70 protein-coding genes and 2 pseudogenes (1 of these 72 running past the window's edge) are annotated in these 84,891 nt (G+C 71.8%); 38 read left to right on the top strand and 34 right to left on the bottom strand.

Annotated elements, in window-relative coordinates; all coding sequences use genetic code 11:
- The 4 genes in view from IEJ02_RS08745 to IEJ02_RS08760 are tightly spaced (at most 53 nt apart) and all read right to left on the bottom strand, a layout consistent with a single transcriptional unit that may run on beyond the window.
- On the bottom strand, positions 1–520 hold the 5' portion of the coding sequence (locus IEJ02_RS08745; RefSeq protein ID WP_191064220.1) for an aliphatic sulfonate ABC transporter substrate-binding protein. It extends 461 nt beyond the left edge of the window; the window shows 520 of its 981 coding nt (coding positions 1–520); it begins with the start codon at positions 518–520; the stop codon falls past the left edge of the window.
- Between the two features lie 45 nt (positions 521–565).
- A complete protein-coding gene (locus tag IEJ02_RS08750; RefSeq protein ID WP_137976451.1) occupies positions 566–1,345 on the bottom strand; it encodes an ABC transporter ATP-binding protein in 780 nt (259 codons plus the stop codon).
- Positions 1,342–2,151 carry an ABC transporter permease gene (locus IEJ02_RS08755; RefSeq protein ID WP_137976450.1) on the bottom strand — a complete coding sequence of 270 codons (810 nt, stop codon included), beginning with the start codon at positions 2,149–2,151 and terminating at the stop codon, positions 1,342–1,344. Before IEJ02_RS08755 ends, IEJ02_RS08750 begins: the two co-directional genes overlap by 4 nt.
- A 53-nt stretch (positions 2,152–2,204) precedes the next feature.
- Complete coding sequence (locus IEJ02_RS08760; RefSeq protein WP_191064288.1) at positions 2,205–3,395, bottom strand: ROK family transcriptional regulator; 1,191 nt, start codon at positions 3,393–3,395, stop codon at positions 2,205–2,207.
- Between the two features lie 333 nt (positions 3,396–3,728).
- Between IEJ02_RS08760 and IEJ02_RS08765 the strand changes: the two genes are divergently transcribed.
- Positions 3,729–4,496: an NPP1 family protein gene (locus IEJ02_RS08765; protein WP_191064221.1), complete on the top strand. Its 768-nt coding sequence runs from the start codon at positions 3,729–3,731 to the stop codon at positions 4,494–4,496.
- Between the two features lie 28 nt (positions 4,497–4,524).
- Here the strand turns inward: IEJ02_RS08765 and IEJ02_RS08770 are convergent, their stop codons facing one another.
- From IEJ02_RS08770 to IEJ02_RS08780, 4 genes and pseudogenes are all read right to left on the bottom strand, one after another.
- A complete protein-coding gene (locus IEJ02_RS08770) occupies positions 4,525–4,989 on the bottom strand; it encodes a hypothetical protein (protein WP_137976448.1) in 465 nt (154 codons plus the stop codon).
- A 31-nt stretch (positions 4,990–5,020) separates the two neighbouring features.
- Positions 5,021–5,218: pseudogene (locus IEJ02_RS48385) on the bottom strand (alpha/beta hydrolase); the annotation flags it as partial.
- Positions 5,219–5,318: 100 nt separating this feature from the next.
- Positions 5,319–5,852 (bottom strand): DoxX family protein, encoded by a 534-nt coding sequence (locus tag IEJ02_RS08775; protein ID WP_191064222.1) that lies wholly within the window; start codon positions 5,850–5,852, stop codon positions 5,319–5,321.
- Positions 5,853–5,927: 75 nt separating this feature from the next.
- Positions 5,928–6,791 carry a polysaccharide deacetylase family protein gene (locus IEJ02_RS08780; RefSeq protein ID WP_191064223.1) on the bottom strand — a complete coding sequence of 288 codons (864 nt, stop codon included), beginning with the start codon at positions 6,789–6,791 and terminating at the stop codon, positions 5,928–5,930.
- A 173-nt stretch (positions 6,792–6,964) separates the two neighbouring features.
- Here IEJ02_RS08780 and IEJ02_RS08785 point away from each other — a divergent pair, with 173 nt between their 5' ends.
- Positions 6,965–8,575: an APC family permease gene (locus IEJ02_RS08785; protein WP_317985759.1), complete on the top strand. Its 1,611-nt coding sequence runs from the start codon at positions 6,965–6,967 to the stop codon at positions 8,573–8,575.
- On the opposite strand, the gene IEJ02_RS08790 is transcribed toward IEJ02_RS08785, so the two are convergent.
- Positions 8,556–11,114: a polysaccharide lyase family 8 super-sandwich domain-containing protein gene (locus IEJ02_RS08790; protein ID WP_191064290.1), complete on the bottom strand. Its 2,559-nt coding sequence runs from the start codon at positions 11,112–11,114 to the stop codon at positions 8,556–8,558. The genes IEJ02_RS08785 and IEJ02_RS08790 overlap by 20 nt on opposite strands.
- 503 nt (positions 11,115–11,617) lie before the next feature.
- On the opposite strand from IEJ02_RS08790, the gene IEJ02_RS08795 reads away from it, so the two are divergent.
- Entirely contained in the window at positions 11,618–12,520 is a 903-nt protein-coding gene (locus IEJ02_RS08795) for a triphosphoribosyl-dephospho-CoA synthase (protein WP_191064291.1), read from the top strand.
- 22 nt (positions 12,521–12,542) lie between these two features.
- Here the strand turns inward: IEJ02_RS08795 and IEJ02_RS08800 are convergent, their stop codons facing one another.
- A complete protein-coding gene (locus IEJ02_RS08800) occupies positions 12,543–13,193 on the bottom strand; it encodes a TetR/AcrR family transcriptional regulator (protein WP_191064224.1) in 651 nt (216 codons plus the stop codon).
- Between the two features lie 168 nt (positions 13,194–13,361).
- Entirely contained in the window at positions 13,362–13,532 is a 171-nt protein-coding gene (locus IEJ02_RS08805; protein WP_165556195.1) for a hypothetical protein, read from the bottom strand.
- Positions 13,533–13,830: 298 nt separating this feature from the next.
- Here IEJ02_RS08805 and IEJ02_RS08810 point away from each other — a divergent pair, with 298 nt between their 5' ends.
- Positions 13,831–15,039: a glycoside hydrolase family 64 protein gene (locus IEJ02_RS08810; RefSeq protein WP_191064225.1), complete on the top strand. Its 1,209-nt coding sequence runs from the start codon at positions 13,831–13,833 to the stop codon at positions 15,037–15,039.
- An 18-nt stretch (positions 15,040–15,057) separates the two neighbouring features.
- Entirely contained in the window at positions 15,058–16,524 is a 1,467-nt protein-coding gene (locus tag IEJ02_RS08815; RefSeq protein WP_191064226.1) for a glycoside hydrolase family 76 protein, read from the top strand.
- A 40-nt stretch (positions 16,525–16,564) separates the two neighbouring features.
- Here IEJ02_RS08815 and IEJ02_RS08820 read toward each other — a convergent pair whose 3' ends face one another.
- Positions 16,565–17,473, bottom strand: a complete 909-nt coding sequence (locus tag IEJ02_RS08820; protein WP_191064227.1) for an NADP-dependent oxidoreductase — start codon at positions 17,471–17,473, stop codon at positions 16,565–16,567.
- 151 nt (positions 17,474–17,624) lie between these two features.
- Here IEJ02_RS08820 and IEJ02_RS50350 point away from each other — a divergent pair, with 151 nt between their 5' ends.
- The 3 genes from IEJ02_RS50350 (at position 17,625) to IEJ02_RS08835 (ending at position 21,372) form a co-directional block, all read left to right on the top strand.
- A complete protein-coding gene (locus IEJ02_RS50350; RefSeq protein ID WP_191064228.1) occupies positions 17,625–18,917 on the top strand; it encodes a helix-turn-helix transcriptional regulator in 1,293 nt (430 codons plus the stop codon).
- 95 nt (positions 18,918–19,012) lie between these two features.
- On the top strand, positions 19,013–19,618 hold the full coding sequence (locus tag IEJ02_RS08830; RefSeq protein ID WP_191064229.1) for a GOLPH3/VPS74 family protein: 606 nt from the start codon (positions 19,013–19,015) through the stop codon (positions 19,616–19,618).
- Positions 19,619–19,794: 176 nt separating this feature from the next.
- Entirely contained in the window at positions 19,795–21,372 is a 1,578-nt protein-coding gene (locus IEJ02_RS08835; RefSeq protein WP_223863583.1) for a class I adenylate-forming enzyme family protein, read from the top strand.
- A 79-nt stretch (positions 21,373–21,451) separates the two neighbouring features.
- Here the strand turns inward: IEJ02_RS08835 and IEJ02_RS08840 are convergent, their stop codons facing one another.
- From IEJ02_RS08840 to IEJ02_RS08885, 10 genes are all read right to left on the bottom strand, one after another.
- Positions 21,452–22,729 (bottom strand): cation:proton antiporter, encoded by a 1,278-nt coding sequence (locus IEJ02_RS08840; RefSeq protein ID WP_191064230.1) that lies wholly within the window; start codon positions 22,727–22,729, stop codon positions 21,452–21,454.
- Positions 22,730–22,742: 13 nt separating this feature from the next.
- Positions 22,743–24,176: a cytochrome P450 gene (locus IEJ02_RS08845; RefSeq protein ID WP_191064231.1), complete on the bottom strand. Its 1,434-nt coding sequence runs from the start codon at positions 24,174–24,176 to the stop codon at positions 22,743–22,745.
- The gene (locus IEJ02_RS08850) at positions 24,173–25,291 is read right to left on the bottom strand and encodes an alpha-hydroxy acid oxidase (RefSeq protein ID WP_191064232.1); all 1,119 of its coding nucleotides are present in this window, start codon (positions 25,289–25,291) and stop codon (positions 24,173–24,175) included. The genes IEJ02_RS08845 and IEJ02_RS08850 overlap by 4 nt, the downstream gene beginning before the upstream one ends.
- Before the next feature lie 9 nt (positions 25,292–25,300).
- Positions 25,301–26,905, bottom strand: a complete 1,605-nt coding sequence (locus IEJ02_RS08855) for an NAD(P)-binding domain-containing protein (protein WP_317985760.1) — start codon at positions 26,903–26,905, stop codon at positions 25,301–25,303.
- A gap of 136 nt (positions 26,906–27,041) precedes the next feature.
- Positions 27,042–27,806, bottom strand: coding sequence for an SDR family NAD(P)-dependent oxidoreductase (locus IEJ02_RS08860; protein ID WP_191064234.1), 765 nt, complete (start codon positions 27,804–27,806; stop codon positions 27,042–27,044).
- 117 nt (positions 27,807–27,923) lie between these two features.
- Entirely contained in the window at positions 27,924–28,118 is a 195-nt protein-coding gene (locus IEJ02_RS08865; protein ID WP_191064235.1) for a ferredoxin, read from the bottom strand.
- 14 nt (positions 28,119–28,132) lie between these two features.
- On the bottom strand, positions 28,133–29,362 hold the full coding sequence (locus tag IEJ02_RS08870) for a cytochrome P450 (protein ID WP_191064236.1): 1,230 nt from the start codon (positions 29,360–29,362) through the stop codon (positions 28,133–28,135).
- An 89-nt stretch (positions 29,363–29,451) separates the two neighbouring features.
- On the bottom strand, positions 29,452–30,096 hold the full coding sequence (locus IEJ02_RS08875; protein WP_191064237.1) for a TetR/AcrR family transcriptional regulator: 645 nt from the start codon (positions 30,094–30,096) through the stop codon (positions 29,452–29,454).
- A 419-nt stretch (positions 30,097–30,515) separates the two neighbouring features.
- Positions 30,516–33,095 carry an alpha-L-arabinofuranosidase family protein gene (locus IEJ02_RS08880; RefSeq protein WP_191064238.1) on the bottom strand — a complete coding sequence of 860 codons (2,580 nt, stop codon included), beginning with the start codon at positions 33,093–33,095 and terminating at the stop codon, positions 30,516–30,518.
- A gap of 106 nt (positions 33,096–33,201) precedes the next feature.
- Entirely contained in the window at positions 33,202–34,209 is a 1,008-nt protein-coding gene (locus IEJ02_RS08885) for a LacI family DNA-binding transcriptional regulator (RefSeq protein WP_191064239.1), read from the bottom strand.
- Positions 34,210–34,320: 111 nt separating this feature from the next.
- Between IEJ02_RS08885 and IEJ02_RS08890 the strand changes: the two genes are divergently transcribed.
- The 4 genes from IEJ02_RS08890 (at position 34,321) to IEJ02_RS08905 (ending at position 38,557) form a co-directional block, all read left to right on the top strand.
- Positions 34,321–35,475, top strand: a complete 1,155-nt coding sequence (locus IEJ02_RS08890) for a Gfo/Idh/MocA family protein (RefSeq protein ID WP_191064240.1) — start codon at positions 34,321–34,323, stop codon at positions 35,473–35,475.
- Between the two features lie 128 nt (positions 35,476–35,603).
- Entirely contained in the window at positions 35,604–36,620 is a 1,017-nt protein-coding gene (locus IEJ02_RS08895; protein ID WP_191064241.1) for a permease, read from the top strand.
- Positions 36,617–37,411, top strand: coding sequence for a TIGR03943 family putative permease subunit (locus IEJ02_RS08900; RefSeq protein ID WP_191064242.1), 795 nt, complete (start codon positions 36,617–36,619; stop codon positions 37,409–37,411). The genes IEJ02_RS08895 and IEJ02_RS08900 overlap by 4 nt, the downstream gene beginning before the upstream one ends.
- Positions 37,412–37,546: 135 nt before the next feature.
- A complete protein-coding gene (locus IEJ02_RS08905) occupies positions 37,547–38,557 on the top strand; it encodes an alpha/beta hydrolase fold domain-containing protein (protein WP_191064243.1) in 1,011 nt (336 codons plus the stop codon).
- 49 nt (positions 38,558–38,606) lie between these two features.
- Here the strand turns inward: IEJ02_RS08905 and IEJ02_RS08910 are convergent, their stop codons facing one another.
- The 3 genes from IEJ02_RS08910 to IEJ02_RS49805 form a co-directional block, all read right to left on the bottom strand.
- A complete protein-coding gene (locus IEJ02_RS08910; RefSeq protein ID WP_370467010.1) occupies positions 38,607–40,271 on the bottom strand; it encodes an IlvD/Edd family dehydratase in 1,665 nt (554 codons plus the stop codon).
- Positions 40,272–40,366: 95 nt separating this feature from the next.
- The gene (locus tag IEJ02_RS08915) at positions 40,367–41,149 is read right to left on the bottom strand and encodes an SDR family oxidoreductase (protein ID WP_317985761.1); all 783 of its coding nucleotides are present in this window, start codon (positions 41,147–41,149) and stop codon (positions 40,367–40,369) included.
- Positions 41,146–41,271 (bottom strand): hypothetical protein, encoded by a 126-nt coding sequence (locus IEJ02_RS49805; RefSeq protein WP_263407926.1) that lies wholly within the window; start codon positions 41,269–41,271, stop codon positions 41,146–41,148. The genes IEJ02_RS08915 and IEJ02_RS49805 overlap by 4 nt, the downstream gene beginning before the upstream one ends.
- A 159-nt stretch (positions 41,272–41,430) precedes the next feature.
- Between IEJ02_RS49805 and IEJ02_RS08920 the strand changes: the two genes are divergently transcribed.
- Positions 41,431–42,171, top strand: coding sequence for an SDR family NAD(P)-dependent oxidoreductase (locus IEJ02_RS08920; protein ID WP_191064246.1), 741 nt, complete (start codon positions 41,431–41,433; stop codon positions 42,169–42,171).
- A 259-nt stretch (positions 42,172–42,430) separates the two neighbouring features.
- Positions 42,431–43,195 carry a transposase family protein gene (locus tag IEJ02_RS08925; protein ID WP_191064247.1) on the top strand — a complete coding sequence of 255 codons (765 nt, stop codon included), beginning with the start codon at positions 42,431–42,433 and terminating at the stop codon, positions 43,193–43,195.
- A gap of 42 nt (positions 43,196–43,237) precedes the next feature.
- Here the strand turns inward: IEJ02_RS08925 and IEJ02_RS08930 are convergent, their stop codons facing one another.
- Both IEJ02_RS08930 and IEJ02_RS08935 read right to left on the bottom strand, forming a co-directional pair.
- Positions 43,238–44,140: an aldo/keto reductase gene (locus tag IEJ02_RS08930; protein ID WP_191064248.1), complete on the bottom strand. Its 903-nt coding sequence runs from the start codon at positions 44,138–44,140 to the stop codon at positions 43,238–43,240.
- A gap of 207 nt (positions 44,141–44,347) precedes the next feature.
- Positions 44,348–45,187 (bottom strand): MBL fold metallo-hydrolase, encoded by an 840-nt coding sequence (locus tag IEJ02_RS08935; RefSeq protein ID WP_191064249.1) that lies wholly within the window; start codon positions 45,185–45,187, stop codon positions 44,348–44,350.
- Positions 45,188–45,445: 258 nt separating this feature from the next.
- On the opposite strand from IEJ02_RS08935, the gene IEJ02_RS08940 reads away from it, so the two are divergent.
- The 3 genes from IEJ02_RS08940 to IEJ02_RS08950 all read left to right on the top strand — a co-directional run bounded on the left by IEJ02_RS08940 (position 45,446) and on the right by IEJ02_RS08950 (position 48,421).
- A complete protein-coding gene (locus tag IEJ02_RS08940; protein WP_223863584.1) occupies positions 45,446–46,033 on the top strand; it encodes a TetR/AcrR family transcriptional regulator in 588 nt (195 codons plus the stop codon).
- Between the two features lie 335 nt (positions 46,034–46,368).
- Positions 46,369–46,821: a PaaI family thioesterase gene (locus IEJ02_RS08945; protein WP_317985762.1), complete on the top strand. Its 453-nt coding sequence runs from the start codon at positions 46,369–46,371 to the stop codon at positions 46,819–46,821.
- 208 nt (positions 46,822–47,029) lie between these two features.
- Positions 47,030–48,421, top strand: a complete 1,392-nt coding sequence (locus tag IEJ02_RS08950; RefSeq protein ID WP_191064250.1) for an MFS transporter — start codon at positions 47,030–47,032, stop codon at positions 48,419–48,421.
- A 377-nt stretch (positions 48,422–48,798) separates the two neighbouring features.
- On the opposite strand, the gene IEJ02_RS08955 is transcribed toward IEJ02_RS08950, so the two are convergent.
- Positions 48,799–51,867 carry an ATP-binding SpoIIE family protein phosphatase gene (locus tag IEJ02_RS08955; protein ID WP_223863585.1) on the bottom strand — a complete coding sequence of 1,023 codons (3,069 nt, stop codon included), beginning with the start codon at positions 51,865–51,867 and terminating at the stop codon, positions 48,799–48,801.
- 140 nt (positions 51,868–52,007) lie between these two features.
- On the opposite strand from IEJ02_RS08955, the gene IEJ02_RS08960 reads away from it, so the two are divergent.
- Complete coding sequence (locus IEJ02_RS08960; RefSeq protein WP_191064251.1) at positions 52,008–53,219, top strand: acyl-CoA dehydrogenase family protein; 1,212 nt, start codon at positions 52,008–52,010, stop codon at positions 53,217–53,219.
- A 33-nt stretch (positions 53,220–53,252) separates the two neighbouring features.
- Complete coding sequence (locus IEJ02_RS08965; RefSeq protein WP_191064252.1) at positions 53,253–53,711, top strand: RrF2 family transcriptional regulator; 459 nt, start codon at positions 53,253–53,255, stop codon at positions 53,709–53,711.
- A gap of 30 nt (positions 53,712–53,741) precedes the next feature.
- On the opposite strand, the gene IEJ02_RS08970 is transcribed toward IEJ02_RS08965, so the two are convergent.
- On the bottom strand, positions 53,742–54,464 hold the full coding sequence (locus IEJ02_RS08970) for a TetR/AcrR family transcriptional regulator C-terminal domain-containing protein (RefSeq protein ID WP_191064253.1): 723 nt from the start codon (positions 54,462–54,464) through the stop codon (positions 53,742–53,744).
- Between the two features lie 251 nt (positions 54,465–54,715).
- On the opposite strand from IEJ02_RS08970, the gene IEJ02_RS08975 reads away from it, so the two are divergent.
- Positions 54,716–56,377 carry a CocE/NonD family hydrolase gene (locus IEJ02_RS08975; RefSeq protein ID WP_223863624.1) on the top strand — a complete coding sequence of 554 codons (1,662 nt, stop codon included), beginning with the start codon at positions 54,716–54,718 and terminating at the stop codon, positions 56,375–56,377.
- Between the two features lie 46 nt (positions 56,378–56,423).
- On the opposite strand, the gene IEJ02_RS08980 is transcribed toward IEJ02_RS08975, so the two are convergent.
- Positions 56,424–57,395, bottom strand: a complete 972-nt coding sequence (locus IEJ02_RS08980; protein WP_275558688.1) for a D-2-hydroxyacid dehydrogenase — start codon at positions 57,393–57,395, stop codon at positions 56,424–56,426.
- Positions 57,396–57,678: 283 nt separating this feature from the next.
- Between IEJ02_RS08980 and IEJ02_RS08985 the strand changes: the two genes are divergently transcribed.
- The 5 genes from IEJ02_RS08985 (at position 57,679) to IEJ02_RS09005 (ending at position 63,750) form a co-directional block, all read left to right on the top strand.
- Positions 57,679–59,058 carry an MFS transporter gene (locus IEJ02_RS08985; protein ID WP_191064256.1) on the top strand — a complete coding sequence of 460 codons (1,380 nt, stop codon included), beginning with the start codon at positions 57,679–57,681 and terminating at the stop codon, positions 59,056–59,058.
- Positions 59,059–59,113: 55 nt separating this feature from the next.
- A complete protein-coding gene (locus tag IEJ02_RS08990; RefSeq protein WP_137976426.1) occupies positions 59,114–59,779 on the top strand; it encodes an HAD-IA family hydrolase in 666 nt (221 codons plus the stop codon).
- Positions 59,780–59,851: 72 nt separating this feature from the next.
- Positions 59,852–61,246, top strand: coding sequence for an NAD(P)/FAD-dependent oxidoreductase (locus IEJ02_RS08995; protein ID WP_191064257.1), 1,395 nt, complete (start codon positions 59,852–59,854; stop codon positions 61,244–61,246).
- A 96-nt stretch (positions 61,247–61,342) separates the two neighbouring features.
- Entirely contained in the window at positions 61,343–62,947 is a 1,605-nt protein-coding gene (locus tag IEJ02_RS09000; protein WP_191064258.1) for a PucR family transcriptional regulator, read from the top strand.
- Positions 62,944–63,750 (top strand): class I SAM-dependent methyltransferase, encoded by an 807-nt coding sequence (locus tag IEJ02_RS09005; protein WP_370467006.1) that lies wholly within the window; start codon positions 62,944–62,946, stop codon positions 63,748–63,750. Before IEJ02_RS09000 ends, IEJ02_RS09005 begins: the two co-directional genes overlap by 4 nt.
- Positions 63,751–63,774: 24 nt before the next feature.
- Here the strand turns inward: IEJ02_RS09005 and IEJ02_RS09010 are convergent, their stop codons facing one another.
- A complete protein-coding gene (locus tag IEJ02_RS09010; RefSeq protein WP_317985763.1) occupies positions 63,775–65,235 on the bottom strand; it encodes a PucR family transcriptional regulator in 1,461 nt (486 codons plus the stop codon).
- A 110-nt stretch (positions 65,236–65,345) separates the two neighbouring features.
- On the opposite strand from IEJ02_RS09010, the gene speB reads away from it, so the two are divergent.
- From speB to IEJ02_RS09055, 9 genes and pseudogenes are all read left to right on the top strand, one after another.
- Positions 65,346–66,308 (top strand): agmatinase, encoded by a 963-nt coding sequence (gene speB / locus IEJ02_RS09015; RefSeq protein ID WP_191064260.1) that lies wholly within the window; start codon positions 65,346–65,348, stop codon positions 66,306–66,308.
- Positions 66,301–67,842 carry a purine-cytosine permease family protein gene (locus IEJ02_RS09020; protein ID WP_191064261.1) on the top strand — a complete coding sequence of 514 codons (1,542 nt, stop codon included), beginning with the start codon at positions 66,301–66,303 and terminating at the stop codon, positions 67,840–67,842. Before speB ends, IEJ02_RS09020 begins: the two co-directional genes overlap by 8 nt.
- Before the next feature lie 7 nt (positions 67,843–67,849).
- On the top strand, positions 67,850–68,494 hold the full coding sequence (locus IEJ02_RS09025; protein ID WP_191064262.1) for a cyclase family protein: 645 nt from the start codon (positions 67,850–67,852) through the stop codon (positions 68,492–68,494).
- 35 nt (positions 68,495–68,529) lie between these two features.
- Positions 68,530–68,991 (top strand): YybH family protein, encoded by a 462-nt coding sequence (locus tag IEJ02_RS09030; protein ID WP_223863586.1) that lies wholly within the window; start codon positions 68,530–68,532, stop codon positions 68,989–68,991.
- On the top strand, positions 68,988–70,436 hold the full coding sequence (locus tag IEJ02_RS09035) for a gamma-aminobutyraldehyde dehydrogenase (RefSeq protein ID WP_191064263.1): 1,449 nt from the start codon (positions 68,988–68,990) through the stop codon (positions 70,434–70,436). Before IEJ02_RS09030 ends, IEJ02_RS09035 begins: the two co-directional genes overlap by 4 nt.
- Before the next feature lie 104 nt (positions 70,437–70,540).
- Positions 70,541–71,464, top strand: a complete 924-nt coding sequence (locus IEJ02_RS09040) for a polysaccharide pyruvyl transferase family protein (RefSeq protein ID WP_191064264.1) — start codon at positions 70,541–70,543, stop codon at positions 71,462–71,464.
- Positions 71,465–71,523: 59 nt separating this feature from the next.
- The gene (locus tag IEJ02_RS09045; RefSeq protein WP_191064265.1) at positions 71,524–72,060 is read left to right on the top strand and encodes a GNAT family N-acetyltransferase; all 537 of its coding nucleotides are present in this window, start codon (positions 71,524–71,526) and stop codon (positions 72,058–72,060) included.
- Positions 72,061–72,218: 158 nt separating this feature from the next.
- The gene (locus tag IEJ02_RS09050; RefSeq protein WP_191064266.1) at positions 72,219–72,983 is read left to right on the top strand and encodes an SGNH/GDSL hydrolase family protein; all 765 of its coding nucleotides are present in this window, start codon (positions 72,219–72,221) and stop codon (positions 72,981–72,983) included.
- 108 nt (positions 72,984–73,091) lie between these two features.
- Positions 73,092–74,003: pseudogene (locus tag IEJ02_RS09055) on the top strand (extracellular catalytic domain type 1 short-chain-length polyhydroxyalkanoate depolymerase); the annotation flags it as partial.
- Between the two features lie 14 nt (positions 74,004–74,017).
- Here IEJ02_RS09055 and IEJ02_RS50355 read toward each other — a convergent pair.
- The 3 genes from IEJ02_RS50355 to IEJ02_RS09070 form a co-directional block, all read right to left on the bottom strand.
- The gene (locus IEJ02_RS50355; RefSeq protein ID WP_191064268.1) at positions 74,018–75,790 is read right to left on the bottom strand and encodes a ricin-type beta-trefoil lectin domain protein; all 1,773 of its coding nucleotides are present in this window, start codon (positions 75,788–75,790) and stop codon (positions 74,018–74,020) included.
- A 344-nt stretch (positions 75,791–76,134) separates the two neighbouring features.
- A complete protein-coding gene (locus tag IEJ02_RS09065; RefSeq protein WP_191064269.1) occupies positions 76,135–77,676 on the bottom strand; it encodes a long-chain-fatty-acid--CoA ligase in 1,542 nt (513 codons plus the stop codon).
- Positions 77,673–79,214 (bottom strand): class I adenylate-forming enzyme family protein, encoded by a 1,542-nt coding sequence (locus IEJ02_RS09070; RefSeq protein WP_191064270.1) that lies wholly within the window; start codon positions 79,212–79,214, stop codon positions 77,673–77,675. Before IEJ02_RS09070 ends, IEJ02_RS09065 begins: the two co-directional genes overlap by 4 nt.
- 259 nt (positions 79,215–79,473) lie before the next feature.
- Here IEJ02_RS09070 and hemA point away from each other — a divergent pair, with 259 nt between their 5' ends.
- From hemA to IEJ02_RS09090, 4 genes are all read left to right on the top strand, one after another.
- The gene (hemA, locus tag IEJ02_RS09075) at positions 79,474–80,721 is read left to right on the top strand and encodes a 5-aminolevulinate synthase (protein WP_191064271.1); all 1,248 of its coding nucleotides are present in this window, start codon (positions 79,474–79,476) and stop codon (positions 80,719–80,721) included.
- A 538-nt stretch (positions 80,722–81,259) separates the two neighbouring features.
- On the top strand, positions 81,260–81,889 hold the full coding sequence (locus IEJ02_RS09080) for a hypothetical protein (protein ID WP_191064272.1): 630 nt from the start codon (positions 81,260–81,262) through the stop codon (positions 81,887–81,889).
- The gene (locus IEJ02_RS09085) at positions 81,886–82,953 is read left to right on the top strand and encodes a phenylacetate--CoA ligase family protein (RefSeq protein ID WP_191064273.1); all 1,068 of its coding nucleotides are present in this window, start codon (positions 81,886–81,888) and stop codon (positions 82,951–82,953) included. Before IEJ02_RS09080 ends, IEJ02_RS09085 begins: the two co-directional genes overlap by 4 nt.
- A 268-nt stretch (positions 82,954–83,221) precedes the next feature.
- The coding region (locus tag IEJ02_RS09090; protein WP_223863587.1) for a type I polyketide synthase at positions 83,222–84,891 on the top strand (1,670 nt) is incomplete at its 3' end.

The following is an 84,891-nucleotide window of genomic DNA, read 5'->3' on the forward strand; positions in this document are numbered from 1 at the left end:
ACGCGGAGACCACGGTGGGCGCGTCCATCACCACCTTCGAGATGTCCTTCATCGTCATCCCGGCCTTCTGGAGCGCCAGATTGAGCGCCATCTCACCGGAGGTGCCCTCGGGGACGCCGACCTTCTTCCCCCTCAGACCCTGGATCGAGGTGATACCGGGCCTGGCGATGACCCGGTCGGCGTAGGTGAGGGTGTTGACGGCCACGATGGTGGCCTTGCCGGAGGCGGGCAGCCACAGGGCGCCAGGGCCGATGTAGCCGTAGTCCAGATTGCCCGTGCGCAGGGCCTGGATCTGGACCGGGCCGTTGACGAACACCTTGGGCTCGGCGGTCAGGCCGTGTTTCTTCCACAGGCCCCGCTCCTCGGCGATGGCCAGCAGGCTCGCGCCGTTGTAGTCGGCGATATAGCCGAACCTGACCGCGGAGCCGCCGCCGCTGCCGGAGGACGAACACGCCGCCACCGACAGTGCCGCCCCGGTCGCGGAAAGTGAGATCATGAAGTCGCGTCGGCTCATCCTCATCTCGGGTGAGTCCCTTCGAAGAATCAGTGCGGTTGGGGAGTGCGGTCAGGCGGCGGAGCCGGCCGGAGACTGGTGGTAGACGTGGGTCCAGACGTCGTTGCGAATGCGCGCGAACTCCGCGGAGAGCCGGATCTCCTCGGTCCGCGGATAGGGGAGGTCCACGTCGATGACCCGGTGGATCCGGCCGGGCCTGGCGGCCATCACGACCACCCGCCCGGCCAGGTACACCGCCTCGTCGACGTCATGGGTGATGAACAGGACGGTGCGCCGCTCCTGAGTCCAGGTGTCCAGCAGCTGGTCCTGCAACTGCACCCGGGTCAGTGCGTCCAGCGCCCCGAACGGCTCGTCCATCAGCAGGACTTCGGGGTCCACGGCGTAGGCCCGGGCGATGGCGCAGCGCTGTTTCATCCCCCCGGAGAGGGTCTTGGGCAGGGCGTCGGCGAAGTCGGCGAGCCCGACCAGCTCGATGGCGTGATCGGCGCGCCGACGTCGCTCCGCGGCGGGGACGTGTGCCAGCTTCAGCCCGAACTCGACGTTGCCGCGCACCGTCAGCCACGGGAACAGCGCGTACTGCTGGAAGATCACCCCACGGTCCGGCCCCGGCCCGGTGACGGGCGCGCCGTCCACCGTGACCGTGCCCGAGGTGGGCTCCACCAGTCCGGCCACCATGGACAGCAAGGTGGACTTGCCGCAGCCGGACGGGCCGACGACCGCGACGAACTCCCGGTCCCCGATGTCCAGGGAGACCTGGCCGAGGGCGGTGAAGGTGGTGTTCTTCATCGGGTACGTCTTGACCACGTCCCGGAAAGAGATCTTGGGGCTCATCGACGCTCCTGCCACGCGGTGAGACGGCGTTCGGCCAGCAGCAACAGCCGGTCCATGACCAGGCCGATGACACCGATGCTGATCAGACCCACGAAGATCGTGGGAACGTCGTAGTAGGTCTGGGCGTGGACCATCTCGAAGCCGAGACCCTTCTGGGCGCCGATCATCTCGGCCGCCACCACGGTCGCCCAGGCCGCGCCGAGCCCGATGCGCATGCCCACCAGGATGAACGGCGTGGACGCCGGGATGACCACCTTGAGGAAGACGGTCCGGTCCGAGGCGCCGAGCACCCGCGCCGCGTCGATCAGCGTTCGGTCCACTCCGGTCACCCCCTGGAAGGCGGCCACCACACAGGACATGAACGCCGCCAGGAAGATGACGAAGATCTTCGGTGTCTCGCCGATGCCCATCAACACGATCACCAGCGGGATCAGCGCGAGGGGCGGGATGGTGCGGAAGAACTGGACGTACGGCTCCAGCAGGCCCCGGGCCACCGGATACCAGCCCATCAGAAAGCCCACCGGCACGGCGACCAGGGTGCCGAGCGCGAAGCCCAGGAGCACCCGCTGGAGGCTGGCCAGCGCGTCCTCGGTGAGGGTTCCGTCGGAGAGCAGTTCACGTGCCCGGGAGCTCACGGAGAGCGGTCCGGGGATGTCCGCGAGCCCCGCCGCGGCGGTCAGCGCCCAGACGGCGATGGCCAGGACGAGGGCGATCAGATTGAACACGAGGGGGTGGACGGTGCGTCGTGCGCCGCGTGGCGCTTGTGGTGTCGTGGGGGTCTTCTCGGGTGCGGTGACCACCGTCATGGACGCCTCGCGGGGTACATGGGTCCTCCTCTTCGGCCCGGGACCGGACCGGATCAGCCCGGACGGGCCGGGTAATGGCTGAGCAGGGGGGATTCACGCAGGACAAGGGCGATACCGCCCAGGGCGCCACCGGCTTCGCCGAGCGCCGCCGGCCTCAGGTCCACACGGTCCCGTGAGATCGGCATGATGTGTGCGCGCAGCGCCCGTTCGACCGGCTCGAAGAGCGGTGGACCGGCCGCGGCGAGCTCGCCACCGAGCACGATCACCCCGGGGCCGACCGCGTTGCACACCGCCGCCAGCACGGTGCCGATGTGGGTGCCGGCCGCCTCCAGCGTGCGCAGCGCCACCGGATCGCCGGCCTCCAGCGCCCCGAGGAGCGCGGCCAGGCCGTCCGCGTGGCCGCCCGCGCGGCGGTAGGCGGCGAGCACGGCGCCCACCGAGGCCACCGTTTCCAGGCAGCCGATGGCGCCGCACGAACATCGTCCGTCGCCCGACTCGACCGCGATATGCCCGAACTCGCCGGACAGGCCGTACGCCCCGCGGTGCAGCGAGCCGGCCACCACCAGACCACCGCCCACACCGTGCGACAGCCGCAGATACAGCACGTCCTGACCGCCCGCCGCGGCGCCCCAGGTGGCCTCGGCGAGCGCGGCGAGCCGGGTGTTGTTGTCCACCAGCACCGGGGCCTCGAAACGCTTGCGCAGCAGGGCGGGCAGATCGGTGGAGGGGCAGGGTTGCGCGGGGCCCGAGTCGGGGTCCTGTACCGGGCCGACCACGCCCACCCCGATGGCGTTCAGCGCGCCCAGCCGCAGGGCGCCGTCGGCGAGCGTGCCGACCAGCCGCTCGGCCAGGGCGATCCGCTCCTCCCAGGGCAGCCCCGGGTCGTGCGGCTCACTGGCCGAACCGATCACCTCGTGGGCCACGTTGACCGCGGAGACATGCACCGCCCGGCGGGCGAAGTCGATGCCGATGGCCTGGCCCGCGCTGGGGTTGAGCGTCAGCGCCTCCACCGGCCGCCCCCGCCTGCGCGGGGCCGCTCCGGGCGCCGTGGCGACCACGGCGCCGCTCTCGATCAGCTCGGCGACGATATCGCTGAGGGTGGTCCGGGAGAGCCCGCTGTGCTGCCCCAGTTCGGCCCGGCTGAGCGGGCCGTGTTTGCGCAACAGATCCAGTACCAAGTCTTCGTGTCCCCGCCGCAGCCGGGCCAGCGGGCCGTCCTGATGGGGGTGCATGCCGACCAGCATGCGCACGCCCATCTATTTCGTCAACACCCCGGAATAAAAGAGGGCTCAGGTGTCGCGGACGCGGCGGAAGCCGAGGTTGCCGGTGGAGCTGTCGGGGGTGATCGGAGGTGCGGGCGGCCACGCGGCAGCGGTTGCGGTACGACCGACTTCCCCCGCCCGGTGACCGCACCCTCCTTCATCCCGCCCCACCACCCCTGCTATAGCTGTTGGCTGACTCTTCATCACGGCGACATCTCCCGCCGCCGCTCAAGGAATGCGATCATGCTGACCTGAGCATGCCAACCCCCCACCTTCCCGGCGTGCGGTCACGCCGCGGTCGTTCAGGAGGACGCAGTGAAGAAGAGTTCGCGGATCGGCAGAGTGTCCGCCGTCCTCGGCAGCGCCATCGCGCTGGTCGTGGCCTTCCCGGGCAGTGCGCTCGCGGACCCGCCCAAGGCCCTGCCCGCCAACGCGGACGGCACGGAGCAGACGTTCCAGCCGGCGTTCGACTACGACACCGACGGCTGCTACCCCACGCCCGCCATCGGCCCCGACGGGACGATCGCGGGCGGGCTCAACCCGAGCGGCGCCCTCAACGGCCAGTGCCGCGACTCCTGGGACCTGGACAACACCAACGGATACTCCCGCTCCAAGTGCAACAACGGCTGGTGCGCGATCATCTACGGCCTGTACTTCGAGAAGGACCAGGCCGTGGCCGGGAGCGGTCTCGGCGGCCACCGCCACGACTGGGAACACGTCGTGGTGTGGGTGCAGAACAACGAGGCCAAGTACGTCGCCACCTCGGCCCACGGCAACTTCGACATCTACAGCCGGGACCAGATCCGCTGGGACGGCACCCACCCCAAGGTCGTGTACCACAAGGACGGCCTGAGCACCCACTGCTTCCGCCCGGCGAACTCCAACGACGAGCCGCCGGAGAACCACTACCACACCTGGCAGTACCCCGCGCTGGTCGGCTGGAACGGCTACCCCGCCGGGCTGCGCGACAAGCTGAGCCAGGCCGACTTCGGCAGCGCCACCTTCGGTCTCAAGGACAGCGCGCTCAACTCCCACCTCGCGAAGGCCAAGCCGTCCGAGATCCCCTTCGACCCCAACGCGTGAGCGACCCGCCCCGGGAGGCGACGTGGCGTCAGCCGCCGCCTCCCGGGGGCGGCTCGACCTCGAGGTAACGGTGGCGGCGCGGCCCCCGGTACTCCAGCGCGTCCCAGCCCAGCCGCCGCAGTACGTCCGCGCAGTTGCGCAGCGCGTCCTCCGCCGCGTACCCGGCGCCACTTCCCGGCGGCCCCAGCCACTCGACCCGCACCACCCCGGCCCGCTCCGCCGCGCCGAGGCAGTATCCGGTCGCCGTACGGCGGCCCTCCGCGTCGACGGCCGACGGCGGAACGCCGGCCGCCTCCAGCGCCAGGGCCACGGCCCGCACCGGTTGACGCCGCTCCCACTCGGCGGGCACCCCTTCGGGATCGGTGGCGCCGGCGTTCATCAGCCTGCGGATCTGCAGCAGCCCCTCGAACGCGGTCCGCACCGCGGCCTCGCGGCGCCGCTCGTCGCCGCCGGGGAGCTCCGCGGCGCCCGTGGCCACCTCGAACTCCGCCATCCCCTGCCCCCCTTCGGACCTGGCCTTCCGCGGCCTCCTGGGGCACATTGTGGCCGATGCCCTTCAGGGTCCGGTGGGCGTACGGGCCCGAGAACGTGTCCCGGTACGCGGCGCCGCCCCCGGCCGGGGTGAACGGATCGCGCCCGCCGTCCAGCGTGACCGTGGGGACGCCGATGACGGGACCCTTGGCCAGGCGCCGCTCCAGACCGTCCCACGCACGCCGTGCGTCACCTGTCGGAGAGGTGATACGAGGCGGGGTGAACGCATCTCTCCCCGGGCGGATGGGTCTGTATCCGGGTGCGTGGGTCTCCACTCAGGCGGAGGGGCCCCTACTCCAGCTCCTCCTCCTCGGCGAGCTCACGCTCCGCCGTCACCGCCATCCTGCGCTTGATCACCGCGGCCGCCGCCAGCGCGCTCGTGGTGAACGCCGTCGGGATCAGCCACGGCCGGTCCAGCACATGGCAGGTGAGGTGGTCGAGGGAGTAGCGGCCTGGCCCCGAGATCCCGAGCGCCGCCGCCGAACAGCCCAGCAGGGCCGCGAACTCATAGCCCCCGGACTGGGCGAAGAACCCAGCCGGCGCGTTCACCGACACCGCCCCCGCCATCGTCCCCGCGGCCGCCGCCCCGGCCGCGGGAGTGGCGAAGCCGAGCGCGAGCAGCAGCCCGCCGCCCGCCTCGCCCAGCCCGGCCGCCACGGCGCTGGCCCGCCCCGGGCGGAAGCCCATCGCCTCCATGGCCTCGGCGGTACGGTCCAGGCCATCGCCCCCGCACCAGCCGAAGAGCTTCTGCGCGCCGTGCGCGACCAGCACCCCGCCCACGCCGAGGCGCAGGGCGAGCAGTCCGAGGTCCTTGCGGTGGTGCATGGGGTCTCCTCCGCTCCGGGGCATGGTGTCTCCTCCGGTCCCGTACGGGCACACCGCGGGCGGCCGCCCGGCGTCTCACCCAGTCTCGGTACGCCTCCCGGGCCCCGCCGTCGCTGCTACGCCATCGGAGTGCATCAGCTGCGTCGTGGTGACCGCGCGCAGACCGCGCCGGCGCAGACCGTCGAGGACCGCGGGCAGCGCGGTCAGGGTCCCGGGGTGGCCGAAGTGCAGGCTGACCACGGAACCGGCGCGGACCTGGCCGAGGACCGCCTCCCGCACCGCGTCCGGCCCCGGGTCCTGGAAGTCGAGCGAGTCCACGTCGTAGGAGAGGACATGTGGGTATCCGGCGCGGGCCGCGAGGCGGGTCACGAGGTCCGTGGCGGTCCGGGCCCGCGACGGCCGGAACCAGCTGCCGATGGCCCCGGTGAGGCGGCGCAGCCGGTCGGCGCACTCGGCGATCTCCGCGTACGCCTCGGCGGCGGGCAGGGCGCACACGGCGCGGTGCCGCATGGTGTGGTTGCCCAGCTCATGGCCGCCGTCCAGGACCCGCCGGGCCATCTCCGGATGTTCGTCGAGCCAGGTGCCGACGGCGAGGACGGTGACACGTGCCCCCGCCCGTTCGGCCGCGGACAGCAGCGTGCGGGCGAGCTCCGCGTCGCCCTGGCCGTGGAAGGTGAGGGCCACCGCGTCTCCGCCGCGCGGCCCGTGGGCGATGTGCGGTGGCAGCCCGGGGAAGCGCACCGGCCCGCGCGGCGCGTGTCCGGCGGGTGTGGCCCGGTCCGAGGCCGCGTCGGAGGAGGGCGCCTCGGTGGGACCGGCCGGCCGGGACGACGAGGAGTCGGCGTGACGGCCACAGCCGGCGCCGCACGTCGTGGCCGCCACGGCACCGCTCGCGGACCGCAGGACATCACGGCGGGAGGGAGAGGACACCTGAAGCATGAGACCACGCCCCCGCCCGATATGCGCCGATTCCTCTCCGGCGGGGTGTGTTTTTCCGTCGATCGCCCCGCACGGGCCCGCACCGAGGCCCGGGGCGCGTCGACGGAGCCCGTCGGCGCCCATGGCACGCTGGGCCTTTGCATGTTCGTGCACCACCGAGGAGACGAGCCACCGTGTCGCAGAACCACCCACCGGAGTCCATCGCCGCACCGGCGGTGCTCGCCGAGGAGCGACGACTCCACAAGGACCTCGGATTCTGGGCCCTGACCGCGATCGGGTTCTCCAACATCCTGGGGTCCGGGTGGCTGTTCGCGGCCCTGTACGCCGCCCAGACCGCCGGCCCCGCCGCCCTGTTGTCCTGGATGGGGGCGGGTGTGCTGTGCGCCCTGATCGCGCTGGTCATGGTGGAGCTCGGCGCCACCCGCCCGGAGGGCGGCGGCACCGTCCGCTGGCCGCTGTACGCCAGCGGACGGCTGGTCGGCACGATGATCGGCTGGTCGGTGCTGCTCTCGGTGGGCGGCACGGCGGCCGAGATCAGCGCGATCATGCAGTACGCCGCCCACTATCTGCCGGGGCTCTACAACGGTGGCACCCTGAGCGCATCGGGGCTCGCGGTGGCCGTCGCGCTGAGTGTCGTGCTGACGGCCTTCAACTGGTTCGCCGTGCGGATATTCGCCCGGCTGAACAACCTGATCTCGGTGTTCAAGGTCGTCGTCCCCATCCTCACCATCGCCGCGCTGTTCCTGTCCGGCACCCACTCCGGGCGCCTCACCGATCACGGCGGTTTCGCCCCGTACGGCTACGCGGCCTGCCTGACCGCGCTCGCCGGCGGCGGCATCGTGTACTCCGTCAACGGCTTCCAGGCCCCGCTCGACTTCTCCGGGGAGGCCCGCAATCCGCGCCGTACCGTACCCGCCGCGGTGCTCACCGGGATCGGCCTGGCCGTGCTGGTCTACCTCGGGCTCCAGCTGGCGTTCCTGTACACGGTGCCCGAGTCGCTGCTGGGCCACGGCTGGAAGGGAGTCGACTTCGAGTCGCCCTTCGGGCAGCTCGCCCTGGTGCTCAACCTCCACTGGCTGGCCACGCTGCTCTACGCCGACGCGGTGATCTCACCGGGCGGATCGGCCTATGTGGGCGTGGCCATCGACGCTCGCCATACGTACGCCCTGGCCAAGAACGGTCTGCTGCCCCGCTTCTTCATGCGCATCCACCCCTGGTCCGGGGTGGCGCGCCGGGCGCTGCTGCTCAACCTCGCGGTCATCGTCGTCTTCATGCTGCCGTTCGGCGGCTGGCAGGACATCGTGAGCGTGATGGGGGACATGTATCTGCTGATCTACGCGGCCTCGGCGGTGGCCGTCGCGGCGTTCCGGGCACACGACCGCGAGCGGGGAGTGGCGCGGACCGAGGGCCAGGTGCCGGGGGTGCGCTGGATCGCCCCGGTGAGCTTCGTGGTGGCCAGCGAGTTCGTCTACTGGTCCGGCTGGCACGATCTGCGGCTCGCACTGCCCTTCGTCCTGGTCGGCGCCGTGTTGTTCCTGCTGCAGCGCCGCGAGGACGGAGGCGCGCCGCTGGGGGAGGAGCTGCGGCGCGGCGCCTGGCTGGTCTTCCACCTCGCCGCGCTGACCGTACTGTCGGGAATCGGCACCTTCGGTGGTTCCGGCCGCCTCCCGGCGCCGTACGACACGGTGACGGTGGCCGTCCTCGCGCTCGCCGTGTTCCTGTGGGCGGTCCGCTCCGGCGCTCAGCACCTGCGCACCTCGCGGCTCAGCGCAGCGTCGCCGTGAGGCTCCGGCCGTAGGCGTGGCGGGTGGTGACGACGATCCGGGTGCCGCCGGGGACCCGGCCCACCCGGACACCGTCGTCCACTGCCACGGCCCTCATCCTCCCGCCCTGGATGACGACCGAGACCGTGTCGCGCTCGGTGGTCGGATCGGACACCGCGACCGCCACGCCGCCGTCGCGCGTCTCCCGCAGGATCACCGAGCCGGGCCCGCGCACCGACAGCCGCCCGGCGTGGTGGCTGCCGGGGGAGAAGGCGTTGAGCGCGGTGATCCGCAGACCCCGGTGGGCCACGGCCTGGAGCCGGGTGGTGTTGGCCAGGACGGTCAGCGGGCGACGGGCGTAGCCGCCCAGTTGGCGCTCGGTGGCATTCGGGACGAGGGCGTACGCCATCGAGGTGTGCGGCGCGCCCGCCGCCCGCTCCACGGTGACGGCGAAGAGCTGTTTGGTCACCGGGGTGTCGGGGTTGGCCAGGCGGACCGCGCGGCGGCTGCGGGTGACGGTGTCCAGCGTGACGGTGGGCGGTGGCCCGTCGAGGAAGACATACCCGACCGAGGCGGCCAGGGTGGCATTGGCGTAGCGCAGCCAGGCGAGTGGGGCCGTGCCGGTGCCGGACCAGGGCGCCCCGCCGCGGAGCCGCCCGGTGAGGGTGAGGGTGTCCGAGGGCGCGGCGATCCGGGTGTCGAGAGTCGTGGCCACCGCGCGACCGGCGGCGTCGCCGACCCCCGCGGCCAGCACCACGATCTCGTCGTCGAACAGGAACCACGACTTGGTGGCGTCGGCGGCGCGGTACACCACGAAGTCCTCGGGGAGGTCGCCCGCCTGCTTCGCGGCATACGCCACGTCGTCGGACTGGACCAGCCCCGCCACCCCGTACGGGCCCAGGGCGGCGCCACCGGAGAACGGATGGGTGGAGCGGGGGAAGTAGACATAGGTGTTCTGCGCCTCCGAGGAGGAGGTGAAGCCACGCTCGGGGTTGTCGTACCAGAGCGTGCCGTACAGCTCGGGGATCGTGCGGCGGGTCTCCACGGGGGCGGTGACACCGGCCAGGCGGTACGGCGGGACGGTGGTGAGGTAGTCGATGCCGAACGCCTGGGTCTGGTCCTGGCCGGACAGATACAGATGGTGGGCGCCGTCCCCCTGGAACCAGGGCATCAGGTTCTCCCCGCTCATGTACTCGTACCGGCTGATCCTGGACGAGCTCCGGGCCAGGGCGAAGGCGTAGCCGGGGCGCCGGTGGACGGTTCTGTCCATCGCGTTGAACGCCACATGGCGCTCGGCGGGCCCGAGGTCGCTCGCCTGGACCGAGGAGTCGGCGAGGATGTCGGCGTAGGCCGCGATGCTCACCGGGGACACGAATACCGAGGGGTCGAGCGTGGCCTTCGAGGTCTGCCGCAGATACGCCACATAGCCCTTGAGCGCCGTGGCGTCGGCGCCGGTGGCATGGGCGGAGAGGCCCACCACGGCCTCCACCACCTCGGCCGCGTCGGCGTACCCCGTGGCCGGCCGGGACACCCCGCGCCCCTTGACGATCTCCATCAGCCAGCCCTCGAAGATCAGCGGGGCGAAGCCGTTCACCACCCACCCCTGGACGACGCGGACCAGCCGGTCGCCGGTCGTGTAGCCGGTGCCGTCGAGCATCTTGACGGTCTGCACGACGCGGGTGAGCAGGCCCTTGCCGTAGGAGCCCGTGTAGGCCACGGACGCGTGCTGGATGAAGGAGCCATCGGCGTAGAAGCCGTCGGTGACCCCGTGCCGGAGCTCGTACGGGTCGATGGTCGCCAGGATGGTCAGCTGGTCGGCGAGGGCCTTGGCGATCCGGGCGTCGTCGCCGAGGACGGCGCCCTGGAGGACGCGGTTGGTGGTGATGTCGGCGAGGTTGGCGCCGGTGTGGAAGCGTGAGTCGAGGTCGACGTCGCCGTCCTTGCCGTTGCGCAGATACGCGTCCATCGAGGCGACGTAGGTGGCGGTCAGATCGGGCCGGTAGGCGGCGAGTTCGTCCACGAGCAGCGCCAGGATCTTGCTGACGTGGGTGGAGATGCTGATCTCCCAGGAGAACCAGTTGCCGTAGTAGCCCTTGGACTGGTCGCCGTAATAGCGCTCGTGGAGCCATATCAGGCCGTCGATGACGCGCCGCTGGACACCGGTGTCGCCGTGGAGTCCGGACGGTGTGCCGCCGTCCGGTGTGCGGGTGGCGAGGGCGATCTCGTAGAGGTACTGGAACGAGGTGACCAGGTTGGGGTCGCTGGTGCCCAGGGCGAGGCCCTGGAAGAGCTCGCCCTGACCGGCGCGGTCCATCGCGGTGAGCCGGGAGCGGGCGGTCGCGGCGATGGAGGCGAGTTTGGCGCGCACCTCGGGGCGGGCGTTGGTCTCCCGCGTCCCGGCGAAGACGGCCACGGTGTTGTCGATCAGCCGGGTGTGAGCGGCCCCGGCCGTCGCATCACCGGCCGCGGGGCCCGCGGCCCGTGCGCGCAGTGGCAGGGCCATGGCCGCCAGCGCGGCCGCCGGGAGCGTGGAGACGAGAGCACGACGCGAGAGGGGCACGGGCACGCTCCAACGGTCGACGGGGTCCGATGGGGGAACCGCCGGACCATTGAAGCAATCCCGACTTCCCCTGTCACGGTATTTCGCGCGGGGAGATGGCACCGGCCCAGCGGCTGGTGGAGAACGAACTCGCCGAGCGTGTGGTCGGCCGCCGTGTGCGCGCAGGGCACCGTCGAGGCCACGGCCGGATCCGTCAATGTGCCCGGCCGCTGACCACCTGGACCCAGGCGGAGCGCGCCAAGGGCCAGGCGTGGGGTCTGCAGACCATCGAGTCCTTCCACACCCACGGCACCCCCGCCGGTCGACTGACCGGTCGCGGCAGAGCCGCCCCCAAGGACGGGCGCCGCGCTGCCCGCATGCTCGTTCGTCCCCGACCCCGGCCCCGTCCCCGTCCCCGACCCCGACCCCGACCCCCGGGCTGAGCCCCGGCCACGCCGCACAGCGGGGTCACAGGAACGCCTCATGTCCGTCAAAGGTGCGCCGTCTAGCCTCCGGGCATGCCGATGACGCGCTCCACGGATGAGGCACTGGCACGGGCCGCCGTGCTCGCCCTGATCGCCCAGGCGGAGCTGACGCCCAAACCGGGCCTCGCCGACACCCGGGATCTCCAGGCCCGCGCCACCGGCGCGGACCTGCTCGCGCTGCGCTGGTCGGCCAAGGCGCTGACGCCCGGGTTCGCGGCCATGGCCGCCGCCGCCCGCCGGCCCGGGGTGCCGACCCGGGCGCTGCGCGAGGAGCTGGGGGCCATCGGCCGCTGCGCCGAGTGGACGATGGCACGGGCCGGTGGCGGCGCGGCCACCGGCCCCCTCCACCACGGCGCGCTGTGGGTGATGGGCCTGCTGGTGGCGGCCGCCGCGCTGCGACCCGGTGCCGGGCCCGAGGAGGTGACCGCCACCGCCAAACGGATCGCGGACCACCCCGACCGTGGCGCACCGCGCCGCCCCTCGCCGGGCTCGCACGTCTCCGCCACCTATGGGGCGCCGGGCGCGCGTGGCGAGGCACGGGCCGCGTTCCCCCATGTGCGGCGCGCCCTGGACGCCCTGTCCCGGGCGCGTACGGCGGGGGCCACCGAGACCCAGGCGCGGCTGGACGCGCTGCTCACCGTGATGAGCACCCTCCAGGACACCGGCCCGCTGTACCGGGCGGGCCCGCCCGGCCTCCGACGGGTCAAGGAGGGGGCGTACGCCGTGCTCGAGGCGGGCGGCACCGCCACGGCCGAGGGCGCCGCCGCCCTGGCCGCGCTGGACGCGGAGCTGCGGGAGCGGGGCATCGCGCCGCGCGGAAGCGCCGCGCTGCTCGCGGGCGCCCTGTTCCTGGACGGCCTCCCGGCACCGGCCGTCATGGCACCGGCGGTCACGGCATCGGCGGTCACGGCACCCGCGTTCACGGCACCGTCCGGGCGGTGACTCCGCTCGGACGTCCGGGTGGTCAGTCCTTCGCCGGTGCCGTCACCCCGTGGCGGTGGAGGAAGGCGTCGACGAGCCGGTCGGTGAACTCCTGGCCGACGGGCTCGCCGGTCACCAGCACCCGGTAGTAGACCGGGCCCATGAGCTGGTCGGTCTCGGCCGCCAGATCCAGACCGGGCGGCAACTCCCCGCGCTCCAGGGCCCGTTCCAGCGGAAGGCGGTCGCGGCCGCGCTGGTCGTCGAGGTACCGGGACCGGAAGTCCTCGGCGAACGCCGGATCGTGCTGCGCCTGGGCGATCAGGGCCCTGAAGACGGCACCGGAGTCGGACGCGCTGAGGAACCAGGCCAGCTCGCGCAGATAGGTGCGCAGGTCCCGGGCGAGGTCACCGCAGTCGCGCACGGTCAGGTCCTCGGCCACGTCCTGGAGGAAGGCGTCCATGAGGACGTCGGTCTTGGTGCTCCACCAGCGGTAGATGGTCTGCTTGGCGACACCGGCCCGGGTGGCGATGCCCTCCATGGTGACGCCCGCGAAGCCCTTCTCGACCAGCAGGTCGTCGGCCGCGTTCAGCACCGCCAGCCGGGCCTGCTCGCTGCGTCCGTGCCGGTTGCCGTGGTGGCGTGCCCCCGTTCGGCCGGTGCCGGGCGTCCCCGTGGTCTGTGTCGCGCGTGCCATCTCGCCTCCCCGGTCAGGATAGCGACCCGCCGGGGCCGCTCCGCCCGGGCGACCCTTCCCGCCATGGAGGGCGGCAGGAGGACCGGCCGCCGCGTCCGAGCCACATGGCTGGGCCCGCCCGCCGGTGCGAGATCACCGGCCCGCGGGCCCGGGCGCCGAGAGGGGTGGCTAGTCCCGTTCCCCCTCGGCCTGTGAGGGAGTCGTCCTCTGTACGTCGGGGTGGCCGGTGTCCATCTCGTCGTCGCGCTCGCCCTCGGCCTGCGAGGGGGTCGTCCACGGCACGTCGGGGTGGTCGGTTTCCCGTTCGCGTTCGGTGCGGGAGGGGGCTGCCTCGGTCATGTGATGCCTCCGCTCCTCGTGCCCTCCTGGTGCGGACGCTGCCGATTTTACGCCCGAATGTCCATCTCGGCGTGGTGCGGCCGGGTCGGGGAGCCCCCTCACCACCGTGTGCCACCACCTCTCACGGGCTGTTCCCGCCCGCCCGTGCGCTGATGTCGGCGCGTGAGTATGTCTAGTCCAATGACATGTTCACTGCAATGATTGGCTGTGCACTTACGGCACCCCCGCACCCCCCGCTTCATGTGCACTCCTCATTTCCCCCACTGACGCGGCCGTGCGGCCGCGCGAGAGGTGGCGTATGTCCAGACGTGTCTCCACCCGATTCCGGACCCTGCCCTGCTGGGCGTCGGCCCTGCTCCTGGCCCTGGGCATGACCGCACTGGCCCCCGAGGCGTCCGCCCGGCCGGCCGTGCCGAACACGATCCCGCTGAAGATCACCAACAACTCCGGGCGCGGCGACCAGATCTACGTCTATACGCTCGGCACCCTGCTCTCGACCGGGCAGCAGGGCTGGGCCGACGCCTCCGGGACCTTCCACCCCTGGCCCGCCGGTGGCAACCCGCCCACCCCCGCTCCCGACGCGTCGATCGCCGGACCGGCGGGCGGCCAGTCCCTGACGATCCGCATCCCCAAGCTCTCCGGCCGGGTCTACTTCTCCTACGGCCAGAAGATCGACTTCAGGCTCACCACCGGTGGTCTGGTGCAGCCCGCCGTGCAGAACCCCTCGGACCCCAACCGGAACATCCTGTTCAACTGGAGCGAGTTCACCCTCGACGACTCCGGGCTGTACATCAACAGCACCCAGGTCGACATGTTCTCCGCGCCGTACGCGGTGGGCGTGCAGGGCGCCGACGGCAGTACGAAGACCACCGGCCACCTCAAGCCCGGCGGCTACAACGGCGTCCTCAACGCACTGCGGGCACAGTCGGGCGGCTGGAGCAAACTCATCCAGACCCGCCCGGACGGCACCGTCGTGCGGGCCCTGTCACCCGGGCACGGCATCGAGGCGGGCGCCCTGCCCGCGAACGCGATGGACGACTACATCAACCGGGTGTGGCAGAAGTACACCGGCACCACCCTCACCGTCACGCCCTTCGCCGACCGGCCGAACACCAAGTACTTCGGGCGGGTCTCCGGCGACGTCATGAACTTCACCAATGGTTCGGGAGCCGTGGTCACCAGCTTCCAGAAGCCGGACTCCGACTCCGTCTTCGGCTGCTACAAGCGCCTCGACGCACCCAACGACCAGGTGCGCGGCCCCATTTCGCGGACCCTGTGCGCGGGCTACAACCGCTCGACCCTGCTGACCAACCCCAACCAGCCGGACACCAGCGACGCCGGGTTCTACAAGGACGGCGTGACCAACCACTACGCCCGCGTCATCCACGGCCAGATGGCCGACGGCAAGGCGTACGCCTTCGCCTTCGACGACGTCGGCCAGCACGAGTCGCTCGTCCACGACGGCAATCCGCAGCAGGCGTCCATCACCCTGGACCCCTTCAACTAGGCCGGGAGGAGGCACGGCATGAGACGCAAGAGACCGCTGGGCACCCGCCTGGCCGCGCTCGCCACCGGAGCGCTCGCCCTGCTGGCTCCCCAGCTCCTCCCGGCCACGGCCGAAGCGGCGCCGTCCGCCACCGTGTGCAACACGTACTGCGACGCCCGCGACCCGGCGCTCGCCCCGCAGAGCCGCACCCCCGTCACGGCCACCGTCTTCTCCCGCTCCATCGCCCTGCACTTCGACGACACCGACGCGATGGGCTGGGCCTCCATCGACAACGGCAGCCCCGGTGACGAGGTGTGGCTGGACCGCTCGTTCGACGGCGGCCGGACCTGGTCCTCGGGCAGCCGCCTCGGCAACACCGCCATCCCCGCCGGGCAGCGCGGCTGGCGCACCCTGATGTACAACGTGGACGACTGGGGCGCCCATGGCATCGGTGCGCTGCGGGCCTGCGGCAAGGCCGGTGACCGCGCCGACATCGCGTGTACGCCCTGGGCCCGTACGACCTGGAACGCATGGGACCGCCGTACGGCCGCCGCCACCGCCCAGATGGCGTTCTACTCCTACAACACCGGGCTGTTCTCCACCACCGGCTGGTGGAACTCGGCCAACGCCCTCACGGCCGTCATCGACAACATCCGCGTCACGGGCATGCGGAGCTACGAGTACGCGATCGCCCGCACCTACGACCTCAACCTCGGTGCGCAGGGCGGGCAGTTCCGCAACGACTACATCGACGACACCGGCTGGTGGGGTCTGGCCTGGGTGGCCGCCTACGACCTCACCGGGGACTCCCGCTATCTCGCCACCGCCCGCGCCGACGCGGACTACATGGCCTCCTACTGGGACTCCACCTGTGGCGGCGGGGTGTGGTGGAGCACGGCGAAGACGTACAAGAACGCCATCGCCAACTCCCTCTACCTCCAGCTCAACGCCGCCCTGCACAACCGGATCCCCGGCGACACCGCCTATCTCCAGCGGGCGAGGGCGGAGTGGACCTGGTTCCAGGGCACCGGCATGGTGAACTCCTCGAACCTGGTCAACGACGGCATCGACCTGGGCACCTGCAAGAACAACGGCAGCGCGGTCTGGTCCTACAACCAGGGTGTGCTGCTCGGCGGCCTCACCGAGCTGCACAAGGCGACCGGTGAACGTTCGGTGCTCGACACGGCCCGTCGCATCGGCACGGCCGCCACCACGTCGTCCCAGCTCAACACGGCCGACGGCATCCTCAGGGACCCCTGCGAGACCGGCGACTGCGGTGGCGACGGCCCGTCGTTCAAGGGTGCCCATGTGCGGGGGCTGGCCAAGCTGAACGCGGCCTTGCCCGACCACCCCTACACGGCCTACCTCAAACGGCAGGCGGACCGCGCCCACGCCTCCGACCGCAACGCCCTGGACCAGTACGGACTGCGCTGGTCAGGACCGCTGGACAAGACCGACGGGGCACGACAGCACAGCGCGTTGGACCTGATGAACGCGGCCTCCTAGGCCACGGCAGCGGCCACGGCAGCGGCCGCGGCAGTGCTCATCAGGGCCGCAGGATGAGCTTGCCGCGGCTGTGACCGGTCTCGCTCTCCTCATGGGCCGCGGCGGCGTCGGCGAGCGGGAAGCTCCGCACCACGGGCACCCGCAGCCGGCCCTCCGCGGCGAGCCGGGCGTAGTCGGCGATGGCCTCGATGGGGCGGCCGCCGCCACCCGCGGAGAAGGTGACACCGAGATCGGCGGCCGCGGGGTCGGCGATGGTGACGATGCGGTCGGTCGTGCCGCCCCGCAGCTCGATGGAGACGGGCAGGGCGCCCTGGCCGGCCGCGTCGTAGACGGCGTCGACGCCCTTCGGCGCCACGGCGCGTACCCGGTCGGCCAGGCCCTCGCCATAGGCCACCGGGATCGCGCCGAGCGAGCGCAGATAGTCGTGGTTGGCGGGCGAGGCGGTGCCGATGACGGTGGCGCCCCGGGCCACCGCGAGCTGGACGCCGACTCCGCCGACCGCACCGGCGGCCCCGTGCAGCAGCAGCGTCTCGCCCTCCTTCAGCCCCAGCAGGTCCAGGACCCGTGCCGAGGTCTCGGTGGCCACGGGCAGCGCCGCGGCCGTCTCCCAGTCGAGTCCGGCCGGCTTGGGGGCGACATCCGTGGCCAGCGCGTACGGGGCGTAGGCCCCGGTGTCCGTCCAGCCCAGCACCTCATCGCCCACCGACACACCGGTGACCCCGTCACCGACCTCGTCGACGACCCCGGCCGCCTCCACACCCGGGATCGCGGGGAACGCGGCGGGGCCCATCTGCGGCATCCAGCCACGGCGGATCTTGTAGTCGAGGGGGTTCACGGCGGCGGCCATGACCTTCAGCCGCACCTGCCCGGGACCCGCGTGGGGCTCCTCCGTCTCCTTCAGCCGCAGCACCTCGGGGCCGCCGTACTCCTCGTAGACGATCGCCTTCATCCCACTCACTCCCGTCAGCCCTGTCGAAACGTTTGTAGCGACAACGCCATCCTCGGCCGGGACATGCCCCGGCCCGGCCGTTCCTTCGGCCAGTTCCACCTGGCCGGAGGAACAGCCGGGGCCGCGGGACGGGCCCATTACGCTGACGGACATGGACCTCACGGCCGCAGTCGATGTGATCCGGGCGCCCCTGGGCGAGATCCTGCCGCGCCTGTCCGCCGCGCTCTCCGAGACGATTGCGCACCGGGCGGTGGCCGAGCTCTCGGGCAACTGCCCGCACTCACCGTTCAAGACTCACGGCGACCCGCCCGGCGACCCCGGAACCGCCATCACCACCGCCGAGATGGCCGCCATCGCCCCGGTGGCGCGCGCCGAGGGAACCTGGCAGGGCCGGGCGTGGATGGCCGGGGCCGAGGTGCCCGTGCTGGCCGTGCACAGCGACGCCACCGCGCGGGGCGCGCTGCTCGTCCTCGTGACGACCGAGGAGACCCCCGTCCCGGCCGGGGCCCTGACGGCCGCCCGCACCCTGTGGGACCTGGTGACCGCGCACCGCGACCGGATGGCGGCCGAGGCGGTGCCCGGGACGCTGGCCCAGTCGCGGGCCGCGGCCGCGGCGCGGGCCACGGCCATCGCCGAACTCGTCGACGCCCACGGCGCCGCCCTGTCCGCCCTGCTCGGCGTGTTGCGCGGCCGCGATCTGGACGACCGGACCGCCCGGGCCCGCGCGGTGGACCTCGCCGTCAGCGCCCTGGCCGAACTGCGCGCCCGGACCGACCGCGATCAGGCGCTGGTGGAGGAACCGGCCGGGGCCGCCTTCGCCCGGCTCGCCGCATCGCTCCGCCCGGAGCTGCGCGGCCTGTCCGTACGGCTGGACCTCGGCCCGCCCGGCACCGAGGAGGGCGCGGACCGGCTGCTCGCCGCCGACGTGGCCAATACGGCCCGCGCGGTGGTGCGGGCCGTGGTGCACGCCATGCTGGACGAGCAGGGGCCGGGCCGGGACGGCGCGCCGCTCCCGGTGCGCCGCGTGCACATCGGCTGGAAGGTCGGCGAGGGCGAGCTGCGCGCCACCGTACGGGACGACGGCCCCGGCGTCCTGAGGCGGACCGCCCTGGACGCCCGCCGGGTCGGGGAGCGGGTGGCCGCGCTGGGCGGACGGCTGGACGTGGACGCGGTCCCGGAGTGGGGCACCACGGTGACGGCCACCGTGCCGCTCGGCCCGCCGCAGCCGGCCCGCGAGGATCCGCTGGACGTCCTGGGGGCCCGCGAGCTGGAGGTTCTGGAACAACTGGCCCGCGGACGGCGCAACCGGCAGATCGCCCAGGAGCTCCACATCAGCGAGTCGACGGTGAAGTTCCACGTGGCGAACATCCTGGAGAAGCTGGGCGTCACCTCGCGTGGCGAGGCGGCCGCGCTGGCCCACACCTGGGGAGCTGGCGGCTCCTGAGCGGCCGCTGACATGGCGTACCCGGCAGCCACGTCGGCGCACAGCCTGACGCTTCGGAACGTATCGTTGGCGGGGAACGGCGAGCGGAGCGTTTGATGACCACACCGCGGGACCTGCTGATCGTCACCCTGGACGTGGCGCCCATCCGACCCCTGGAGCGGGGCGACCTGTCGCTCGCGCTCGCGGGAGCCGAGCTGATCGACCTCCTCGGCGCCGAGGCGCTCACGATCGAGGACGAGCGGATCGTGCCGGGACTCTGCCCACCGACCGGGGATCGCCTGCTGGACGAGGCCGCGGCGTCGCTCGTTCGCCGGCCGCCCCACGAGCCGGTCGGCGAGTGGCTGTGGCGCAGGGGCCGCGGTCTGTCCTCCGCCTATCTGGACGCCCTGGAGGAGGCGGGACAGATCACCCGGCGGCGCCACGGCTGGCTGCCGCTCCGCGCCGGTCAGGCGGTGCCGGTCGACTCGCCCGCCCGCCGCCACGCGACCGACCGCTGGGCCTCCGACGAGCCCGTCCTCGCGACCCTCGCGGCGGCCATCGGCATCCGTGAGGAGCCCGCGGAAGACGCCGCGGGCACGGCCGGCGACGCGACCGTGACCGTGCTCGCCGCCGTCAACGACGCCGTGATGGAGCTGGAGGCGGAGCGGCAGCGGCGGGCCATCGAGGAAGCGGCCTTCGACAACGTCTGGCGTGGTGAATGACCGCGTGACGGTCAGTGGGGGGAGTGGCGGACGCCGCCGGGGGTGGCGCGGTGCCGTCGTGGACAGCGCGGCCCCGCCGATGATCCCGAACCGTGGCCGCGGACGGGCCGTGCCGCCGTATCGTGTCGGGTGATCCACCACGTCCCATTGGGCACCACCCCCGAACGGAGACGCACATGGACACGTCAGCCGGAGCGTCCGGTCACAGATCCCCCCACCACGACGCCGAGCCCATCACGGCACCCTTCCCCCAGGCCCTCCTTGACGCCTTCCGCGCGCGGCCGGAGCTGCCCGCCTTCGAACACCGCTCGCGCGTCCTCTCGCGCGGCGAGGTGCTGGAGCTGATCGGCCGGTGCGCCGACGGGCTGCGGGCGGCCGGACTCGGCCCGGGCCGTTCGGTGGCGGTGGCCACCGATGTGACGCCCGAGGGTTTCGCGCTGCTGGCGGCGGCCTACGCGCTGGGCTGCCGGGTGACGGGGCTGCGGCCCGGCATGACCCCGGCCCATCTGGGATACGTCCTCTCCGACGGAATCGACGTCCTGGTGACCGACGAGACCGGTGCCACCCCCGAACTGCTCGACGCGGCGGGCGGGGTGACCGTGTCGCGGCTGGGCCCGGACCTCCTGGACGCCCACCCGAAGGCCACGGGGGAGCTGACCGCCCAGGGCCGCCCCGACGACATCGCCCTGGTGACGCTGACCAGTGGCAGCACCGGACGCCCCAAGGGCTGTGCGCACAGCTACCGTTCGCTCGCCCTCAACTGGGCCTGGCAGCCCGCGCGTTGGACCGAGCGGACCACACGACTCGCGGCGGGCTACGAGCGGTATCTGCTCTTCGGCACCCTGAGCAGCGCGGTGATCTTCGAGCATCTCGGGGTCTGCCTGATGGGCGGCGGCACCGCCGTCATCCCCGAACCGCCGTTCGCCTTCCCCCAGGTCTTCGAGCGCCACCGGATCACCGCGTGTCTGATGACCGTGCCCCGGCTGCACCAGGTGCTGGACGTCCTGCGCACCGACCGTGTGGACACCTCCAGTCTCCGGGTGCTGCTGGTGGCCGGGTCCCCGCTCGCCCCGCACCGGCTCGCGGAGGCGGCCCGGCTGCTCGGCCCGGCGGTCCACCAGGGGTACGGGCAGACCGAGACCGGCATGCTCACCCTGCTCACCCCGGACGAGATGGCCGAGTTCCCGGACCAGCTGTACGACTCGGTGGGCCGGGCGTGGTCCGGGGTGGAGATGGACGTCCGCGACCCGGAGGGACGGCCGGTGCCCGCCGGGACCACCGGCGAGATATGGGTGCGCACCGACTCGGCGATGGCGGGCTACTGGGGGGACGAGGAGCGGACCCGGGAGGTCCTGCGGGCGGGGTGGGTGCGCACCCGCGATGTCGGCCACCTGGACGAGCGGGGCTTTCTGCGGCTCACCGGGCGCGCCCGGGACGTGGTCATCATCAACGCGATCGTGCACTACGCCGGGGCGATCGAACGCGCGCTGGCGGCCCACCCCGATGTCGACCAGGCGTATGTGGTGGGCGCGCCCGACGAGCGCACCGGCGAGGCCGCGCACGCCTTCGTCGTCCCGGCCGAGGGCCGTGAACCGGACCTGGACGCCGTGCGCGCGCTCGTCGCCGCGGAGTTGGGGGAGGCGAGTGTCCCCGCCACCGTCACCGTCGTGACCGAGGTGCCGGTGGCGCCGAGTGGTAAGCCGGACAAGCGGGCGCTGCTGTCGCGGGTCACCGGGCCGCTGGAGACGGCGTGACGGTGTGAGGCCGCCGGGGCCGAGAGGTCCCGGTGTGCCCGCGGGCACACCGGGACCTCTCCGGTGCGGAGGGCGGCGCTCAGCTCCCGGCCGGCACCGCGGCCGCGGTGCCGGCCGGCTCCCCGGCCGCCCCGGACCCGGCGTCGCGGCGGTCCAGCCAGTTGAGCACCGGAACCGTCATCACCGTGGTCACCAGGGCCACCAGGACCAGCGCCGCGAACAGCTCATCACCGACGATCCCGGCCGACAGCCCGATGTTGAGCGCGATGAGCTGCATCAGCCCGCGCGCGTTCATCAGGGCGCCGATCCGGACCGCCACCGCACTCGGCTCCCCGCACAGCTTGGCGGCCGCCCAGCAGCCGCCGAACTTGCCCACCGACGCGACCACGACACAGCCCGCGCCGAACGCCATCACGGCCGGGTTCGTGAACACGTCGAAGCGCGTGTTGAGACCGGAGTAGGTGAAGAACATCGGCACGAAGACCACCTGGGTCACCCCCTGGATGGTCGTCACCACCCGCTCGGACGCCTCGTGACGGGGCATCGCCAGCCCGGTGCAGAACGCCCCGAAGACCGCGTACAGCTGGATGGTGTCGGTGAACCAGGCGCCGCAGAACAGCACCGCCACCGTGAGCAGCAGCCGGGACTCGTCGCTCAGCCCCGGCCTGGTCACGATCCAGTCCAGCAGCCGCCGCCCCACCAGGAACAGGACGGCCACGAAGACCAGCGAACCGCCCAGAGCCTTGACGATCGGTCCCGTCTTCTCCGAGGCCACGCTCAGCACCCCGGCGAGCATGAGCCAGGCGGCCGCGTCATCGGTGGCCCCCGAGGCGAGGGACAGTGAGCCGTGCCGGGTGCCGGACAGCCCCTGCTCGGTGATGATGCGCGCCAGCATCGGGAAGGCGGTGATGGCGAGCGCGACCCCGACGAACGCCGCGGTCACCCAGACCGACACCCCGTCGACGAAGATGGGGACGTGGCCATGGGACGCGAAGGTCAGCCCCACGCCCAGCAGCAGCGGGACCAGCACCCCGGCCGAGGAGATCGCCACCGCGGGCCCGGCCAGCCCGCGCCCGGCGTGGGCCCGGAATGCGTACCCCGCGTGGAACATCAGGGCCACCAGGCCGATCTGCCCGGCCACGTACAGCACCGGTTTGAGCTCCGGCGGGAAGACCGCGTCCGACGCGTCCGGCGCCACGAGGCCGAAGAGCGACGGGCCGAGCACCACACCGGCGATCATCTCCCCGACCACCGGCGGCTGGCCGAACCGGCCGGTCAACCAGACCACCAGACGGCAGGTCAGCAGGATCACCACGGCGGCGATGAAGAAGGCGGGGGCGAGCTCTGTGGGAGTCATCGTCTCACCCTCCTCATCGACTGCCGGCGACGGCGGGTCTGGCGGTGTCCTCGGACACCGTGGCGAAGTAGTTCCGGCACAGCCCCTGGCGCCGGGCGTCCCACACCATGTAGCCGCCGAGCACCAGCTGGGTGAGGCTGCGCGGGATCGCCCCCCACCGGTCGCCCAGCCGCATCCCCGCGAGCCTCGCCGCCCGCACGGCCGGTCGCCAGGCCACCGGGGTCCGCCGGGGGGTGTGCGGGATCAGCAGACAGGGGCCGCGGCTGGGCAGCGACCGGGTGTGCTCGGCCGTGGACGCCAGCCGGAAGCGCCGCAGGACCTCCTCGGCCGCCACCCGCATGGTCAGCACGGCGAAACCACGGGCCGGGCAGGGCCGGTTGGCGGTCACGCCGAACGGGATGAAGGTGGAGGGCCGGGTGTCCGCGGACAGCCAGCGGCCGGGGTCGAACCGCTCGGGCCCGGTGGCTCCCGACCGCTGATACTCGGGGTAGTTGAACAGCAGGACCGAGCCCGCAGGTATCGGAGGTCTTCCGGCCCGGGGGATCTCGTCCGTGGTGATGCGGTGGGCCACGCCGAACAGCGGGAAGTGCTGGAGCGTCTCGTTGATGACATGGTCCAGGTAGTCGTCCTCCTCCTCGCCGGAGAGCAGACGCTCCTGGACGCCCTGGTGTGTGGCGAGGGCCAGCAGCAGATGGGCCATCGCCTCCGACGTCTGCACCACGGCGGTGTTGAAGAACGTGCCCTGGAGGTAGTACGCCCGCTCCCGCTCGGTGAGCTGCGACGGCAGCGGAACCGGCGGGGGAGCGCTGGCCAGCCGTTCGCGCAGATACGAGGTGAGCCGGTGCCGCCGGTCCATATGGCGCAGGCTGGTGCACTTCAGGGCGCTGACCACGTCGTCGGCGTTGCCGACGATGAGGTCCCGGACGTGGCGCGGGCACGGTTCGCGGAAGACCACCTCGTAGTAGACCTCGGCCCACACCGGCATCATCAGATCGCGCAGGCGCACCCGGTGCTCCCGGGCGCCGTATCCACCGGTCCGCGTCTCGAGTTCATCGAGCACCCGCCGGGTGCAGCGGCCGACCAGTTCCCTCCACCGCTCCCGGGAGAGCCCGGCGAGGATCTGCCGGGTGGTCCTGGCCACGTCGTCGTACCGGGGCCCGGGTTCCAGATGCTCCTGGTGGACCTCGGGGCCGGGGGAGAGCCAGTACCAGAAGAGGTCGGACAGGGCGGCGCCGCGGCTGCGGCCGTTCGCGGCGGGATGCCCGTAGACCCGCTTGAACTCCTCGACCGGCACCTCACGGCCGGGCGCCGGGATGCCCTCCTCGCCGTTGACCCGGGCGAAGAGGCGCACCCGCAGGGCGATCACCAGCCGGGGCAGCCAGTACGGCAGGCCGGCCGTCAGCGCCACGGCCGCCGCACCGGCGGCCGGGCGTGCGACGCGGCTCATGAGACCGCTCCACCGGGCCGGGTGGCATACGCGGCGGTGTCCGGCCAGGCCGGGGCGCGCACCAGATCCGGGGTGAGGTCCCGGACACCGGAGGCGCCGCACAGCGCCAGCGCGTGGTCGACCTCCTCGCGCAGCAGCTCCAGCAGCCGCCGCACGCCCTTCTCCCCGCCCTCGGCCAGGGCCCACATCACCGGGCGGCCGATGCCCACGGCGGACGCGCCGAGCGCCAGCGCCTTGACCACATCGGTGCCCCGCCGCACACCGCCGTCCAGCACGATCGGGATCCGGCCGGCGACCGCCGCGTGGATCTCGGGCAGCAGCTCGATCGTGGCGGGCACGGTGTCCAGCTGACGGCCCCCGTGGTTGGACAGCAGCAGCCCGTCCACACCGTGGCGCACCGCCAGCCGGGCGTCCTCCGGGTGCAGGGCGCCCTTGAGTAGAATGGGCAGCGAGGTGGTTCCGCGCAGCCAGTCGATGTGCTGCCAGGAGATCTCCGGCGACATGGCGATCGGCCGCACCCGGCCGCCCTCCCCGGGCTCGGCCATGTGCTCGCAGCGCAGTCCGTCCGGCAGATCCAGGAAGCCGTTGCGCAGGTCCCGCTCGTGCGCGCCGCGCACCGGGGAGTCCACGGTGACCACGAGCGCTGCGCACCCGGCGTCGGTGGCCCGCCGCACCAGAGTCCGGGTGAAGTCCAGGTCGGGCTGGAGGTAGAGCTGGAACCACAGGGGCGCCGGGTCGCGGTTCTCACCGGCGCCCCGGGTGGCCTCCGCGATGTCCTCCACCGCCACCGTGGACGCCATGCTCACGATCATGATCGCGCCGACGGCCGCGGCGGCGCGTGCGGTGGCCAACTCGCCCTCCTCGTCGAGGAGTTTGTGGAAGGCGGTCGGCGAGAGCAGGATCGGTGTCCGCGCCCGGCTGCCGAGCACGGTGATGTCCAGCGACCGCTCGGCGCTGCCGCGCAGCACCCTGGGCAGCAGCCGCAGCCGCCGGAACGCCTCTTCATTGGCCCGTACGGTGATCTCGTCCCCCGCCCCGCCGGCGATGAAGTCGGCGTGGACGGGATCGAGTCTGGTCCGGGCGGCGGTTTCGAAGTCCTGGACGGTCAGCAGCATGGGGCGGTGTCACCGCCCCGCGCCGGTGGGCCGTGCGTCCAGCTCACCCGCGAAGAACTCGACCAGTGGGGCGTGGTGGACCTTCGGGTGGTTCCACTCGTTCTCCAGGTTCTCGGCCATGTGGTGGGTGCCGAGGAGCTCACCGCCCCGGAAGTGGCGGATCACCGGATGCAGATAGGAGGCGTCGAAGGCTTCCCCGACCGAGTTCTGCGCCGCGCGGCGCACCGTGATGTCGAAGGGGTCGACCTTGTCGTGGTCGGGGCCGTACTCCAGCGTGACGAGGAAGTAGTCGGCGCCCGCCGTCAGGGGGGATTCATGGGCGTAGGCGACCGGCACCTCCTCGTGATAGCGGCTCTGACCGCCGTCCACCGCGACCAGCAGGTCGCCGATCACACCGAACTGCTGCCACAGCGCGGAACTGCGGTTGACCCGCGCCACCACGGCGTCCGCCAGCGCGGACGGCTCGGTGGCCAGCGGCTGGTGCGGCCAGGGCCGGTCGTGGTGGCGTTCGTCGAGGATGCGGCTCAACGCCCGTACGCCGTAGCGGAATCCATGGATGAAGCCATTGGTGGAGTGCTTGAAGTCGCGCTGCTGGGTGAGGGTGCCGGCGAAGTACAGCCCGGGCACGTTGACCGATTCGTAGGCCGCGGTGAGGGCGGCGAAGCGGTCGTTGATGACGAGGTCGGGGCGGCACTCGGGGTCGAACGGCGAGGCGTCGAAGCGGAAGCCGGTGCACACGATGATCCGGTCGTAGAGCAGTTCCTTCACGACCTCGTCCGCCCGGGAGAAGCTGAACCGCACCCGGTACCGGCCGCCGTCGCCCGGCTCCTTCTCGATCGAGAGCACATGGCCGTCGAGCACGGCGTTCTGCGACTTGAGCTGGTAGGTGTCGAGGAAGTTGTTGTTGACGGCGCGCAGATGGCCCACATAGTGGGTCTTCCACGCCAGCCGCAGGGTGTGCGGTCCGGCCACATGGATGACGGCGGCCGTCTCGATGAGGTTGTCGGCCGTCTCCAGCGCGGAGTTGCCCTTGCCGAGGATCAGCACGCGCTGGTCGGTGAAGTCGTCGGGGTCCACCGAGACGACGGTGTAGTTCTCGGCGGTCTCGATGCCCGGCACATCGGGGACATAGGGGCGGCTCACTCCGGTGGCCATCACCAGCCGGTGGGCTCGGTGGTCGGTGCCGTGCTGATCGGTGACGATGAAGCCGTCGTCGTCACGGCGGATCCGTACCGCCCGGGTGTCATAGGCGATGTCGAGGTCGAACGCCTCGGCGAAGTCGGCCAGATAGCGCACGAAGTCGTCGGCGGCCGGGAAATAGCGCTTGCTGTAACGGGTGAAGAGCAGCTCGGGATCCGGGGACAGCAGGGAGTTCCAGTCCATCCGGAGGTTGAACTCGGGGTCGTCGACGCCGGTGTGCACCTTGTTGCTGGAGATCAGCTGGCGGTGGCGGGGGAACGTGCGGAAGAAGGTGCCCGGTCTGTTTCCGGCTTCCAGAATGCGGTAGTGGTGCCCCGCCGTCGCCAACTGGTAGCCGAGCTGGAGGCCGGCGGGGCCGGCGCCGATCACGAGGTAGTCGAGGGACTCGGAAGAGTGGAGAGGTTCGTTGTGCACAGTGCCTTCCTTCCAGGAGCGCGATGCCATGGGAAAGCGGTGCAAATATCCTTTAAATCTCAACAACCACTCTATTGAGCCCCGCTCAACTTCTGCAACATCGAAAACAGGCCAGTGTGATCGATTCGCCACCGCGTCAGACGGCGGACCAGCCGTTGTCGACGGGCAGGATGACGCCGTTGACGTTGCTGGCGGCGTCGGAGGCGAGGAAGACGATGGCGGCGGCCTGCTCCTCGGCCGTGGCGATCCTGCCCATGCTCGCGACATGGGCTCCTATGACGGCCGGGCCGTGGGTCCCGGGCCGGGCGTCGACCCGGATGCCGGTCGCGGTGCCGCCAGGGGCGATGGCGTTGGCACGGATTCCCTGGTCCCGGTACATCACGGCGAGGGACTTCACCAGGCCCACGACACCGTGTTTGGAGGCGGTGTAGGCGGTACCGGCCGCACTGCCGCGCAGCGCGGCCTCGGACGCGGTGAACACGATCGCACCGCGGCCCGCGGCCAGCATGTGCGGCAGCGCGGCCCTCGTGAGCATGAAGGGAGCCGTCAGATTGACCCGCAGGACCCGGTCCCATTCGGCGTCGTCGGTGTCCGCGGCCGCCGAGAAGCGGTCCATGACGCCGGCGTTGTTGACCAGGACGTCCAGGCCGCCGAACTCCTCCATGGCCGTGGCCACGACCTGGTCCACCACCCGCTGGTCGCCGAGGTCGCCGACGACGGCCCGGGCCGTGCCGCCTTGTGCCCCTATGGCCGCGACGACCTGCTCGGCGCCGTCCCGGTTGAGATCCGCGACCAGTACCCGCGCCCCCTCCCGGGCGAGCGCCAGGGCGGTGGCCCGGCCGATTCCCGATCCCGCTCCGGTGACGATGACGCCACGACCCTCGAGTCCGGTGCTGCTCACGTGTTCCTTTCCTCGCGGCGATCCGTGCCGCGCTCACCGTAGGTTTCTTCCCGATGGGTCGGCGGAGGCGGACGAGGCCGCCTCCGCCGACCCGTGCGTTGCCCGCGTGCCGGGTCGTCAGTCCTGGATCTCGATGGCCAGGGCCGGACAGACGGCCGCCGCGTGCCGGACGTCCTCGGCCTGCTCGGCCGGGGGCTCGGGGTTGAGCAGCACCACGATGCCGTCCTCGTCGCGCTGGTCGAACACCTCCATCGCGGCCACCACACACTGGCCGGAGGCCACGCACCTGTCCTGGTCGACGGTCACCTTCATCAGCTTCTCCTTCGTCACCACGTCACGGGCAGTTCGTAGACGCCGTAGACCGATCCGTCGTGTTTGAACGGGATCCGCTCCAGCTCGGCGGCCGGCCGCAGGGTGGGGATGCGGCGGTAGAGGGTGCCGTAGACGACCTGGAGCTCCATCCGGGCCAGTGGCTGGCCCAGGCACTGGTGCACCCCGAAGCCGAAGGCCACATGGCGGCGGGCGTCACGCCGGAGGTCCAGCCGGTCGGGCTCGGGGAACATCCCGGGGTCCCGGTTGGCGATGTCATTGGCCAGGATCAGCCCCTCGCCCGCGCGGATGACCTCCCCGCCGATCTCGATGTCCTCCACCGCCACCCGCCGCCGCCCGCTGTGGGTGATGTGCAGATAGCGCAGCAGCTCCTCCACCGCCGAGGCGATCAGCCGGCGATCGTCGGTGTCGCGCAGCAGGGCGAGCTGCTCGGGGTGCTCGAACAGGGCGAGGGTGCCGAGCGCGATCATGTTCGCGGTGGTCTCGTGGCCCGCGATCAGCAGCAGCACACCCATCTGCGCCGCCTCGTTGCGGGACAGCTCGCCCGCCGTGACCCGCTCGGCGAGACCGGACAGCAGATCGTCCGCGGGATGGGCGATCTTCTCGCCCATCAGGCCGTCCAGATACTCGATCAGGTTGCCATGGGCCGTCGAGCGCTGCTCGGGGGTGACGTTCCGGTTGATGATGACCTTGCTGTTGTCCTGGAAGAAGTCGTGGTCGGCGTAGGGCACTCCGAGCAGCTGACAGATGACCAGCGAGGGCACCGGCAGGGCGAACGCCTCCACCAGGTCCACCGGGTTCGGACCGGCCAGCATCTCGTCGATCAGATCGTCCACGATCTTCTGCACACCGGGCCGCATGGCCTCCACCCGCTTGATGGCGAACGGCGCCGTCACCATCCGCCGCAGCCGGGCGTGCTCGGGGTCGTCCTTGAGGATGAAGCTGACCCCCGAGCCTCCGGGCGGCATCGGGGCCTGGCGGGGGTAGCCGGGCCGGTAGATGTCGGCGCTGACCCTCGGGTCGCCCAGCAACGCCCGCTGATCGGCGTACCGGGTCACCAGCCACGGTGTGCTGCCGTCCCACAGGCGGACCCTCGCCAGCGGGCCCTCTTGCTGAAGGTCCCGCAGCTCCGGGGGCGGGTCGAACGGGCAGCCCGCCGCCCTGGCCATCGGAAACTCCGGGGCCCGCGCGGCGCGCTCGTCCACCGGGTTCACTGTGCTGGTCATCGCTCCCTCAATTCGTTTGAGGCGTGTGGTGGAACCCCCGTTGTTCCCCCGACGGCCCTCGACGGGCCGCTGGTGTGCGAAGGCCGCGGTCAGCGGGTGACGGGCGCCAGCCACAGCCCGACGATCCCGTCGATCAGGCCGGTGGCGGCGTCGTGCCAGCTGGACCGGGGCGTGGCGGTGTTCTCGGCGAGCGCGCGCTCCCGCTCGGCACACATGTGCAGGATCAGATGGCGCGCCATCGCCCCGCGCTCGATGTGCACCTCGATCGGCAGCTCGGGGAGGCACCGGTTGAACCCTTCGACGGTCCGCCGCAGCGCCGGAGAGGCCAGGGACTCATCGGTCATGATCTCGTGGAGCGCCGGATCGGTCATCACCTGGGCGCAGAACCGCGCGTACCAGGTGGGGCTGGGCAGCTCCGCCAGGTGCTCGAGGACCGGGCGCACCAGGGCGGCCACCCAGTCCCGTACGTCGGTGGAGTCGCCGATCTCGCCCAGCATCCGCAGGCGCAACCGCTCGACCTGTTCGGCGTGTTGCCGGGCGATCGCCCGCACCAGGTCGGCCTTGGTGCCGAAGTGATAGCCGACCGCCGCGTTGTTGCCCTGCCCCGCGGCCTCGCTGACCTGGCGGTTGGAGACCGCGTACACCCCGCGCTCGGCGAACAGCCGCTCCGCGGCGGCGAGGATCGCCCCCCGCGTGGCATCGGCGCGCTCCTGCCGTACGGCCCTGCCCGCCATGGTCACCACCGCACCGGGAGGTCGCGCAGCCCACCCACGGCCAGGCCCCGCCGCCGCGGCCGGGCCCACTCGGCGGGTGGTCCCAGCGTCGTATCGCTGGGGATCGGATAGCTGAGTAACGGCTCGCCGTCTCCTGAAGTCACCACTGGAGTCACGACGCTCTCCCTCGGTCCGGGGCGGGGCGGTCATCGACAAGATCAGGCAACCCCATGAGCCATACTTAAGTCAAGCGACTGATTTAAATTGTCCCGCATCGTTCGCCCCAGGGGTGCGAGGAGTGGCGTTCAGCCGTCGTCCAACGCTCCGGGAGGTCTACAGCTATGTGGTGATGGTCGTCCTCGGACTGGCGGTGCGTTCAGCGATCGAAGCGGAGGAGACCGCGGCCGGTGACCGTTCGGGTCACCGGCCGCGAGCCCGACTCACTTCCGCGTGGCGATCCGCATGAAGGTGATGGAGTTGGCCGGGAAGGTGTAGCTGAACGTGGTGTCCACACCGTCGAACGTGGAGCTGCTCGGCTTGATGGGCTGGTCGGTGGCGGTGTTCACCGCGTCCGGGTCGCCCTGGAGCGTGGTCAGCCGTGCGGTCCGCCGGACCTTGACCCCCTGGCCGAGGTCGACCCGGGTACGGGCGGCGGCGTCCTGGGCGTTGACCACCTTGACGATGAGCTCACCGGTGGCCTTGTCGCGGGTCACCACCTGGCGGAACGGCTCGGCCACCTTGTCATCGGTGAACGAACCCCACTTCTTCCCGTCCAGGTACAGCGTCACCTGCCGGCCGCGGACCTCGATCCGCACGTCGTACGCCCGGCCCGTCTCGATCTTCGTGCCGTCCTCGGCCATCGTCTGCTTGGCGCCGTCCGTGGCCTTCTCCACGGCGGAGCGGGTGTTGCCCCAGCCACCGAGGTTCCACCAGTAGTAGTTGCCGGTGTCCTTGACCCCGAAGGCGACGAGGAAGCCCTCGCTGCCCGCGCGCTTGGTGGCCTTCAGCTTCAGGTCGTAGTTCTGCCAGCCGCTGTCGCCCGCGGTGACCATGGTGTTCTCGGCGGCGGTGTCGGACTGGACGTACGCGCCGTCCCGCACCTGCCAGGAGCCGGTCCCGGTGGCCTTGGTCCACTTGCCGTCGCCGCCGGAGAAGTCGTCGCTGAGCAGGGTGGACCCGTCCGCCGAGGTGACCTGGACATCGTCGTACGCGGCGCTGGTGTCCCAGGTGGACAGGCCGACGGCGCCGGTGATCGGGCCTGAGGGGAAGGACGGGGTGGCGGACGCCCGGCTCGGCACCACCTGGTCCCCGACGTTGTTCATGAACAGTTTCTGGGTCTCATAGCTGGTCGAGCCCCAGGCGGCGGCGTTGTCGAACCAGATCAGATCCGGCCGCCACTGGACGTAGTCCTCGTTGGCCAGCAGCGGGGCGTAGGAGGCCATCTTCACCACATCGGCGTTGCGCTCCAGGCCGGTCATGTACGCGGCCTCGGCCAGGGAGTTGGAGAAGCGGTTGTCCTGCGAGGCGTATTCGCCGAGGAACACCTTCGGGCCCTGGCGGTCGTAGGAGTCGTAGCGGTTGTTGTTCTCCAGGAACCACCGCGGGCTGTTGTAGTAGTGCTCGTCGACCATCTTCACCTTGGCCGCGCGGTTCAGCTCCCACGCGCGGTCGAAGGTGACACCGCTGTCGTCGGGCCCGGAGTTGCTGATCACCGTGATCTCCGGGTGCCTGGCCTCGATGGCCTCGCGGAACTCGGTGAACCGCTCGAAGAAGGCGTCGGGGAGGTTCTCCTCGTTGCCCACCTCCAGACGGTTCAGGCCGAAGGGCTCCGGATGCCCCATCCGCGCGCGCTTCTTGCCCCAGGTGGAGGTCACCGGCCCGTTGGCGAACTCGATCAGGTCGAGGGTGTCCTGGATGTGGCGCTTGAGCAGCTCGGGGTCGTCGGTGGCCTTGTTCTGGCCGCAGCCGGTGACGAGGGCGGGCACCACGGGCAGCGGTGTGGCGCCGATGTCCTCGGCGAACTGGAAGTACTCGTAGTAGCCGAGGCCGTAGGACTGGTTGTAGCCCCAGAAGTTGGCGTTGGTGGGCCGCTCCTCGACCGGGCCGACGGTGTCCTTCCACTGGTAGGACCGCTTGCGCTCCCAGCCCGGAGCCTCGTACGCCTGGTGGCTTCCGGTGTTCACCAGACAGCCGCCCGGGAAGCGCAGGAAGCCCGGCTTCAGCGCGGCGATCTTCTCCGCGAGGTCCTTGCGCAGCCCGTTCGGGCGGCCCTTGTAGGTGTCCCGGGGGAAGAGGGAGACCATGTCGAGCCGGAGGGTGCCGCCACCGCCCGCGGTCACCGCGAGCCGTCCGGTGGTGTCCGTGGCGCGCGCGGTGAGCGTCCCGGTGTACTTCGTCCAGTGGTCCCCGCGCACGGTGGCGCGCAGCGGCGTGGCGAGCGCGGCGGAGCCCGAGGCGTTGCGCAGACCGATCGTCAGCGGGGTGCCCGAGGGGTTGTCGGTGCGGGCCCACACCGAGAAGTCATAGCGCTTACCGGCCTGGACGGCGATGCCGGTGTTGTAGCCGGAGTTGGTGACGCCGTACCCCGCCCCGGCGCCGCCGCCGTCGCCGTGGAGGTCCAGCCGCAGATAGGCGCGGTTGTTCTCGTTGAGCCGCGCCGCGTCGTTCACCACGCGCGCCGTGCCGGTGGCGCCGCCGGTCGCGGTCTCGGTCCACGAGGTGAGCGGGGTGTACGAGGCGTTGTCGGCGGGGTCGTACTCGAAGGAGCGGTTCTGGACGAGCTCGGCGTACAGCCCGCCGTCCGCCGCGCGGTTGATGTCCTCGTAGAAGACGCCGTACATCGCGTCGTCGATCTGCGGGCCCGCGCGGTTCGGATCGACGGTGATGGAGTAGTCGGTCACGGCCGCGGAGGAGGCCCCGGCGGCCGTGGGGTCGGTGAGCAACGCGGCGGCGAGCGAGGTGGTGAGCAGGGCGCTCACGGTGAGGCCGAGGCCCCGTCTGGTACGTCCCGTTGATCGCATGGCGACTCCTGTACCGCAGAATGTTCGAAATATCGGACACCGCTCAGTACTTCGAACGGACGATAGGCAGGGGACCGACGGGGCGTCAATGGCCGGTGTGCGACGGTCAGTCCGCCGGGCGCGGCGGCGCCGTCGTCCCGCGGACCTCGAGGGCCGGTGCGGTGAGGGCCACCTCGCCGGGGCGTGCGGGGTCGGCGATCCGGTCGAGCAGCCGGCGCGCGGCGCGGCGGCCCATGTCATGACCGGCGTTGTCCACGGTGGTGAGCCACAGATGGCGCAGCCGCGCGAGATAGGTGTTGTCGTAGCCGACGAGGGAGAGGTCGCCCGGCACCCGCAGGCCCAGCTCCCCGGCGGCCGACAGGGCGCCGACCCCGGCCATGTCGTTGAACGCGAAGACCGCGGTGGGCCGGTGCGGCGCGCCCAGCAGCCGGACCGTGGCCCGGTAGCCGCCCTCCTCGGTCAGATCGCCCTGCTCCACGGTCGCCGACCCGGACAGGCCGTGCTCGCGCATGACCGCCTCGAAGCCGCGGCGGCGCAGTTCGCCCACCACGCCCCGCCCCGCGATATGCGCGATGTGCCGGTGGCCCAGGCCGATGAGGTGCTCGGTGGCCAGGCGGGCGCCCAGCTCGTCGTCGCCCGCGACGATGTCCACGTCGGGCAGCACGGGTTCGCGGGTGCCCGCGACCACCGTGGGCACCCGCGCGGCCGCCGTGCGCACCGCCGCCGGGTCCGGGAGCGTGCCCACGGCGATCAGGCCGTCCACCCGCAGCTCGGTGAAGGTGTGGGTGAGGTCCTCGCCGAGCCGCCGGTTGAGCCGGCCGTCGGCCAGCAGGGTGCGCAGACCGCTCGCGTACAGCTCGGAGTTGAGGCCGTCGAGCAGCTCCACGAACCAGGGGTTGCGCAGGTCGTTGAGGAGCACCCCGACGGTCCGGGTGCGCCGCTCGCTGAGGCTGCGCGCGGCGGCGTTGGGCCGGTAGCCGAGCTCCTCGACGGCGGCCAGGACGGCCCGCCGCTTCTCGGGGCGCACCTGCTGGGAGCCGCGCAGCACCAGGGAGACCAGCGACTTCGATACTCCGGCCCGTTCGGCGACATCGCGGATCGTCGGTGGTCTCATGGCCTGGACCGTTCCACAGTGCGGACGCGGTTGTCAAAGGGGTTGACACCTGGAGAGAGGGCTTTCAGTGTGGGCCGAGAGAGATCTGGAACGGTCCAAAGAAGGGCAGTCATGGTGAGTACGCTCGGGGTCGCCGTCGTGGGATTCGGCTGGATGGGACGGGTGCACACCCAGGCGTACGTCCGGCTGCCGCACCACTTCCCGCAGCTGGCCGTACGGCCCGAACTGGTCGCCGTCGCCGACGAGGTGCCCGGCCGGGCCGAGGAGGCCGCCGGGCGGTACGGCTTCGCCACCGCAGCCCGGGACTGGCAGGAGGTCGCCGCCGACCCCCGCGTCCAGGCGGTGAGCATCGCGGCGCCGAACTTCCTGCACCGCGAGATCGGCGTCGCCATGGCCCGGGCGGGCAAGCACATCTGGATCGAGAAGCCGGTGGGGCTCACCGCCGACGACGCCCGCGCGGTCGCCGGGGCCGTGGCCGAGGCCGGGGTCCAGGGCGCGGTCGGCTTCAACTACCGCAACGCACCCGCCGTCCAGACCGCCCGCGCCATGATCGCCGCCGGGGAGATCGGCGCCGTCACCCATGCCCGCGTCCGCCTCTTCAGCGACTACGCGGCCCATCCCGAATCCGCCCTGACCTGGCGGTACGAACGTGCGCGCGGTGGCAGCGGAGTGCTCGGCGACCTCGCCTCCCATGGAGTGGACCTGGCCCGTTTCCTGCTCGGTGAGATCGACGCGCTCACCGCCGACACCGCCGTGTTCGTGCCCGAGCGGGCCCGCCCCACCGGCGCCACCGCCGGTCACACCCGGGCGACCGGCGGCGAGCTGGGGCCGGTGGAGAACGAGGACTACGTCTCCTGTCTGCTGCGCTTCGCCTCCGGCGCCCGCGGGGTGCTGGAGGCGTGCCGGGTCTCGGTCGGCGAGCAGAACACCTACGGCTTCGAGATCCACGGCACCAAGGGCGCGGTGTTCTGGGACTTCCGGCGGATGGGCGAACTCGGCGTCAGCCGCGGCACCGCGTACCAGGACCAGCCCGTCTCCACCGTGTACGTCGGCCCCGGGCACGGCGAGTACGCCGCCTTCCAGCCCGGCTCGGCCAACGGCATGGGCTATGACGACCTGAAGGTGATCGAGGCGTACCACTTCCTGCGGTCCATCGCCGAGGGCACCGCTCACGGCGCCACCCTGGACGACGCCGTGTACAGCGCCACCGTGCTGGACGCCATGACCCGCTCCGCCGACCTGGGCACGTGGGTGAGCCCCGGCTGAGCGAAGCGGCGGACCCCAGGGGGACTTCCGGCTCATGGTGGCCGCGGTGAGCACACGGGGCCGAACCGGCGTACTGGAGGGGGCGGGGAACCGCACCCCGCACCCTCGACGCCGGAGGTACCTCACCCGTGACCACCACGACCGAACCGGCCCCGACCGGGGCCGGCCGCCGCCGCGACGCGGGCGCTCCGCGAGGCGGGCGGTTCGATTCCTCCCTCGGCCTCATCATGCTGCTGCTCCTGGTGGTGGTCGCGCAGGGGCCGGTCCGCCGGGCGCTGTCGGCTCCGGTGGCGCAGAGCTGGATGACCGTGTTCACCGCGGTGGTCCTCCAGGCCCTGCCCTTCCTCGTGCTCGGGGTGCTGCTGTCGGCGCTCATCGCGGTGTTCGTCCCGCCGTCGTTCTTCGCCCGCGCGCTGCCGCGGCGGCCCGCCGTCGCGGTGCCGGTGGCGGGCGTGGCCGGGGCGGTGCTGCCCGGCTGTGAGTGCGCCTCCGTGCCGGTGGCCGGGGCGCTGGTGCGTAGGGGCGTCACCCCAGCGGCGGCGCTCGCGTTCCTGCTGTCCGCCCCGGCGATCAACCCGATCGTGCTGACCGCCACCGCCGTCGCGTTCCCCCGCCAGCCGCAGATGGTGCTCGCCCGGTTCGTGGCGAGTCTGCTCGTGGCGTGTGCGATGGGCTGGCTGTGGCAGCGGCTGGGGCGGGCCGACTGGCTGCGCCCACCGGCCCGCCCCGCCTTCCACGGCCACGGAAAGGGCGCCGCGTTCTGGGCCTCCGTACGCCACGACGTGATGCACGCCGGTGGCTTCCTCGTCGTCGGCGCGATGGCCGCGGCCACCCTCAAGGCCGTGGTGCCGGAGAGCTGGCTGCGCGGCGCCGCCGATGACCCGGTCGTGTCGATCCTGGCCCTGGCGGTCCTCGCGGTGCTGCTGTCGATCTGCTCCGAGGCGGACGCCTTCGTGGCCGCGTCCCTGTCGCAGTTCTCGCTCACCGCCCGGCTGGCGTTCCTCGTCGTCGGGCCGATGATCGACCTGAAGTTGTTCGCCATGCAGACCGGCACATTCGGCCGCGGCTTCGCGCTGCGCTTCGCGCCCGCCACCTTCGTCCTCGCCGTTCTGGTGTCGACCCTGGTCGGGGCGGTGCTGCTGTGAACCGGAAGGCTCAGGCGATCGTGTTGTTCCTGGTCGGCGGGGCGGTGCTGCGAGCCGGATCCACCGACCTCTATCTGCGCTATGTGAAGGCGGGGCTGCGCCCGTTGCTCCTCGCGGCCGGTGTCGTCCTGATGGCGGCCGCCGTCGCCACCGTCTGGTACGAGTGGCGGACGCGCCCGGCCGGTGCGGACGCGGGGGAGGGCGGAGGCGGCCACGGCGAGGGCGGAGGCGGTCAGGGTGAGGGCGAAGGCGGCCACGGCGAGGGCGAAGGCCACCATGCCCACCGGGAACCACGTGTCTCCTGGCTCCTCGTGCTCCCGCTGTTCGCCCTCATCCTGGTGGCGCCGCCCGCACTCGGCTCGTACACCGCCATGCACACCGGCACGGCGCTGCAACGCCCGTGGGGCTTCCCCGCCCTCCCCGCCGGGGACCCGCTGCCGCTCAACGTGGCCGACTACGCCGGGCGCGCGGTGTACGACCACGGGCGCTCCCTGGAACACCGGAGGGTCAGGATCACCGGCTTCGTCGCCCTCGACGGCCACGGCGCCCCCTACCTCGTCCGCATGGCGCTCAACTGCTGCGCCGCCGACGCCCAGCCCGTCAAGATCGGCCTGACCGGACGGGTCCCCCCGGTGCTGGAACCCGACACCTGGCTCCAGGTCATCGGCACCTACACCCGCAAGCGGACCACGGACCCGGTGGGCGGTGGCGCCATCCCGTACCTCGAGGTCAGCCGGTCCAGGCCGGTCCCGGCCCCGCGTGATCCGTACGACGAGAGCTGGAACGGCTGATGGCTGACCATTCGTCAGGCCGCCCTCCCGCCTCGCCACCCGGTCGGTTTAGAATCCGCCGAGCGGCTGCTGATCTTGGGGTAGCGGGCGGCCGACCATAGGAGTACCTCCTGCCACGCCCCCTGGGAGTCGACCATGGAGCACACCTCGCCCGACCGGACGGCCACGGCACCGCTCGGTCCACCGCCGCCGTTCGACCCGGAACTCGCCACGGCGCTCACGGCCATCTACGAGCTCCTGCCGCCCGGCGGCTCCGGGGCCGATCCGGGTGCGACTCCCCCTCAGGACGTGCCCGGGATGGAGCCGGTGACGAACGAGGCCCTGGAGCGCGACGGGCGCTTCCGGGTCGAGGAGCGGTCCGTCCCCGGCCCGGCGGGCGCACCGGACGTCTCCCTGCTGATCTGCCGCTTGGCGGACGCGGCCACTGCGGTGCCGGTGCTCTACCACATCCACGGCGGTGGCATGACGGTCGGGGACAACCGCACGGGCGTGCCGGAGATGCTCGACCTCGCCCAGGAACTGGGGCTCTCCGTGGTCTCCGTCGAGTACCGCCTGGCGCCGGGGACCCAGCACCCCGGGCCGGTCGAGGACTGCTACGCCGGTCTGGCCTGGACGGCCGAACACGCCGCCGAGCTGGGCATCGACCCCGGGCGCGTCATCGTCGTCGGGGGCAGCGCGGGCGGCGGCCTCGCTGCCGCGGTCGCCCTGATGGCCCGGGACCGCGGCGGCCCCGCCTTGTTCGGACAGCTGCTGATGTGCCCGATGCTGGACGACCGCAACGACACGCCCTCCGCCCTGCAGATGGCGGGAGTCGGGGTCTGGGACAGGGCCGCCAACGAGGCCGGGTGGACGGCGCTGCTCGGCGCCGCGCGCGGGGCCGACGACGTCTCGCCGTACGCCGCGCCGGCCCGGGCGACGGATCTGTCCGGTCTGCCTCCCGCGTTCATCGACGTAGGGGCCGCGGAAACCTTCCGCGACGAGGATGTCGACTACGCCGGCCGTATCTGGCGGGCCGGGGGACAGGCCGAACTGCACGTCTGGCCGGGTGCCTTCCACGGATTCTCGGGCATGGCACCGCGGGCGGCCGTCTCGGGGGACGCGCGGGAGGCGCGGCTGCGGTGGCTGCGCAGGCTCCTGGCCCACTGATGGCCGCCGCGCGCCGGCCGTACGTACCACCGCGCGGTGACCGTCAGGGTCAGTGGGACTCGCGGGGCACCGGATGTCCGCTGCCGCCGACCAGGAAGTCCAGGTCGAGGCCCTGGTCCGCCTGGAGCACATGTTCGGTGTAGAGCCTGCTCCAGCCCCGGTCGGCGACCGGCGGCGGGGGCTCCCAGGCGGCCCGCCGGCGCTCCAGCTCCTCCTCGCCCACCTCCAGGGTCAGCGTGCGCGCCGGGACGTCCAGGGTGATCCAGTCGCCGTCGCGCACCAGCGCCAGCGGGCCGCCGACGGCGGACTCGGGGGACACATGGAGCACCACGGTGCCGAAGCCGGTGCCGGACATCCGGCCGTCACAGATGCGCACCATGTCCTCGACGCCCTTGCGCAGCAACTTGGGTGGCAGCACCACATTGGACACCTCGGGCATGCCCGGGTAGCCGCGCGGGCCGCTGCCCCGGATCACCAGCACGGTGTTCTCGTCCACCGGAAGGTCCTCGTCGGCGTGCACGGCGAGGTAGTCCTCCGGGGTGTCGAACACCAGGGCCCGGCCGCGGTGGGTGAGCAGATGGCGCGATGCCGCGGACTGTTTGATCACCGCGCCGTTCGGCGCGAGGTTGCCGCGCAACACGGCGGTGCCGGTGCCCGCCTCCTGGAACGGGTCGTCCAGTGTCCGGATCACCTCACGGTTCCAGCACTCGGCGTCGGCGACGTTCTCCGCCACCGTACGGCCGGTCACCGTGGTCGCCTCCGGGTGCAGCAGCGCGCCCAGCTCGCGCATCACCACCGGCAGCCCACCGGCGTAGCAGAAGTCCTCCATCAGGAACCGTCCGGAGGGCTGGAGATCGACCAGCGTGGGCACCTCCCGGGCCAGCGCGTCGAAGTCGTCGAGAGCCAGCGGCACGCCCAGCCGGCCCGCGATGGCCAGCAGATGGATCACCGCGTTGGTGGAGCCGCCGATGGCCGCGTTGACCCGGATCGCGTTCTCGAACGCCTCCCGGGTCATGATCTGCGACGGCCGCAGATCCTCCTCCACCATGGCCACGATCCGCTGCCCGGCGCGCTGCGCCGTCTCGTACCGCCGCGAGTCCACCGCCGGCCAACTCGCCGAATAGGGCAGCTGCATACCGAGCGCCTCGGCCATCGACGCCATGGTGGACGCGGTGCCCATGGTCATGCAGTGCCCGCCTGACCGGGCCATACAGCCCTCGGCGAAGTGGCACTCCTCCTGGGTCATCCGCCCGGCCGCCAGCTCGGCCTCGAACCGCCACACCTGGGTGCCCGAGCCCACATCCCCGCCCCGGTACTTGCCGTTGAGCATCGGGCCGCCGGTGACCATGATGGCGGGCAGATCGACGCTTGAGGCGGCCATCAGCAGACCCGGGGTGGTCTTGTCACAGCCGGACAGCAGCACCACACCGTCCAGCGGATTGGCCCGCATCAGCTCCTCGGCCTCCATGGCCAGCAGATTGCGGTACAGCATCGCGGTGGGCCGCATCAGCGTCTCGCCCAGCGCCATCGCGGGGAACTCCAGCGGAAAGCCACCGGCCTGCCACACCCCGCGCTTCACCGACTCCGCCACCCGCTGCAGATGGCTGTTGCAGGGCGCCAGCTCCGACCACGTCGTGGCGATGCCGATCACCGGACGGCCGTCGAACACCTCGCTGGTGTAGCCCTGGTTGCGCATCCAGGACCGGTAGATCATCCCGGACCGGCCCTCCGCGCCGAACCAGGCCGCACTGCGCCGACGGCCGTGTGTTCCCGTGTCAGTCACTTCTGCACTCCCTCTGGCGATCGCTGTCAGCGAAGGGTGATGACGTTTCCGGTGATGAGCGCGGCCTCGTCCGAGGCGAGGAAGACGATGGTCTTCGCGACCTCGGCCGGATCGGCGACATGGAAGTGGGTGGCGCTCGCGGCGACGAACCGCCGGACCTCGTCCGTGACCCACCCGGTGTCGGTCACGGGCGGCTGCACCACGTTGGCCGTGATGCCGAGGTCGGCCAGCTCCGCGGCCGCCGACAGGGTGTAGTCGGTCTGCGCGGCCTTCGCCGCGCCGTAGGACACCTCTCCCGGGAAACCGAGCTCCCCTCCCGACGTCAGGCCCACGATCCGCCCCCAGTCGGCACCGCGTGCCCGGTGGCGCCGGGCCAGTTCGCCGATCAGCAGCGCGGGCGCCATCGCGTCCACCGAGAACTGCCGGGACCAGGTCTCCGCGGTGACGGGGCGAAGCGGCCGGTCGAACCGGTCGGCCGGATCGGGGGTGAAGGTGTCCTGGATCCACCCCGAGGCGTTGTTGACCAGGATGTCGACCGGGCCCAGGCGGTCCTCGGCGAGGTCGAAGAGCCGTTCCGGAACCGCCGGGTCACCGAGGTCCGCTTCGAAAGCCTCGGCCCGCCCTCCGGCCCGGCGGATCTCCGCCGCGATCTGTTCACCGTCGGTGGATCGCGCGGCGTGGTACGGATCCTGGGCGTCCCCCTCGCCGGTGCCGGGTGGCGGTCGCAGATAGGTGCACAGCACCGCGACACCGCGGGCCGCCAGCGCGCGTGCCGTCGCGGCGCCGATCCCCTGGTTCGCCCCCGTCACCAGGGCGACATGACTGGTTGTCGATGTTTCCCGCACCCCCGCAGTACAGCAAAGACGAGCGCCACGCGGAAGATCGTGTCATCGGCGTCCTCGACGACCTCGGCGTCCTCGAACGGCGTCATCGGCGGAGCCGAGGTCGGCCCGGCGCCATCCGGCGGCTCCGCGCGGACGTCCGTTCAGCTCCTGGGCGGCGAGCCGTGCGGCCCGGTGGGGGTGGGTGCGGTAAGCATCCGGTGCGTGGGGTGTGGATCGGCGTCCGGCCTACGGTGAGGAGTGTCCGCATGAGTGGTGAGCTGTCCGGTGCCACGGCCCTGGTCACGGGTGCCACGGCGGGGATCGGCCGGGCCGTGGCCCTGCGGCTGGGGGTGCTGGGGGCCGAGGTCGTCGTCCACGGCCGGGACGCGCGTCGGGGTGCGGACGTGGTCCGGGAGGTGTCAGCGGCGGGGGCCACCGCCAGGTTCGTGGCGGCGGATCTGGCCGAGGCCGACGATGTGCGGCGGCTGGCCGCCGAGGCGGGGGACGTGGACATCCTGGTCAACAACGCGGGCGTCTACCGGTTCGCGGACACCGCCGGGACCTCGTCCGAGATGTTCGACGTCCACATGGCCATCAACGCCCGTGCGCCGCTTCTGCTGGTGGGGCGGCTCGCACCGGGCATGGCCGCCCGGGGCCACGGCGCCATCGTCAACCTCAGCACCATCGCCGCCGGTGCCCCCGCCCGCAACGCCGGGGCGTACGGCGCCTCGAAGGCCGCGCTGGAGCTGCTGACCCGGGTGTGGGCCGATGAGTTCGGCGGCCGGGGAGTCCGGGTCAACGCCGTCCGCTCGGGCCCGGTCCGCACACCGGGCACCTCGGAGATGGGCGAGGAGGCCCTGCGGACCGTGGCGCGGGCCACGGTCCTGGACCGGCCCGCGGTGCCCGAGGAGATCGCCGAAGCCGTGCTCTTCCTCGTCTCCTCCCGGGCGAGCTACATCACCGGCGCCATCCTGGAGGCCCGGGGCGGTGCGCTCGCCCTGGGCTGACGTGCGCCGGAGCTTGGCGATATACGGCTCCGCCGCGTGGGGGGCTCCGCCCCAGACCCCGAATGAGGGTTCGCCCCCAACGGGTTAGGAGATAAGAGCATTACTGTAAAAGTGTTCCGGTCCAAAAGCATGATCCTCCGGCACTGAGCCTTTTCCAAGCTGGCGGTGCTGACCGTGTGCTGGGCACGCATGCGCGACGACGAAGCTCCTGGTAGACGGGTTCTCGACCAAGATCACCCGTGTCTGCCAGGGGCTTCGCGTGCTTGTCCACCCATCCTCGGTCGATCTGTCCAATCGCACCTTGCGGTTCCTGACCGGGCGGCTGAAGGCCAGGCGGCAGGAGATCGTGACGCGTTGGCGGCGTCTTCCCGCCTCGGGACAGGCCCTGCTCGCCCTGGCGCACCCGCGGTGCGGTGACACCTACGCCCAGTTGGCCGCCGGGTTCGGCATCGGGGTCGCGACTGTCCACCGCTACATACGTGAGGCCGTCGAGGCCCTGGCCGCCCTCGCCCCGTCCCTGGCCGAGGCGATGCGGACGATCCGGACGATCCAGACGAAGGCGTTGGTCATCCTTGACGGCACCCTGCCGCCGATCGACCGCATCGCCGCCGACACCCCCTATTACTCCGGGAAGCACCAGCGCCACGGCATGAACGTGCAGGTCCTCGCCGATCCGCTCGGGCGGCTGCTCCGGGCCTCGCCGGCTCTGCTCGGGTCGGCTCACGACCTGACCGCCGCGCGACAGCACGGGATCAGCGAAGCCCTCACCGAAACGGGGCTCAGATGTTGGGCGGACAAGGCGTATCAGGGCGCTGGCGGCTCCGTCCGCGTACCGTTTCGGGGCCGGCGCCTCAAGCGGTGGAAGCGCCGCCACAACACCACCCCCGCCAAGATCCGCTGTCTCGGCGAGCAGGCCATGGCCACCCTCAAGGGGTGGCGCCTCCTGCGGAAGCTCCGCTGCAACACCAACCGAATCACCGACGTCGTGAAGGCCGTCCTCGTCCTTCATCTCGCATCAACGTGAGGTTGGAAAAGGCTCAGTGGGAGCCGTCGAGTCGACTCGTCGTCATCCGGCCGCGGCGGTGAGCTCGTCGATCTCCTCGACGGTCAGGCGCAGGGTTGCCGCCGCGACGTTGTGCTCCAGGTGGGCGACCTTGGAGGTGCCGGGGATGGGCAGCAGGACCTCGGAGCGGGCCAGCAGCCAGGCGAGGGCGACCTGGGAAGGGGCCGCCCCGTGGACGGTGGCGATCCGGTCGACCAGGCCGCCGGGAGCGGCGAGCTGGCCGGCGGCGACGGGGGCCCAGGGGATGAAGCCGATGCCCTCGCGCTCGCAGTACTCCAGCACGTCGACCGAGGAGTGGTCGGTCAGGTTGTAGCGGTTCTGGACGGTGGCGATGTCGGCGATCTGGCGCGCCTGCTCGATCTGGTCGACGGTCACCTGGGACAGGCCGATCGCGGCGATCTTTCCTTCGTCCTGGAGATTCTTCAGTTCGCCGACCTGGTCGGCCAGCCGGACCTTGGGGTCGATGCGGTGGAGCTGGAACAGGTCGATGCGGTCCAGGCCCAGGCGGCGCAGGCTCATCTCCGCCTGCTGGCGCAGGTACTCCGGGCGGCCCAGGGGCTGCCACGCCTGGTAGCCCAGCTGCTTCACGCCGTCGTCGGTGCGGATCGCGTCGGGTCCGCTGCGGGCCAGGCCGGCCTTGGTGGCGATGAGCACGTCGTCCGGGTAGGGGTGGATCGCCTCCCGGATGATCTCCTCGCTGACGTGGGGGCCGTAGGAGTCGGCGGTGTCGATGAGCTGGACGCCCAGCTCGACGGCGCGGCGCACCACGCGGATGCACTCTTCGCGGTCGTCGGGTTGGCCCCAGACGCCGAATCCGGTCAGTCGCATGGCGCCGAAGCCCAGACGGGCGACCTTCTTCCCGGCGATGTCAAAGCTTCCGGCGGCATGGGCGGTGGTGTCGGTCATGGTGCGGGTCCTTCCTGGTGGTTGGTGTCTTGAGCATGGCTGCGGGACCGGGGGCTCGTGGATGCAGGTGAGTGCCGCCCCAGGGAACCGTTCGTGACGGGGGCCGGGCGGGCCCCACCGGGGGTGTGGCCCCGGCGGGGATGCGCCCTCCGCCCTCCGCGGTTCGGCGATGTCGGCGGAATGCCGGTCAGCAGTTGGAAGGTGCTGTCACTCCGCGGGCATGGGGAAACCGAACATCAGCCACGCCTGGTGGCAGGCCCAGGTGGGGTAGAGCTCGGTCATGGCGTCGAACAGCTCCTGGTCACTGGAGGTCTCCGCCTGGAGCCGGCCGAAGTCGACGAGGTACTGCTTGGTCCACTCGATGGACTCCGGCACGTCCGGGACGCCCGTCTTCTTGTGACCGGCGACGGCGTACTTCGGGTTCAGGGCCGCGAGACGGTCCAGCGCGGCGATCCAGTTGGCGCGGCTTTCGGGGGTGCTCTCGCCGACGTACTGGTGGCACTGGTTGTACAGGACGTCTCCGCCGACCACGAGGTCGAGCGAGGGCACGTACAGGGACGTGCTGTCGACGCCGTCCGTGTGGCCCTGTTCGATGATGCGCAATTCGTGGCCCTCCAGAGTGAAGGTCTCCTCCTTGTAGACCTCGGGCAGCGGGGTGTCGGTCGGGAACTGACCCGGCAGGAACTTGCTGAACCACGACAGGATGCTGAGGCTCTCCTGCGCCATCTTCACCGTGCTCGGGGAGCCGATGGCCTGGGCCTGGGGGAAGTGCTTCAGCAGGACACCGAGACCGGAGAAGTGGTCGATGTGGCCGTGGGTGATGTAGATCGTCGTGAGGTTGCGGTTGTGCAGCTTGACCCAGGCGGCCAGCGCCTCGGCCTCGGCAACGGTGGTGAGCGGATCGACCAGAACGGCGTCGTTCTCGCCGTAGATCAGGGTCGAGGTCATCGGGTCCCAGGCCATCGCCGGGCCGAGCGGACGGGGCCGCTCGCCCACCATCGGCTTCTCCGGGGCGGTGAAGACGTTGAAGTTCAGCGTGGAGGTCATGTTTCGCTCTTCCTTCCTTGAAGAGGGCGCCCGAAGCTCTCCGCGTTGTTCGTCCGGGAGATGTGAGCCCGTCAAGGGCGGAGGGGAGGCGGCGATCACGCCGGCTTCCTCAGGGCATCAGGCGCCTGGCTGGCAGGGCTTCCGCGGTGTGCGGGGCCCGCCTTGTATGTTCTATGCCATAGACCATAGAATAGATTCAGGCAGTCTGCAAAGAGTGGGCGGCACCACATCTCCACTGCGAGGAAGGGCGGCGGTCTCATGAGTCCCCGAAAGAGCGACAGCCGCGAACGGATGGTCCGCAGTACGGCGGACCTCCTGCGCGAGTACGGCGCGAGCGCGACCACCGTCGACCGGGTGCTCGCCCACAGCGGCGCACCGCGCGGCTCGGTCTACCACCACTTCCCCGGCGGACGGACGCAGCTGATCGAAGAGGCAGTGGAGCTGGCCGGGAACCTCATGGCCGGTGTCATCGACGCCGCCATGCAGGCCGACGACCCACTGGAGGGCATCGACGCGTTCTTCACGGTGTGGCGCGACCAGCTCGTGAACAGCCACTTCCGGGCCGGCTGCCCGATCGTGGCGGTAGCCGTGGAGACCAACGACGAGGCCCCGCATCTAACCCACTCAGCGGGCGCGGTCTTCGCCGGCTGGCAGGAGGCTTTCACCGCCCTGTTCCGGCGGCACGGCCTGCCCGAGGACCGCAGCCGCCGACTCGCCGCCCTCGTCGTCTCCGCAGAAGAGGGCGCGGTGGTCCTGTGCCGGGCGCAGCAGAGCGTCGAGCCGATGGAGGCGGTCGCCGCGGAGATCCACGACCTGCTGGTCCTCACCCTGAGCAACCGACCGTAACCCCCGTATGTGCTGCCCGCCGCAGCTTCAAGGAGTCGCCGTGCCCGCTCTCTGGTCCAGGCCCGGCTGACGCTGCTGCGGTCACAAGGCCATGGTCACCGGCCGCCGCAGCCGCCGGTATCGCCGACCGTTCGGCTCCTGAGGAAGTCCTCGCAGCCGCCTGTCGAGAAAGCACAGGCGCGGGTAAACAAGGCCGGCGACACCCGCGGCACCGTCAAGGCTCCCAGGTACACCCCTGTCCTCGCCACCCAGCTCCACACCATGGCGCGGCACCGCTCGGCTTGCCCCCGCAGCGGCCCGCGAGGGCAAGCCCCCGACACTCCAGGAGATTTTGCGTGACCACCACCGACCTTGCTGCCATGACCGGGCTGGAACTGCTGCGCTGGGAGGCGGAGCGTCCTGCGGACACCCCCAACATCCGCCGCCTGCTGGGCATGCGCTTCGACGAAGTCGACCACGGCCGCATCGTCATGTCCCTGAACACCTGCCCCGACTTCACCAACCCCCTCGGCACGGTCCATGGCGGCGTCGCCGCAACCCTGCTCGACTCGGTGATGGGCTGCGCCGTCCACTCAACCCTGCCCGCCGGTGTGGGTTACACGACCCTCGAACTCAAGGTCAACTACATCCGCGCCGCCCGTACCGACGGCCAGACCCTCACCGCCACCGGCACCGTCATCCACGCCGGCCGCCGCACCGCGACAGCCGAGGGCAAGGTCGTGGACCAGCACGGCAAGCTCATCGCCCACGCCACAACCACCTGCATGATCTTCCAGGCCGGAGCCTGAGACAGGCATGCCGCGCGCTCCCTACCAGGCAGACCGACCGAACGACGGCCCGGGACCGCAGAGGCCACCCGTTCCCCCGAGACGTTGCGGCCATGGACAAGCTGACACACAACGTCGTGCTCGTCGGCGTGCGTCCACCGTGGCCGGGCCCCTGTGCCTGTCCGGGTTCAGCCTCGTAAGCCAGAGCCAAACGCACCAAGGAGCCACCATGACAACCGTCCGGCCCACGGCTGTTGAACGCGCGCACGCGCAGCACTCTCCACACCGGCCGCAGGCCGTTCTCACCGTCACCGCCATCGTCACCGCGATCGCGCTCATGGACTACACCGCCCCGGCGCTCACCCTGCACGGCATGACCGCGGACTTCCACACCCCCGCTTCCGAGCAGGCCTGGCTACTCAACGGCACATCTCTCGGCCTGGCGGCTCTGCTGCTGGTGGCAGGCAGCCTCGCCGACGACTACGGCCGCCGACGCGCGTTCCTCACCGGCACCATCGCGATGAGTGTGGCCACCGGGCTCGGCACGCTCGCCTCCTCCACCTTGACCTTCACCCTGGCCCGTGTCGCCTTGGGCGCGGCCTGCGCGCTGATCATCTCCAGCAGCCTGGGCCTGATCGCACATGCCTACCCGGCCGGCCACGGACGCGTGCGCGCCATGGGGGTCTGGGGCGCTGCGGTCAGCGGAGGCACCGCCATCGGCCCGCTCGTCGCTGGCGGACTCGCCGAGGTCAACTGGCGGCTAGGCTACGCGGCCTTCGCAGTCGCCGCCCTACTCGCGGCCGCCGTAGCCACCCGCGTTCTGGGCGAGTCCAAGAGTTCACGCGGCGGCCGCCCCGACCTGCCCGGCGCCGCAGCGCTGGGCGCAGCGATGAGCACGTTGCTCACCGCGCTGACGCTGGGCCGCGACGGCTGGCTGCGCCTGCCCGTGGCCTTGCTGCTCGTGGCGACGGTGCTGCTGGCGACGGTGTTCGTCGCCATCGAGCGGCACAGCGCGGCTCCGATGATCGACCTTTCGTTGCTACGCCGGCCGCCCTTCCTCGCCTCCATGACTGGTGCGCTGTTCACCGGCCTGAGCGTGATCGCCCTGTTCAGCTACCTCCCCGCACTGCTCCAGCAGACCATCGGCATCTCGGCGATCGGCGCCGCCTGGCTGGTCTGCCTGTGGTCAGGGGTCGCCTTCCTAGTGGCCCTCCAGGCTCGGCGGCTGACGAACCACTTCTCCGCCCGCCACCAACTCGCCCTCGGATTCCTCCTTACCGCAGTCGGCGCGCTCACCATGCTCGGCGCCGTACCAGCGGGCTCCTGGCCGCGTCTCCTGCCCGGCGTCGTGGTGTCCGGCCTCGGCACCGGATTGCTCAACGCCGCGCTGCCACGCCTCGCCGTGGACAGCGTTCCGCCGGAACGCGCCTCGATGGGCTCCGGCGCCAACAACACCGCCCGATACATCGGCTCCGCGGCCGGGGTCGCACTGACCATCGCCGTCGCCACCTCCTCGCCTGGACATCAAGTCCAAGGCGCAGACAAGGTTCTCGCCGTAACCGCTGTCCTCGCCCTGCTCGGCGCCGTGACCACGCTCGCACTACGTGAACGCTCCCTCTGAGAGCCGGCAGTGGCGCCAAGGATCGCTGCTCAGCCAGACCCAGCTCGGGAGGCGGTTGGGAGAGGGGGAGCGGTCAAAGGGCAGTGGGAGTGGGGCCCTTCCGGGACCGGGAACGGAGGTGAGGAGGCCCGAGCACTGCGCAGCAGCGGCCCGGTGTGTGGTCGTCACAGGTCCTCCTGGTCAGGCTGCTTCGGTGAGGCCGGCAGCGGTCAGGTCCTGCTCGGAACACACCCAGCAACAACCACCCTGGACGCAGACACGATGCAACCCGCGTCCAGGGCGTTCGTTGACCACTGAGGCCATGATGAACGGCGATCATGCTTATGGGCTGGAGTACTGTTAGCAATCTTATCTCCTAGAGGGCGCGGCGCCGGGCCTTACGGCGGTGTGCCGGTCCACCCGATGGGCTGCTCCGTCCAGATGCACTTGCCCTCGGCGGTGTAGCGGGTCCCCCAGCGCTGCGAGAGCGCGGAGACCAACTGCAGCCCCCGGCCTCCCTCGTCCGTCTCGGCGGCCCGGCGGATCCGGGGAGTGGTGGCGCTGGCGTCCGAGACCTCGCAGATCAGCGAATTGCCGCGGATCAGCCGGAGCCGGGTGGGTCCCCTGGCGTGCCGGACGACATTGGCGACGAGCTCGCTGGCCAGCAGTTCGGTGGTCACGACCAGCTCCTCCAGGCCCCATGCCTCGAGCTGTTCGCGCACATGGGTACGGGCCAGACCGGCGGCCACCGGGTCCTCCGGCAGCGGCCACCCGGCGGTGTTCCCGGACGCCAGCCCATGGAGCCGGGCGATCAGCAGGGCGGTGTCGTCGGCGGTGAGCCGCTTCGCGGGCAGCATGGCCCCGACCAGGAGGTCACAGAGCCGGTCCAGCCGGTCGTGGTCCGTCCCGTGCCGGCCGCCCGCCCCGCGGCCGCTGGTACGCGGACGGGGCGGAGGACATGTGAGGAGCCGGCCGTACTCGCTGGTCAGCACCTGGGTGCACTCGGCGATACCGGTGTCGATGTCGCGCGCCGCGGACTCCACCAGGCCGTCGGTGTACATCACCAGCAGACTGCCGTCGGGCAACCGCAGATCCACGGTGGAGAACGGGGGCTCCCCGGCGCCCAGCGGCGGATCGGGCGTCGGCTCCAGGCACTCCACGCTGCCGTCGGGGCGCACGATCAGGGGCGGGGGGTGGCCGGCGCGGGCGAGGGAGCAGTGCCCCGTGATGGGGTCGTACACCGCGTACAGACAGGTGGCGAAGGAGTCGTCGCCCAGATCGCTGACGACCTCGTTCAGATGGGCCAGGACCTCCTCGGGCGGCAGCTCGAGGTTGGCGAGCGTGTGTACGGCGGTGCGCAGCCGCCCCATGGTGGCGGCCTCGGCCAGACCGTGGCCCATCACATCGCCGATGACGAGGGCCACCCGCTCCGCGGACAGCGGGATCACGTCGTACCAGTCGCCGCCGATGTCCGTACCGCTGCTGGCGGGCAGATAGCGAACGGCGGGGGTGAGGGCGGCCGGGGAGGGCAGGGCCCGGGGCAGCAGACCGCGCTGGAGCGCCTGGGCGCGGGCGTGCTCGGTGTCGTAGAGCCGGGCCCGGGCCAGCGCCTGGGCGACCATTCCGCTCAGGGCGGTGAGCAGGGTGCGCTCATCGGCGGAGAGGCGGCGGGGCTCGTCGAAGGAGACGGTGCAGGTGCCGATGGCGTTCCCCGAGGCGATCAGGGGGAGCACGGCCCAGGCGTTCTTCCGGGCGATGGCGGGGTTGCCGGTCAGATCGGGGAACAGCTGCTCGTACTCCTCGGTCGAGGAGATGAAGCGCGGCAGGCGCGAGCCGAGCACCTCGTTGAGCAGGCGGTAGCCCGCGAAGGCGGGGACCCCGTCGATCCTGCTGAGGAAGGTCCGGGGATAGCCCACGGAGCCCACCACGTTCAGCCGGCCGCCCTCCAGACACAGCATCAGCAGACCCGAGGCGCCGAACGGTGGCAGCACATGGGCGGCCACGACCTGGACGACGTCCTGGGTGGTCACCGCGTCGGCGAGCGCGTTGCCCAACTCGCTGATCCTGGCTGCCTGTTCGGCGCCGACGCGCTCGGCCTCCGCGCGCCGCGCGGCCTGGGTGCGCCGTTCGGTGACATCGGTGAGATAGGCCGTCAGCCCATCGGGCACCGAGACCAGCCGTATGTGGTACCAGCGGTCGTCGGTGGGCCACTGGATGTCGAACCCGGTCGGCCTGCCGTCGGCGGCGGCGCGCCGACACCGGTCCTCCAGCTCGGGGACCGTGCCCGCGGGGCCCTCCCAGAGCGGCCGGCCGAGCACCTCTCCGGCCGGCCCGACCAGGCGCTCGGCCTCGACGTTGAGGAAGGTGATCCGCCAGTCCCGGTTCACCGCGAAGAACGCGTCGCTCATGTACCGCAGCGCCTGTCCGACCGACTCCCGGGCCATTCGGCTCTCGGTGGTGTCCCAGACCTTCCCGAGCATGCGGACCGGCTCGCCGTTCGCGTCGAGCTCGAGATGGGCGCGGCTCTGCACCCAGCCGGTGGTGCCGTCGGGGCGGCGGACCCGGTACTCGGCCTCGTAGCCGCTCCGCTCGCGCAGCGACTTCTCGGTGGCGGCCATCACCCGCGGCATGTCCTCGGGGTGGATCAGATTGAGCCAGCTCTCGATCCGCCGCTCGTAGCCGCCGGGGAGGCCGAGAAGCGTCAGTCCCGCCCGGTCCCAGCGCATCTCACCGGTGTGGATGCCCCATTCCCAGGAGCCGGCCTTGACCGCGTCCACGGACTGCTGGACCACCGAGCCGCCCGGCCGCTGCTGCCACCAGGGGTACTCGTCGCAGTCGCCGACCCCGGCTCCCGAGCGCGAGAGGCGGCGCTCCGCCCAGCGTCCCACCGCCTCGAGGAAGGCGACCTGCTCCGGCGTCGGCTCCCGCGGGCCGATGAGGATGGACAGCGCGCCCACCGGCCCGTCCGGCCCGGTCAGCGGGACGGACGCCACTGTGGTCGCCGCCGGGAGGCTCCCGAAGGCGGTGCGTGCGGTCTCCCCGGGCCCGGCGGTCTCGCCGGGCTCGACGGCCTCCCCGACCCCGGGGGCTTCCTCCCCGACCCCGGGGGTCTCCCCGGGCCCGGCGGTCTCGCCGGAGGCCGCCGGCAGCCATACGAAGCGGCCGTCCCGCACGGCTCGGGCGGGGGCGAGCGGGGCCTCGTCCTGGCGGATCTCCTCCCAGCCGCCGAGGGCGGGCAGCGGCAGCCCGCTGGCGAGCACCAGGCGCAGCGTCCGGCTCCCGGCCGGGCCGCAGGACCAGTGCACCAGACCCGCGAGTCCGCCCAGCTCGGAGACCGCCTGGTCCAGGGCGTGCCGCATCACCTCACGGTCGGTGAGCTCGGTGCCGACCGCGGAAAGGAGGGACAGCCGTTCATCGCCCCATGAGTGGGAGCGCCCGACCGCGTAGGTTCCGCGCCGCTCCGCCATCCCAGAGCCTCACTTCGTGGAATAGGGCGTTCTCGGACAAACGTAGCACTGGCATATGCCGGACAGCACTCACTGGACGGCCGTGGCCGAGTTCCCTATTTTCCCTACTGGAAAAATAGGGAAAGATGGAGTCCGGCCGGATGAGGGGAGCGGGCGTGACGGTGGTGGATGCGGCGGCCGAAGCACCCGACCGCGCCTGGTGGCTGCAGATCGCCGGCGAGGCGGCGGACGACCTCGCCACGGACGCGGTCGTCCGCGACCAGGCCGGCAAGACGCCGTACGACGAGATCGCGCGGCTCCGCGAGGCGGGGCTGCTGGCGCTGCTGATCCCCGTCGAGCACGGCGGCGGGGGAGCGGGCTGGTCCACGGCCTGCGCCGTCGTGCGGAAGATCGCCGCGGCCGACGGCGCGATCGGCCAGGTGCTCGGCTGTCACTACCTGCTGTCCTTCAGCGCCCGCTTCTTCGGCGGGGCCGATCTCGCCGCCCGGGTGGAGCGCGAGTCGGCGGCCGGGCAGTGGTGCTGGGGCGGCGGGCTGTCCCCCCGCGAGCCACGGCTGACGCTCACCGCCGGGAGGGGCGGCCGGCTGGTGAACGGACGCCAGGGGTACGCCACCGGCGTGCTGGTGGCCGACCGGCTGGCCGTCCGCGCCACCCACGCCGACACCGGTGAACCGCTGGCCGTGCTCGTCGACACCGCCCACCCCGGTGTGGTGTGCGGCGGCGACGACGGGGACACCTTCGGGCAGCGGCTGGCGGCCGGCGGAAGCGTGGAGTTCGACGCGGTGCCGGTCGAGGACGACGCGGTGCTCGGCCCGCTCTCCTGGGACGAGGACACCCTCTCGCCGTTCAGCGGCCTGGCCGCGCCGACCGGCCGACTGGTCTCGGCGCAGATATGTCTCGGGATCGCGCAGGGGGTGCTCGCCGAGGCCCGCGAGTACACCAGGGCGGTGCACGCGCCCTGGCCGCACACCTCCCCGCGCGATCCGTACGCGCTGACCACCTACGGGGAGCTGACCGTCGCCACCTTCTCCGCCGCCGCCCTCGCCGATCAGGCGCTGGAGGCCCTGGACGGCGGGCTGGCGCGCGGCGAGGACCTGACCGACGACGAATGCGCCGAGATCACCGTGCTCGCCGCCGCGGCCGAGGCCGCCGCTTCCCGGGCCGCCCACGACGCCACCGCCCGCGCCCTGGACGTGGTCGGCGCCCGCTCCGCCTCCTCCGCCTACGGATTCGACCGCTTCTGGCGCAACGCGCGCACCCACACCCTCTACGACCCCGTCGCCCACCGGCTCCACGAGGTCGGGGACTACTTCCTCAATGGCGAGCACCCCCCGTTCACCCTGCCCTTCTGACGGCGCGGCGGGTCAGGGGCGGATAATCAGCGCATGCGGATCTCGGCGAAGGCGGACTATGCGGTGCGGGCGGCATTGGAACTGGCCGCGGCGGGGGAGGACATCTCCGTCAAGGCCGAGGCGATCGCCGGTGCGCAGGGCATCCCGCACAAGTTCCTCGAGGGGATCCTGGGCGATCTGCGCCGGGGCGGCCTGGTGGCCAGCCAGCGCGGTGGCAAGGGCGGCTACCGGCTGGCCCGCCCGGCGGACACCATCAGCATCGCCGAGGTGATCCGGGTGGTCGACGGCCCCCTGGTGTCGGTGCGCGGAGTGCGCCCGCCCGAGCTGTCGTACTGCGGACCCGCGGAGTCGCTGCTGCCGCTGTGGATCGCGGTACGGGCCAACGTGCGCAAGATCCTCGGCGAGGTGACCCTCGCGGAGGTGGCCGCGGCCAAGCTGCCCGGCGACGTCCTGGGCCTCGCCGAGGACCCGGAGGCGTGGACCAATCCCTAGGGCAAGACGCCTCTGGGCCCCCGGGTCGCCTTACGAGCCGGCGTCCAGGCCGTCGACTATGCGGTCGAGCAGCCGGGCGAACGTGGCGTCGGGGGTGAGCGGGCGTGGCGGGGCGGAGAGGGCCTCGGCGAGCTCCGGATGGTGTCCGTCGGCGGCCACCGCGGCGAGGTAGCGGGCTTCGGCGGCGGCCCGCTCGGGTGAGGCGGACAGCGCGGCCTGGGCGATCTCATCGGCGACGAGCCTGGCGGTGAAAGCCGTGATCAGGCTGAACACCTCCAGCTTCGCGCCGCCGTCCAGCGCGGTGGGCCGCAGGGCGGCGAGCGCGTGTTCCAGGAAGGCCAGGGTGTTGGGCCCGAGGGACCAGCGGCGGTTGAACAGCGCGGTGGGCAGCCAGGGGTGGCGGAGCATCAGCGCCCGCTGGGCATGGGCGATGGCCTTCAGATCAGCACGCCAGTCGCCGGTCAGCGGGTCCGGCGGTGACAGCTCGCCGCTCACGTGGTCGACCATCAGCTGGAGCAGCGTCTCCTTGTCGGGGGCGTAGCTGTACAGCGACATGACCCCGGCGCCGACCTGCGAGGCCACCCGCCGCATGGTGACCGCGTCGATGCCCTCCGCGTCCGCGAGGGCGACCGCCGCGGCGGTGATCGCCGCCCTGCTGAAGGCGGGTTTGCGCCCCTTGCGGGGACGGTCGGAGTTCAGCCACAGCTGCTGGGGGTCGACGCCTCCGGCGCCGGACCCGTCACCGCGCACCACGACCTGATCGCTCCTTCCCCGCCATGGCGACTTGCTCCGCCATGGCGACTGCCCCCCATGGCGACTCGCCCCGCCATGGCGACTTGCGGAATCCATCCAAGCATCTACTATTCTCGTACGTGGTACGGGATTACGGAGGGGAACGCCGAATGACGTCACACACGCGCGACGGAGTGTCCGGGGCCACGGACGGCGGGCCCGGAACCACCTGGGTCGCGCCCTCGGGCAAGCCGCGGCTGTCCGCACGGATGATGAGGGCGACCTGGCGCGGTCTTCCGGCCAAGCGGTACGAGGCGGGATGGGAGCCGGACCTCGAGGTGCCGGCCGCCGACGGCAGCCTCCTGATCACGGACCACTACTTCCCCCGCGCGGTCGGCGACTTCCCCACCCTGCTGGTGCGCTCGCCCTACGGCCGGGGAGTGCCCTGGTCACCCATGTACGGTGTGCTCTTCGCCGAGCAGGGCTTCCACGTCGTCCTCCAGAGCTGCCGCGGCACCGGTGGCTCGGGCGGCGAGTTCCACCTGTGGCGCAACGAGGTGGCCGACGGCCGCGCCACCGTGGACTGGCTGCGCGACCAGCCCTGGTTCAACGGCGCGCTGGGCACTCTCGGGCCGAGCTATCTCGGCTATGTGCAGTGGGCGCTCGCCCTGGACCCGCCGCCGGAGCTGCGGGCAATGGTGGTGCAGGTCGGCCTGCACGACCCACATGCCCTGTTCCACCGCAACGGCGCCCTGCAACTGGAGAACGCGCTGCTCGTCGGCTCCGGTATGGCCTCCCAGCACCGGGGGTTCGGCCCCTTCCTCCGGGCCACGCTGCGCCTCCGGCGGCATCTCGCGGAGATGACCCGGGCGCTGCCGCTGCGCGGGTCGTACGTCCGCGGACTCGGGGGAGAAGTGCCCTGGCTGGACGAGGTGATGTCACACCCGGACGCCGACGACCCGTTCTGGGAGGGCGCGTCCACGGGCGCCGCCGCGGCCACCTCGCGCGTCCCCACCTGCCTGATCAGCGGGTGGCACGACGCGCTGGTGGACCAGACCTTCGAGCAGTACGGCCGGCTGCGCCGGGCGGGCTGCGACACCTCCCTCCTCGTCGGCCCCTGGACCCACACCTCCGCGCTCCAGGCGGGCTGGCCGGAGGTCTTCGCCGAAAGTCTCGCCTGGCTGCGCGCGCATCTGTGCGACGACCCCTCGGGGCTGCGCCCGGCCCGGGTGCGGGTGCACATCGGCGGTCCGGTGCACACCGGCGGCCGGGTGCCCACCGGCGGCCAGGGGCAGATCGGCGGCCGGGGGCACTGGCGGGACCTCGCCGACTGGCCGCCGTCCCCGGCCGTCGGCCAGTGGTTCCCCGCGGGGGACGGGCGGCTCATCCGGCAGCGGCCCGAGGCGTCATCCGTTCCGCTCGCCGCCTTCCGCTACGACCCGGCCGACCCCACCCCGTCCATCGGCGGGCCACTGCTCTCGCGTACCGCCGGGAGCCGTGACAACGCCGACCTCGAGGGGCGCCCCGATGTGCTGACGTTCACCAGCGAGCCGATGAGCGAGCCGATGGACGTCCTCGGACCGGTGGCCGCACGGCTGCGGATCTCCACGGACACCGGGTACGCCGATGTCTTCGCCCGGCTCTGCGACGTCGACGAAAAGGGCCGCTCGGTCAATGTGTGCGACGGGCTGGTGCGGCTGCCCACCACACCGGAACACCCTCTGGAGGTCACCGTGCCGATGAGCTCCACCGCCCACCGCTTCGCCCCCGGCCACCGGGTCCGTCTGCAGATCAGCGGCGGCGCCCACCCCCGCTTCGCCCGTAACACCGGAAGCGGCGAGCCGACGCTCGACGCGACCACCCTCACGCCCGTGCGCGTCACCGTGCACGGGGGCTCGGCGCTGGAACTGCCTCAGGTCCGCGCCGAACGGTGAGAACGGTGAAACGGTCGCTGGCGCGCGGGGGGCGTCAGCGGCCGTCTCATCCGTCCACCACATAGCCGAGGGCCTTGTCGACCACATTGCGCAGGGGACGGCCCTCGCGCCGCCGGAGCAGATTGTCGAGGAAGAGTTCGCCCAGGTCGGCGCGCCAGTCCGTGACCTCGCCCGCGGTGTGCGGGGAGACGATGACACCCGGCATCTCCCACAGGGGCGATTCCACCGGCAGCGGCTCGTGGGTGAAGACATCCAGCGCCGCCCCGGCCAGCCTGCCCTGGGCCAGGGCGTCCACGAGGGCCCGCTCCTCGACCAGCGGGCCACGCCCGACGTTGACTAGCCGCGCGCCCCGCTTCATCGCCGCGAGCACGGGTGCGTCGACCATGCCACGGGTGGCGGGGGTGAGCGGGGCGGCCAGAACCACATAGTCCGCCGCGCCCAGCGCCTCGCGCAGGCCCGCCGGGCCGTGCACCACGCCGAAGTCCGGGTCGGCGGCCCGCGGTGTGCGGCCGGCGCCGCTGACCCGCATGCCGACCGCGCGCAGCAGCCGGGCGACGGCCCGCCCGATGGAGCCGGTGCCCCAGACCAGGACCGTGCGGTCGCCGATGCGCTCGCTGTCCTTGGGGCGCCACTCCCGGCGGCGCTGATGCTCCCAGGTGCCGGGGAAGTCCTTGGCGAGGGAGAGGATCAGCCCCAGGACGTACTCGGCGATGGGCCGGTCGTAGACGCCCCGCGCGTTGGTGAGCACCACCTCGGGGTTGCCGGTCAGCGCGGGGAAGAGGAACGGCTCCACCCCCGCCGCGGCCACATGCACCCAGCGCGGGGCCTTCGCCGGATCGTCGGGCCAGGCGCCGGCCACCGCGGAGGTCAGCGGCCACCACGCGAGCAGGGCGTCCGCGCCGGGGAGGAACAGCGGCAGCTCCTCCTCGGTGGCGTACACCGTCTCGGCGAGGGACTCGATCCGTGCCCGGTTGGGCGGCAGATGGTCCCGGTACAGGACGACCAGCCGGTCAGCCACGTCCGGCTCCCACGGCGGCGGCATCGGTCATGACGGGGCTCCCACGGGCGTGACGGGTACGGGCGGACGCCTCAAGCGTGGCCGGGACCACGCCGGTGGACAACGGACAGAGTGTCCACCCGATGACGAGGGACGGAACACGGTGGACGTTGACGGTGGCCGACGGCTGAACCAGGGTGATGGCCAGCCGGAACGCCAACGAATGCTTGATCCACGATGCCCGCCGCCGCCCCGGCATCGGCCCGCGCCGCAGCGCCCCTCCTCGTCCCCAGGAGATGCAAGCATGTCCCTTCCCAGAACCTCCCGCGATCCCTCCCGAGAGCCCCTCCAGGGCTCCGTGGCCACCCTGGACAACGCCCCCGTCACCGCCTTCCACCGCAAGATGGTCGCCGTCGCCATGGGCGGCCCGTTCTGCGACGGCTATCTGCTCGGCATCATGGGGGTGGCGCTCAGCCTGATCACTCCGGCCCTGGACCTGGACACGATGTGGACCGGGCTCGTCGCGGCGTCCGTCCTCGTCGGAGTCTTCCTCGGCGGTGTGGTGTTCGGCCCGATTACCGACCGGGTGGGCCGCCATCTGATGTATGTGCTCAACCTGGTCGCGTTCGTGATCGGCTCCGCGCTGCAGTTCTTCGTCACCGAGGCGTGGCAACTGGCGGTGCTGCGGCTGTTCATCGGCATCGCGATCGGCGCCGACTACCCGATCGCCTCGGCCCTCACCACCGAGCTGGTGCCCCGCCGGATGCGTGGCCCCGCCCTGTCCGGGCTGGTCCTGGCCTGGTGGGTGGGGTACGGGGTCAGCTTCTGGGCCGGCTGGCTGCTGCTGGGCACCGGCGACGACGCCTGGCGGTGGATGCTCGCCTCCGGCGCGGTCCCCGCCGCGCTCTTCCTCCTCCTGCGGGCGGGCGTGCCCGAGTCGCCGCGCTGGCTGGCGTCGCGGGGACGGGTGGAGGAGGCCAGGGAGGTCGTACGCCGCCACCTCGGCCAGGAGGTCAGCGCCGAGGAACTGCTGGCCGAGGTCCGCCAGGACCGGCGTGGCGGCTCCGGCCTCGGCAACCTCGCCGAGATGTTCCGGCGTGGCTACGGGATCCCCGCGCTGTTCTGCTCGCTGTTCTGGATCTGTCAGGTGGCGCCGGCCTTCGCGGTGCGGTCCTTCCAGCCGCAGATGCTGGAGTCCTTCGGGGTGACCGGCACCTTCGGCGCCAGTGCGCTGATCACCACCATCGCGGTCGCCGGAACGGGCCTGGGGCTGGTCGTGGTCAACCGCGTCGGCAGGCGTCCGCTGCTCATCGGCAGCTTCCTGTGCGTCAACGTCTCCCTGATCGCGCTCACCGTGCTGCCACTGCACTACGCGGCCCTGGTGGTGGCCCTCTTCGCCGCCTTCCAGTTCTTCGAGGCCGCGGGCAGCGGACTGCAGTTCGTCTATCCCAGCGAGCTGTTCCCCACCGATCTGCGGGCCACCGGCGTCGGCGTCGCCACCGCCATGAGCCGGGTGGGCTCCGCCTCCAGCACCTTCCTGCTCCCGATGGCCACCGCCGACCTCGGGGTCCGCGGCACCCTCGCCATCGGGGTGGCCATCACCCTCATCGGCCTGGTGGTGTCCGTCGTCCTCGCCCCCGAGACCAAGAACCTCGGCCTGGCCGAAGCCAGCAGCCGGGCCTGACGTCCCCGCCACCTGTCAGACCGCCCAATACCCTTCAGCGGAGAGGAATTCGCCCATGCGCAAGCTGGTCTCCTTCGACTGCTACCGCACGCTCATCAACTTCGACACCCGCACCGCCACCCACGAGATCGTCAAGGACCGGCTCGCCGAGATCGGAGTCGACCCCGATCGGTTCCACCACGACGCGTATGTGATGCGCTTCCAGGGCGTCCTGGACGAGTACCTGCCCTACCGGGAAGTCGTCCGCCGCACCCTGCGCAATGTCATGACGCTGCACGGCCTGGAGTACCGGGACGAGGACGGCGAGGCGCTGATCGAGGCCATCAAGAAGTTCACCCCCTTCCGCGAGGTCCCCGACGCGCTGCGCCGCCTCAAGGGCGAGTACGACATCGCGATCCTCTCCAACAGCGAGGACGACCTGATCACCTACGCCGTCGAGGCGCTCGGCGTGGACTTCGACCATGTGCTCACCGCCGAGCAGGCCGGTGCCTACAAGCCGCTGCCGCAGGCGTTCGAGTACCTCATGACGGCCACCGGCCGTGGCCCCGAGGACATCATCCACGCCGCCCAGGGCTGGGAGTACGACATCATGCCGACCAAGCGGTACCCGGGCATGCGGCGGATCTGGGTGAACCGCTACGGCTTCCCCGGCTCGGACGCCTTCCAGCCGTACGAGGAGATCAAGGACCTGTCCGAGCTGCCGCCACTGCTCGGCGTCTGACCCTCGCCCCGGCCACTTCCGCCGCCACCGCCCCCACCGCCACCCCACCGCTCTTCGCCGCGAAGGGAATCCATGACCGCCACCACGGCCGGCCGTCCGGCACCGGTCAACGGCCGCGTCGCCCACTGGTTCGCCGAACTCCCCACCCCCCGCCCGGCGTTGCCCGGCGACCGTGACGCGGATGTGTGCGTCGTCGGCGCCGGACTGACCGGGCTGTGGACCGCGTACTACCTCAAACACGCCGACCCCGGTCTCCGGATCACCGTCCTGGAGGCCGAGTTCGCCGGATTCGGCGCCTCGGGCCGTAACGGCGGCTGGGCCTCCGGGCTGATCCCCGGTGCCCGCGACCGGATGGCCAGGGCCTACGGCAAACCCGCGGTCCTGGACTGGCAGCGGGCCATGAACGAGGCGGTGGACGAGGTGATCGGCGTGGCCGCCCGCGAGGGCATCGACGCCGGCATCGTCAAGGGCGGCACCCTGCGCGTCGCCCGCACCCCCGCCCAGGCCACCCGGCTGCGCCACAAGGTCGAACAGGACCATGAGTGGGGAGTGGCCGACTCGGTGCTGCTCACCCCCGCAGAATCCGCGGCGCGCATCCGCATCGACGGGGTCACCGCCGCCGCCTTCACTCCGCACTGCGCCCGGTTGCAGCCGGCCGCCCTGGTCCGCGGCCTCGCCGACACCGTCGAGCGGCTCGGTGTCACCGTCCATGAGAAGTCCCCGGTCACCGCGATCGAACCGGGCCGCGCGAGCACCGCGCACGGCACCGTACGGGCCCCCGTCGTCCTCCGTGCCACCGAGGGGTTCACCGCGTCCCTCAAGGGGCTGCGGCGCACCTGGCTGCCCATGAACAGCTCCATGATCGTCACCGAGCCGCTGCCCGCCCGGATCTGGCGGGAGATCGGCTGGGAGGGCCGGGAGACCCTCGGGGACACCGCCCACGGCCATATGTACGCCCAGCGCACCGCGGACGACCGGATCGCGATCGGCGGGCGCGGGGTGCCCTACCGCTTCGGCTCGCGCACCGACCATGAGGGGCGGGTCGGCGAACGGACGATCGGCCAGCTCACCCGGACCCTGGAGCGGATGCTGCCGCAGACGGCCGGGGCCCGGGTGGACCACGCCTGGTGCGGGGTGCTGGCCGTGCCCCGCGACTGGTCCGCCACGGTCGGCCTGGACCGGGCCACCGGGCTCGGCTGGGCCGGTGGGTACGTCGGCCACGGAGTCACCTCCACCAATCTGGCCGCCCGTACCCTCACCGATCTGGTCCTGGCCCGCGACACCCGGCTCACCCGGCTGCCGTGGACCGGCCACGCCCCGGGCACCTGGGAGCCCGAGCCGTTCCGCTGGCTGGGGGTGCGCGGCCTGTACGCCGCCTATCGCCTCGCCGACCGCCACGAGGCGGGCGGACGTGTCCGTACCTCACCCATCGCCACCATCGCCGACCTCATCGCACGCCGCCCGTGAGGCCGGGTGCCGCCGCGTCCGGGCCCGGTTCGACGGCCCTGGGCGCGGCGGCCCGGCTCTGCGATGATGAGCGGTATCCGGAGGGAGTCCGTCCAGATGCCGTTGCTCACGGTCGCCGACGTCCTGCGTCTTCCCGTCATCGTCGCGGGACTTCCCCGTGTGATGGCCGGTGAGGAGCAGCTGGGCCGTGCGGTCCGCTGGGTGCACGTCACCGAGCTGCTCGACCCCGCCTCGTTCCTCGAAGGCGGTGAGCTCGTGCTGACCACGGGAATGCCCCAGCCCAACGACCCCAGCCGGTTGCGCGGCTATGTGGACCAGCTGGCCGACATCGGCGCCGCGGGGCTCGTGGTGGAGCTCGGCCGCCGCTACCAGCAGGTGCCACCGGACCTGGTGGCCGCCTGCCGCGCCCGGGACCTCCCCCTGATCGTCCTGTCCCGGGGCATCCGCTTCATCGAGGTGACCCAGACCGTCCACGCGCTGATCCTCGACGCACAGGGCGAACTGCTGCGCCGCTCCCAGCAGGTGCATGAGATCTTCACCGGGCTGACGCTGCGCAACGCCGAGCCGCAGGAGCTGGTGCGCGCCGCCGCCGATCTGATGGGCCGCCCGGTGGTCCTGGAGAACCTGCTGCACCACGCGGTGTTCTCCGGTACGGCGGGCGGCACGGCCGGCCAGGTCCTGGAGGCGTGGCAGCGCCGCTCCCGCGCCACGCCGACCCCCGACACCGCGCAGGCCAGCGGACCGGAGGGCTGGCTGGTGGCCCCCGTCGAGCACAACGGCCGGCGCTGGGGGCGGCTGGTGGCGGTGCCGAACGCGGCCGCCCCCGCGGCCGACCCGGAACACACCATGATCCTGAAACGTGCCGCCACCGCCCTCACCCTCGCCCGGCTGACCGGCCACACCCGGTGGGACCGCCAGGCCCACACCTGCGCCCTGCTGGAGCTGCTGCGCTGGAGCTACCGCGGCCGCACCGAGGCACGCATCCGCATCGAGGCCCTCGGCATACCGGTCGTCGGCCACCGCCTCATCGCTCTCGCCATCGGCCACCACGGCGCCACCGCCGACGAGACGGGCCTGGACGACCGGCTCGCCGACGCCCTGCGGGACTCCGGCACCCGGGCCCTGGTCGGGCGGCTCTCCCCGGACCGGACCGGGGTGCTGCTCGCCCTGGCCCGGGCCAGCGCCTGGCAGCCGGTGGTGGAGCGGGTCAGCCGGCTCACCGAGGAGACCCTGGGCGCGCCGGCGGTGGTGGCGGTCGGGCCGGGAGTGACCGAGATCGACCAGGTGGCACGGGCGTTCCGGGAGGCCGAGGAGGTCGTGGACGCCATCGGCCCCATCACCCCGCACCGGCCGTTCCACGTGCCCTCCGACGTCGGACTGCCCGAGCTGTTGTACGCGCTGCGCGACGACATCCGTGTGCAAAGGTACGTCGAGCACCAGCTGGGCAGGCTGATCGAGTACGACGAGCGGCACGGGGGCGATCTGCTGACCACGCTGCGCCACTACCTCGCCGCGGGCAACAAGTCCATCGCCGCCAAACAGATCGGCCTGTCCCGCCAGGCGTTCTACCAGCGGCTGCACACCATCGAACGGCTCCTCGGCCGCGATCTGGAGTCCGGTGTGCAGCGCACCCAGCTCCATGTCGCCGTCACCGCCCTGGACACGCTGACGGCGTCCGGCGCGGGAGGATGGGGCGCATGACATCCGAGAGCGGCTATCTGCTGGACAACCGGCAGCGCGAGGCCGGCCGGCGCTTCGACGCGCTGGCCGAGCTCTTCGACCCCTGGACCCTGGACCACCTCGACCAGCTCGGCCTGGCCACCGGGTGGCGCTGCTGGGAGGTGGGAGCGGGCGGGCCCTCGGTGCCCACCGCCCTCGCCGAGCGGGTCGGGCCCGGCGGGCAGGTGCTGGTGACCGACATCGACACCTCCTGGCTCACCGGGCTGTCCGGCCCGGCCGCCGGACCGATCGAGGTACGGCGCCATGACGTGGCGAGCGACGAGCCGCCGGGCGGTGGCTTCGACCTCGTCCACGCCCGGCTGGTGCTGGTGCACCTGCCCGACCGGGCCGAGGCGCTGCGGCGGATGGCCGGGGCGGTGCGGCCGGGCGGATGGCTGGTGGTGGAGGACGCCGACCCGGCGCTCCAGCCGCTGGCCTGCCCCGATGAGCGCGGCCCGGCCGAGGAACTGGCCAACCGGATCCGCCGCGGATTCCGCGCACTGCTCGCCGAGCGCGGTGTGGACCTCGCCTTCGGCCGCACCCTGCCCGCCCTGCTGCGCGGCGCCGGGCTGCACGACGTACGCGCCGAGGGCTGCTTCCCGCTGACCTCCCCGGCCTGCCGGGAGCTCGAGGCGGCCACCGTGCGTCAGCTGCGCGGGCGACTGGTGGCGGGGGGCCTGGCCACCGAGGAGGAGATCGAGCGCCACCTGGACCAGCTGCGCGGCGAGGGCATGGACGTCACCACGGCCCCGCTCATCACCTGCTGGGGCCGGCGCCCGCACTGAGCGCCGAACCCCCAGGAGCCACACTCAGTCGAGCAGACCGAGCCGGCTCGCCGCCCGGATCGCCAGCCAGACCTCGGCGAACGCGCCGGTGGTGGACAGATCGCGGCCGGTCAGCTCATGGAAGCGGCGCAGCCGGTAGGCGAGCGTATTGGGGTGCACATGGAGCGCCGCGGCCGCCTCGTCCGTGCGGCGGTCGCGCTCCATCCAGGTGCGCACCGACGTCAGCAGCCGTGAGCCGTGGCCGCTGTCGTAGCGCAGCGCCTCGCCCAGCACATGCTCGACCAGATCGGTGAGCGCGGCCGGGTCGTCGGGCAGCCAGCGGCCGGTGACATCGTCGCCGTACCGCACGAGGGCGCGGCCGGACGCGACGGCGTGGGAGGCCGCCCACAGCGCCTCGCGCTGGGCGATCCGCAGCGGGGAGCCGGGGCTGAACGGGCGGCTCATCCCGGCCGCCACACCCGGCAGGGACTCGACCGCCTCAGCCAGGCCGGGCGCACCGAGCAGATAGCGGTCCTCGCCGCGCTTGAGCAGCAGACACGGCTGGTCCTCCAGCGCCCGCAGCACGGCGTCCTCGGTGACGCCCCTCACCACCGCCAGCACGGTCTCGCCCTCGATGGAGTGGCGCAGCAGATGGCGGCGCGCCACCGCGGGTTCGAGGGCGCCCTGGAGCAGTTCGGCGAGGATCTCCGCGCCCTCGCGGCGCAGCGTCTCCCGCTCGGTGCGGACCATGGCGAGCTGGAGGGCGGCCACCGTGGCGATGTGCTGCACCACGGCGAGTCCCGCCGGGCGGGCGCCCTCGCGTTCGAAGGCGATGAGGAAGCCCGCCGGGCCACCGGGGGAGGGGACCGGGAGGGCGAAGCCACCGGGGATGGTCGGCGGGGCGTCCGCCGAGCCGGGGATCACCGACGCGTCGGGCGCGGGCACACCCGGCAGCAGCGGCCGCCCCTGCGGGGTGCACAGATAGATGTCGTAGCCGGACAGCTTCTCCAGCCGGCCGAACAGCGTCGCGGTGTCCAGGTTCTCCGAGGTCAGCCAGCGCAGCGCGCCGAACACCTGCAGCTGGGCGCCCAGCCGGTGGCGGGCGTCCTCCTGGACGGCGGCGGCCACCTCCTGCGCCACCGCCATGAACGGCACCGCCAGCGGGATCTCCAGGACCGGCATCCCCCGCTCCTCGGCGGCGGCGAAGAACGCGCGGCGCAGCGGGGGCATCCGCAGCTGCGCGGAGACGGCCAGGGCGGCCACCCCGGCGTCGTCCAGCCGCTCCAGATAGGCGCGCTGCCCGGCCGCCGAGCGGGGCATCGCTATCCCCGTCGTCATGATCATCTCGGAGCCGAGCAGCCAGGGCGTGGGGTCGTCCAGCTCGCTCACATGCGCCCAGGACACCGAGCGGTGCAGCCCGGCGCCACCCGCGATCAACCGCAGCTGCAGGGCCGGATACGACAGCAGATCGTCGACCGTCACGCCCTGCTCTTTGTTGTTCACCACAAATTGAGCCTAACTCTTTGTCTCAGCAACGATTGTCGCGCGGTTCCCCCGCTGGGCACACTCGCTCGACCGGACCCCACCGGCGCACGTCACGAAGGGACTGCAACACCATGACCGAACCCCGAGGACCCGTCGACTCCTCCCGGGTCCCGCGCTTCGCCGGCCCGGCCACCTTCGCCAGGCTGCCCCGCCTCGACGAGGTCGCGGGAGCCGACGTGGCGGTGGTGGGCGTCCCGTTCGACGGCGGTGTCTCCTACCGCCCCGGCGCCCGCTTCGGGCCCGCCGCGGTCCGCGAGGCCAGCCGGCTGCTGCGCCCCTACCACCCCGGCCTGGACGTGTCCCCGTTCGCCACCCAGCAGGTGGCGGACGCCGGTGACATCGCCGTCAACCCCTTCGACATCGGCGAGGCCATCGAGACCATCCAGGACGCCGCGGGCAGCCTCCAGGCCGAAGGAACCCGCCTGGTCACCATCGGCGGCGACCACACCATCGCGCTTCCGCTGCTGCGCGCCGCCGCGCGGCGCCACGGCCCGGTCGCGGTGCTCCACTTCGACGCCCACCTCGACACCTGGGACACCTACTTCGGCGCCGAGCACACCCACGGCACCCCGTTCCGCCGGGCCGTGGAGGAGGGCATCGTCGACACCTCCGCCCTCTCGCACGTCGGCACCCGCGGCCCGCTGTACGGCAAGCAGGACCTCACCGAGGACGAGAAGCTGGGCTTCGGCATCGTCACCTCGGCCGATGTCTACCGGCGCGGCGCCGACGAGGTGGCCGACCAGCTGCGCCAGCGCATCGGCGACCGGCCGCTGTACATCTCCATCGACATCGACTGCCTCGACCCGGCCCACGCCCCCGGCACCGGCACCCCCGAGGCGGGCGGCCTGACCTCGCGCGAGCTCCTGGAGATCCTGCGCGGCCTGGCCGGATGCCGTCTGATCGGCGCCGATGTGGTGGAGGTGGCGCCCGCCTACGACCACGCCGAGATCACCTCGGTCGCCGCCTCCCACGTCGCCTACGACCTGATCAGCCTGCTCGCACTCCAAGGCAAGCGGGAGCAGACGGATGAGTGATTCCCCGGCACTGACCGAGGTCGAGGCCTACGGGGTCGAGCGCATCCCCGACGCGGACCGCACCGCGACCCCCTTCGACCTGTTCCGCGTCGCGTTCGGCGGCGCCAACACCTTCGCCACCTGTGTGCTCGGCGCCTTTCCGATCCTCTTCGGGCTCTCCTTCTGGCAGGGCCTGGCGGCCACCGTGCTCGGCGTGGTGGGCGGCTCCCTGATCCTCGCCCCGCTCGCGGTGTTCGGCCCGTGCAACGGCACCAACAACGCGGTCTCGTCCTCGGCACACCTGGGGGTGCACGGGCGGATCGTCGGCTCGTTCCTGTCGCTGCTCACCGCCATCGCGTTCTTCTCCATCTCGGTGTGGTCCTCCGGCGACGCGCTGGTCGGCGGCGCCCACCGGCTGATGGGCGTGCCCCAGAACGACGCGGTGTTCGCCCTCGCCTACGGCGTCTTCGCGCTGCTGGTGCTGACGGTGTGCGTGTACGGCTTCCGGTTCATGCTCTTCGTCAACAAGATCGCCGTGGTGGCGGCCTCCACGCTGTTCGTCCTCGGTTTCTTCGCCTTCGCGGGGGACTTCGACCCCGGCTACCAGGGGGCGTTCCCCTCGGCGTCCACGGCCGGGTTCTGGCCCGCGTTCATCGGCTCGGCGCTGATCGTGCTGTCCAACCCGGTGTCCTTCGGCGCCTTCCTCGGCGACTGGGCCCGCTACATCCCCGCCGACACCTCGCGCCGCAAGGTCGTCACGGCGGCGTTCGCCTCGCAGATCGCCACCGTCCTGCCGTTCTTCTTCGGCCTGGCCACCGCCTCGATCATCGCCGAGAAGGCCGCGCCGTACATGGACGCGGGCGCGCCGAACTACGTCGGCGGACTGCTGGCCATCTCGCCCGGCTGGTACTTCCTGCCGGTGTGCCTGCTCGCCCTCATCGGCGGCATGTCCACCGGCACCACCTCGCTCTACGGCACCGGTCTTGACTTCTCCAGCGTGTTCACCCGGTTCAGCCGGGTGCAGGCCACGCTGTTCGTCGGGGTGCTCTCGATCGGGTTCATCTTCCTCGGCCGGTTCGCCGCCAATCTGTCCCAGTCCATCTCCACCTTCGCCACGCTGATCATCACCTGTACCGCCCCCTGGATGGTCATCATGGTGCTCGGCTATGTGACCCGGCGCGGCTGGTACGACCCCGATTCGCTCCAGGTGTTCAACCGGCGCCAGCGCGGCGGCCGCTACTGGTTCCACCACGGCTGGAACTGGCGTGGCATGGGCGCCTGGCTGACCGCGGCGGTGCTCGCCCTGCTCTTCGTCAACGTCCCCGGCCAGTTCGTCGGGGTGTGCGGCGACCTGGCCGACGGCGCGGACATCTCGCTGCCGGTGGGCCTCGCCACCGCCTCGCTCCTCTATCTGGCGCTGCTGTGGCTCTTCCCCGAGCCGCGCGAGGTGTACGGGCCCGAGGGGCCGCGGCTGGTCCGCGCCTCGGACGCGTCCGTACCGCCGATCACCACGGAGACCGGCGCGCCCGTGCCCGCGGTGGCGGAAGGGGCGTGAGGCCACCGTGCGCCTCATCGACCTCTCCGTCCCCGTAACCACGGGCATGCCGGTCTACCCCGGCGATCCGCAAGTGGCCATCGCCCCGGCGCTGAGCGTCGCCGCCGACGGGGTGAACGTGCTGCACCTGGACATGGGGTCGCAGTCCGGCACCCATGTCGACGCCCCGTTCCACATCGACGACGCGCTGCCCACCCTGGACCGGCTGCCCCTGGAGCGCTTCTGGGGCCGGGCGGTGGTGGTGGACGCCCGTGGCGCGGAGCCCCGGACACCGCTCGGACCGTCCCTCTTCGAGGACCGACCGCGGGCCGGGGACATCGTGCTCGTGGCCACCGGCTGGTCGCGGCACTGGGGCCACGACGACTACCTCGCCCATCCGTATCTGACCCCGGAGGCCGCCGAACTCCTGGTGGACGCCGGGATCCGCACCGTCGGCATCGACGCGCTGAGCGTCGATGCCACCCCCGCCGACGACCTCCCCGCCCACCGGATCCTGTGCGGCGCCCACGCCGTCATCGCCGAGAACCTCACCGGTCTCGACCCCCTGCTCGACGCGCAGACGGCGGGAGAGCCCATCGAGGTCTCCCTGCTGCCGCTGCGGCTCCCCGCCGCCGACGGCGCCCCGGTACGTGCCGTGGCCCGCGTCGGCTGAACCACCCACGCAAGGCACGCAAGGAGCACCACCCCATGAACGACGAGGTTCTGCGGGCCGCCGACGCCCTGGTGGCGGCGTTCGGCGAAGGCCGCCTCGACGACTACTTCGCGGCGTTCGCGCCCGACGCCACTTTCGTCTTCCACACCACCCCCGAACGCCTCACCTCCACCGCGGACTACCGGGCCCTGTGGGACCGCTGGGTCGCGGAGGACGACTTCCGCGTCCTGTCCTGCGCCTCCACCGACCGGCTGGTCCAACTCCTCGGCGACACCGCGGTGTTCACCCACCGGGTGGAGACCACGGTGAGCACCACGGCCGGTGCGGAGACCACCCACGAGCGCGAGACCATCGTCTTCCGCCGTCAGCCCCACGGCCACTGGCTGGCCGTGCACGAACACCTTTCGGCAGCGCCCGGCACGACGACGGCCACGGCCACGGCCACTCCCACGACGACGGCCACGGCCACTCCCACGATCACGGAAACGGAACGATGAGCGAGCTTCTCGTACTGCGCAACCACATCGACGGCGAGTACACCGACGCGGCCGACGGCCGCCGCCTGGAGGTCACCGACCCCGTCACCGGCGAGGTGTACGCCACCTCGCCCCGGTCCGGCGCCGCCGATGTCGACGCCGCGATGGCCGCCGCCGCGTCGGCCTTCCCCACCTGGCGCGACGCCACCCCGTCCACCCGGCAGAGGCTGCTGTTGAAGATCGCGGACGCGGTCGAGGCGCGGGCGGAGGAGATCGCGGACGCCGAGTGCCGCAACACCGGAAAGCCGCGCGCCCTCACTCTCACCGAGGAGATCGCCCCGATCGTCGACCAGATCCGGTTCTTCGCCGGAGCCGCGCGTCTGCTGGAGGGCCGGTCGGCGGGCGAGTACATGGAGGGTCTGACCTCGATCGTCCGGCGCGAGCCGATCGGGGTGTGCGCGCAGGTCGCACCGTGGAACTACCCGCTGATGATGGGCGTCTGGAAGTTCGCCCCGGCCCTCGCCGCGGGCAACACCGTCGTCCTCAAGCCCTCGGACACCACCCCCGCCTCCACCGTGCTGCTCGCGGGCATCATCGGCGACATCCTCAAGGAGATGGACCTTCCGGCCGGCATCTTCAACGTGGTGTGCGGCGACCGCGAGACCGGCCGGCTGATGGTCGAGCACCCCACCCCGGCGATGGCGGCCATCACCGGCTCGGTGCGCGCGGGCATGCAGGTCGCCGCCTCGGCGGCGAAGGACATCAAGCGGGTCCATCTGGAACTGGGCGGCAAGGCCCCGGCGGTGGTCTTCGAGGACGCCGATGTCGCGGCGGCCGTGGAGGGCATCTCCCTCGCCGGATACTTCAACGCCGGCCAGGACTGCACCGCGGCCACGCGCGTCCTCGTCCACGAGTCGATCCACGACGCGTTCGTGGGCGCGCTCGCCAAGGCCGCCGCCGCGATCAGGACCGGCGGTGGCATCGACGACGCGGACGTGCTCTACGGGCCGTTGAACAACGCCAACCAGCTGGCCCAGGTCACCGGCTTCATCGACCGGCTGCCCGCCCACGCCACCGTTGAGACGGGCGGCCACCGGGTCGGCGACAAGGGCTTCTTCTACGCGCCCACCGTGGTCTCCGGGCTCAGGCAGGACGACGAGATCATCCAGAACGAGGTCTTCGGCCCGGTCATCACCGTGCAGTCCTTCCGCGACGAGGCCGAGGCCGTGGCGTACGCCAACGGCGTGGAGTACGCGCTGGCCTCCTCGGTGTGGACGAAGGACCACGCCCGGGCGATGCGGATGTCCAAGGCCCTGGACTTCGGCTGCGTCTGGATCAACACCCATATGATCCTCGCCGCCGAGATGCCGCACGGCGGTTACAAGAAGTCCGGCTACGGCAAGGACCTCTCCGCGTACGGCTTCGAGGACTACACCCGCGTCAAGCACGTCATGACCGCCCTCTGAGATCCGCCGCCCCTCCGGCCTGTCATCACCGCGCCGCCGACCCGGCGCGGTGATGATGGAAGGCGACCGTTCGCACTCGGATCACGGAGGAGAGAAGGGCGGGCATGACGAGGAGCGCACGGAAGGTCCTGCTCACCGGCTGGTTCAGCTTCCTCCACGGCGAGGCCACCGCGGGCGATGTGCTGGCCCTGCACCGGGTGCGCGCCGTGCTGGACCACGCCGGTATCCCGTACGACGTGGCCTGGAGCCCGGGCTACCGGGCCGACGCGCCGCATCTGCCCGAAGCGGCCGAGAACTCCTACTCCCATCTGGTGTTCCTGTGCGGACCGCTGCACGGCCCCCAGATCGAGGAGTTGCACACCCGGTTCCGGTCGTGCGTCCGCATCGCCGTCGGCACCTCCGTGATCGACGCCACCTCCCCGGCGGTCCGCGGTTTCCACCACGTCTTCCCGCGCGACGCTCCCGGTGATGCGCCGCCGGTGCGCGACCTCGCTGCGGGTGCCCCCGCCGTCACCGCCACACCGGTCGTGGGTGTGATCCTCACCCATGGGCAGGGCGAGTACGGGCAGGCCCGCCGCCATGACGAGGTGGCGGCGGAGCTGACCCGCTGGCTCGCCTCCAAGGACTGTGCGCGGCTGGAGCTGACCACCCGTCTGGACAGCCACGACTGGCGCCTGTGCGCCACCCCGGAGCAGTTCGAGTCCGTGGTACGGCGGCTCGACGTCGTGGTCACCGACCGGCTGCACGGCCTGGTCGTGGCACTGCGGGCAGGTGTTCCGGCGCTGGCGGTGGACCCCGTCGAAGGCGGGGCGAAGCTGAGCGCCCAGGCACGGGCCGTCGACTGGCCCGCCACGCTCGGCGTCGGACAGCTCCACCCCGACGAACTCGAACGGTGGTGGCGATGGTGTCTGACCTCGGGACGCGCCCTGGCCGAGCAACGGCGGCGCGAATTCCTGGGCACGCCCGCGCACGGCGCCGCCGCGGACGCCACGGACGCGTTGCTCAAGGCGCTGTCGGCGGGAGACTGAAGAGGTCACGGACGCCTCGTCCAACCGGCGCGGGGCCGGCCGCACTAGCCTGGTGCGCCATGAGCGAGATGACACTGCGCAGGGCCCATGTCTCCGACCACGGGACGATCGTCGAGTGCGTACGGAGCTGGTGGGGCGACTCACGCACCCCCGACCAGGCCCGTGAGCTGTCCCTGCTGTTGCCCAGGCTGTTTCTGCAGTTCTTCTCCGGCACCAGCCTGGTGCTGGAGGACGGCGACGGGATCAAGGCGTTCCTCGTGGGCTTCCACTCCGCGGACAACGACCACGGGGCGTACATCCACTTCGTCGGGGTGGCCCCCGAACTGCGCGGACAGGGCGTGGGCCGCAGGCTCTACACGGCGTTCTTCGAGCGCGCCGCCGAGGCGGGCCGCCGTGAGGTGCAGGCCATCACCTCTCCGCTGAACACCGGGTCCGTGGCCTTCCACCGGGCGATGGGGTTCACGCTCGAGGAGGGCGACCGCGAGGTCAACGGCCTTCCCGTGCACGGCGATTACGACGGCCCCGGACAGCACCGGGTGTGCTTCCGCCGGCAGATCGCCGTTTCTCGGACCGCCGTTTCCCCGCAGGCGGAGTGAGGAGAAGGGCGAGAGGGCTTGACGGTGGTGGAGCGGTGCCCTACACCAATATGGGAGCGCTCCCATGACTGTTGTTGATGCGCCCCACGGCCCCGGGGTGCCCGTACCCCGCCCCTGGCCGCCCACGGATCGTACCTGGACCGCCGAAAGGAAAGCGCATGGCACGCACCAGACATCCGCTCGCCGCCCTGATCTCCTTACTCGCGTTCCTCGCCGTTCTCGTCCCGCTCGGCGTCGGCACGGCCCGCGCCGAGTCCAACGGCGGGGTGAAGGTCATGCCGCTGGGCGACTCGATCACCGACGGGTTCAACGTCCCCGGCGGCTACCGTGTCGGCCTGTGGCAGAAGCTCACGGCGGGCCGTTACAAGGTCGACTTCGTCGGCTCGCTCTTCAACGGCCCGTCGGGCCTGGGTGATCACGACCATGAGGGCCACTCCGGCTGGACGATCCAGCAGATCGACGACAACGTCGTGAACTGGCTGCGCACCCAGAACCCGCACTCGATCCTGCTGCATATCGGGACCAATGACATCTATGGCAGCAACCCCGCCGGGGCGCCGGCCAGGCTCTCCACCCTGATCGACCACATCACCGCCCAGGCGCCGAACGCGGAGCTCTTCGTCGCCACCATCACCCCGCTGGGCTTCAGTGACTCGGTCGTGCGGGCGTACAACGCGGCGATCCCCGGCATCGTGCAGAGCAAGGTCAACGCGGGCAAGCGCGTCCATCTGGTTGACATGTACAGCGCATTGACGCCCGCGGACCTGGCCGACGGAGTGCACCCCAACGCCGGTGGCTACAACAAGATGGCCGACGTCTGGTGGCGGGCGCTGCAGTCGGTGCCGGGCAGCATCGGCAACCCCTCGCTCGCCACCACCGGGTCCGGGGCGCATGGCGGCGGGTCGGCAGCACGGGTGGCATGAGCAGCCCCTTCACCGTCACAGCCCAGGAAGGACCGTCACATGAACCCCACCTGCGCCCGCGCGGAAACCCCGCGCACGCCCGGACGCCGCCGAAGGACACCGAGGTCGATGGCCGCGGCGTTACTCGGCGGCGTACTTCCGCTGCTCGCCTCACTGTTCCTGCTGGCACCGCCACCGGCGGCGGCCGCCTCGCTCACCGAGGTCACGGGCTTCGGCAACAACCCGAGCAACCTCCGCATGTACGAGTACGTGCCGAACAACGTCGCGGCACGCCCCGCCGTCCTCGTGGCGGTGCACTACTGCACGGGCTCGGGGCCCGCGTTCTACTCCGGTACCGAGTTCGCCTCCCTGGCCGACCGGTACGGCTTCATCGTCATCTACCCCTCCGCCACCAGAAGCGGCGCCTGCTTCGACGTCTCCTCCCCGCAGGCGCTGCGGCACGACGGTGGCAGCGACCCGGTGGGCATCGTCTCGATGGTCCGCTACGCCCAGCAGCGTCACAACGCCGACCCCAACCGGGTGTACGTCACCGGCGCCTCGTCGGGCGCCATGATGACCAACGTCCTGCTGGGCGACTACCCGGATGTGTTCAAGGCGGGCGCGGCGTTCGCGGGCGTACCCTTCGGCTGTTTCGCCACCACCGACGGATCCGGCTGGAACACCGCCTGCGCGAACGGCACCATCACCAGGACACCGCAGGCGTGGGGCGATCTGGTACGCGGGGCCTACCCCGGATACCAGGGCGCCCGGCCCAGGATGCAGCTGTGGCACGGCACCGAGGACGGCACCCTGCGCTATCCGAACTTCGGCGAGGAGATCAAGCAGTGGACCAATGTGCTCGGGGTGAGCCAGACCCCGGCCTTCACGGACCATCCGCAGTCCTCCTGGACCCGCACCCGCTACGGCGCCACGGGCAACCAGGCCCCCGTTGAGGCGATCAGCGTTCAGGGCACCGGACACTCCCTCCCGGCCGCCGGGATGGCCGCACGGGCCATCACCTTCTTCGGCCTGGACGCCGGATGACCCGCTGACGGTCACCGTGCCGGGGTGGCGTCCGACACCGACACATCGGCCGAGGCATCCCCGAGGCCGGCGTTCCACCGCTGGTCGTCGCGGTCCTCGGCCGAGCGCAGCTCGACCTCGCTGTCGGGGTCGTCGCCGTCCGGGGTGACCGCGAAGTCGGGTGCGATATGAGGGCGGATCACTCCGTGGCGGTCGACCGCGAACCGCAGGTTCTCGCCGTTGTCGCCGTCGGCGGACGAGCACGGCCAGATGCCGACACCCCGGTCGGTGTCCCCGCGCGAGTCCAGGCAGAAGTCGGGATCGGCCTCGGTGTGCAGCAGCCCCTCCGAGTCCAGCCGCCACCGCTGGGTGTCGGTCCCGCTGCACTGGGCCAGGATGGCGTCCGTACGCTTCTCCAGCTGCTGGTCGCGGATGTCCAGACAGAGCCCGGAGGCGGCGTTGATCACCGCCGTGTAGCTGTCGTCCGGAATCGGGGCGGCGGGTGCCGGTGCGGTGCTCGGTAGAGGGGGGACGGGGGCCGTTGTCGGCGGTTCGGTCATGCCACCGGGGTTCGGCGGGCGCTGTGGCCTCTTCGTCGGAGCCGGCGAATCCGTCGTCGGGTCCGACGAAGGAGTCGCCGGGGTGGCCGTGGGGGCAGGGGTGTTCGCGCGGCCGGCCGTGGCCATGTCGTCCCCGTCGGACACCAGGAGGGCGACGGTGAGGGCCACCGCCGCCACGGCCGCCACCGCGACCAGCGCTGCCGTCGCGTGCGGCCGGGAGCCGATCCTGGTCCGCGGGCGCCGTCCCGTGGAGCCACCGTCCATCGGCACATGCGCCGCGACTCCGGCGACACCCGTGGGGCCTACCGGCGGATTCGGCGGCGGGGGAGCGGGGGCCAGGGGAGGCTCCGGCCGCGGCGGCTCCGCGGGCGACGGCGCCGCCGATCCCACCGACGGCACACCGCCGACCGGTTCCGCCGTGACGTAGGCCGTTCCGCCCCACCCCAGGAGGCCATCGGCGATCACGGGACCGGGATCCTCGTCCATTCGGATCAGGTCGCCGTACACCCCGGCACACGAAAGGCAGCCGGACAGATGGCGGTCCAGGTCGTCGCAGCGCCGGGGGTTCTCCGGGCGTACGGCCGCCTCGATGAGTGCCCGGAACCCCTGGCACGTCTGCTCGCCGCCACGCTCCAGATGAGTCCGCAGCCACGCCTCGCGCAGCGCGCTCCGAGCCGTTTCCCGGAGCGTGGGGACGGTGTGCGGCGCCACTCCCGCGAAGGTGGCCACCACCGTGTCGGGCTCCTCCTCCACCACGCTGTACCACAGGACGTCGCGGGTGCGCGCCGAGAGGGTGAGGAAGCCGCCGAGCATGGCCGAACGCTCCCTCGGCCTCGGGAGTCCGGCCTCACCGCCCGCGGCGATGCCACAGTGGCCGAGCCACTCGGCGAACGCGGGATCCAGCCGCTCCCCCCGGCCGCCCTCCGCCCAGGTGGCGGCCACCCGCTGGACGAGCAGCAGCAGATGGTGGCGCCACGGCCCCCAGGGGTCGATACCGCGACAGGTCTCCTGCGCGGCGAGGCCGAAGGACAGGTCGGCGAGCTGGTCGGCGTCGGCCCGGGTCCTGCCGCAGAGCCGGGCGTAGGACAGCACCGCCGAATGGTGGCGCTCCCTCAGCTCCTGGGTGGCGGGGAGGGCGGTGGGCGCCCCGGAGCGGATCCGCTCGGTGAGCTCCGTGTCGGACAGTTGGGGGTACGGCCGCTGCCCGGTGGTGGCATCGGGTTCGGTTCCGTGCGGGTCGGTCACCCTCACCACTCCTCGTGTCACCGACAGTGAGACGAGTGCCCATAGTGGTGGAGGGCGCGGGTGCGGGTAAAGGTATCCGCCAGGAACTCCCCTGAGGCGACAATTCTTTACCGCCCGGTTGGCTACCAGCCGGTTGGCTCAGCAGGTCGGAGGAAGTCCGCTACGGTTCGGGCAGCGCCCCGAAGGGGCGCGGGGCCGTGTCGATGTGCGGCTCCGCCGCGCGGCTGTGTCGATATGCGGCTCCGCCGCGTGGGACCAGCCACGACCGCGCCGCAGTCGGCCAACGACGCATGGCGCCACTTCCCGCGGAGCGCTCAGCGGTCGCTCGGCTGGCGGTCGCTTGGCTACCGGCCGGTGGTGAAGCGGCCGACGAGTTCGCGTTTGAGCACCTTGCCGCTGGGGCCCAGGGGGAAGGCGTCGATGAACTCCACCCGGCGGGGGTACTTGTGCCCGGCGAGCCGCTCCCTGGCCCACGCCACGATCGCGGAGCCGAGTGCCGCGTCCGGAACCTCCCCGGGGCGTGGCCGCACCACGGCGCACACCTCCTCGCCGTACACCTCGTCGGGCAGTCCGACGACGGCCACCTGGGCGATGGCCGGGTGGCGCATCAGCACGTCCTCCACCTCGCGCGGGTAGACGTTGTAGCCGCCGCGCACCACCAGGTCCTTCTTGCGGTCCACGAGGGTGAGATAGCCCTCCGCGTCCTTGGTGCCGAGGTCGCCCGAGCGGAACCACCCGTCGACCAGCACCTCGGCGGTGGCCTCCGGGCGGTTGAGGTAACCGGCCATCACATTGTGGCCGCGGATGACGATCTCACCGACCGCGCCCGTCGGCAGCAGCTCGACGCGGTCCTCCACATCGGCCGCGGCGATCTCCGCCTCGACGCCCCAGATCGGGCGCCCCACCGTCCCCGGTCTGCACGGCCACGCCTTCTGGTTGTAGGCGACCACCGGTGATGCCTCGGTCAGCCCGTACCCCTCGTAGATCGGGCAGCCGAAGACCTCCTGGAAGTCCTCGAGCACCTTCACCGGAAGCGCCGAGCCCCCGGAGAAGGCGCGGTCGAGGGCGGGGCGGCGGGGGTCCTCGGCGGCGGCGTCGAGCAGGGCCAGATACATGGTGGGCACGCCCATGAAGACGGTGCACCCCTCGGTGACCATCAGATCCAGCGCCCGGGGGCCGTCGAACCGGCTCATCAGCACCATCGTGCCGCCCGCCAGGAAGGTGGTGCTCATCCCGCAGGTCTGCCCGAAGGTGTGGAACAGGGGCAGACAGCCGAGCAGCACATCGTCGGGACCGAGGTCGAACGGTGAGCGCATGGTGGTGCTCACGTTCATCACCAGGTTGAAGTGGGTGATCATCGCACCCTTGGGACGGCCGGTGGTGCCCGAGGTGTACAGGACCACGGCGAGGTCGCCGGGCTCGCGCGGAACACACCGCTCGATGGGCTCGGCGCCTTCGGCGAGGGCGTCCAGGCGCGGACGGCCGCCGTCGTGCTCCTCCAGCACGGTGACCACCGGTACCCCGGCCACCTCCGCTCCCTTGGCGCCCTCGGTGAGCATCGGCGCCCCGCACACCAGCACCTTCGACTCCGAGTCGCGGAGCACATGGACGATCTCGTCGGCGCGCAGCAGACCGTGCACCGGGACGGCCACCGCGCCGAGCGCCAGCACCCCGTAGTACACCATCGGGAAGTGCGGGGTGTTCGGCAGCAGCAGCGCCACCCGGTCGCCGGGGCCGATGCCCTGGTCGCGCAGTACGGCGGCGTACCGCCGCGTGGCGTCCCACAGTTCGCGGTAGGTGATGCGCCGCGAGCCGAAGACGAGCGCGGGGTGGTCCGGGCGCCGCAGTGCGGACTCGGCGAGCACCGCCGCCGCGGTGAGCGTCATGCCCCGGCCCGCTGGGCGGCCAGCCGCTGCTTGTCCGGCTTGCCCGCACCGGTCAGCGGAAGGTCGTCGTGGAAGGTGATGGCGGCCGGCACGTGCTTGGGCGAGAGCTCACCGGACACATGGTCGAGCAGCGAGGTGAAGTCGGCGGCGCCACCGGGCCGGAGCACCACGGCGGCGTGGATGTGCTCCACCCGGTCCCCGTCGGCCACTCCGTACACCGCGGCCTGGGCCACCTCGGGGTGGGTCAGCAGCGCGTTCTCGACGGCGGTGGGATGGACCTTGATCCCGTTGGTCTTCATCACCTCGCCCACCCGGCCGTGCAGCCGCACATAGCCGCGCTCGTCGAGGGAACCGAGGTCGCCGGTGTACACCCAGCCGTCGCGTACGGTCTCGGCGGTCAGCTCCGGCTCGCGCCAGTAGCCGAGCATGTTGAACGGTGACCGTACGCAGATCTCGCCGATCTCGCCCACCGGCAGATCGCGCTGGTCCTCCAGGTCGCGGATGCGCACCTCGGCGGTCAGCCGGCCGGCGGTGAGCCGCAGTTCGGGGTCGAAGTGGTCCGGCGGGGCGAGCACGCTGATCCCGCTGGTCTCGGTGGTGCCGTAGAACTGGAGCAGCACCGGGCCGAACACCTCGACCGCCTCGGCCAGCCGGGCCGGGGCGGCGGGGCAGCCACCGTAGGAGATGATCTGGATGCTGGACAGATCGGTGTCCTTGATGGCCGGGTGGTCCACCAGCATGTACAGCTGCGGAGGGGTGAGGGTGAGCGCGGACACCCGATGGCGCTCCACCGCGTCGAGCACCGCGCTCGCGTCGAAGCCCTCGTGCAGGACCACCGTGCCACCGGAGGCGAGGGCGAGGTCGGCGCCCGAGCCGTTGGAGTGGCTCACCGGCAGTGTGGACAGATAGGTGATCGGGCCGGGCGCCTCAAGTCCCGCCCGCAGATAGAGAGTTCGGACGCGGAAGGGGAGTGTCACCCCCTTCGGGGTGCCGCTGGTGCCACTGGTGAACAGGACCACGGCCGGGCGCTCGGGGTCGGTTTCCACGACCGTCAGATCGAAGGCGTCCGCGTCGCCCGTGGTCAGGTCCAGCACATCGGGGCCGAGGGAGCCCAGCGCGGCGAGCCGGGGCGGCTCCGGCAGACGCTCGCACAGCTCCCGGGCCAGGCCCAGGTTCTCCTCGTCCACGGCGAGGAACGTGGCGCCGGTCTTCTTCAGGATCTCGTGCCGCTCGCGGGTGGCCAGCTGATCGGTGGGGTCCACCGCGTTGGTGGAGTGCAGATGGACCACCGTGGCGCCGATGAGGTTCGCCGCATAGCGCAGAATGATGGTGGCCGGGGTGTTGGCGACCGTCAGCACGGCCACGACCGGAATTTCTTCTTCCGCTATCTCGCGGCGCAGCAATTCCGCCGCCGCGACCACGGTGCGGGTGAACTCACCGGCGGTCAACCGCTCATCGTCGCGGAGCAGGGCAACCCGCTCCGCATCGGCCGATAGAGCCTCGAGGACCCGTCGGACGTAATTGTCGGTCGGAGACATCGAAACTCCAGTTCGCCGTGTGCCGATGAGTTCAAGGTGCCGTTTCCCGCTGAAGGATGACACCCTGCCCCCGGCATGGCAACCTTCTTCCAGTCACCCGTCAGTTTCCTGCCGTGAAACCGGATCGGGTGTGCGGAGGTTGCCTTTCGGCATACCGATTGACGGCCGACCACATGTAGATTGGCGCCGGCGGGGGGCGTTACGGCTCATCCCGCTTTCTGCGCGCTCCCCAAGTAGCCTAAAAGCGAAGTGAGTGGACGTGACGACCCAATATCTGGACCTGTTTTCGCGCCTCACCGAGGGTTCTGACGGTGGAAAGCGAGAGTTCCTGGAGATCGGACGGCTCGCCGGTCAGTTCCCCGTCGCCAGCGTCAGCGGCGTCGAGGACACCCCCCGGATCAGCGTCTGGTGCAGCAACGACTACCTCGGCATGGGCCAGCACCCCGCCGTCCTGGAGGCCATGAAGGAAGCCGTCGACCAGTACGGGGCGGGTGCCGGCGGCTCGCGCAACATCGGCGGCACCAACCACTACCACGTATCTCTGGAGAAGGAGCTCAGCGCACTCCACGGCAAGGACGACGCGCTGCTGTTCACCTCCGGCTACACCGCCAACGACGGCGCGCTGTCCGTCATCGCGGGCCGCATGGAGGGATGCGTCGTCTTCTCCGACGCGCTCAACCACGCCTCCATCATCGACGGCCTGCGCCACAGCGGCGCCCAGAAGCGGATCTTCCGGCACAACGACACCGCGCACCTCGAGGAACTGCTCGCCGCCGCGGACCCCGACGCACCCAAGCTGATCGTCGCCGAGTCGGTCTACTCGATGAACGGCGATATCGCGCCACTCGCGGAGATCGCCGACATCGCCAAGCGCCATGGTGCCATGACCTTCCTCGACGAGGTGCACGCGGTGGGCATGTACGGTCCGCAGGGCGCCGGCATCGCGGCGCGCGAGGGGCTGGCCGACCGGTTCACCGTCATCATGGGCACGCTGGCCAAGGGTTTTGGCACCAACGGCGGGTACATCGCGGGCCCGGCGGAGGTGATCGAGGCGGTGCGGATGTTCTCCCGCTCCTTCATCTTCACCACCGCGATGCCGCCCGCCGTGGCCGCCGCCGCCCTCGCCGCGGTCCGCCATCTGCGCTCCTCGGAGGCCGAAAGGGAACGGTTGTGGGCTAACGCACAGTTGATGCACCGGCTGCTGAAGGAGCGCCGGATCCCGTTCATCTCCGACCTCACCCACATCGTGTCCGTGCTGGTGCGGAACGAGGCCCTGTGCAAGCGGATGTCCACGGCGCTGCTGGAGCGGCACGGCATCTATGTGCAGGCGATCAACTCGCCCAGCGTACGGGCCGGTGAGGAGATCCTGCGGGTGGCACCCGGAGCCGTGCATTCCACCTCCGAGGTGGAGATGTTCGTCAAGGCCCTTGACCAGGTCTGGGAGGAGCTCGGCGGCCCCCGCGAGGACGCGGAAATGCGGTCGCGCAATGAGGTCGACCAGGGTTAGGCAAAGGTGGCGCAAGGCATGTCGATCTTGCTTGACACGCCTTGGCGGCGAGAGGTTTGATGAGCCCACGCGAACAGCTGGGCGATTCTTGGGACCCGCTAGCGGAACGGGGATCTCGGGGGAGCACTTCATGGGGTGCCGCGGCGATGCGGCACGCTTTGGCCCGGTGCGAACGGGCGGAAACGGGGGTTTCGGGGTGACGCTTGCGTATGTCCTCGACGGTGGTATGAACGATCAGCCGGGAGCCGGCGCAGAGCTGTATGAACTCTTTCCGAGTGTGCAGCACACCTATCAACGAATCGCCGAGTGGACGGGTATCGACGTCCAGCGGATATTCGAAGAAGAACGGCAACCCGGACAGGAGCACCGACAAGGGATCGGTGCCATTCGTCAGGCCGCGGCCGTATTAGGAATTGCGGATGTTCTCGCCGAGGAATACGGCATAACACCGGCCGCCGTATGCGGCCTGAGTTTCGGCGCACTGGTCGGCGCCACTCTCGCCGGGGCCGTCGAGCGTCAGGATCTCTTCACGCTTCTGATGCGATTGCGGGAAGTACCCCCGCCCGCCGCGGACAACGGCCCGCAGGCCGTCGCCATGCTGCGGATCCCCTACGACACCGCCGTCCGCGACCTGCTCGCCGACGTCCCCGATGTGTATCTCTCCGCCGACCTCGGGAAGGTTGGCACGGGCCAGGAGCGCATGGTGCTGCTGGGCGGCTACCGCTCCGCGCTCCAGGAGTTCGGCGCGCGGTTCCCGGCCGGGGCGCTGCATGTGTCCGACGACCACGGCGCGGCCTTCCACTCGCCGCTCCAGCAGCACATCAGCGACTTCCTCGAGCCCACACTGGAGGCCATGACCTTCCATGACCCACGGGTGCCCGTGCACTCGTGCATGGAGCGCAAGGCCCTCACCACCGCCGAGGAGATCCGCGATCTCTTCCGCCGCAACCCCACCGCCCCCGTGAGCGTCCCGCACATGATCGGCGGGCTGGAGGACGGCGGCACCGAACTGGGTCTGGTGCTCGGCCCCGCCGCGTTCGGCACCTTCCAGAACGCGTCGTTCCCCGTGGTCCACGTGGAATCTCCGGACCATGTCTTCGAGGCGATGACCGCGGTCTACGACTTCGGCATCGAACTCCCCTCCACGGAAGCCGGGGTGGCCCAGTGAAGGACGTGACCGAGCAGATCGACCAGTGGCTCTCGCAGGACATCGACGCCTGGACCCGCCGGGTCGTCCGCCGCCACTTCGACCCGGACACCGGCACCCCGTACTGGCTCAAGCGCGCCGCCGAACTCGCCATCGACCCACGCGACATCACCCGTTACGACGAGCTGACCGCCTTCGGCCCGATGCCGCTGGGCGACCTGCGCACCCTGGACCCCGCCGAACTGGTGCCCCAGGCCGTGCCCCGGCCCCTGACCGGCCGGATCTGGGACTCCGGAGGCACCACCGGCAACCCCTGCCGCGTGTTCTACACCGAGCCCATGCTCGAGCACCGCGCCGCCTGGCGGCGCTGGGTGATCGAGCGCGAGGGATTCGAGCCCGGCCGCACCTGGCTCCAGGCCACTCCCACCGGCCCGCACCTCATCGGACACGGCGCCGTGGACCTGGCCGACCTGTACGACGGCCGGGTGTACGGCATCGACTTCGACCCCCGCTGGGTCAAGCGGCTGCTGCGCGACGGCAGGCTGAAGGACGCGCAGGAGTACACGGCCCACATCACCGAGCAGATCGCCGCGGTCCTGGAGCACCAGCCGGTCGACTACCTCGTCACCACCCCGGCCCTGCTGCAGGCCCTGATCAAGGCGAGGCCCGAGCTGGTGGCGCCGCTGAAAGGCGTACGGCTCAGCGGGACACACGCCACCCCCGCCATGCGCAGGTCCTTCCACAAGGCCCTGGGCGGCGGACTGGTCGTCGTCACCTACGCCAACACCTTCGGCAACACCGTGGGCCTGCCCGTGGAGGACGACGGCGCCCTCATGCCGTACCTGCCGAACTATCCACAGGTGACCATGGCGGTCGTCGACAAGGACGACTGGTCCGAGGTGGTCGGATACGGCGAACAGGGCCAGGTCCGGCTCACCGTCCTGCACGACGACCTCTTCCTGCCCAATGTGCTGGAGCGCGACCTCGCGGTGCGGTACGACACCGGCCCGGAGTGGCCGTGTGACGGCGTCGCCAACGTCAAGCCACTTCAGGTCGTGCGATCGGCGCCGGAAGGCATCTACTAGGCCCCGCCAGACCCACAAGACATCCACGAAGCCCGGGGAACACGGTCCGCGAACCACGGACCACGGGCCACCGGCCAACGGGACATGAGCGCCCCGCGTGGCATCCGCCACGCGGGAGGGCCCCGCCCGCCCCTGTCCCGCCCGTTCCCCGCCCGCTTCGCCATCTCGTTCTCCTGTCCCGCTGTCCTGCCCGGACGCGGCGCAGACCTTCGCGTTGCGCTGGTGTGCGCCCGGCGTCCTACGTTCCTGGATCCAGGGAGTCACGCTCATGAAGGGTTCCGACGGCACCTCGCCGAACACGACGGACGCGCCGATCGCGGTCGTCGGACTGTCCTGCCGCCTCCCCGGAGCACCCGACCCCACCACCTTCCGGCACCTGCTCCGCGACGGCGCCGACGCCATCACGGAGGCCCCCGAGGGACGGTGGGGCGGGGACACTGGTGCCCCACGCCGGGGCGGATTCCTGGACCGGGACCGGATCGACCACTTCGACGCCGCCTTCTTCGGCATCTCGCCACGCGAGGCCGCGGCCATGGACCCCCAGCAGCGACTGACCCTGGAACTGACCTGGGAGGCCCTCGAAGACGCCGGAATCGTTCCGGACCGGCTCCGCGACAGCCGCACCGGCGTGTACATCGGTGTGATCGCGGACGACTACGCCACGCTGACCCGGCGGGGCGGCCCGGACGCCATCGACCGGCACAGCTTCACCGGACTCCACCGCGGCATCATCGCCAACCGCGTCTCCTACCACCTCGGCCTGCGCGGACCCAGCCTCACCCTCGACGCCGGACAGGCGTCCTCGCTGGCGGCCATCCACCTGGCCTGCGAAAGCATCCGCCGCGGCGAGTCATCCATCGCCATCGCCGGCGGCGTCCACCTCAACCTCGCCCCCGAGAGCGGCGTCAGCGCCGCCCGGTTCGGCGGGCTGTCACCGGACGGCGTCACCTACACCTTCGACGCCCGCGCCAACGGTTTCGTACGCGGCGAGGGCGGCGGCGCCGTCGTCCTCAAGCCCCTCGCGGACGCCCTCGCCGACGGGGACCCCGTGTACTGCGTCATCCGCGGCAGCGCACTCAACAACGACGGTGGCGGGGACCACCTCACCACCCCCCACCAGGCGGCCCAGGAGGACCTGCTGCGCCGCGCCTACCGGCAGGCCGGGGTCGACCCGGCCCGGGTGCGGTACGTGGAGCTGCACGGCACCGGTACGAGGGTCGGCGACCCGATCGAGGCCGCGGCGCTGGGCGCGGTCCTGGGCGCGGTGCGACGGCCCACCGACGCACCGCTGCGGGTCGGGTCGGCCAAGACCAACGTGGGCCACCTGGAGGGCGCGGCCGGTGTCGTCGGCTTCATCAAGACGGCTCTCGGACTCAAGCACGGCGAGCTCTTCCCCAGCCTCAACTTCCGGACGCCCAACCCGGATATTCCGCTGGACCGGCTGAAGCTGCGGGTGCAGACGGCATCCGAACCGTGGCTCGCGGAGGGGGAAACGCGGGAGGCGCTGACCGCAGGTGTCAGCTCGTTCGGCGTGGGCGGGACCAACTGCCATGTGGTGCTCTCCGGGGCACCCGAGCCGGTGGTGGCCCGGGGCGTGGCGGGAGCCGAGGGGAAGGGTGCTCCGGGCCGGATCCCGTGGGTGGTGTCGGGGCGCTCCGAGGCGGCGTTGCGGGCGCAGGCGGGTCGGCTGGCGTCGTACGTGGGGGAGCGGGCGGAGCTGCCGGCCGGGGATGTCGGGTTCTCTCTGGCGACGACGCGTAGTGCGTTCGAGCATCGTGCGGTGGTGTTGGGGTCCGGCCGTGCGGCTTTGGCTGAGGGCTTGGGTGCGGTGGCTGAGGGCAGGGATGTGGCGGGTGTGGTGCGGGGTGTGGTTGCGGGTGGTGATGGTCGTGCGGTGTTGGTGTTTCCGGGTCAGGGGTCGCAGTGGGTGGGGATGGC

It is taken from the genome of Streptomyces sp. 5-10 (genome assembly GCF_014712245.1).
Lineage (GTDB): Bacteria > Actinomycetota > Actinomycetes > Streptomycetales > Streptomycetaceae > Streptomyces > Streptomyces violaceusniger.

Excerpts from the sequence above, each read along its gene's own strand:
- IEJ02_RS08750 (WP_137976451.1), bottom strand. The coding sequence starts at position 1,345 with ATGAGCCCCAAGATCTCTTTCCGGGACGTGGTCAAGACGTACCCGATG.
- IEJ02_RS08755 (WP_137976450.1), bottom strand. The coding sequence starts at position 2,151 with ATGACGGTGGTCACCGCACCCGAGAAGACCCCCACGACACCACAAGCG.
- IEJ02_RS08760 (WP_191064288.1), bottom strand. The coding sequence starts at position 3,395 with ATGCTGGTCGGCATGCACCCCCATCAGGACGGCCCGCTGGCCCGGCTG.
- IEJ02_RS08770 (WP_137976448.1), bottom strand. The coding sequence starts at position 4,989 with ATGGCGGAGTTCGAGGTGGCCACGGGCGCCGCGGAGCTCCCCGGCGGC.
- IEJ02_RS08775 (WP_191064222.1), bottom strand. The coding sequence starts at position 5,852 with ATGCACCACCGCAAGGACCTCGGACTGCTCGCCCTGCGCCTCGGCGTG.
- IEJ02_RS08780 (WP_191064223.1), bottom strand. The coding sequence starts at position 6,791 with ATGCTTCAGGTGTCCTCTCCCTCCCGCCGTGATGTCCTGCGGTCCGCG.
- IEJ02_RS08795 (WP_191064291.1), top strand. The coding sequence starts at position 11,618 with ATGACGCGCTCCACGGATGAGGCACTGGCACGGGCCGCCGTGCTCGCC.
- IEJ02_RS08800 (WP_191064224.1), bottom strand. The coding sequence starts at position 13,193 with ATGGCACGCGCGACACAGACCACGGGGACGCCCGGCACCGGCCGAACG.
- IEJ02_RS08805 (WP_165556195.1), bottom strand. The coding sequence starts at position 13,532 with ATGACCGAGGCAGCCCCCTCCCGCACCGAACGCGAACGGGAAACCGAC.
- IEJ02_RS08810 (WP_191064225.1), top strand. The coding sequence starts at position 13,831 with ATGTCCAGACGTGTCTCCACCCGATTCCGGACCCTGCCCTGCTGGGCG.
- IEJ02_RS08815 (WP_191064226.1), top strand. The coding sequence starts at position 15,058 with ATGAGACGCAAGAGACCGCTGGGCACCCGCCTGGCCGCGCTCGCCACC.
- IEJ02_RS08820 (WP_191064227.1), bottom strand. The coding sequence starts at position 17,473 with ATGAAGGCGATCGTCTACGAGGAGTACGGCGGCCCCGAGGTGCTGCGG.
- IEJ02_RS50350 (WP_191064228.1), top strand. The coding sequence starts at position 17,625 with ATGGACCTCACGGCCGCAGTCGATGTGATCCGGGCGCCCCTGGGCGAG.
- IEJ02_RS08830 (WP_191064229.1), top strand. The coding sequence starts at position 19,013 with ATGACCACACCGCGGGACCTGCTGATCGTCACCCTGGACGTGGCGCCC.
- IEJ02_RS08835 (WP_223863583.1), top strand. The coding sequence starts at position 19,795 with ATGGACACGTCAGCCGGAGCGTCCGGTCACAGATCCCCCCACCACGAC.
- IEJ02_RS08840 (WP_191064230.1), bottom strand. The coding sequence starts at position 22,729 with ATGACTCCCACAGAGCTCGCCCCCGCCTTCTTCATCGCCGCCGTGGTG.
- IEJ02_RS08845 (WP_191064231.1), bottom strand. The coding sequence starts at position 24,176 with ATGAGCCGCGTCGCACGCCCGGCCGCCGGTGCGGCGGCCGTGGCGCTG.
- IEJ02_RS08850 (WP_191064232.1), bottom strand. The coding sequence starts at position 25,291 with ATGCTGCTGACCGTCCAGGACTTCGAAACCGCCGCCCGGACCAGACTC.
- IEJ02_RS08865 (WP_191064235.1), bottom strand. The coding sequence starts at position 28,118 with ATGAAGGTGACCGTCGACCAGGACAGGTGCGTGGCCTCCGGCCAGTGT.
- IEJ02_RS08870 (WP_191064236.1), bottom strand. The coding sequence starts at position 29,362 with ATGACCAGCACAGTGAACCCGGTGGACGAGCGCGCCGCGCGGGCCCCG.
- IEJ02_RS08875 (WP_191064237.1), bottom strand. The coding sequence starts at position 30,096 with ATGGCGGGCAGGGCCGTACGGCAGGAGCGCGCCGATGCCACGCGGGGG.
- IEJ02_RS08880 (WP_191064238.1), bottom strand. The coding sequence starts at position 33,095 with ATGCGATCAACGGGACGTACCAGACGGGGCCTCGGCCTCACCGTGAGC.
- IEJ02_RS08885 (WP_191064239.1), bottom strand. The coding sequence starts at position 34,209 with ATGAGACCACCGACGATCCGCGATGTCGCCGAACGGGCCGGAGTATCG.
- IEJ02_RS08890 (WP_191064240.1), top strand. The coding sequence starts at position 34,321 with ATGGTGAGTACGCTCGGGGTCGCCGTCGTGGGATTCGGCTGGATGGGA.
- IEJ02_RS08905 (WP_191064243.1), top strand. The coding sequence starts at position 37,547 with ATGGAGCACACCTCGCCCGACCGGACGGCCACGGCACCGCTCGGTCCA.
- IEJ02_RS08910 (WP_370467010.1), bottom strand. The coding sequence starts at position 40,271 with ATGATCTACCGGTCCTGGATGCGCAACCAGGGCTACACCAGCGAGGTG.
- IEJ02_RS49805 (WP_263407926.1), bottom strand. The coding sequence starts at position 41,271 with ATGACGCCGTTCGAGGACGCCGAGGTCGTCGAGGACGCCGATGACACG.
- IEJ02_RS08920 (WP_191064246.1), top strand. The coding sequence starts at position 41,431 with ATGAGTGGTGAGCTGTCCGGTGCCACGGCCCTGGTCACGGGTGCCACG.
- IEJ02_RS08930 (WP_191064248.1), bottom strand. The coding sequence starts at position 44,140 with ATGACCGACACCACCGCCCATGCCGCCGGAAGCTTTGACATCGCCGGG.
- IEJ02_RS08935 (WP_191064249.1), bottom strand. The coding sequence starts at position 45,187 with ATGACCTCCACGCTGAACTTCAACGTCTTCACCGCCCCGGAGAAGCCG.
- IEJ02_RS08940 (WP_223863584.1), top strand. The coding sequence starts at position 45,446 with ATGAGTCCCCGAAAGAGCGACAGCCGCGAACGGATGGTCCGCAGTACG.
- IEJ02_RS08950 (WP_191064250.1), top strand. The coding sequence starts at position 47,030 with ATGACAACCGTCCGGCCCACGGCTGTTGAACGCGCGCACGCGCAGCAC.
- IEJ02_RS08955 (WP_223863585.1), bottom strand. The coding sequence starts at position 51,867 with ATGGCGGAGCGGCGCGGAACCTACGCGGTCGGGCGCTCCCACTCATGG.
- IEJ02_RS08960 (WP_191064251.1), top strand. The coding sequence starts at position 52,008 with ATGAGGGGAGCGGGCGTGACGGTGGTGGATGCGGCGGCCGAAGCACCC.
- IEJ02_RS08965 (WP_191064252.1), top strand. The coding sequence starts at position 53,253 with ATGCGGATCTCGGCGAAGGCGGACTATGCGGTGCGGGCGGCATTGGAA.
- IEJ02_RS08975 (WP_223863624.1), top strand. The coding sequence starts at position 54,716 with ATGAGGGCGACCTGGCGCGGTCTTCCGGCCAAGCGGTACGAGGCGGGA.
- IEJ02_RS08985 (WP_191064256.1), top strand. The coding sequence starts at position 57,679 with ATGTCCCTTCCCAGAACCTCCCGCGATCCCTCCCGAGAGCCCCTCCAG.
- IEJ02_RS08990 (WP_137976426.1), top strand. The coding sequence starts at position 59,114 with ATGCGCAAGCTGGTCTCCTTCGACTGCTACCGCACGCTCATCAACTTC.
- IEJ02_RS08995 (WP_191064257.1), top strand. The coding sequence starts at position 59,852 with ATGACCGCCACCACGGCCGGCCGTCCGGCACCGGTCAACGGCCGCGTC.
- IEJ02_RS09000 (WP_191064258.1), top strand. The coding sequence starts at position 61,343 with ATGCCGTTGCTCACGGTCGCCGACGTCCTGCGTCTTCCCGTCATCGTC.
- IEJ02_RS09005 (WP_370467006.1), top strand. The coding sequence starts at position 62,944 with ATGACATCCGAGAGCGGCTATCTGCTGGACAACCGGCAGCGCGAGGCC.
- speB (WP_191064260.1), top strand. The coding sequence starts at position 65,346 with ATGACCGAACCCCGAGGACCCGTCGACTCCTCCCGGGTCCCGCGCTTC.
- IEJ02_RS09020 (WP_191064261.1), top strand. The coding sequence starts at position 66,301 with ATGAGTGATTCCCCGGCACTGACCGAGGTCGAGGCCTACGGGGTCGAG.
- IEJ02_RS09030 (WP_223863586.1), top strand. The coding sequence starts at position 68,530 with ATGAACGACGAGGTTCTGCGGGCCGCCGACGCCCTGGTGGCGGCGTTC.
- IEJ02_RS09035 (WP_191064263.1), top strand. The coding sequence starts at position 68,988 with ATGAGCGAGCTTCTCGTACTGCGCAACCACATCGACGGCGAGTACACC.
- IEJ02_RS09040 (WP_191064264.1), top strand. The coding sequence starts at position 70,541 with ATGACGAGGAGCGCACGGAAGGTCCTGCTCACCGGCTGGTTCAGCTTC.
- IEJ02_RS09045 (WP_191064265.1), top strand. The coding sequence starts at position 71,524 with ATGAGCGAGATGACACTGCGCAGGGCCCATGTCTCCGACCACGGGACG.
- IEJ02_RS09050 (WP_191064266.1), top strand. The coding sequence starts at position 72,219 with ATGGCACGCACCAGACATCCGCTCGCCGCCCTGATCTCCTTACTCGCG.
- IEJ02_RS09065 (WP_191064269.1), bottom strand. The coding sequence starts at position 77,676 with ATGACGCTCACCGCGGCGGCGGTGCTCGCCGAGTCCGCACTGCGGCGC.
- IEJ02_RS09070 (WP_191064270.1), bottom strand. The coding sequence starts at position 79,214 with ATGTCTCCGACCGACAATTACGTCCGACGGGTCCTCGAGGCTCTATCG.
- IEJ02_RS09080 (WP_191064272.1), top strand. The coding sequence starts at position 81,260 with ATGCGATTGCGGGAAGTACCCCCGCCCGCCGCGGACAACGGCCCGCAG.